This window comes from Amycolatopsis sp. WAC 04182, assembly GCF_003947465.1.
In the GTDB taxonomy this organism is placed as follows: Bacteria; Actinomycetota; Actinomycetes; order Mycobacteriales; family Pseudonocardiaceae; genus Amycolatopsis.
Window position 1 is genome coordinate 565,487 of the sequence record NZ_QHJJ01000001.1, and the last position, 108,836, is coordinate 674,322.

The 108,836-nt window shown below is 68.2% G+C and carries 127 protein-coding genes, 3 tRNA genes and 4 pseudogenes (2 of these 134 running past the window's edge); 55 read left to right on the forward strand and 79 right to left on the reverse strand.

Translation table 11 applies throughout. From position 1 onward, the window contains the following. Nucleotides 1-630: the 5' portion of a nitroreductase/quinone reductase family protein gene (locus tag DMH01_RS02720; protein ID WP_125673533.1), read on the reverse strand. It extends 222 nt beyond the left edge of the window; the window shows 630 of its 852 coding nt (coding positions 1-630); its start codon is at nt 628-630; the stop codon falls past the left edge of the window. A 412-nt stretch (nt 631-1,042) separates the two neighbouring features. Between DMH01_RS02720 and DMH01_RS02725 the strand changes: the two genes are divergently transcribed. Continuing rightward, nucleotides 1,043-2,299, forward strand: coding sequence for an HNH endonuclease signature motif containing protein (locus tag DMH01_RS02725; RefSeq protein WP_125673534.1), 1,257 nt, complete (start codon nt 1,043-1,045; stop codon nt 2,297-2,299). A 266-nt stretch (nt 2,300-2,565) separates the two neighbouring features. Here DMH01_RS02725 and DMH01_RS02730 read toward each other — a convergent pair whose 3' ends face one another. Beyond that, complete coding sequence (locus DMH01_RS02730; protein WP_125673535.1) at nt 2,566-3,036, reverse strand: GNAT family N-acetyltransferase; 471 nt, start codon at nt 3,034-3,036, stop codon at nt 2,566-2,568. Between the two features lie 21 nt (nt 3,037-3,057). Further along, entirely contained in the window at nt 3,058-3,936 is an 879-nt protein-coding gene (locus tag DMH01_RS02735) for an aminoglycoside phosphotransferase family protein (protein ID WP_125673536.1), read from the reverse strand. Between the two features lie 28 nt (nt 3,937-3,964). On the opposite strand from DMH01_RS02735, the gene DMH01_RS02740 reads away from it, so the two are divergent. Further along, on the forward strand, nt 3,965-4,510 hold the full coding sequence (locus tag DMH01_RS02740) for an N-acetyltransferase (RefSeq protein WP_125673537.1): 546 nt from the start codon (nt 3,965-3,967) through the stop codon (nt 4,508-4,510). Here the strand turns inward: DMH01_RS02740 and DMH01_RS02745 are convergent. Both DMH01_RS02745 and DMH01_RS02750 read right to left on the reverse strand, forming a co-directional pair. Beyond that, nucleotides 4,481-4,906 carry a thioesterase family protein gene (locus tag DMH01_RS02745; protein ID WP_125673538.1) on the reverse strand — a complete coding sequence of 142 codons (426 nt, stop codon included), beginning with the start codon at nt 4,904-4,906 and terminating at the stop codon, nt 4,481-4,483. The genes DMH01_RS02740 and DMH01_RS02745 overlap by 30 nt on opposite strands. A 10-nt stretch (nt 4,907-4,916) precedes the next feature. Continuing rightward, nucleotides 4,917-5,711, reverse strand: a complete 795-nt coding sequence (locus DMH01_RS02750; RefSeq protein WP_125673539.1) for a helix-turn-helix domain-containing protein — start codon at nt 5,709-5,711, stop codon at nt 4,917-4,919. A gap of 67 nt (nt 5,712-5,778) precedes the next feature. Here DMH01_RS02750 and DMH01_RS02755 point away from each other — a divergent pair, with 67 nt between their 5' ends. After that, a complete protein-coding gene (locus DMH01_RS02755) occupies nt 5,779-6,498 on the forward strand; it encodes a hypothetical protein (RefSeq protein WP_125673540.1) in 720 nt (239 codons plus the stop codon). 3 nt (nt 6,499-6,501) lie between these two features. Here the strand turns inward: DMH01_RS02755 and DMH01_RS02760 are convergent, their stop codons facing one another. The 6 genes from DMH01_RS02760 to DMH01_RS02785 are packed head-to-tail and all read right to left on the reverse strand — an operon-like array spanning nt 6,502 to nt 11,475. Beyond that, nucleotides 6,502-6,876 (reverse strand): DUF427 domain-containing protein, encoded by a 375-nt coding sequence (locus tag DMH01_RS02760; RefSeq protein WP_125673541.1) that lies wholly within the window; start codon nt 6,874-6,876, stop codon nt 6,502-6,504. 37 nt (nt 6,877-6,913) lie between these two features. After that, nucleotides 6,914-7,678: an HAD family acid phosphatase gene (locus DMH01_RS02765; RefSeq protein ID WP_125673542.1), complete on the reverse strand. Its 765-nt coding sequence runs from the start codon at nt 7,676-7,678 to the stop codon at nt 6,914-6,916. Between the two features lie 10 nt (nt 7,679-7,688). Next, on the reverse strand, nt 7,689-8,858 hold the full coding sequence (locus DMH01_RS02770; RefSeq protein ID WP_125673543.1) for a class I SAM-dependent methyltransferase: 1,170 nt from the start codon (nt 8,856-8,858) through the stop codon (nt 7,689-7,691). Between the two features lies 1 nt (nt 8,859). Continuing rightward, nucleotides 8,860-9,822 carry a class I SAM-dependent methyltransferase gene (locus tag DMH01_RS02775; RefSeq protein ID WP_125673544.1) on the reverse strand — a complete coding sequence of 321 codons (963 nt, stop codon included), beginning with the start codon at nt 9,820-9,822 and terminating at the stop codon, nt 8,860-8,862. Nucleotides 9,823-9,827: 5 nt separating this feature from the next. Then, nucleotides 9,828-10,607 carry an enoyl-CoA hydratase/isomerase family protein gene (locus DMH01_RS02780; RefSeq protein WP_005167845.1) on the reverse strand — a complete coding sequence of 260 codons (780 nt, stop codon included), beginning with the start codon at nt 10,605-10,607 and terminating at the stop codon, nt 9,828-9,830. Nucleotides 10,608-10,662: 55 nt separating this feature from the next. After that, nucleotides 10,663-11,475: an ABC transporter ATP-binding protein gene (locus DMH01_RS02785; protein ID WP_125673545.1), complete on the reverse strand. Its 813-nt coding sequence runs from the start codon at nt 11,473-11,475 to the stop codon at nt 10,663-10,665. 319 nt (nt 11,476-11,794) lie between these two features. On the opposite strand from DMH01_RS02785, the gene DMH01_RS02790 reads away from it, so the two are divergent. Both DMH01_RS02790 and DMH01_RS02795 read left to right on the forward strand, forming a co-directional pair. Further along, nucleotides 11,795-12,343: a cysteine dioxygenase family protein gene (locus DMH01_RS02790; RefSeq protein ID WP_125673546.1), complete on the forward strand. Its 549-nt coding sequence runs from the start codon at nt 11,795-11,797 to the stop codon at nt 12,341-12,343. Continuing rightward, the gene (locus tag DMH01_RS02795; RefSeq protein ID WP_125673547.1) at nt 12,340-12,735 is read left to right on the forward strand and encodes a rhodanese-like domain-containing protein; all 396 of its coding nucleotides are present in this window, start codon (nt 12,340-12,342) and stop codon (nt 12,733-12,735) included. Before DMH01_RS02790 ends, DMH01_RS02795 begins: the two co-directional genes overlap by 4 nt. Nucleotides 12,736-12,739: 4 nt before the next feature. Here DMH01_RS02795 and DMH01_RS02800 read toward each other — a convergent pair whose 3' ends face one another. The 4 genes from DMH01_RS02800 to DMH01_RS02815 form a co-directional block, all read right to left on the reverse strand. After that, nucleotides 12,740-13,564 carry a hypothetical protein gene (locus DMH01_RS02800; protein WP_125673548.1) on the reverse strand — a complete coding sequence of 275 codons (825 nt, stop codon included), beginning with the start codon at nt 13,562-13,564 and terminating at the stop codon, nt 12,740-12,742. A gap of 74 nt (nt 13,565-13,638) precedes the next feature. After that, a complete protein-coding gene (locus tag DMH01_RS02805) occupies nt 13,639-14,280 on the reverse strand; it encodes a hypothetical protein (protein ID WP_125673549.1) in 642 nt (213 codons plus the stop codon). A 16-nt stretch (nt 14,281-14,296) separates the two neighbouring features. Beyond that, the gene (locus DMH01_RS02810; RefSeq protein ID WP_125673550.1) at nt 14,297-14,662 is read right to left on the reverse strand and encodes a hypothetical protein; all 366 of its coding nucleotides are present in this window, start codon (nt 14,660-14,662) and stop codon (nt 14,297-14,299) included. A gap of 21 nt (nt 14,663-14,683) precedes the next feature. After that, the gene (locus DMH01_RS02815) at nt 14,684-15,493 is read right to left on the reverse strand and encodes a hypothetical protein (protein WP_233621381.1); all 810 of its coding nucleotides are present in this window, start codon (nt 15,491-15,493) and stop codon (nt 14,684-14,686) included. A 360-nt stretch (nt 15,494-15,853) separates the two neighbouring features. Between DMH01_RS02815 and DMH01_RS02820 the strand changes: the two genes are divergently transcribed. Beyond that, nucleotides 15,854-16,048, forward strand: coding sequence for a hypothetical protein (locus DMH01_RS02820; RefSeq protein WP_125673551.1), 195 nt, complete (start codon nt 15,854-15,856; stop codon nt 16,046-16,048). A gap of 1 nt (nt 16,049) precedes the next feature. On the opposite strand, the gene glgP is transcribed toward DMH01_RS02820, so the two are convergent. Further along, nucleotides 16,050-18,590, reverse strand: a complete 2,541-nt coding sequence (glgP, locus tag DMH01_RS02825; RefSeq protein WP_125673552.1) for an alpha-glucan family phosphorylase — start codon at nt 18,588-18,590, stop codon at nt 16,050-16,052. Nucleotides 18,591-18,734: 144 nt separating this feature from the next. Here glgP and DMH01_RS02830 point away from each other — a divergent pair, with 144 nt between their 5' ends. After that, nucleotides 18,735-20,198: a neutral zinc metallopeptidase gene (locus DMH01_RS02830; protein WP_199745342.1), complete on the forward strand. Its 1,464-nt coding sequence runs from the start codon at nt 18,735-18,737 to the stop codon at nt 20,196-20,198. A gap of 362 nt (nt 20,199-20,560) precedes the next feature. Here the strand turns inward: DMH01_RS02830 and DMH01_RS02835 are convergent, their stop codons facing one another. Then, the gene (locus DMH01_RS02835; RefSeq protein ID WP_125673554.1) at nt 20,561-21,523 is read right to left on the reverse strand and encodes a tetratricopeptide repeat protein; all 963 of its coding nucleotides are present in this window, start codon (nt 21,521-21,523) and stop codon (nt 20,561-20,563) included. A gap of 97 nt (nt 21,524-21,620) precedes the next feature. Between DMH01_RS02835 and DMH01_RS02840 the strand changes: the two genes are divergently transcribed. After that, the gene (locus DMH01_RS02840; RefSeq protein ID WP_125673555.1) at nt 21,621-22,037 is read left to right on the forward strand and encodes a hypothetical protein; all 417 of its coding nucleotides are present in this window, start codon (nt 21,621-21,623) and stop codon (nt 22,035-22,037) included. Between the two features lies 1 nt (nt 22,038). Here the strand turns inward: DMH01_RS02840 and DMH01_RS02845 are convergent. Beyond that, a pseudogene (locus DMH01_RS02845) lies at nt 22,039-22,209 on the reverse strand (MTH1187 family thiamine-binding protein); the annotation flags it as partial. A 77-nt stretch (nt 22,210-22,286) separates the two neighbouring features. Between DMH01_RS02845 and DMH01_RS43495 the strand changes: the two are divergent. From DMH01_RS43495 to DMH01_RS02880, 9 genes are all read left to right on the forward strand, one after another. After that, a complete protein-coding gene (locus tag DMH01_RS43495) occupies nt 22,287-22,421 on the forward strand; it encodes a hypothetical protein (protein ID WP_255431988.1) in 135 nt (44 codons plus the stop codon). 9 nt (nt 22,422-22,430) lie between these two features. Continuing rightward, nucleotides 22,431-23,006: a recombinase family protein gene (locus DMH01_RS02850; protein WP_125673556.1), complete on the forward strand. Its 576-nt coding sequence runs from the start codon at nt 22,431-22,433 to the stop codon at nt 23,004-23,006. A gap of 159 nt (nt 23,007-23,165) precedes the next feature. Beyond that, the gene (locus DMH01_RS43635) at nt 23,166-23,468 is read left to right on the forward strand and encodes a zinc ribbon domain-containing protein (protein ID WP_370323349.1); all 303 of its coding nucleotides are present in this window, start codon (nt 23,166-23,168) and stop codon (nt 23,466-23,468) included. Next, nucleotides 23,469-23,858 carry a hypothetical protein gene (locus DMH01_RS02860; RefSeq protein ID WP_125673558.1) on the forward strand — a complete coding sequence of 130 codons (390 nt, stop codon included), beginning with the start codon at nt 23,469-23,471 and terminating at the stop codon, nt 23,856-23,858. Nucleotides 23,859-23,891: 33 nt separating this feature from the next. Next, nucleotides 23,892-24,083, forward strand: a complete 192-nt coding sequence (locus DMH01_RS02865) for a hypothetical protein (RefSeq protein WP_125673559.1) — start codon at nt 23,892-23,894, stop codon at nt 24,081-24,083. Between the two features lie 73 nt (nt 24,084-24,156). Then, nucleotides 24,157-24,453, forward strand: a complete 297-nt coding sequence (locus DMH01_RS02870; RefSeq protein ID WP_125673560.1) for a hypothetical protein — start codon at nt 24,157-24,159, stop codon at nt 24,451-24,453. Nucleotides 24,454-25,935: 1,482 nt separating this feature from the next. Beyond that, nucleotides 25,936-26,008 (forward strand) — tRNA-Asn (locus DMH01_RS02875). Between the two features lie 132 nt (nt 26,009-26,140). After that, nucleotides 26,141-26,213 (forward strand) — tRNA-Trp (locus DMH01_RS42635). After that, nucleotides 26,211-26,648: a hypothetical protein gene (locus DMH01_RS02880; RefSeq protein WP_125673561.1), complete on the forward strand. Its 438-nt coding sequence runs from the start codon at nt 26,211-26,213 to the stop codon at nt 26,646-26,648. Before DMH01_RS42635 ends, DMH01_RS02880 begins: the two co-directional genes overlap by 3 nt. Here DMH01_RS02880 and DMH01_RS02885 read toward each other — a convergent pair. Then, the gene (locus DMH01_RS02885) at nt 26,645-27,220 is read right to left on the reverse strand and encodes a hypothetical protein (protein ID WP_125673562.1); all 576 of its coding nucleotides are present in this window, start codon (nt 27,218-27,220) and stop codon (nt 26,645-26,647) included. The genes DMH01_RS02880 and DMH01_RS02885 overlap by 4 nt on opposite strands. A gap of 263 nt (nt 27,221-27,483) precedes the next feature. Between DMH01_RS02885 and DMH01_RS42910 the strand changes: the two genes are divergently transcribed. The 4 genes from DMH01_RS42910 to DMH01_RS02900 all read left to right on the forward strand — a co-directional run bounded on the left by DMH01_RS42910 (nt 27,484) and on the right by DMH01_RS02900 (nt 31,148). Next, entirely contained in the window at nt 27,484-28,242 is a 759-nt protein-coding gene (locus DMH01_RS42910) for a hypothetical protein (RefSeq protein WP_199745343.1), read from the forward strand. Nucleotides 28,243-28,796: 554 nt separating this feature from the next. Continuing rightward, nucleotides 28,797-29,408 (forward strand): hypothetical protein, encoded by a 612-nt coding sequence (locus tag DMH01_RS42915; RefSeq protein ID WP_199745344.1) that lies wholly within the window; start codon nt 28,797-28,799, stop codon nt 29,406-29,408. 93 nt (nt 29,409-29,501) lie between these two features. Further along, nucleotides 29,502-30,425, forward strand: coding sequence for a phage portal protein (locus DMH01_RS02895; RefSeq protein WP_158633182.1), 924 nt, complete (start codon nt 29,502-29,504; stop codon nt 30,423-30,425). Between the two features lie 492 nt (nt 30,426-30,917). Next, the gene (locus DMH01_RS02900) at nt 30,918-31,148 is read left to right on the forward strand and encodes a hypothetical protein (RefSeq protein ID WP_125673564.1); all 231 of its coding nucleotides are present in this window, start codon (nt 30,918-30,920) and stop codon (nt 31,146-31,148) included. A gap of 50 nt (nt 31,149-31,198) precedes the next feature. Here the strand turns inward: DMH01_RS02900 and DMH01_RS02905 are convergent, their stop codons facing one another. After that, entirely contained in the window at nt 31,199-31,480 is a 282-nt protein-coding gene (locus DMH01_RS02905; RefSeq protein ID WP_233621382.1) for a hypothetical protein, read from the reverse strand. 157 nt (nt 31,481-31,637) lie between these two features. Between DMH01_RS02905 and DMH01_RS02910 the strand changes: the two genes are divergently transcribed. From DMH01_RS02910 to DMH01_RS02925, 4 genes and pseudogenes are all read left to right on the forward strand, one after another. Next, complete coding sequence (locus DMH01_RS02910; RefSeq protein WP_125673565.1) at nt 31,638-31,844, forward strand: hypothetical protein; 207 nt, start codon at nt 31,638-31,640, stop codon at nt 31,842-31,844. Nucleotides 31,845-32,010: 166 nt separating this feature from the next. Further along, nucleotides 32,011-32,859, forward strand: a complete 849-nt coding sequence (locus DMH01_RS02915) for a hypothetical protein (protein WP_125673566.1) — start codon at nt 32,011-32,013, stop codon at nt 32,857-32,859. A 196-nt stretch (nt 32,860-33,055) separates the two neighbouring features. Continuing rightward, the gene (locus DMH01_RS42920; RefSeq protein WP_199745345.1) at nt 33,056-33,418 is read left to right on the forward strand and encodes a DNA cytosine methyltransferase; all 363 of its coding nucleotides are present in this window, start codon (nt 33,056-33,058) and stop codon (nt 33,416-33,418) included. A gap of 287 nt (nt 33,419-33,705) precedes the next feature. Continuing rightward, nucleotides 33,706-34,881: pseudogene (locus DMH01_RS02925) on the forward strand (IS30 family transposase). A gap of 69 nt (nt 34,882-34,950) precedes the next feature. On the opposite strand, the gene DMH01_RS02930 reads toward DMH01_RS02925, so the two are convergent. Both DMH01_RS02930 and DMH01_RS02935 read right to left on the reverse strand, forming a co-directional pair. Next, the gene (locus DMH01_RS02930; RefSeq protein ID WP_125673567.1) at nt 34,951-35,154 is read right to left on the reverse strand and encodes a hypothetical protein; all 204 of its coding nucleotides are present in this window, start codon (nt 35,152-35,154) and stop codon (nt 34,951-34,953) included. Nucleotides 35,155-35,250: 96 nt separating this feature from the next. After that, entirely contained in the window at nt 35,251-35,472 is a 222-nt protein-coding gene (locus DMH01_RS02935) for a hypothetical protein (RefSeq protein WP_233621383.1), read from the reverse strand. Nucleotides 35,473-35,932: 460 nt separating this feature from the next. On the opposite strand from DMH01_RS02935, the gene DMH01_RS02940 reads away from it, so the two are divergent. Beyond that, entirely contained in the window at nt 35,933-36,217 is a 285-nt protein-coding gene (locus tag DMH01_RS02940) for a hypothetical protein (RefSeq protein ID WP_199745346.1), read from the forward strand. Between the two features lie 89 nt (nt 36,218-36,306). Here DMH01_RS02940 and DMH01_RS02945 read toward each other — a convergent pair. Then, nucleotides 36,307-36,447, reverse strand: a pseudogene (locus tag DMH01_RS02945) (MTH1187 family thiamine-binding protein); the annotation flags it as partial. Nucleotides 36,448-36,534: 87 nt separating this feature from the next. Between DMH01_RS02945 and DMH01_RS02950 the strand changes: the two are divergent. Continuing rightward, nucleotides 36,535-37,035, forward strand: a complete 501-nt coding sequence (locus DMH01_RS02950) for a MarR family winged helix-turn-helix transcriptional regulator (protein WP_037341773.1) — start codon at nt 36,535-36,537, stop codon at nt 37,033-37,035. A gap of 65 nt (nt 37,036-37,100) precedes the next feature. Here the strand turns inward: DMH01_RS02950 and DMH01_RS02955 are convergent, their stop codons facing one another. The 11 genes from DMH01_RS02955 to DMH01_RS03005 all read right to left on the reverse strand — a co-directional run bounded on the left by DMH01_RS02955 (nt 37,101) and on the right by DMH01_RS03005 (nt 47,000). Further along, nucleotides 37,101-37,466, reverse strand: coding sequence for a DUF3817 domain-containing protein (locus DMH01_RS02955; RefSeq protein ID WP_125673568.1), 366 nt, complete (start codon nt 37,464-37,466; stop codon nt 37,101-37,103). 188 nt (nt 37,467-37,654) lie between these two features. Next, nucleotides 37,655-40,054: a GH92 family glycosyl hydrolase gene (locus DMH01_RS02960; protein WP_199745347.1), complete on the reverse strand. Its 2,400-nt coding sequence runs from the start codon at nt 40,052-40,054 to the stop codon at nt 37,655-37,657. A 107-nt stretch (nt 40,055-40,161) separates the two neighbouring features. Continuing rightward, complete coding sequence (locus tag DMH01_RS02965) at nt 40,162-40,626, reverse strand: hypothetical protein (RefSeq protein WP_125673569.1); 465 nt, start codon at nt 40,624-40,626, stop codon at nt 40,162-40,164. Nucleotides 40,627-40,654: 28 nt separating this feature from the next. Further along, on the reverse strand, nt 40,655-41,755 hold the full coding sequence (locus tag DMH01_RS02970; protein ID WP_125673570.1) for a hypothetical protein: 1,101 nt from the start codon (nt 41,753-41,755) through the stop codon (nt 40,655-40,657). A 10-nt stretch (nt 41,756-41,765) separates the two neighbouring features. Then, nucleotides 41,766-42,719 carry a hypothetical protein gene (locus DMH01_RS02975; RefSeq protein WP_125673571.1) on the reverse strand — a complete coding sequence of 318 codons (954 nt, stop codon included), beginning with the start codon at nt 42,717-42,719 and terminating at the stop codon, nt 41,766-41,768. A gap of 14 nt (nt 42,720-42,733) precedes the next feature. After that, a complete protein-coding gene (locus DMH01_RS02980) occupies nt 42,734-43,603 on the reverse strand; it encodes a phage tail domain-containing protein (protein ID WP_125673572.1) in 870 nt (289 codons plus the stop codon). Continuing rightward, nucleotides 43,585-45,228, reverse strand: a complete 1,644-nt coding sequence (locus tag DMH01_RS02985) for a hypothetical protein (RefSeq protein ID WP_125673573.1) — start codon at nt 45,226-45,228, stop codon at nt 43,585-43,587. Before DMH01_RS02985 ends, DMH01_RS02980 begins: the two co-directional genes overlap by 19 nt. Further along, entirely contained in the window at nt 45,225-45,560 is a 336-nt protein-coding gene (locus DMH01_RS02990) for a hypothetical protein (RefSeq protein WP_199745348.1), read from the reverse strand. Before DMH01_RS02990 ends, DMH01_RS02985 begins: the two co-directional genes overlap by 4 nt. A 47-nt stretch (nt 45,561-45,607) precedes the next feature. Beyond that, a complete protein-coding gene (locus DMH01_RS02995; protein WP_125673574.1) occupies nt 45,608-45,916 on the reverse strand; it encodes a hypothetical protein in 309 nt (102 codons plus the stop codon). Nucleotides 45,917-45,940: 24 nt separating this feature from the next. Further along, the gene (locus DMH01_RS03000; protein WP_199745349.1) at nt 45,941-46,543 is read right to left on the reverse strand and encodes a phage tail protein; all 603 of its coding nucleotides are present in this window, start codon (nt 46,541-46,543) and stop codon (nt 45,941-45,943) included. A gap of 31 nt (nt 46,544-46,574) precedes the next feature. Beyond that, nucleotides 46,575-47,000, reverse strand: coding sequence for a hypothetical protein (locus DMH01_RS03005; protein ID WP_125673575.1), 426 nt, complete (start codon nt 46,998-47,000; stop codon nt 46,575-46,577). Nucleotides 47,001-47,294: 294 nt separating this feature from the next. On the opposite strand from DMH01_RS03005, the gene DMH01_RS03010 reads away from it, so the two are divergent. From DMH01_RS03010 to DMH01_RS03030, 5 genes are read left to right on the forward strand one after another with little or no spacing between them, the layout of a single operon-like run. Continuing rightward, nucleotides 47,295-48,281 (forward strand): LacI family DNA-binding transcriptional regulator, encoded by a 987-nt coding sequence (locus tag DMH01_RS03010; RefSeq protein ID WP_125673576.1) that lies wholly within the window; start codon nt 47,295-47,297, stop codon nt 48,279-48,281. Further along, nucleotides 48,278-49,333 (forward strand): class I mannose-6-phosphate isomerase, encoded by a 1,056-nt coding sequence (locus DMH01_RS03015; RefSeq protein ID WP_125673577.1) that lies wholly within the window; start codon nt 48,278-48,280, stop codon nt 49,331-49,333. Before DMH01_RS03010 ends, DMH01_RS03015 begins: the two co-directional genes overlap by 4 nt. Further along, nucleotides 49,330-50,094, forward strand: coding sequence for an ATP-binding cassette domain-containing protein (locus DMH01_RS03020; RefSeq protein WP_125673578.1), 765 nt, complete (start codon nt 49,330-49,332; stop codon nt 50,092-50,094). The genes DMH01_RS03015 and DMH01_RS03020 overlap by 4 nt, the downstream gene beginning before the upstream one ends. Further along, nucleotides 50,091-51,152, forward strand: coding sequence for an ABC transporter permease (locus DMH01_RS03025; protein WP_125673579.1), 1,062 nt, complete (start codon nt 50,091-50,093; stop codon nt 51,150-51,152). The genes DMH01_RS03020 and DMH01_RS03025 overlap by 4 nt, the downstream gene beginning before the upstream one ends. A 31-nt stretch (nt 51,153-51,183) precedes the next feature. Continuing rightward, nucleotides 51,184-52,173, forward strand: a complete 990-nt coding sequence (locus tag DMH01_RS03030) for an ABC transporter substrate-binding protein (protein WP_199745350.1) — start codon at nt 51,184-51,186, stop codon at nt 52,171-52,173. 26 nt (nt 52,174-52,199) lie between these two features. Here the strand turns inward: DMH01_RS03030 and DMH01_RS03035 are convergent, their stop codons facing one another. Continuing rightward, the gene (locus DMH01_RS03035; RefSeq protein WP_233621384.1) at nt 52,200-52,682 is read right to left on the reverse strand and encodes a hypothetical protein; all 483 of its coding nucleotides are present in this window, start codon (nt 52,680-52,682) and stop codon (nt 52,200-52,202) included. A gap of 71 nt (nt 52,683-52,753) precedes the next feature. On the opposite strand from DMH01_RS03035, the gene DMH01_RS03040 reads away from it, so the two are divergent. The 6 genes from DMH01_RS03040 (at nt 52,754) to DMH01_RS03065 (ending at nt 58,678) form a co-directional block, all read left to right on the forward strand. Further along, a complete protein-coding gene (locus DMH01_RS03040) occupies nt 52,754-53,800 on the forward strand; it encodes a sensor histidine kinase (protein ID WP_199745351.1) in 1,047 nt (348 codons plus the stop codon). Further along, on the forward strand, nt 53,797-54,567 hold the full coding sequence (locus DMH01_RS03045) for a LytTR family DNA-binding domain-containing protein (RefSeq protein ID WP_125673582.1): 771 nt from the start codon (nt 53,797-53,799) through the stop codon (nt 54,565-54,567). Before DMH01_RS03040 ends, DMH01_RS03045 begins: the two co-directional genes overlap by 4 nt. Beyond that, nucleotides 54,564-54,911 carry a hypothetical protein gene (locus tag DMH01_RS03050; protein ID WP_125673583.1) on the forward strand — a complete coding sequence of 116 codons (348 nt, stop codon included), beginning with the start codon at nt 54,564-54,566 and terminating at the stop codon, nt 54,909-54,911. Before DMH01_RS03045 ends, DMH01_RS03050 begins: the two co-directional genes overlap by 4 nt. Next, on the forward strand, nt 54,911-56,644 hold the full coding sequence (locus DMH01_RS03055) for a cation acetate symporter (RefSeq protein WP_125673584.1): 1,734 nt from the start codon (nt 54,911-54,913) through the stop codon (nt 56,642-56,644). The genes DMH01_RS03050 and DMH01_RS03055 overlap by 1 nt, the downstream gene beginning before the upstream one ends. Before the next feature lie 67 nt (nt 56,645-56,711). Further along, the gene (locus DMH01_RS03060; RefSeq protein WP_125673585.1) at nt 56,712-57,053 is read left to right on the forward strand and encodes a DUF485 domain-containing protein; all 342 of its coding nucleotides are present in this window, start codon (nt 56,712-56,714) and stop codon (nt 57,051-57,053) included. Continuing rightward, nucleotides 57,050-58,678, forward strand: coding sequence for a cation acetate symporter (locus DMH01_RS03065; RefSeq protein WP_125673586.1), 1,629 nt, complete (start codon nt 57,050-57,052; stop codon nt 58,676-58,678). The genes DMH01_RS03060 and DMH01_RS03065 overlap by 4 nt, the downstream gene beginning before the upstream one ends. Before the next feature lie 58 nt (nt 58,679-58,736). Here the strand turns inward: DMH01_RS03065 and DMH01_RS03070 are convergent, their stop codons facing one another. Continuing rightward, nucleotides 58,737-59,480 carry an isocitrate lyase/phosphoenolpyruvate mutase family protein gene (locus DMH01_RS03070; protein WP_125673587.1) on the reverse strand — a complete coding sequence of 248 codons (744 nt, stop codon included), beginning with the start codon at nt 59,478-59,480 and terminating at the stop codon, nt 58,737-58,739. Then, nucleotides 59,477-59,941 carry a carboxymuconolactone decarboxylase family protein gene (locus DMH01_RS03075; protein ID WP_125673588.1) on the reverse strand — a complete coding sequence of 155 codons (465 nt, stop codon included), beginning with the start codon at nt 59,939-59,941 and terminating at the stop codon, nt 59,477-59,479. The genes DMH01_RS03070 and DMH01_RS03075 overlap by 4 nt, the downstream gene beginning before the upstream one ends. Nucleotides 59,942-59,987: 46 nt before the next feature. Here DMH01_RS03075 and DMH01_RS03080 point away from each other — a divergent pair, with 46 nt between their 5' ends. After that, nucleotides 59,988-61,367: a PLP-dependent aminotransferase family protein gene (locus DMH01_RS03080; RefSeq protein WP_125673589.1), complete on the forward strand. Its 1,380-nt coding sequence runs from the start codon at nt 59,988-59,990 to the stop codon at nt 61,365-61,367. Here the strand turns inward: DMH01_RS03080 and DMH01_RS03085 are convergent. After that, nucleotides 61,364-62,044 carry a peptidylprolyl isomerase gene (locus tag DMH01_RS03085; protein ID WP_125674298.1) on the reverse strand — a complete coding sequence of 227 codons (681 nt, stop codon included), beginning with the start codon at nt 62,042-62,044 and terminating at the stop codon, nt 61,364-61,366. The genes DMH01_RS03080 and DMH01_RS03085 overlap by 4 nt on opposite strands. A gap of 146 nt (nt 62,045-62,190) precedes the next feature. On the opposite strand from DMH01_RS03085, the gene DMH01_RS03090 reads away from it, so the two are divergent. Continuing rightward, nucleotides 62,191-62,778 (forward strand): hypothetical protein, encoded by a 588-nt coding sequence (locus DMH01_RS03090; protein WP_034315451.1) that lies wholly within the window; start codon nt 62,191-62,193, stop codon nt 62,776-62,778. A gap of 297 nt (nt 62,779-63,075) precedes the next feature. On the opposite strand, the gene meaB is transcribed toward DMH01_RS03090, so the two are convergent. Together meaB and DMH01_RS03100 are read right to left on the reverse strand one after the other, a co-directional pair. Continuing rightward, nucleotides 63,076-64,044 (reverse strand): methylmalonyl Co-A mutase-associated GTPase MeaB, encoded by a 969-nt coding sequence (meaB, locus tag DMH01_RS03095; RefSeq protein ID WP_125673590.1) that lies wholly within the window; start codon nt 64,042-64,044, stop codon nt 63,076-63,078. 4 nt (nt 64,045-64,048) lie between these two features. Further along, nucleotides 64,049-65,230, reverse strand: a complete 1,182-nt coding sequence (locus tag DMH01_RS03100) for an acetyl-CoA C-acetyltransferase (RefSeq protein ID WP_125673591.1) — start codon at nt 65,228-65,230, stop codon at nt 64,049-64,051. Nucleotides 65,231-65,361: 131 nt separating this feature from the next. Between DMH01_RS03100 and mce the strand changes: the two genes are divergently transcribed. Then, complete coding sequence (mce, locus tag DMH01_RS03105) at nt 65,362-65,811, forward strand: methylmalonyl-CoA epimerase (RefSeq protein ID WP_093937501.1); 450 nt, start codon at nt 65,362-65,364, stop codon at nt 65,809-65,811. Here mce and DMH01_RS03110 read toward each other — a convergent pair. Beyond that, the gene (locus tag DMH01_RS03110) at nt 65,805-66,368 is read right to left on the reverse strand and encodes a TetR/AcrR family transcriptional regulator (RefSeq protein WP_125673592.1); all 564 of its coding nucleotides are present in this window, start codon (nt 66,366-66,368) and stop codon (nt 65,805-65,807) included. The two genes, mce and DMH01_RS03110, sit on opposite strands and share 7 nt — an antisense overlap. Nucleotides 66,369-66,384: 16 nt before the next feature. Next, on the reverse strand, nt 66,385-66,753 hold the full coding sequence (locus tag DMH01_RS03115; protein WP_125673593.1) for an SPW repeat protein: 369 nt from the start codon (nt 66,751-66,753) through the stop codon (nt 66,385-66,387). A gap of 204 nt (nt 66,754-66,957) precedes the next feature. Between DMH01_RS03115 and ccrA the strand changes: the two genes are divergently transcribed. The 4 genes from ccrA to DMH01_RS03135 all read left to right on the forward strand — a co-directional run bounded on the left by ccrA (nt 66,958) and on the right by DMH01_RS03135 (nt 71,212). Continuing rightward, nucleotides 66,958-68,298 carry a crotonyl-CoA carboxylase/reductase gene (ccrA, locus tag DMH01_RS03120; RefSeq protein ID WP_125673594.1) on the forward strand — a complete coding sequence of 447 codons (1,341 nt, stop codon included), beginning with the start codon at nt 66,958-66,960 and terminating at the stop codon, nt 68,296-68,298. 77 nt (nt 68,299-68,375) lie between these two features. Next, entirely contained in the window at nt 68,376-69,512 is a 1,137-nt protein-coding gene (locus tag DMH01_RS03125) for a chromosome segregation protein (protein ID WP_370323334.1), read from the forward strand. 105 nt (nt 69,513-69,617) lie between these two features. After that, the gene (locus tag DMH01_RS03130) at nt 69,618-70,067 is read left to right on the forward strand and encodes a universal stress protein (RefSeq protein WP_007031721.1); all 450 of its coding nucleotides are present in this window, start codon (nt 69,618-69,620) and stop codon (nt 70,065-70,067) included. Further along, nucleotides 70,067-71,212 carry an adenylate/guanylate cyclase domain-containing protein gene (locus tag DMH01_RS03135; RefSeq protein WP_125673595.1) on the forward strand — a complete coding sequence of 382 codons (1,146 nt, stop codon included), beginning with the start codon at nt 70,067-70,069 and terminating at the stop codon, nt 71,210-71,212. Before DMH01_RS03130 ends, DMH01_RS03135 begins: the two co-directional genes overlap by 1 nt. 602 nt (nt 71,213-71,814) lie before the next feature. On the opposite strand, the gene DMH01_RS03140 is transcribed toward DMH01_RS03135, so the two are convergent. From DMH01_RS03140 to DMH01_RS43640, 3 genes and pseudogenes are all read right to left on the reverse strand, one after another. Then, complete coding sequence (locus DMH01_RS03140; protein ID WP_125673596.1) at nt 71,815-72,213, reverse strand: hypothetical protein; 399 nt, start codon at nt 72,211-72,213, stop codon at nt 71,815-71,817. A gap of 212 nt (nt 72,214-72,425) precedes the next feature. Next, nucleotides 72,426-72,629, reverse strand: a pseudogene (locus DMH01_RS03145) (DnaB-like helicase C-terminal domain-containing protein); the annotation flags it as partial. Then, nucleotides 72,557-73,048, reverse strand: coding sequence for a DnaB-like helicase C-terminal domain-containing protein (locus DMH01_RS43640; RefSeq protein ID WP_125673598.1), 492 nt, complete (start codon nt 73,046-73,048; stop codon nt 72,557-72,559). The pseudogene DMH01_RS03145 and the gene DMH01_RS43640, both read right to left, overlap by 73 nt. Before the next feature lie 134 nt (nt 73,049-73,182). On the opposite strand from DMH01_RS43640, the gene DMH01_RS43645 reads away from it, so the two are divergent. Further along, on the forward strand, nt 73,183-73,662 hold the full coding sequence (locus DMH01_RS43645) for a tyrosine-type recombinase/integrase (RefSeq protein ID WP_158633183.1): 480 nt from the start codon (nt 73,183-73,185) through the stop codon (nt 73,660-73,662). A 63-nt stretch (nt 73,663-73,725) separates the two neighbouring features. On the opposite strand, the gene DMH01_RS03160 is transcribed toward DMH01_RS43645, so the two are convergent. The 3 genes from DMH01_RS03160 to DMH01_RS03170 are packed head-to-tail and all read right to left on the reverse strand — an operon-like array spanning nt 73,726 to nt 76,707. Further along, nucleotides 73,726-74,964, reverse strand: coding sequence for an aldehyde dehydrogenase family protein (locus tag DMH01_RS03160; protein WP_125673599.1), 1,239 nt, complete (start codon nt 74,962-74,964; stop codon nt 73,726-73,728). A gap of 52 nt (nt 74,965-75,016) precedes the next feature. Beyond that, nucleotides 75,017-75,730 (reverse strand): M50 family metallopeptidase, encoded by a 714-nt coding sequence (locus DMH01_RS03165; RefSeq protein ID WP_125673600.1) that lies wholly within the window; start codon nt 75,728-75,730, stop codon nt 75,017-75,019. A 35-nt stretch (nt 75,731-75,765) separates the two neighbouring features. Further along, nucleotides 75,766-76,707: a DNA-3-methyladenine glycosylase gene (locus tag DMH01_RS03170; protein ID WP_125673601.1), complete on the reverse strand. Its 942-nt coding sequence runs from the start codon at nt 76,705-76,707 to the stop codon at nt 75,766-75,768. Between the two features lie 141 nt (nt 76,708-76,848). On the opposite strand from DMH01_RS03170, the gene DMH01_RS03175 reads away from it, so the two are divergent. From DMH01_RS03175 to DMH01_RS03185, 3 genes are all read left to right on the forward strand, one after another. Then, nucleotides 76,849-77,619 carry a class I SAM-dependent methyltransferase gene (locus DMH01_RS03175; RefSeq protein ID WP_125673602.1) on the forward strand — a complete coding sequence of 257 codons (771 nt, stop codon included), beginning with the start codon at nt 76,849-76,851 and terminating at the stop codon, nt 77,617-77,619. Continuing rightward, complete coding sequence (locus tag DMH01_RS03180) at nt 77,616-78,944, forward strand: M20 family metallopeptidase (protein WP_125673603.1); 1,329 nt, start codon at nt 77,616-77,618, stop codon at nt 78,942-78,944. Before DMH01_RS03175 ends, DMH01_RS03180 begins: the two co-directional genes overlap by 4 nt. 65 nt (nt 78,945-79,009) lie before the next feature. After that, the gene (locus DMH01_RS03185) at nt 79,010-79,960 is read left to right on the forward strand and encodes a S1C family serine protease (protein ID WP_125673604.1); all 951 of its coding nucleotides are present in this window, start codon (nt 79,010-79,012) and stop codon (nt 79,958-79,960) included. An 85-nt stretch (nt 79,961-80,045) separates the two neighbouring features. Here DMH01_RS03185 and DMH01_RS03190 read toward each other — a convergent pair whose 3' ends face one another. Continuing rightward, nucleotides 80,046-80,423, reverse strand: coding sequence for a DUF3224 domain-containing protein (locus DMH01_RS03190; RefSeq protein WP_125673605.1), 378 nt, complete (start codon nt 80,421-80,423; stop codon nt 80,046-80,048). 47 nt (nt 80,424-80,470) lie between these two features. Beyond that, nucleotides 80,471-81,997, reverse strand: coding sequence for a helicase HerA-like domain-containing protein (locus tag DMH01_RS03195; protein WP_125673606.1), 1,527 nt, complete (start codon nt 81,995-81,997; stop codon nt 80,471-80,473). A 112-nt stretch (nt 81,998-82,109) separates the two neighbouring features. Between DMH01_RS03195 and orn the strand changes: the two genes are divergently transcribed. The 3 genes from orn (at nt 82,110) to DMH01_RS03210 (ending at nt 84,217) form a co-directional block, all read left to right on the forward strand. Then, nucleotides 82,110-82,718 carry an oligoribonuclease gene (orn, locus tag DMH01_RS03200; RefSeq protein ID WP_125673607.1) on the forward strand — a complete coding sequence of 203 codons (609 nt, stop codon included), beginning with the start codon at nt 82,110-82,112 and terminating at the stop codon, nt 82,716-82,718. A 77-nt stretch (nt 82,719-82,795) separates the two neighbouring features. Then, nucleotides 82,796-82,871, forward strand: a tRNA-His gene (locus tag DMH01_RS03205). A 140-nt stretch (nt 82,872-83,011) separates the two neighbouring features. Next, complete coding sequence (locus DMH01_RS03210) at nt 83,012-84,217, forward strand: site-specific integrase (RefSeq protein ID WP_158633184.1); 1,206 nt, start codon at nt 83,012-83,014, stop codon at nt 84,215-84,217. Nucleotides 84,218-84,303: 86 nt separating this feature from the next. Here the strand turns inward: DMH01_RS03210 and DMH01_RS03215 are convergent, their stop codons facing one another. Further along, entirely contained in the window at nt 84,304-84,501 is a 198-nt protein-coding gene (locus DMH01_RS03215; protein ID WP_125673609.1) for a DUF397 domain-containing protein, read from the reverse strand. Further along, a complete protein-coding gene (locus DMH01_RS03220) occupies nt 84,498-85,361 on the reverse strand; it encodes a helix-turn-helix transcriptional regulator (RefSeq protein WP_125673610.1) in 864 nt (287 codons plus the stop codon). The genes DMH01_RS03215 and DMH01_RS03220 overlap by 4 nt, the downstream gene beginning before the upstream one ends. A 143-nt stretch (nt 85,362-85,504) precedes the next feature. Between DMH01_RS03220 and DMH01_RS03225 the strand changes: the two genes are divergently transcribed. The 3 genes from DMH01_RS03225 to DMH01_RS03240 all read left to right on the forward strand — a co-directional run bounded on the left by DMH01_RS03225 (nt 85,505) and on the right by DMH01_RS03240 (nt 87,216). Further along, nucleotides 85,505-85,690, forward strand: coding sequence for a hypothetical protein (locus tag DMH01_RS03225; RefSeq protein WP_125673611.1), 186 nt, complete (start codon nt 85,505-85,507; stop codon nt 85,688-85,690). An 802-nt stretch (nt 85,691-86,492) separates the two neighbouring features. After that, a complete protein-coding gene (locus tag DMH01_RS03235) occupies nt 86,493-86,765 on the forward strand; it encodes a hypothetical protein (protein WP_125673612.1) in 273 nt (90 codons plus the stop codon). A 97-nt stretch (nt 86,766-86,862) separates the two neighbouring features. Beyond that, complete coding sequence (locus tag DMH01_RS03240) at nt 86,863-87,216, forward strand: hypothetical protein (protein WP_125673613.1); 354 nt, start codon at nt 86,863-86,865, stop codon at nt 87,214-87,216. 63 nt (nt 87,217-87,279) lie between these two features. Here DMH01_RS03240 and DMH01_RS03245 read toward each other — a convergent pair whose 3' ends face one another. The 27 genes from DMH01_RS03245 to DMH01_RS03375 all read right to left on the reverse strand — a co-directional run. Further along, the gene (locus DMH01_RS03245) at nt 87,280-87,606 is read right to left on the reverse strand and encodes a hypothetical protein (protein ID WP_125673614.1); all 327 of its coding nucleotides are present in this window, start codon (nt 87,604-87,606) and stop codon (nt 87,280-87,282) included. A 5-nt stretch (nt 87,607-87,611) separates the two neighbouring features. Then, a complete protein-coding gene (locus DMH01_RS03250; RefSeq protein WP_125673615.1) occupies nt 87,612-88,784 on the reverse strand; it encodes a hypothetical protein in 1,173 nt (390 codons plus the stop codon). Between the two features lie 3 nt (nt 88,785-88,787). Continuing rightward, a complete protein-coding gene (locus DMH01_RS03255) occupies nt 88,788-88,985 on the reverse strand; it encodes a hypothetical protein (protein WP_125673616.1) in 198 nt (65 codons plus the stop codon). An 11-nt stretch (nt 88,986-88,996) separates the two neighbouring features. Further along, nucleotides 88,997-89,410, reverse strand: a complete 414-nt coding sequence (locus tag DMH01_RS03260; protein ID WP_125673617.1) for a hypothetical protein — start codon at nt 89,408-89,410, stop codon at nt 88,997-88,999. A 3-nt stretch (nt 89,411-89,413) separates the two neighbouring features. Then, nucleotides 89,414-89,629 (reverse strand): hypothetical protein, encoded by a 216-nt coding sequence (locus DMH01_RS03265; RefSeq protein WP_125673618.1) that lies wholly within the window; start codon nt 89,627-89,629, stop codon nt 89,414-89,416. Beyond that, a complete protein-coding gene (locus DMH01_RS03270; protein WP_125673619.1) occupies nt 89,626-90,363 on the reverse strand; it encodes a hypothetical protein in 738 nt (245 codons plus the stop codon). Before DMH01_RS03270 ends, DMH01_RS03265 begins: the two co-directional genes overlap by 4 nt. Before the next feature lie 9 nt (nt 90,364-90,372). Continuing rightward, nucleotides 90,373-91,080 carry a hypothetical protein gene (locus DMH01_RS03275; protein ID WP_125673620.1) on the reverse strand — a complete coding sequence of 236 codons (708 nt, stop codon included), beginning with the start codon at nt 91,078-91,080 and terminating at the stop codon, nt 90,373-90,375. After that, nucleotides 91,077-91,316, reverse strand: a complete 240-nt coding sequence (locus DMH01_RS03280) for a hypothetical protein (protein ID WP_125673621.1) — start codon at nt 91,314-91,316, stop codon at nt 91,077-91,079. The genes DMH01_RS03275 and DMH01_RS03280 overlap by 4 nt, the downstream gene beginning before the upstream one ends. Nucleotides 91,317-91,347: 31 nt before the next feature. Then, entirely contained in the window at nt 91,348-91,812 is a 465-nt protein-coding gene (locus tag DMH01_RS03285) for a hypothetical protein (RefSeq protein WP_125673622.1), read from the reverse strand. 10 nt (nt 91,813-91,822) lie between these two features. Next, nucleotides 91,823-94,975 carry a carbohydrate binding domain-containing protein gene (locus DMH01_RS03290; protein WP_125673623.1) on the reverse strand — a complete coding sequence of 1,051 codons (3,153 nt, stop codon included), beginning with the start codon at nt 94,973-94,975 and terminating at the stop codon, nt 91,823-91,825. Then, a complete protein-coding gene (locus DMH01_RS03295) occupies nt 94,975-98,196 on the reverse strand; it encodes a hypothetical protein (protein ID WP_125673624.1) in 3,222 nt (1,073 codons plus the stop codon). Before DMH01_RS03295 ends, DMH01_RS03290 begins: the two co-directional genes overlap by 1 nt. Before the next feature lie 273 nt (nt 98,197-98,469). Then, complete coding sequence (locus tag DMH01_RS03300) at nt 98,470-99,093, reverse strand: hypothetical protein (RefSeq protein ID WP_125673625.1); 624 nt, start codon at nt 99,091-99,093, stop codon at nt 98,470-98,472. Nucleotides 99,094-99,184: 91 nt separating this feature from the next. Beyond that, nucleotides 99,185-99,664, reverse strand: coding sequence for a hypothetical protein (locus DMH01_RS03305; RefSeq protein ID WP_125673626.1), 480 nt, complete (start codon nt 99,662-99,664; stop codon nt 99,185-99,187). Nucleotides 99,665-99,667: 3 nt separating this feature from the next. Continuing rightward, nucleotides 99,668-99,892 carry an altered inheritance of mitochondria protein 21 gene (locus DMH01_RS03310; RefSeq protein WP_125673627.1) on the reverse strand — a complete coding sequence of 75 codons (225 nt, stop codon included), beginning with the start codon at nt 99,890-99,892 and terminating at the stop codon, nt 99,668-99,670. 3 nt (nt 99,893-99,895) lie between these two features. Continuing rightward, nucleotides 99,896-100,228: a hypothetical protein gene (locus tag DMH01_RS03315; protein WP_125673628.1), complete on the reverse strand. Its 333-nt coding sequence runs from the start codon at nt 100,226-100,228 to the stop codon at nt 99,896-99,898. Between the two features lie 3 nt (nt 100,229-100,231). Beyond that, nucleotides 100,232-100,639: a DUF3168 domain-containing protein gene (locus tag DMH01_RS03320; protein ID WP_125673629.1), complete on the reverse strand. Its 408-nt coding sequence runs from the start codon at nt 100,637-100,639 to the stop codon at nt 100,232-100,234. Further along, nucleotides 100,636-101,007, reverse strand: a complete 372-nt coding sequence (locus DMH01_RS03325; RefSeq protein ID WP_125673630.1) for a hypothetical protein — start codon at nt 101,005-101,007, stop codon at nt 100,636-100,638. The genes DMH01_RS03320 and DMH01_RS03325 overlap by 4 nt, the downstream gene beginning before the upstream one ends. After that, nucleotides 101,007-101,402 carry a DUF6093 family protein gene (locus DMH01_RS03330; protein WP_125673631.1) on the reverse strand — a complete coding sequence of 132 codons (396 nt, stop codon included), beginning with the start codon at nt 101,400-101,402 and terminating at the stop codon, nt 101,007-101,009. The genes DMH01_RS03325 and DMH01_RS03330 overlap by 1 nt, the downstream gene beginning before the upstream one ends. Continuing rightward, a complete protein-coding gene (locus tag DMH01_RS03335; RefSeq protein ID WP_125673632.1) occupies nt 101,399-101,986 on the reverse strand; it encodes a hypothetical protein in 588 nt (195 codons plus the stop codon). The genes DMH01_RS03330 and DMH01_RS03335 overlap by 4 nt, the downstream gene beginning before the upstream one ends. Before the next feature lie 12 nt (nt 101,987-101,998). Beyond that, entirely contained in the window at nt 101,999-102,319 is a 321-nt protein-coding gene (locus tag DMH01_RS03340; protein WP_125673633.1) for a hypothetical protein, read from the reverse strand. Then, entirely contained in the window at nt 102,319-102,705 is a 387-nt protein-coding gene (locus DMH01_RS03345; protein WP_125673634.1) for a hypothetical protein, read from the reverse strand. Before DMH01_RS03345 ends, DMH01_RS03340 begins: the two co-directional genes overlap by 1 nt. A gap of 13 nt (nt 102,706-102,718) precedes the next feature. Continuing rightward, nucleotides 102,719-103,570 carry a P22 phage major capsid protein family protein gene (locus tag DMH01_RS03350; protein ID WP_125673635.1) on the reverse strand — a complete coding sequence of 284 codons (852 nt, stop codon included), beginning with the start codon at nt 103,568-103,570 and terminating at the stop codon, nt 102,719-102,721. Between the two features lie 18 nt (nt 103,571-103,588). Then, nucleotides 103,589-104,338, reverse strand: coding sequence for a hypothetical protein (locus DMH01_RS42640; protein WP_158633185.1), 750 nt, complete (start codon nt 104,336-104,338; stop codon nt 103,589-103,591). Nucleotides 104,339-104,388: 50 nt separating this feature from the next. Next, entirely contained in the window at nt 104,389-105,294 is a 906-nt protein-coding gene (locus DMH01_RS03360) for a hypothetical protein (protein ID WP_125673636.1), read from the reverse strand. After that, on the reverse strand, nt 105,281-106,744 hold the full coding sequence (locus tag DMH01_RS03365) for a phage portal protein (RefSeq protein WP_125673637.1): 1,464 nt from the start codon (nt 106,742-106,744) through the stop codon (nt 105,281-105,283). Before DMH01_RS03365 ends, DMH01_RS03360 begins: the two co-directional genes overlap by 14 nt. A gap of 12 nt (nt 106,745-106,756) precedes the next feature. After that, nucleotides 106,757-108,391 carry a hypothetical protein gene (locus DMH01_RS03370; RefSeq protein WP_125673638.1) on the reverse strand — a complete coding sequence of 545 codons (1,635 nt, stop codon included), beginning with the start codon at nt 108,389-108,391 and terminating at the stop codon, nt 106,757-106,759. Beyond that, on the reverse strand, nt 108,375-108,836 hold the 3' portion of the coding sequence (locus tag DMH01_RS03375; RefSeq protein WP_125673639.1) for a hypothetical protein. The gene runs 99 nt beyond the window's last position; 462 of the gene's 561 nt are visible here — the last part of the coding sequence; its start codon lies off the right edge, out of view; the stop codon is at nt 108,375-108,377. Before DMH01_RS03375 ends, DMH01_RS03370 begins: the two co-directional genes overlap by 17 nt.

Genomic DNA, 108,836 nt, shown 5'->3' on the forward strand with positions numbered 1-108,836 from the left:
GAACCGTTGCGCCAGCATGGGAAACGCTCCCATGTCCTCGCCGGTATGATGTTTGGTCAACGCCTCGCAGAACGAAACACAGTGCGCGCGCAGGGACTTCTCCATGATGAGCGTGTCCGCGCGCCCGGCCACGAGGTCGTCCACCCCGGCGCGCAGCGTCTTGAGCTCCTCCCTCAGCCAATCGTGGACCTCCACCAGGAAGTCCCCCAATCCCCGCACCCGGTCGTCGATCCGGTACAGGATCACGACCGGCAGCTCGCGTGTGGTTTTCGCCTGGTACTCGGCGAAACCCGGCTCCGCGGCGACGATCTTCGCGAACAGCGCGTCACGTTCCGCCGCGGGCGGAACGGCCGCGATGGCCTCGTAGGTCTCGGTCCCCGTCTCGACAGTGACCCGATGGTCACGCCGGATGTTGTGGTACCAGCCCGGATGCGCCGGCGCCCCCATGTTCGAAGCGACCACGACGGTCTTGCCGTCGATTTCGAGATACCCCAACGGATTCGTCCGCCGCTCACTACTCCTGGCACCGATGGTGGTGAGCAGGATCAGCCGCCACCCCTCGAACATGCCGCCGAGCTTTCCCTTGCTCCGCCTGAATTCCTCGATCACCTGGTCGTTGAAGCCGGTCAATGCGATCCTTTCCCGTCGATGTGTCGACAGGAGGGCGCGGAACCGCCACCGGAAGAGCGCACACAAGCCTGGACGCACCCGATTTTCGGGCGCATCGCATGGAGGCGTCATCCCACGACGTGGGGATGACCGAATACGAGAGACGGTGTGTGCCGATCTCTGGTGGCTGAGTAGCCGCTACCTCCATGCGTAGGCCCATACGGGGCTCGAAGACGACGTTAGCACGGGACCGGGCCGATGCGCACCTACCTTGCCTCTTTCGCTTAACCGAAAGGCACTTCGCAGCCTTATCCCCCTTCGCGCCTTAAGGCGCTTCGCTGCTTTAAGACTCCTTCGTTTCTCATTTGAGCAATTTCCCCCATTGGGCCGTTTGGACTAGCGCAGGTGTTCGATTAGAGGTAGCTTTGAGGTTGTGGCCAGCGACGATGCACCTCCAGAGACGTCCACCCAGTGGTGGCGCGTCGACACCGCGACGCTGCACGCCCGTAAACAAGAACTGGAAGTTGTGAAGCGCCAGGCGGATGCGGAACAGAACGTGATCCTGGCGGAAATCAATTCCCGCGGGATTCGTGGCTGCAGCGGTCATTCGACGTTGACCGGGCTGATTCTCGAGGACTTCCTGGTGACGGACAAGGAAGCCAGTGATCGTGCCGACCGGGTGCTGGCACTGCACCCCGGCCCGGCTATCGGTGGAGACCCCGAGCCGCCTCTTGCACCTCTCACGGCCGAGGCTGCGGCGGAGGGCGCGATCGGGGGTTCGCAGATCGACGCCATCATCAAGACTCTCGCGCGCATCCCCTCCACCGTTCCCGAGGAAGACGTGCGGGCCGGGGAGAAGATCCTGGTCGAACTGGCTCGTCGCGCGGGGCCGCGGCAGATCGCCCGCGCCGGACGCCGCCTGCTGGACGAACTCGACCCCGATGGCAGAGAACCCCGCAACGAAGACCCCAAAGACACCCGCCCGGAACTGCGGTTCGTCAAGCACCGCGACGGCTCGCTCGGCCTCAAAGCCAGACTCGACCTGGAAACCTACGCCCGCCTGAAGTCCGACCTCGACCCGATGGCCAAACCGCACAAGGCCATCGACGGCGTCCGAGACTCCCGTACCCAGGACGAACGCTACGGGGATGCCTTCACCGACTACGTGCGGTTGAAGACCACTAGCCGGAATCTTCCCGGTCAGGCGGGCGAGGCGACGCACATCCTGGTCACCATGTCCTACGACGACCTGATCAGCGATCTCGGCGAGGCGCACTTGGATTTGGTGGGGCCGATCAGCGCCACCGACGCCCGCATCCTGGCCTGCGACGCCCGCGTCCGACCCGGAGTCCTCGGCACCGCAGGCGAACCCCTCGACATCGGGCGGTCGAAGCGGACCGTATCGCTGGCCCAGAAGTACGCACTCACCCTGCGAGATGGCGGCTGCGCGTTCCCGGGCTGCGACATGCCGGTCCCGCGCTGCACCGCCCATCACATTGTTTTCTGGCGACACCACGGCGAAACGAAGATCGACAACCTCGTGCTGTTATGTACCCGGCATCACCGGCTGATCCACCACAGCGAATGGAAAGTCCGGATCGCCCAAGACGGACTCCCGGAGTTCACCCCGCCTGCCTACCTCGACTCCACCGGGACACCAAGGCGGAACACCATGCACCTCAGGACATAGGCCGGCTCAACTGTCCACAAGAGACACAATGCCGAGCCAAAGTAACCGATTGGGCACTTCGCATGCCCTCCTTCTCTTCAGGCATAAGCGTGCGCAGAGCATCAATCCGGCCCTAGACCAAGAGATGCGGTTGGCCCCGTTTGTCCGCCGCCCAAGCCGAACGCCCCCACCACCAAAAGCCGGTGTGAAGGGGACTTTCCCCGCATCCGATGCGACGAAAGTCCCCTTCACCTCACCTACCCGAACGAGCCACGGAGGAGGAACCCCTAGTCCAACGCCAACTCCCCGACCACCTGGTCCCCGCTCATCTCCCCGGTCAACCGGAACCCGAGCTTCAGGTAGAAGCGCTCGGGGCCATCGTCGCCGGGGTGCCAGGAAGCGGTGAGGCGGTCACCGCCCCGGCGGCGGATCTCGGCGGCCACGGCGTCGACCGCGAAACGGCCGTAGCCCCGGCCCTGCTCGCCTGCGGCGATGTTGAGCCGCCAGAGGCCCGAGCGGATGTCCGTACCCGTGCCGTCGCCGGCGAAGTCGATGTCCAGGAAGGCCATGAGGAACCCGACCAGCCGGTCACCGTCGAAGATGAGGCGGGGCCAAGCGATACCAGGGTGCACGTAGGCCTCGGCGAGGGATTTCACCACCGGCGCGACCAAATGGCTTTGCTCCGGTTGGACCTTCAGTTCGATAGCGGCGTCGAAGTTGGCGGAGGTGACCTCGGCCAGCCGGAGCGTGCTCGTCATACTCGCACCGTAAACCGGTGATCAACTCATTTCGTCCAGCACCGCCTGGATCACGTGCCGTGCGTTTCCCGCCATCGACTCGTTGGTCTTCCGGTAGTACGGCAGCGCGATCAGTGCCTGCGAGAGTGTCCGCGCGCGGCCGCGGTTCCAGGTCGCGTCATCGACGCTCAGTGCCTCTCGGAAGACTTCCCTCCCGGAAGAGGGTAGGAGGTTCCACGCCGGGAACAGGTCGCAGGCCGGATCGCCCGCGCCCATGCAGCCGAAATCGATCACCGCGGAGAGCCGGTCACCGTCCAGCAGGAGGTTGCCCGGCATCAGGTCCGCGTGCAGCCACACCGGTGCCGCCGACGGCTCGGGCATCCCCAGCGCGTTCTCCCAGACAGCGAGGACGGCGTCGCAGTCGACGTTCTCCTCAGGGATCGCGCGCAGTTGTTCGATCGCCGACCGCGTCTCCGCGTCCAGCGTCTTGAGCGGCCCGCCGCGGTGTGCTTTCGGTGCCTGTTTCGTGGGAATACGCCGCATCGCGAGCACGAACCCGGCCAGGTCTTCGGCCAGCGGTACGGGGCGGCCGAGTGCGTCCGGCCGCGGGTTGTCGCCCGGCAGCCAGCGATAGACCGACCATGGCCACGGATAACCGTCGGCGGGTAGCCCGGCGCCGAGCACCTCGGGGATCGGCGTGGGCAGCCGTGACACGATCCGCGGCAACCACTCCTGCTCCAGCGTCACGTCCTTCGCGCCGCCCTTGGTCAGCGGCAGTCGTACGACCAGGTCGTCGCCCAACCGGAACATGGCGTTGACCGTGCCGCCGGACGGCCACCGTTCGACCGTCCGCCCGGCCCACCGAGGGAACTGTGCCGCGAGCAGCTTCCGTACCAGGTTCTCGTCGACCACGCCGGACATCCAACCACCGCGCGGGCATCATCGAGCCATGCCGATCCTCACCGGCCCCGAGCCGCTCACCCCGGAGCTCACCGTTCGTCCGGCCCGGCCGGGCGAGGAAGACACCGTCCTCGACCTCCTCGCCGAGGCCGCCGCCTGGCTCGCCGGGCGCGGAATCCACCAGTGGCCGCAACGCTTTCCCCGCGAGTCGGTACACCACCAGATCCGGGCGGGCGAGGCGTTGCTGGTCGTCGGGCACGGCAAGGCCATCGCGACCTGCGTGGTGACCGAGGCGGATCCCGAACTCTGGGGCGAAACCACGGAACCGGCCTACTATCTGGGCCGCCTCGCGGTGGCGCGGGAAGCGGCCGGAGCCGGGCTCGGGACCAGGATCATCGACTGGGTCGGCGCGAAGGCCGCTGTTCACGACAAGGCCTTCGTCCGGGTGGCGACCACGAGGGACAACCCGGCCTTGCGCGGGTACTACGAGCACAGGGGTTTCGAGCACGTGGCTGACCCGCCCGAGGTGAAATGGCCCACCAGCCTCTACGAAAAGTCGACCAGGTCACGGCAAGCCGAGGATTTCCGGCCGTGAGGCGTGTTTCCGCCAGTACCGTCCCGGATCCGGGACGAGGCGGCGGCTTTCGAGATCCAGCAGCCCGGAAAGGCTCTCCACCTCGGCCACGACGGCGCCGTCCGGTGCCACGAATTCCTGGACGACCCGGGACACTTTGCCCGGCTCCCAGGTGAACCTGGTCAGGACGTCGATCCGCGCGCGGGCACGCAGTTCCCGGCGGAACCGGATCGTCGTTTCGAGGTTGATCGGGCCGAGGTTCCCGGCCTTGAGGTCCAACGGGTCCACCCCGGCCGCCCACACGCACTCCCAGCGCGCGTGATCGGCGTACGCCAGGTAGGCGGGGCCGCGTACGTGACCGTTGATGTCGAGATCGTCGGTGCGGATGTCGATGGTGACACGGAAGGGTTCGGGCACCTCCCGATCTTCACCTGGGCGGACCGCCTCGGTCTGGAACGTTTCGGCCAGTCCAGGACCGCACGAGCGCGCCGGGCGAAGTGCCCGACAGCCGGCGGCACTCCCGTCCGAGATGCGACTGATCGGCGTAGCCCACGTCGGCGGCGATGTCGGCGAGCGACGCCTGATCCCGTGCCACGGCCTCGACGCGCTCGAGGAACCGGTGGAACCGCAGCACCCGCTGCAACTCCTTGGGGCCGACGCCGACGTCGTGCCGCATATGCCGCCGAAGGCCGCGCTCACTGACCCCCAGTTCCGCGGCCACCCGGTCGGTACGAGCACCGGGCGCACGCAGGGCGCGAGCGGCCGCGAGAGACAGCCCGTCCACCTCGACGTCCCGGAGCCTTTCGGCGACCAGCGTTTCCAGCACTTTTCGCGCCTCGCCGGGCGCTCCGCATTCAGCCAGCCTGGCTTCCGCACGGCGAGCCCCCGCGGCCCACAGGTCGCGCAAGGGTGTGGCACCCGCTCGCAGCTCCGTCATCGGCAGACCCAGCACCGCGCCGCCGGCACCGCACCGCAGGCGCAACCCGACGGTCCACTCCGCCGACGGCAACTCGTGCCGCAGCACCCCGCGCACCGTGGTGACCGCGGCGAGCACCGCCCCGTCCCAGACGAGGTCCACACAGCCGTCCGGGAACACCCGCAGCGGACGGCGGCAGCCCACCACGCCCGTCCAGGCGCTCTCGACCACGCCGGCCACGGCCGCGACCGGCGTGCTTTCGCGGTACACCGAACGGCCCGAACGACGACGCAGCGGAACACCCACGTCCGGCAGTATGCCCCCGCCCACCGACAAGATGCGCTTCACCTGATCTTGCTGAAGACTTGCCGCCGTGCTGCGACCGGTGCTCGACCCATCCCCCGCCGAGTGGATCTCCCCCAGGCTCGGCGGGGCGTTCGGCGCGGCAGGCCGCACGGTTCCGCGTGGCTACGCCGCCTATGCGCGCCTCTGCCACCCTGCGGAGCGCGACCGCGGCGGCTGGGCGAGTTGGGGCGAAGCCGCCGCCGAAACGGGACGGCGTGCCCATGGCGCCATGCAATGGCACGCGCTGGTCGGCTCCCCGGATCCGGTGAATCTCACCGGCTCGCTCTGGCGCGGCTCCCCGCCGGGACGCGGCACGCTGCCGTCGCACAGTCTCACGGCGCTGCTGGCCGTTCTCGGCGATCACACGTCCGCTTCGGACGCCTGGTTCGGCCTTTGGGACGGCTACGGCTGGGCCGACGAGGCGACGTTGTCCCGCGAACACCTCGACGCGCCGCGCCTGCGCCACCCCGGCCGGGATTACCTGCTCTTCCGCGGACCGCTGACGTCCGCGACGGAACTCGGCTGGCGGCCCCGGCCGAACTGGTTCGAGGCGCAGTCGCCCAACCTGTTCTGGCCGGACGACCGCGCGTGGTGCGTCGCCACCGAAGTCGACTTCGATTCGACCCTCGTCGCGGGCGAGGAGGCCCTTGTCGACGCCCTGGTCAAGGCGCCGGGGCTGGAGGTGTGGCGGATCGAATCCGACACGTCCCTCGCGGCCGACGGGGACCGGATCAACCAGCTGCCGTGAAGGTCAGCGCTCTTCGATCGCGTCGACCTTCGTGGGGTAGAACGCCACGTGGTCCTTGATCTCGGCGACCGCGTCGTGCGGTGCCTCGTAGGTCCAGACGGCGTTCTCGGCGACGCCGTCACCGATGCGGATGCTGTAGTACGACGCGTCGCCCTTGAACGGGCAGTACGTCGAGTGGTCCGTCCGCTCCAGAAGGCCGAAGTCGACGTCGGCACGCGGGATGTAGTGCGCGGGCGGGTAGTTCGCCTCCCGCAGGGTGAGCGTGTTCGCGCTGTCCGCCACGACCTTCCCGCCGACCGTGACGACCACGCGCGCCTTGTTCGGCTCCACCGTGATCGGGTGGGCCGCGCTGGGCTTCAACACCTTCTTGTCAGACATACCGGGCACAGCGACGCCGCCCGCGCGGATATTCCCCTCAGGGCAGGTAGTACATCGGGTTCGGCAGTTTGACCGGGAACTCGGCGTAACCGCCTTCGAGGTCGCTGAACTGGTCGCCGAAGTTGGCGAGGATGGTCGCGCCGGTCGAGGCGATATGCTTCCGGGTGCCCGATTTGTACTGAACGGTGGTGCAGGTCAGCCCGCACGGCAGGTAGTCCGGCGCGGTGGTCTTCGGTTTGAAGAACGCCCCCGCCGGCGCCGGGTAGCCCTCGTTCGCGAGGTTCTTGAGCGACTGCGGGCCCTGGAATTCGTTGCGCCCGGTGAGGAAGTAGATCTTCACGCCGCGCTGCGCCGCCCAGTTCGCCAGTTCCAGCACCGGCTTGTTCGCGACGAACGTGCCCTTGTCGATCGCTTCCTGCTGTTTCACCGGGTCGAAGCCGAAGTCGTTGTCCGCTTCCCAGCCGTAGGTGACCTCGGCGGTGTCGTCGACGTCGAACACGACGGCGGGGTTCTCGACGCCGCGGTCCAGCCGCCGCGTGAGGTAGCGCCTGGCGTCCTCGACCTGGCGCCGGGTGTCGGCGACGAACCGGCTGCCGTCGGAGTACCGGTGCTTGCCGTCGCCGTCGACGACATCGCCGTAGTAGGCCTTCACGTCGAGCTTGATCTGGCCGATGTTCGCGGGCTCGTGGCCGTGCCGCCCGGTGGTGTCGCCGGTGTTCGCGACGGCGGTGGCACCGCCCGCGAGAACGGCCCCGGCGGCCGCGGCGGCGGCCAGTTTCAGCAGACCGGTGAACCGGCTCATCGAATTCTCCTCACGTCAGCTGTGCGCGGCAAAGGAACGCTACTCCAGAACGACCGATTCTGGTCAGTACCAAAGTAGCTTCTTCGCCACCGCGCGGTTTCAGCTTGCGCCGCAAGGCATCCGGGTCTATGTCGAGACCTCGGACGAGGATCTCCAATCGACCGATATCGTGTTTTTTCAGCAGTACACGAAGATTCTTCTCGCTGTACGGTCCGTGTTCGAACACCCGGAACGCCCGGATTCCCGGCGGCGGGGTGTCCCCGGTCAGGTACGCGATGCGCTCGTCGAGCTGCCACAAACCGTGCCGCGCCGCGTAATGCCGCACGAGCCCGGCCCGGACGACGGCGCCGTCGGGGTCGACGATCCATTCTCCCGGCTCACGCGCGGGGATCTCGTCGGGATCGGCGTCGGTGACCGTCCACTGTGTACCGTCCGAACGCAGCACCGTCGCGCGGCGTGACACCGTCGAGCCCACGCCGCGCCACAGGCAGGCCTCGCGGACCTGACCGTCCAAAGAGACCAGTTCGACCTCGTCCGCCCAGGGCGCGATGGAGAAGTCGAGACCCGGCGCGCATTTGACCGAAAGCTCGCGTCCCGGATGGGCATCGACCAGTCCGTCCAGCGGCGGCAGGAAATCGGCGGGTTTCCACGCCCGGCGTCCGGCGGAGTCACGGCGAGCGGGGTCGGCGACGACGACCGAAGCACGGCTGACCGGCCGCAAGGCGTCGGCCCTGAGCAACGCCGGCGAAACCCCGGCCTCGGCGGCGTTGTGGCGCGCCATCGCCAGCCGGACCTCATCCAGATCCGAGCCCAGCGCCTTCGAGGCGACGCGGGCGATCTCGACCAGATCCGCGCCGACGGAACACGTCACGTCGTGGACGTCGCGACCGGCGAGCCGCGAAGCCCGATGCCGGGCGACCAGCGTGGCGCTGGCCTGCTGAAGGGCGTCGCCGGTGAACAGCCACGAGCCCGCGGAGTCCAGTTTGGCCGACGACTTCCGCCGCAGCACCACCGTTTCCAGTACCGCGGCGGCGTGGTCCGGGGCGATCCGGCGCACGGCGGCGACGTCGGCGATGCGCGTCTTGTCGGTCAGCGGCAGGGACGAGCATTCGGCGAGCGCCGCGCTTCCCGCGCCGGAGCGCAGGAAGGCGACGTCGTCGAGGGTGAACTGGTACGGCAACCTACGATCGCTTGGTACCGGTGATCATCACGTTGTAGAACAGTTCGCGCGGCAGCACCTTGGCGAGCAGCTTCTTGTCCAAAGCGGACAGCCGCAGCCACAGCCGGTACGCGAACAGACGCCACCGCAGGGTCAGCTTCTCCTGCGGCACGGCGGCTTCGAAGGTCCGGATCGGCCAGCCCGCCAGAGCGGCGGCGAACTCCTCGGTGACCGCGCGGACGTCCTGCGCGCCCGCGCCGCGGGCCATCGACTCGAGCTCGGACGGGTCGAAGGTGTGGATGTCGACCACGGCCTCCAGCGCGGCCGCGCGGGAGGACTCGTCGAGTTCCTCCTGCGGACGGCGCCAGCCGTTCAGCACCGGGAGCTTGGTCAGGTTGGTGGTGAGGTACCACGTGATCTGGCCGAGCTTGCGCGCGTAGAAGTCGCCGACCTTGGTGGGCTCGCCCGCGAAGACGAACCGCCCGCCCGGCTTCAGCACACGCAGCACCTCGGCGAACGCCGCGCGGACGTCCGGGATGTGGTGCAGCACGGCGTGCCCGACGACGAGGTCGAAACTGTTGTCCTCGTACGGGATCCGCTCCGCGTCGGCGACCCGGCCGTCGACGTCGAGGCCGAGGTTCTCGGCGTTGCGCAGCGCGACCTGCACCATGCCGGGCGAAAGGTCGGTGACCGAACCCTTCTTGATCACGCCGCCCTGCATGAGGTTCAGCAGGAAGAAACCGGTGCCGCTGCCCAGTTCCATCGCGGTCGGGTACGGCTGGCCGTCTTCACCGGCGACGGCGTTGAACACGTCCGTCGCGTAGGAGATGCAGCGCTCGTCGTAGGAAATGGACCACTTCTCGTCGTAGGTCCCGGCTTCCCAGTCGTGGTAGAGCACGTTGGCGAGCTTGGGGTCGTCGAAGGCGGCCTTGACCTCTTCGGCGGTGGCGTGCGGATTCGGCGCCGGATCGTTCACCTGCGTCATCGCGCTTACTTCCCCTCGAAGGTGGCCTTGCCAGGGCCGTTTTCGATGAACGACTTCATGCCGTTGCGCTGGTCCTCGGTCGCCCAGAGCGCGGCGAAGAGGTGGGATTCGAGCTTGAGGCCGCTCGCGAGGTCGGTGTCGAGACCGCCGTCGATCGCGGCCTTCGCGGCGCGCAGCGCCACGGCCGGGCCGTTCGCGAACTGCGAGGCCCACTTGTGCGCGGCGGCGTAGACGTCGTCCGGCGCCACGACCTCGTCGAGGATGCCCAGCGCGAGGGCCTCTTCGGCCTTCACGAAGCGGCCGGTGAACACGAGGTCCTTGGTCTTGCTCGGACCGATGAGCCGCGCCAGGCGCTGCGTGCCGCCGGCGCCGGGGATGACGCCGAGCTGGATCTCCGGCTGGCCGACCTTGACGTTGTCGCCGGCGATGCGGCGGTCGGCGGTCAGCGCGAGTTCGAGTCCGCCGCCCAGCGCGTAGCCGGTGATGGCCGCGACGACCGGCTTCGGGATGTTCGCGATGGTGGCCAGCGACGCCGTCAGCGCCGCGCCGAACTTCGCGATCTCCGGGTAGGTGCGCTCGGCCATCTCCTTGATGTCCGCGCCACCCGCGAAGGTCTTCTCGCCGCCGTAGAGGATCACGGCGCGCACGTCGTCGCGCTCGGAGGCCTCACGGGCCGCTTCGGCCAGCTCGGCCTGCACCTGGTTGTTCAGCGCGTTGACCGGCGGGCGGTCCAGCCGGATCGTGCCGACCCCGCCTTCGACCTCGAGACTTACGAACTCTCCCACGCCGTCCTCCTTAACCGTCCAAGACAGAGTGCAGGCTACCGGTCAGTACGACCCGTCAGCGGCGACGGGCGAAGAAGCGATCACCGGACCGTTCGAGCAGAAGGTCCTGATCGAACGTCTTGGACAGGTTGTCGCTGGTCACGACGTCGTCCACGAGTCCGGAGGCGACCGCGCGGCCGTCGCGCAGCAGCAGCGCGTGGGTGAATCCCGGCGGGATTTCTTCCACGTGGTGGGTGACGAGCACCATGGCCGGGGCCTCGGGGTCGAGGGCCAGCTCCGAAAGGCGGGCGACGAGGTCCTCGCGGCCGCCGAGGTCGAGACCGGCGGCGGGCTCGTCGAGCAGCAGCATCTCCGGATCGGTCATCAGCGAACGCGCGATCAGGGTCCGCTTGCGCTCGCCCTCCGACAGCGTGCCGAAGGTGCGGTCGGCCAGGTGCGCGATGCCGAGAGCGCCCAGGAGCTCCAGGGCGCGGTCGGTGTCGAGGCTGTCGTATTCCTCACGCCAGCGGCCGACGACGGCGTAACCGGCGCTCACCACGACGTCGACGACGCGCTCCTCGCCCGGCACACGCTGGGCGATCGCGGCCGAGGTGAACCCGATCCGCGGGCGCAGCTCGAAGATGTTGACCTTGCCGATCCGGTCGCCGAGCAGGTCGACCGTTCCGGTGGTCGGGTGGAGCTCGGCCGCGGCCAGCCGGAGCAGCGTGGTCTTGCCCGCGCCGTTCGGGCCGAGCACCACCCAGCGCTCGTCCAGTTCCACGGTCCAATCGAGGTCGGCGAGGAGGTCGTTGCCTGTTCGGCGGACCCCGACACCGGTCATCCTCACCACGAGGTCGTCAAGTTCGCTGGGCTGGATCGGCTCGCTCACGCGCCCATTGTGTCCGCACTCGCGCGCGTGTGTGCACCGGGCCGCCGGTCGAGGGAAAGCGGCTGGTCCAGGAAGTGGGACGAAGCGACCCTGGAGTGGCACCTGTGGCACCATCGGCGGCGTGATCAGGTCCGTGTCCGCCGCCTTCCCCGTCATCGGGGGCTCTTTCTGGCGCCGCCGGGCCATCGATCTGCTCCTCGTCGCCTCGTGCGGGTGTACCACCGCGCGACACGGCTGAGTTCCCTCTTCCGACGGCATCCCGTGTCGCGCCGCGCCCGGCCCTGCTTCCGCGCCCGCGAACCTCACGAGGAGCCTCTCCGTGACCACGTCCATCACGCCCCGTCTGGACTTCGAGATCCACCCGCAGCTGACCGACCCGCTGCTCCCCGAACTGCTGCACCCCGACCGTCTGCTCTGGACGCCTCGCGAACTGGCCGAGCTGACCTCCACGGTCACCACCGAGCTGACCTCGGGCCTGCGCGGCCTGCTGCGTTTCGACGCCGATCACCGATGGTGGGCGCGGCTCGCGCTGACCGACGGCGTCGAACTGTGGCTGTTGTCGTGGCTGCCCGGCCAGCAGACCAAACCGCACGACCACGGCGGCGCGTCCGGTTCGTTCACCGTGCTGCAGGGCGAGATCGGCGAGGAGTACCGCTATCCCGGCGGCCCGGTCCGGCGCCGCACCCACGTCGCGGGCGAGGGCATCGGCTTCGGCGCGGGGCGCGCGCACCAGGTGACCGGCATCGGCACCGAGCCCGCCGCCAGCGTCCACGCCTATTCGCCGCCGCTGGTCGCGACCCGCGAATACGCCACCCTCGCCGACGTTCCCGCCGAGATCCCCTCGCTGGCCCCGATACTGGGCCGATGAGCGCTATCGACGCACTGCTGGCCACCGCCCGGTCCGGACTGGACCGGGCGGAGCCCGAGCAGGCACTGCGGCTGCAACGGGACGGCGCCCTGATCGTGGACATCCGCCCGCACGTCAACCGGGCCGAAGAGGGTGAGATCCCCGGCTCGGTGGTCGTCGAGCGGATCCACCTCGAGTGGCGGCTCGCGCCGGACAGCGAATGGCGGCTGCCGCAGGTGAAACCGGACTCGACGGTGATCGTCGTGTGCAACGAGGGCTACTCGTCGAGCCTCGCCGCCGCAGACCTGCAACGGCTCGGCCTGCCGGGTGCCACCGACCTCGAAGGCGGGTTCCGGGCCTGGCGTTCGGCCGGCCTCCCGATCCGGGACGGCGGCACCCCGGCCGTTCCCTGAGCCGCTACCGGCGGACCGCCAGCCGGGCGACCGACTCCGGGGAGAGCGGCAGCGCGGCGTGGATCCCGGCGCCTCGCGTCGGCCTGGGGTTGACCAGCACACCCGTCGCCGCGGTCCGGCCGGCGGCCGCGAGCACGACCTCGCGGCCGGTCCGGTGCCGGATCCGGCCCCAGCCCGCGCCGGTGACCGCGCGGTACTCGGCCAGCAGCCGCTCGTCCGTGAAGACGCAGAGCCAGTCGCCGTGCGCGCCGAGCCGGGCCGGGACCGGGGCGCCCGCCTCGTCCGCCGGGCCGCACACCGTGCCGTCGAGGAACATCCGCATGACCGAGGGGACCGGGTCGCGCGGACTCTGTTCCCGCTCAGGGCGGACGTTCTCGGCGATCCACCGCGAGGCGAGCCTGAAGTCTTCGCCGGTGAGGTCCTCCTGGAAACCGTCGAGACTGTTCTTGACGCTCCCCAGGAAGTCGTAGAACCGGCGGGTGCAGGTCCGTTCGGAGACCGGCACCCGGCCGCGGCCGACCATGGTCCTGATCCGGCCGACCATGCCCGCCCCGCCGTGCACCGGATCCACGCCGAGGTTGTAGGCGGTCCAGACGATCTCGGGCATGAGCGGGTCGGCGAACCGTTCGAGAACACGGTTCAGCCGCAGAAGAACGATTTCGCGCACCCTGCCGGGTTCGGCGTCCTCAGCGATCCCCCAGATGCCCCGCAGTTCCGGCCCCAGCGCGTGGTGCAGCCCCTCCTGCCGGATCCCGGCCCGGGCGTGGACATGGTGCAGCCGGTCCTTGGCTCTACGCGATGTTTTCGTTTCCTTAGCCGAAGCCACCATTCCTCCGCCATTCGGATCGGCGGGCAAAGTCTATTTCACCTGGCCGTCCCGCATTGTTCGGCGGAAATCGAAGATCAGGGGTTTCCTTTGTTCGCCACCGGCTTGACAAGCGGGGATTCCGCCCAGAACCGCCACACGTCGTCACTGAGTCCCTGCAGCCGCCGGTCGAATTCGACCGGATCGGTCAGCAGGAGAGCGGGCGCCAGTTCAGTCTGCCCGCGGGTGGTGTCAGGATGCCGTGAAATCGGCTTCCCGGCAGGCGCGGGCCGGGATTCCCGGACCACTCGCCGGTCGACCTCACCGAGCATCGTCTTCAACGCGGCCAGGTCCCTGCCCACTTCGGTGAGCGTGGCGGCGGCCCGTGCCGCGGCCTCGGTCCGCTGGGCGGCCAGCCTTCGGATGAGCGACGGATCCGAAGTGTCCCGCGCGGTCCTGGTCAGCTGTTCCAGGACCGCCACGAAATCGTCCAGCGCCCGCGCGGCGCGGCCGTGCTCCTCCGCGACCATCCGGCACCGGGCGACCAGCTCCGTCCGGCGGCCCAGATACGCGTCGTGTCCAGGACCGGACCAGCCACGAGGATCGATCTGGCGCACCTCGACGGCTTGGTCCTCCAACGACCGGGAAACCGCGCGCAAGCGTTCCGCCTCGCTTCGGAGCACGCTGACCGTCCCCGCCGTCCAGGGCGCACCCGGCCCGTCCGGGTCTTCCGGCTTCATCGTCCGTCCACTTCGCTCAGCCGAGAACGGCCCGGATGGTGCCGGCGGTTCCGGGGTCGAAGGCAAGGGCCCGCCGAGTAAGGCTTTCGGCGGCATCGATCAGCTTGACCTTCTCGATCGCCTCTTCTTCGCCGTTCCGGTAGTCCCGCGCGGCCGTGCCCAGCCGGTCACCGAGGCGCCGCACGTCCTCGGCGAGCACGGTGACACTGTGCGCGGAAGCCTCCTGGAAGCTCTCCAGCGCCGCCACGAGCACGGGATCCCCCGCTTCGCTCGCCGTGGCCTTGAACTTCAGCGCCGGTTGCCTGGTGATCATCTCGGTGATGTCGTGGAGCCGGTCGCCCGACCGGCCCAGCTCGTCGGGAACGGCCTCGAAATCGATCATGTCCGGTGTCCTCGTCTCGGGTCAGCACTCACGGGCGAGCCGGGCGATCTCCCCGGGCGGGAGGGGAAGCGTGGCGCCGGCCCCCGCTCCCAGCACCGGACTCGGATCGATCAGGATCCCGGTCGGGAAGATCCGGCCCGCCGCCGTCCGCACGACGTCACGGCCCGTCCACCGGCCGATCCGGGGCCAGCCCGCACCGGTGGACTCGCGATAGGCGGCCAGCAATCCCTCTCCGGTGAAGACGCACAGCCACTCGCCTCGGTTATCGAGCTTCGCCGCGAGCGGTACCCCGGCACCGTCCGCGGGCCCGTGGACAGGGCCGTCGAGGAACATCTTCAGCACCGGTTCCATCGGCGCCCGCAGCCTCCGGATGGCGGTGGACAGTCCACCCGCGGCCGGTCGCGGCGCATCGGGCCGGATGTTCGCGGCCAGCCAGCGCGAAGCCCGGCCGAGGTCCTCGTCGGTGATCGGGCTCTGTTCCGCGCTCAAGCTCTTCACGACGGCAGGCAGGAAAACGTCGTTGAACCGGCGGGTGCAGGTGCGGACACTGCATTCGACGCCGCCCTCGCCGACCAATCTTTCGAGCCGCCGGACGACGCCGCTTTCCTCTCCGGGCGAAGCCGCACCGAGGTTGTACGCGGTCCAGACGATCACGGGCATTTCGGCTTTCGGGAACGGGTCCAGCACCCGGTTCAACCGCAGGAGCACGATCTCCCGCACGCGTGACGTCTCGGCGTCTTCCGCGATACCCCAGCGTTCGAGCAACTCCGGGCCCATCACCTTGGCGAGCCCGTCCTGCCAGATGCCGTTGCGCTTGTGGATGCCGCGCACGCTGTCCTCGGGTTTTTTTCTTTTCCTCGTCGAAGTCACTATTCCTCCCCTGCGCGACCTCAAGGACGAAGAGCCTAGGCGATCACAATATGCCGCACGAATCACCCCCGGCCGCCCGATAAAACGGCTTTCACCTGCACTTTTGCCACTTTTCGGCCACCATCGGGCGCGCTTTCGCCTTTTGTTCGCCACCGAATTGACAAGGCGCGCGGGTGGCGAATCCGTGGCAAACGAAAACCGTACGTACGTCTCCTGACCACTTCCTGGCCAAGATCCGGCGGAGGATGCGCGAAGACGATCACTCCGCTTAGCGTCGAAACGACAGCCGCTGATCGAGCGGCCGGGAATCAGGAGCACGGAATGGAACTCGTCGTGATCGTCGGACTGGCGGCGCTGCTCGGCGCCGGGGCGGGCTGGCTGGTTTCGGCACGGTGGCATCAGCGTCGCCAGGCGGAACTCGTCCACTTCGCCCAGGCATGGGAATACGCGCGGTACGCCGGATACGTCTCGGCGCACCGGTACCCGCAGGGCACCGGTGCGCCGTTCCTGAGGTGATTCAGGCGTGGACGACCCTGGCCAGTTCCGCCGGGGTGGCCAGCAGCCGGTGTTTCGGCAGCACGCGGACGGTGTAACCGATGGAGCCGGGATGCGGCAGTTTCAGCCGCGCCGCGAACGCGCCGATCCCGTCGCCCGACATCGGAACGGTGACGGGGTCGCTCAGTTCGTCCCCGTCACCCACCTTCCCGACGACGGCCTGGACGTCCACTTCGGACGGTTCGAGCCCGGCGAGGTCGATCCGCGCCCGGATGGTCACCTCGGTCCCGGTGACCATCGGCGCGGAGTCCTCGACGAGCAGTTCGGTGTCGAAGATCCGCACCCGCGGCCAGGCGACGTCCAATTTGGTCCGGTAGTCCGCCAGCGACAGCGCGCCGCGGTAACCGTCGCCCGTGGCTTCGGCGACCATGCGCGAGGCGGGCAGATAACCCGATTCGACGTACTCCCGCACCATCCGCGCGGCCTGCACGCGCGGCCCGAGGGTCTCCAGCGTGTGCCACACCATCGACATCCAGCCGCCGGGCACGCCGTCGGCGCCGCGGTCGTAGAACAGCGGCGCGATCTGGTGGCCCAGCAGGTCGTAGAGCGCCGCGGCCTCCAGTTCGTCGCGGCGCAGCGGGTCGGTGACGCCGTCCGCGGTCGGGATCGCCCAGCCGTTGCTGCCGTCGTAGCACTCGTCCCACCAGCCGTCGCGGATGGACAGGTTGAGACCGCCGTTGAGCGCGGACTTCATCCCCGAGGTGCCGCACGCCTCCAGCTGCCGCACCGGCGTGTTCAGCCAGACGTCGCAGCCGCGGTAGAGGTAGCGCGCCATGGACATGTCGTAGTCCGGCAGGAAGACGATGCGGCGCCGCACCTCGGGATCGTCGACGAACCGGACGATCTGCTGGATCAGCTGCTTGCCGCCCTCGTCGGCCGGATGCGATTTGCCCGCGACGACGAGCTGGATCGGGCGCCGCTCGTCCAGCAGCAGCGCGCGCAGGCGCTCCGGGTCGCGCAGCATCAGCGTGAGCCGCTTGTACGTCGGCACGCGGCGCGCGAAGCCGACGGTCAGCACGTCCGGATCGAAGACCGTGTCAGTCCACCCGAGTTCGAGCGCGGACGCGCCGCGCTGCATCCACGCGGCCCGCACCCGGCGCCGCACCTCGGCGACCAGCTTCTCCCGCAGTTCCCGCCGCAGCGCCCACAACTGTTCGTCGCTGACGCCGTCCCGCAGCGGCTTGCCCTGTGCGCCGTCGAGCCCCAGCTCCTCGTGGTTGCGCCCGAGCAGCGCGCTCAGCTCGCGGGCCACCCAGGTCGGCCCGTGGACGCCGTTGGTGACCGACGAGACGGGCACCTCGTCGAAGTCGAACCCGGGCCACAGCCGCGAGAACATCCGCCGCGACACCCGGCCGTGCAGCGCGGAGACGCCGTTCGCGCGCTGGGCGAGCCGCAGTCCCATATGCGCCATGTTGAACAGGCCCGGGTTGTCCTCCGCGCCGAGCGCGAGCACGCGGCGCGGGTCGACGTCCGGGACCAGCCTGCCGTCGGTGAAGTACCGCTGGACGAGATCGACGGGGAACCGGTCGATCCCGGCGCTGACCGGGGTGTGCGTGGTGAACACGGTGCCGGCGCGGACGGCGGGCAGCGCCTCGTCGAACGCCAGCCCGTCGGCCTGGATGATCTCGCGGGCACGTTCCAGCCCGAGGAATCCGGCGTGGCCTTCGTTGGTGTGGAACACCTTCGGCTGCGGATGCCCGGTCAGCTCGCAGTAGCGCCGCACCGCGCGGAAGCCGCCGATCCCGGCCAGGATCTCCTGGCGGATGCGATGGTCCGCGTCGCCGCCGTACAGCCGGTCGGTGACCGCGCGCAGGTCTTCGTCGTTGGCCTCGGTGTCGGTGTCCAGGAGCAGCAGCGGGATCCGGCCGACGCGGGCCTTCCAGATCTGCGCGTGCAGCGTGCGCCCGGCGGGCATCGCGACGTCGACCAGCACCGGCTTGCCGCCGTCGGTCACCAGTTCCAGAGGGAAGGCGTTCGGGTCGATCACCGGGTAGTGCTCGACCTGCCAGCCGTCGAGCGACAGCGCCTGCCGGAAGTACCCGGCGCGGTAGAGCAACCCGACACCGACCATCGGCACGCCGAGGTCCGACGCCGCCTTGAGGTGGTCCCCGGCGAGCACGCCGAGGCCGCCGGAGTAGTTCGGCAGCGCCTCGGTGACCCCGAACTCCATCGAGAAGTACGCGACGGCGGGCGGGAGGTCGGCGTCGTCCTGCTTCTGGTACCAGCGCGGCTCGGCGAGATAGCGCTCCAGATCGGCGACCGCCTCACGCGCGTGGGCGAGGAACGCGTCGTCGACGGCGAGCTCGTCGAGCCGGGCCGGCGGCAGGGCGGTGAGCATCCGCAGCGGGTCGCGGACGCGGTTGAACAGCTCCGCGTCCATCGACGCGAACAGGTCGCGCGTGGGCGGATGCCAGGTCCAGCGCAGATTCGTGGCGAGGTCACCGAGGCCGGAGAGCGCCTCCGGCAGGCTCGCGCGGACGGTGAACCGGCGGACTGCTCTCATGAGGAGCGACCATATCGGCAGCGCCCCCGCCCCGCTCAAGACCCACTTCGGGGATTACCTGCACGCGGCCCATAAGCGCTGGGTAGGGTCCCTGCTTGCCGGAGTACGCGGCCCGGTCGGGGCCCTGACGACAAGCGAGTGAACATGATCCAAGGGGGAGCGCGGGGCTATCGACGCCCGGCTCTGATCGCGGTCGCGACGGTGCTGGCCCTCGGGCTGAGCGCTTGCAGCGACAAGGGAGGCTCGACCGGCCAGCAGGGCAGCCAGCCGGGCGCCGGTGACATCGCCGGTCTGCCGGTCACGCATTTCGAGAGCGGGCTGAAGCCGAACGCGCCCAAGCCGGACCTGCAGGTCCGCAACGAGGACGGCTCCGAAGACGACCAGCTCGCCATCGCCGCGATCGCCGACTCGCAGGCCTACTGGACCGAGGTCATGCCGCGCGACTTCGGGCAGCCGTACGAGCCGCTGAAGGCGCTGCTGTCCTACAGCGCGAAGACCGACAACGAAGAGACCGAATGCGGGAGCGTCAAGAAGCTCGTCAACGCGTTCTACTGCCCGCCGGGTGACCTGGTGGCGTGGGACCGCGGCGTGCTGCTGCCCATGCTGCGCGAACGGTTCGGGAAGATGGCGGGCGCCGTCGTGCTCTCGCACGAACTCGGGCACGCCGTGCAGTACCGGCTCGGCGAGAAGGCCAGCATCAAGAAGAACACCCCGTCGATCGTCAAGGAGCAGCAGGCCGACTGCTTCGCCGGCGGCTACTTCCGCTGGGTCGCCGAGGACAAGAGCAAGTTCTACCGCGTCTCCACGTCCGAAGGCCTCAACCAGGTCATGGCGTCGCTGTTCCTGATCCGCGACCAGGCGGGCACCAGCGCGACCAAACAGGGCGCGCACGGCACGGCGTTCGACCGCACGTACGCGTTCCAGGTCGGGTTCGAGAAGGGCCCGAAGGAATGCGCGGCGATGAACGAGGAGAACATCAAGGCGCGGATCACCGAGCGCCCGTTCGACAAGGGTGACAAGGGCAAGGGCGACTCGAAGTTCAATGCCGAGGTCATCGGGATCCTGAAGAAGAGCCTGGACAAGGCCTTCGAGGGCGCCGGCGTCCCCGGCCCGGAGATCACCGAGGACGGCAACGGCAGCTGCCCCGGCGGCCCCAGCACCCCGCCCGCGTCGTACTGCCCGTCGAACAACACCGTCAGCATCGACATGGCCAAGCTGCGCGAGCTCGCCCAGCCGGTCGACCAGCAGGCGGAATGGGAAAGCGGGCACAGCGAGGGCAAGGGCGACTTCGCCGCGTTCTCGGAAATCGCGTCCCGGTACGCGATGGGCATCCAGAAGGGTGTCGGCGCGTCGATCGACAACGCGAACGCGGGACTGCGCACCGCCTGCCTGGTCGGCGCTTGGGCGAAGGCCAGCACCGTGCCCGGCGCGACGCTGCGGCTCTCGGCCGGCGACCTCGACGAGGCCATCTCGGACCTGCTGAGCCCGGAGAGCCTCGTCTCGGCCGACGTCAACGGCAAGCGCGTGGACAACGGTTTCGAGCGGGTCGAGGCGCTGCGGAAGGGCTACCTGGAGAGCTCGTCGGTCTGCTCGACCCAGTACGGCTGATCGGTCCGGTCACGGCTCCCTGAAGTGACATGAAAGGCCCCTTCATTGCGAATTTCGCAATGAAGGGGCCTTTCATAGCATCAGGGGTTGCGAGACCTGCCCCGCGAGCACACAGGCTCGTGCTCCGGGCTCCCGCGACGCAAGTGGCCGTTGCGCGTGACGGATGGGACGACTCGCGTGATCAGGTGGACGACACGCGTGTCTGGAGGGACGACACCCGCGCGGCCGGCTCCGCGCGCGTGTCGTCCGTCTGATCACGCGAGTCGTCCGTCCAGACACGCGTGACCGCCGCCTGAGTACATGAAGGCCCCCTTCCTTGCGCCTGGTGCAAGGAAGGGGGCCTTCATGTACCGAACGAAACCTCAGTAGAGCGCGCTCGCCAGATCCCGTCGCGCCTTCATGACGCGCTCGTCCGCCGAGTCGAACAGGTCGAACAGCGCCACCAGGTGCTCCCGCACCTTGTTGCGCTCGTCGCCCGCGGTACGCCGCACGACGGCGATCAGCCGCGCGAAGCCCGCCTCGGGCTGCTGCCCAGCGACTTCGAGGTCGGCGGCGGCGAGCTGGGCGTCGAGGTCGGCCGGGTTCGCGTCGGCCTTCGCGATCGCGTCCGGGCCGGCGGCCTCGGCGCGCGCGGTGAACTTGACCTGCGCGAGCGCGGTCTTGGCCTCTTCGTTCGCCGGCTCGACGTCGAGGATGCGCTCGTAGGCCGCCTGCGCCGCGGCGAAGTCACCGCGTTCGAAGGCTTCTTCGGCCTCGGTGAACCGCGGGTCCTCCGGCACCTCGACACCGCCGCCGTTCTGCTCGGCGGCCTTGATGCCGGGCAGCCGGTCGCGCAGCGCGTCGAGCAGCGAGCCGAGCCACTTGCGGATCTCGGGTTCGGGCAGCGCGCCCGAGAACGCGTCGACCGGCTGGCCGCCGCCGATGGCGATGACCGTCGGGATGGACTGCGCGCCGAAGAGCTGCGCGATGCGCGGGTTGGCGTCGACGTCCACCTTCGCGAGCACCCAGGCACCGCCGGACTCGGCGGCGAGGCGCTCCAGCACCGGGCTGAGCTGTTTGCACGGGCCGCACCATTCGGCCCACAGGTCGACGACCACCAGCTGCTGCAGGGAGCGCTCGACGACCTCGGCCTGGAAGGTCGCCTCGGTGACGTCGATCACGGCGCCCGCCGTGGCGGGGGCTGCACCGTCTGCCGGACGAGGTGGGGCAGGAGGCTGTTTCTGGGGCGCCTCGGCACGCGCCTTGAGCGCGGAAAGGTCGACCGCGCCGGAAAGCGCGGCGGAGAGGGCCGCCGTCTTCGATGCTGATCCGCGTGGGTGTGTCACGGTTCCATCCTGGCACGCATCCCCGAGCGTTTCACCGCATGCCCCCGGCTGCCCGCTTGGCAGGACGATCGCGTTCCGGCAGGCTCGCCACGAGGGGGTGATCGACATTCCGACACGCAGGACGGCCACGGTGGCCGTCGCGATCGCCATCGCCGTCACCTGGGTGAGCGTCATCACGGTCCTGATCGCCCATCAGCCCGATCCCGGTGTCGCCAGTCCCGGGCAACTCCGGGAGGGCCTCACCGCCGCGCTCAACGAACACGACGTCGAGGCCCTCTCCGAACTCATCGACTACCCGCCCGCCTCGGCGGACGACTTCGCGAAGTCCTATATCGACGCGCTGGCAGGCCGTGGCGCCCACGACGTCACGGTGAAGTTCGCCCCGGACGATCTCGCGCCGACTTCGGCGACCGTCAGCGGGAAACTGGGCGACGGCAGGTCCTTCGGTTATCCGGTGGCCATCGCGGTCAAGGACGAGCTGTGGCTGGTCTCGTTCACCCCGCCACTCCCCTGACTCATGCGCTCAGGTGCTTCTCGACGCGCTCCACCTTCGCGGTCAGCTGCCCTTCGTAGCCCGGCCGGATGTCGGCCTTGAGCACCAGCCCGACGCGGGACGAGCCCTCGCCCGCTGCCTCGACGGCGCGTTTCACGACGTCCATCACTTGATCCCAGCTGCCCTCGAAATTTGCCGTATGGGTAATTGAGCCCAGACCCCGCAGATCTCGCCTTGGAGCGACTCCCGTCGCACCGAGGAGGTCTTCCGTTGGCAAGCCGCTACTCCCTGCCCGCCGCTCCGCCCAGGACAGCATCCCTGTACATCCGTCTGTCCGTCGCGGCCGATGGCTCGAACCTGTCCAAGAACGGCATGGTCCAGGACTGCATCGCGCTCTGTGAGTAGCTGGGCCTCATGGTCGTCGCAATCCACATCGACGATGGCATCTCCGGCGCGGTGCGCGACCGGCCGGAGTTCATGAAATGGCTGGAAGACGTCCGCACGTGCCAGGTCGACACCCTGGTGGCCTGGCACGTGGACCGGCTCACCCGAGAGGGTGTAAACGTCGCCGCTCTCATCCTCGATGCGATCGAGGGCAAGGACTCGGTCACCGGCAAGGTCATTCGTACGCCCGCCCGGCTTGTCGACACAAAGGGTCTCGACTCCGACGGCGACGAGACCTCCTTCCGCCTCCAGTTCGTGCTCCAGGCCGAGATCGCCCGCGCCGAGCGCGAGCGGATGCGCGACCGGAGCGCCGCACGTCATCGACGAGCCCGCGCGGCCGGGCGCTGGTCTGGCGGGGTCATCCCCTACGGCTTCCGACCAGTCAAGGCCGAAGACGACAAGGGCTACGTCCTGGAGCATCACCCGGAAGAGGCCCGAGTTGTCCGCGAGGCCGCGGACCGCATCCTTTGCGGTGCGAGCTGGGGCGCTGTCACGCGCTGGCTCAACTCACCGGAGGGTCACCCGCCGCACAAGGCGAAGGCGTAGTCGACGACCACCATCCGCAAGATCCTTACCGGAGCGCCCCAGGCTGGTTACGTCGTCCGGACCGTGAACGGACTGAAGCGGCGGGTCGTCGACTCAGACGGAGACTTTGTGCGGATTCCGGCCATCCTCACGGAGGACGAGTCATGCACGATCCGCGCGATGGTCGACGAGGCCGCCGAGCTTCGGCTCCAGCGACCAGGCCGGTCACTCAGTAGACAGACGACTGGCGGCCGTCGCTCGAACCGATGGCTTTCGGGAGTCGCGACGTGTGCGTCTTGTGGGCGACTGCTCGCCTTCTCCCAGACGCACAACGGCGGACGAGGGATGTACTTCTGCCGCAGCAACAGCACCAGCGGATGCCCTTACCCTCCCTACGTCGCTTCCTCGCGCCTGGACGCGCACGTCGAGGCGGAGTTTCTCCGCATGTTCGGCGACCGGCCGGAGTACGTGAAGCGTCGGTAGATGAGTGGCGCGGCCGAGATCGCCGCCGCTGACGAGGCCGTCGCCGCCTTGTCGGTGAATGCGACGGCGGAGGCATTCGAGGCGCTCCAGAACGCCCAGGCCCGGCGGGAAGCCGCCCTGAACGCTCCGCGCGTGCTGAACGAGCGGATCACGGAGACCGGCCGCACGATGCGTGAAGTCTGGGAATCGACGGCAGAAAACCCGGAGGCCCGCCGGGACCTCCTCCGCGCGAACTACGCCGCCATCATCGTCCACCGATCGGCACCGGATAACCACGGCTCGAAGGTGTGGGACCCGCGCCGAGTAGTCATGATCGTGAACCCGCCGACCGTGTTGGGAGAGACCGACGAGACCTACCGCCACGGCCTCGCCGTCGTGAAGGCCGCATGAGCACGGCGGCGCCGCTTCGCAGATCTCCAGGACATGAAGCCCCTCGTCCATAACTCTGCCAAGCGGCTCGCCGCCTTCTGCCACGCAATCGCTGACCGCCTCCTGGACATCGGACTCGCGAACTTCGAGCGCTACGGCTCGATGACCGAGTGGGACCTCATCGTCGTCCGGGTGGCGTTCGGCTTCCTCATCCTCGGCAACCGCGTCGAGCGGGTGGGCCGATGATCCAGCGCAAGCACGTCCCGCTCACCCTGGTCCTCGCGTACGCGTCGGAATTGGCCGCCGAGCCGCTCCGCGCGTGCCTGGGGTGCTCGCGCGGCTGATCCACGACGGCTTCCCGCCGAAGGTGGCGCTCGCGAAGCTCTACCGCATGGCGGACCAGGACTACATCGAGTACGGCAGTTCGCCCGCCTTCGCCTGGCCGACGGAGAAGGGCCGCGCATTCCTGGCCGCCGAGGCTGCCAACGCTCCCCGGATCATCCGGGAGGCGAAGCGGTGCCCGTCATGCCGCGTGGAGAAGCCGGTCGCCGAGTTCGGCCGGAACGCCGCGCGCCCGGACGGTCTCCAGTCCGTTTGCCGAGCCTGCCGACGCTAATGCCTGGGTCGACCACATACCCGAGCCAGGCGGAGTGTGACAACAGTCACAGTTAGAGATCAGAGGGAGGCAGCCTTCAGATTCCTGCAGGCCAAGACTGGACGACCTTCGGCGGGCATGCTTCCGCCTTACATGTGTCGCATCGGGTCTATACAGCGTTTCATCGTCGCCGTGACGGCCATCACAAAATTCCCGATCATGCGGGTGGCGCGTACCACTCAGGCGGTTAACCATCGTCGCCATGACCCCGCCGCACAACCCGTCCCCTTCATCGGAGCCCGGTCCCCCTGAGCCAGTCCGCATTGTCGAGAAGCTACTGGCGCGACTCCCGGATAAGGTCGGCCTCGGCTGGGTTCTCGCCGCGCTAATAGCCATTCTCGCAACTGTCATTGCCCTGGCGTACATCGCCGGGCCATGGCTCGCAGGCGCTGGAGGCTTCGTTGGCCTAACAGCCCTGATCAATACATTTCGAAAGGACCCGGATGCACGTAAATCAACGCACCCACCGGAGGACTAAGCGCCTCCAACGCCGATCTAGCGTGTCCATGAGTCACCGCGTTCGCCGATCTCCTAGGTAGAGAGCCCGGACCTTCTGGGTCCGCCGACGCGAGCCCTTGGGGGCGCCGCGGACCGGTCCGGAGGCTCTGCGATCGGCAGTGCGCAATCCCCGTAGCCGACCGCCGCCCCGCCGAGTGCGCTCCTCCGCCTGCTACCCGGAGTTGAGCGCCCGGCGGGGCCTTCCTCTTCGCTTAGTTAGTCAGGCTTCCACCTCAGCCATCTATTTCGCCGCATGGTTCTCGGCGGCGTGACCGGAGGATCGCCTCCCGTAACCCCCGTCTCGGCGGTACTCGCTGACTGTTCTAAGTCCTTAAGTGCCGACCGCGCGAATTCGATGAGTTCGGGGGTTGCCTTCGAGCTGGTTGCCAACTTCCGCAGCTTTTTCTTCCACCTCGTCGTGGAGTATTGCTCGTAAGCTTCAGCGACGGTCGGCAGCTTCGAGAGCAGGACATTTAGCCCTGCGACGACGGCGCCCGCTACAGGGCACGCCACCGCGAGGGGGCCTAGTGCTGCTACAAGTTGTGGATCCATCCCGGCTCCCCGTGCAGTCAAACGGGAACCGACGTACAGGCTGGTCCTGAACGCTCAGTTCACTAAAGACGGCATAAGTCGTCAAAAGTGAAAGCGGGCACGAGAGAGTGCTCCGCCGTCGCTACAGGGATTCCGGCAGCACGCTTCGGGTGCCGCAGTTGAGGCCAGCCTGGCAACGCTAGACGGATGGGCCTCTGCCGCTGCACGAAGAAGGCGGCAGAGTTAGCAAGGACCCTCTCAAGGGGCGTTTGCAGGGGGAATATCCCCAGCGACGCCATTGCCCGCGACGCCAAGGTAGCCGTGAAGGCTACCTGGGAGCGAATACTCGCGCGGTCGGGTCGCATAGCGGCATTGTGCCCTATCCCCTGCTGCGGGGGCCGCGACACACGCCGATCCCGGATAGCTCAGTTGACAGAGCAACGGCCTGTTAGTCCGCATGTCCCAGGTTCGATCCCTGGTCCGGGAGCAAGGAGACAGGACCGGCCTATCCCGCCACGCGCGGTGACGCCACCTCGCGCACCGGTCGGACGGTCGCGCGCCTCTCTGGTCCCGGAGAGCGGTCACAGCGGAGACGTCGGCCTGACGACGTAGGGCGCGAACGGGCGAGGCCGATTGGTCGCGGCACTGGTCTCCAAAACCAGCGAACGGGGTTCGATTCCCCCGCGCCCGTGCTCTTCTATCCCGACCCTCTGGAGTTCGCCGGAAGTGGCGCGCTGGAGCTGTCCGCGCCCGCCGTCACCGTCGTAACCGCCCTCGGCCTGACCGGTGGGGCGACGCTGACCCTTCGCCCCGACCGCATTGTGGTCCCGGCGACCGGCGCGGTCGACGCCGCTCTCTCGGGCTCGCCCGCTCTCGCACTCGACGGACACCCACACTTCTGGGACGGCGTCACTCTGGCCAGCGCCGGACAACTCGTGTGGACACCGATCGAGGTCCGCGGCTCCGGCTCGCTCGACCTCTCCAGCGTCGGAACACTCAAGTTCGACGACCCCAACGCAATGCCGATCTACGTGTGGAGCGGCGAAACCTGGCGCCCGGCGACAGTTTCCGCCTGGAACGGCCGGGCCTGGCTCCCGCTCCGCGCCGACGACATCCGCATTTACTAGCGGACTGCTGGCTGTTTCGTTTCCCTTGAAATGCCCACGTCCAGATCCTTTTTCATATGGGCAAGCAACTGCACGCGAGAATTGTATAGCTTCCTGTGATCTTCTTCAAGATCTGACAAATCGGGATCTTCGATCAAATTAATCATGGATGAAAGTGTGCGAACATAGAAATCAGTGAATTTCATGTAACATGCCAAGACTGTCATCGAACCCAGCAAATGAAGCTCGTTGATATAGGAATTGAATTCAGCTGTCGAATCACGGAAAGCTTGCGTGGCACGTTTTTTCTCCTCTGTACTCTTATCTGAATCCTCGTCGCCTAGCACCTTGGCGCCCTCAACGTTTTTCATCAAGCCCGACGCCCACTTCGCAATAGCAGTATAGAGTTCCAATCGGTGCTCAAACAACAGTTTCCGATTCTCTTGATCTTGCTGGTGGTCAATCTCTAAGCGAAGTCGACGAGTGCTATGTCTAGCATTAAGCCATGTGGTCATTACCGCAGCAGTCACTGCGGTAATACTTGTAATGGCGGCCAGGAAAACGGTCAACCAAAGGGGTGCACTGCTATTCATGTGACCAGTTTAGATAGATAACCACGACTTGCAAACGTTGAGAGGTGGTTCACGTGTCCTCAGGTGGCGCCCGTGGCCGTTCCGGCCCCGCACCCGATGTAAACGCGCTGCGTCGCGACCGCGAGGGCGACTGGGCCATCCTCGCCGAGCGGACCGGCCCCGTCCCTCCGTGGCCGCTGCCCGTTCCCGCGTCTCCGGCGAAACTCCTTCACTGGGACCGAGTTTGGGTCGCTCCCCAGGCGACCCAGTGGGAGAAGAACGGCATGGAGGTCGAGGTCGCGCTCTACGTGCGCTCTCTCGCCGAAGCCGAACTCCCCGGCGCCGCCGCGAATCTGCGAACCCTCGTCAAGCAACTCCAGGAGAACCTCGGCCTTTCCCTGCCCGGCCTGGCCCGGTTCCGCTGGAAGATCGTCGATTTCTCTTCTGCCGCAACGGCATCCCCCATCCCGAAGTCTCCAGCCGCACGGCCCGTGCAGAGCCGTCCTTCGTCGCGCGACCGCTTCAAGATCGTGCCGCCGCCCCAGGACGCCTACCCCAGAAGGGAGGCCGTTTACACGGTGGCCTCCCCCGAATTCCCGCCGATCGACTTCCCGACGCTGGGCTTCCTGATCATCGATTGGATCGAAGCCCACTGCGTCATTCCCGACAGCTTCTCCAAGGGCCAGCCGTTCATCCTGTCCGGCTGGCAGGCGTGGAACATCCTCAACCACTACCGCGTCAAGCGGACCGCCCTGGGCGTTCGTGCCAACCAGTACGCCTCCGCGTTCGCCTACCGCCGCTCGCAGACCGTCCGGCCGCAGAAGAGCGGCAAGGGACCCTTCACCTTCCTCCGTCGTCTGCGCCGAGGGGGTCGGGCCGGTACTTCTCGACGGCTGGGCGACCGGCGACGAGGTCTACGACTGCCGCGACTGGGGATGCGGGTGCGGGTTCATCTACCTGTACAACGCCGGCGAGCCGATGGGCACGCATTGGCCGACCCCGCTCATTCAGATCACCGCGACGAGCGAGGAGCAGACGGCTAACGTCTACGCCGCGCTACGGCCCATGATCGAGGGCGGCCCGCTCGCCGAGATCATCCGCAAGACCGGCGAAGAGTTCATCCGCCTCCCCAATGACGGCCGCATCGACACCGTCACGAGTAACGCACGCTCGCGCCTCGGTGCTCGCGTCACGTTCGTTCCGCAGGACGAAACGGGTATCTGGGTTCCGGCGACCGGCATGTTCAAGGTCGCCGAGACCCCGCGCCGCGGCCTCGCCGGCATGGGCGGCCGGGCCTGGGAGACGACGAACGGCTGGGACCCGACCGAGAACTCCTTGGCACAGCGGACTTACGGGCCCGGAATGGAAGACATCTTCATCGACTTCCCCCAGGCGCCGCCGGGATTGTCCTTCCGTAACAAGGCCGAGCGCCGCCGGATTCTCCGCTACGTCTACGCCGGAAGCCCCTGGGTCAACCTCGACGACATCGAGGGCGAGGCCGCCGAGCTTCTCCGCGTCGACCCGCAACAGACGGAGCGCTTCTTTGGCAACCGCCTCGTCTACGCGGCAGGGACTTGGCTTCCCGACGGTCGTTGGGATGAGAACAGAGGACTCGCAGAGATCCCCTGTAGACAGGGCGTACATCTGCCTCGGCTTCGACGGTTCCGAGAACAACGACTGGACCGCGCTCCGCGCCGAGACCACCGACGGCTGGCAGTTCACGCCGACCTACGGCCCGGACCGGCGCCCGACGGTCTGGAACCCGGCCGAGTGGGGCGGTTCCATCCCGCGCGACGAGGTCCACGCCGCTATCGACGAATTGTTTACACGCTTCAACGTCGGCCGCCTCTACGCGGACCCGCACGACTGGTACTCCGAGATCGGCGAGTGGTCGCTTCGCTACGGCGACAAGCGCGTCATGGAGTGGGCGACCAACCGACAGGCCGCCATGTACGACTCGCTCAGACGCTTCGAGGTCGACCTCGCGAGTGGACGGCTCACGCACGATGCGTGCCCCATCGCGAAGATCCACATCGCGAACGCTCGTAAGCGGGCCGTCCCCGGCCAGAAGTACGTCCTCACCAAGCCCGCCGATCACCAAAAGATCGACGTGGCAATGGCTTCCGCGCTCGCACACGAGGCCGCCTCTGACGCCCTGGCGAGTGGGTGGGGGAAGCCGAAGTCCAGGCGGGTCCTCGTTCTCGCCTGACCGTCAATCCCCCCTTGACGCCGAGCGCGTCGTCATCGCCGCGCCACCGTGACTTCCCGGTGGCGCCCTCACGCGAAGGTAGGGCGTCACTCAGTGGCCCTGTCCAAATTCGAGCTTGAAACCCTCAACCGGCTCGCCGGCCAGCTCCGCCGCGACGCCGCAAAGCTCATCCGCTTCGGCGAGTACTACGAGGGCACCCACCACCTCGAACAGCTCGGCCTCGCCATCCCGCCGGACCTCCGCCAGTTCGTCGTCTGCGTGAACTGGCCGCGCATCACCGCGGACAGCCTTGAGGAGCGCATCGACCTCGAAGGCTTCCGGATGCCTGGCAAGCATGAGCGCGACGCCGACCTCTGGCGCATCTGGCAGGCCAACAATCTCGACGAGGAGAGCCAGCTCGCTCACCTCGACGCCATCGTCTACGGCCGTTCCTACATCTGCATTGGCTCCCGCGAGGACGACCCGGAGACCCCACTCATCACGGTCGAGTCGCCATTGGAGATGACCGCCGAGATCTCGCCGAAGACCCGCGAGGTCACCGCGGCCCTCCGGCTGTATCGCGACAAGGACGAGGACGGCCGCGTCGTCGACAAGGCGACGCTGTACTTCCCCAACGTCACCATCTGGGCCGAGAAGCGCTGGAGCGGTGAGTCCCGAGGCTGGACCGAGGTCTCCCGTGATAACCACGACCTCGGCCGCGTCCCGGTCGTCCCGCTGGTCAACCGCGCTCGCGTCGGCGACCACTACGGCGTCTCGGAACCCCAGGACGTCATCGACCTGACCGACGCCGCCGCGCGAGCGCTCACCCTCGCCCAGCTCGCCACCGAGGCCCTCTCCGTTCCCCAGCGCGCCGTCCTCGGCGCCCAGGAGAAGGACTTCGTCGGCCCCGACGGCAAGGTGTTGCCGAAGTGGCAGGCGTATTTCGGCGCCATCTGGGCACTGGAGAACCGGAAGCGAAGCTCTTCCAGTTCTCCGCCGCGCCAGGCCGCCCAGCAGCGCTTCGGCAAGAAGTCCTGAGCCAGTCCGCGAGCCCCGATCTCAAGAGGTCGGGGCTTTTTGCTGCCATGATGAAGACGAGAGCCTCCGGCCGCCCTCCCCGGATACTTCTCGCCCCTTCGGCGCCGCTCGGTTCGGGCAGGTAGTAGACTTCCGCCACACGGTTTGGCCCAGCGTAAGAGTCAGTACCCCGGTAGCGCCGGGGCAGGACCAGATACGAGCGGCCAGCCGACCTACCCGACGAGGTAGGCAGCAATACGAACGAATGCAACACCTGAACGAATGAAGACCACCCGGCCGTTGGTATGTCCTCCGCGCCGAGCGGTTACCCCGCCGTCAGACGACGACGGCGCAGCGCACCCGTCTGGCCTGCACCAATGAGGCCACCCGAGGTCGGGGCGCAGTAGCACCCAGGGCCACGCCCTGGCCCGACGTTAGATTTGCGGGCATGCGTACCACCCCTTAACCGGCTGGTGGGCAGACCTCGGGACTCGCTGGCGGTGAGGGCTGTACGTGTCCATCGGTTCGTTCTTCAGCGGGTTCCCAGAGATCTCCGTACGCGTATTCATCTGCGCTTTGATCGTGCTGATCGTCATCTACGCCACTGGCGCCGTGATCTACAGCCTTTTTCTGTGGAAGCGAAAGGACGGCGAGCCCTTCGAGTTGCGAATGCCGTTCCTCAAGCTGAAGACGGGACACCGCGACGAAGGCAGGAAGGAAGAGCCGCCGGCAGCGCCGGAGTAGCAGCCGCCGACTGGACTAGAGGCGCCGAAGGCTTCGAACACCGATCGGCTCTAGCTGACGAGTCGCTCAATCTCCTCGACGCGGCGGATAAGTCGAGCGGAGTTCACGGCGGCCGTCGTCGACCGCGCCCGCTCGATGACTCCGCGCGCCGCGTCCAGCTCACCCGCGCGGGCGTACGACTCGGCGAGCCAGGTCTGGTAGAGCGCGACCTCGCGCGCGTGCTCCGCGTCGTACCCATCGATAGCGGAGGTGAGCAAGGGCGCGGCACTCGCCGGGTCGCCCAGCTCGATGAGGACCCGCCCGGCCATGACGTCGATTTCGTCCCGCGACATCCAGTAGACCCAAGGGGGCTCGGCGATATCCGGAGACCGCGACTCATAGGCGTCATCGACCGCATCGAGCGCCCGCTCGGCCGCGTCCCGGTCGCGAGAGCGAGCGCTCGCCCAGGCGACGCGCTCAAGAAGAAGGTCCGGACGAGGAGGCCGCCCGGTGAGCCGCTTCCATGACCAACTCATCGCCGCTCGCCGCCGCGGCGAAGCTCCCGGCCAGAACCCGATCATCTCCCCGGAACAGATTCCGGTGACGTACGACTACGTCCGGGACATTCCGGTCGGGGTGTGCACCCGATGCTTCGGCGCCGTCCCTGTGGACCGGGTAGCCGAACACGTCGATTGGCACGACCGCAACGGTGCCTGAGAAATGGTGCCGCTCGGAGCTACGACTTCGCACCGGTCTAGCTGGCTTTCTACGGGGCATGGAATGTAACGTGACACGTCGGGCGGTCGACCCCTTAAAGAAGCGTCCGCGCTAGTCGCCGATCAGGGGAGCCATGCCACGTCCTGTCCTTATTAGCCTCGCCGGCTTGGGCGTGATCGCCGTCGTCTGCGTCATCGCGTGGCTCTATCTGCGCAGAAGGCGCAAGTGGGAGGTCGGCGTCGCACTGGCCGCCGTTGCGGTGGTGGTGGCATTCGGTCTACCGGTTCTGGCCAAGCCGATTGAGGATGCCTGGAGCCCGGTAACAGACGGTAAACAGCCCGAAATTGCCGAACTCGCTCCACCGGTTCCACCCCCTGGTCAGCCGAAACCTGCGATCGGCCCCGGATGGGGCCCACCTCGGCAGTTATTTACCCTTTCTCATCCTGCCACTTATTCAACATTTAACTCGATAACAGACAATTCATTCTATGGAGACGAACGGTCATTCTATCGCGTACGCCACAGCGCACAGGACTGCAAGGAAAGCTCGTCGCCCTGGAGAAACCACGAGAAAATAGCCGAGGGCGATTACCTGGCATTTCAGGTATTCGTGGAGAACTCGGCCGCTGACAGCCTTGACAAAGATGGTTCACACACCGTTCGCAACCTGAGACTGAAAATTAACTTCCCTGCCCTAGTGGGTGATCCGAAGACGGGCTCAGCTGGTCAAGCCGAAACGAGTGCCGTGCTTACCGCAGAAAACGCGAATCCCGATGCATACTGGTTCGTCGTACTCTTGTCATCCGACAGCGCTGTTCGACTAGATCTTGTACCTGGCAGAAATAGACTGCTCACCAATCATTTCAGCCCAGACGGACTAGAGGTACCCGATTCATTTTTACATGCTCCTGGCCTACAGCTCGGTTTCGATAAACTTGACGGAAGACTGCGCCCAGGATACTACTACGCGCTATATCTGTCCTTCTGCATGAAAGTCACGAAAGCGGCAGCGTAGGAGCACGTTCACAAAGAGTGCCCAGCACTGGAGATGTGCCTCAAGGTTCATTCGGACGCGGTGATGGTACTTAGCGAACCAAGAGGGTCAGAACCCCACTGAGAGTGGTGTTCTGACCCTCTTGTCCTATTAACCCTCATACGTTGACCATCTCTATGACGTTAATGGCAGCTCCGGCGCGCGGAAACAGATCCACATGGAGAAGGAGGCCGGGCGCTGGATCGACAACGGCACCGGCAGTACCCGGATCTCCCTGGAGGAGGCCGCCGTCCTCCAGTCGTTCCCGGCGGACTTCCCGTGGCGCGGTAACCAGACCCGCGCCTTCCACCAGATCGGCAACGCGGTACCTCCGTTGCTCGCCGCCGCCGTACTCGCGTCCGTCACCGGTCTCGAACCTCCGGCCCCGGCAGTCCCGCGCTTCTCCCTGCCGCCCCAGGACTGGGGCCTCCGGAACGGGAACCAGGCGAACGCGGCCTTCCGGCGCCTCGACGAGCCCGCCGGGACCCTGTTCTTCGGTCAGCGACTCAACTGGGTCGGGTGGGTGAAGACCCCTGAATGATCGACACGCAAAAAGGCCCCGCCTCCTCATGGCGGGTTCTAGCGATCCCCGCAACACCCTGGGTTCAGGGAGTTGCGGGGATCGTGGATTTTGAGAGGTTGAAGAAGGAGTTCTTCGAGGCTCTGGATCGGGAGAAGGGCAACATTTCGGGTGCTGCCCGGGTGGTTGGGGTTCCTCGGGGAACGGCTCACACCTGGGCGCGGCGGGCAGGAGTGCGGGGCACGGGGAAGTCAGGCACGTCCGGGCATCCGGGCCGGGCGGAGTACGACCGGCTTCGCGTGGCCGGTGTGCGACAGCGGGAAGCCGCGGCGCGGGTCGGGGTCAACGAACGCACTGCTCGTGACTGGGATCGCGGGATCCGGAAGATGAATAGCTCGCGCCTCCACCCGGATGGGCGCCGGATCGACTACAAGACAGGCGTGACCCATCGTCCCGGTGTCCTCGCAGCCGTCTGTCGCGGCGGTCGAGGCCACTGTGCACCCCCGGTACTTGACGGTGACCGAACGCGAGCTGATCGCCGACATGCGCCGTCAGGATGAGTCGTTCCGGGCGATCGGGCGGGCGCTGGGCCGCCCGGCCTCCACCGTCAAACGGGAGATCGACACGCGGTCGGTCAACGGTGTCTACCGGCCACACCACGCTCAGCGGGCCTGGGCGGCAAGCCGGCCGCGCCCAAAGAAGTCGAAACTCGCTCAGGACGGCCCGTTGCGCGACTATGTCGCCGACAAGCTGCGGGAACAGTGGTCACCGGAACAGATCTGTCAAGCTCTGATCATCGAGTTTCCCGACGATGAGGACATGCGGGTGAGCCCGGAAACGATCTACCAGGCGATCTATCTCCAGGCCCGGGGCGGGCTGCGACGCGAGGTCGCGGCCGCGCTGCGGACCGGCCGGACCCGCCGCAAACCACGCCGCACACCGGACCAGCGCACACCCCGGTTCGTCGACGACATGGTGATGATCTCCGAACGTCCGGCCGAGGTCGAAGACCGCGCGATCCCCGGCCACTGGGAAGGCGACCTGATCGTCGGCACCCGCAACGAGAGCGCGATCGTGACCCTGGTCGAACGATCCACCCGCTACGTCATGCTCGGACACCTGCCCGGCGGGCACACCGCCGAAGAAGTCCGTGACGTGCTCGTTCCGCTGATCCAGACCCTGCCCGCACATCTACGCGGCTCGCTGACCTGGGACCAGGGCTGCGAAATGGCCGCACACAAGCAATTCTCGATCGCGACCGGCGTTCCGGTCCACTTCTGCGACCCGCACGCACCCTGGCAACGCGGATCAAACGAGAACACCAACGGACTGCTCCGCCAGTACTTCCCCAAAGGCACCGACCTGTCCGTTCACAGCGCCGAAGACCTCGAACACGTCGCCCAGAAACTCAACCGCCGACCACGCAAACGCTCGACTGGTCAACACCAGCCGAGCGCCTGCGTAATCTACTGACGACCACATAGGCCATCAGGTGTTGCGAGGACCCCGAGAATCCGCCCATGGGAGACGGGGCCTTTTTGCGTTTACACGCGTTAGCGAAGCAGGCTCGCGACGAACTCGGCCGCCGCCTGGAGCATGGCTGGATCGCCGTACCCCATCGCGAGGACACCAAGCAGCATGACGCCGACGAGGAGGAGGACAGCGCGAGTGCCCTCCTTCCTCACGATTGCAACCACCACGCACGCGCAGAACAGGCCGAGAAGGACATACGACACGACGAGTTGAGCGACCACCACGGTCTTCTCCTTGCACCCGATGGGCGCGTGGAAGCACAAGCTCCACGCCTACATCGGCAGGCAGCGGCGAAGGAACGCCAGCGGGAACTCTCGCGTTTACACGTCCGGCTCTTCGCGCGGCTTGGGCGCGTAGCCAGGGACCCACTGGCCCGCCTTCGCGCCGCCGCGTCCCTCGTTGATCATGAACTGGACCCAGCCGAACCAGTAGCCGGTCGTGGAGACCTGCCACATCGACAGTTCGCCGCGGACCGTCTCCTGGAGATCCAGTCCCTCCGGGATATCCGCTCTGGGCGGGCCGACCGGGAAGAGCTGGCTCAAGTCCACCCAGACCTTCCGAGGAGGCCGGTAGCCCCGGATGGTCTTCTCTCCGGCGGGCCGTCTGACGTGGAGCGATCGAACATGAGTTCGATTCTGCGTGTGGCAGATCCGTCCTTCAAGCCACAACGCTCGCCCCGCCATGACGCAACGCGCATCCGAGGTATGATAGGTGTCACGTAGTAGGTGCCCCTTGTGCGCTTGACGGCATCGGCTACGAGTCGATCAACGACCGAAGAACCGAATAACGAGAACGAAGTATCGACACATGCGGCCTTGTTGCGAGCCGTATGACCAGTCCGCGAGAGCGGACACCTACGTTCCGTCCGGTGCACGCAGCACCGCCGGGGCCGGTTCGTAGTTGCAAGACCCGTCGGCCCTCGCGCTGACACGAGTTTCACGCGAACGCCATCCTTTACCGGCTGGTGGGACGCCCCGAGTCCACTAGCGGTGAGGGCTGCGTGTGTACGAGTTCGTCTCCCGTGTCGCGACTATGTCCGCGTCGAGCCTCTGGGCTCTCCCCTGCATCCTCGTGGTCGTGATCCTCGGCACCTGGTTCGTCACCCGCTTGATCCTCCACAAGGCGAGGCCCGGCGAACATGTCCGGATCAAGGCGCCGTTCTTCTCTATCGAGACCGGCCCGCCGGCGTCGCCGCCCGCGCCCGAGGAGGCCGACGGGAAGATCCCAGAGCAGCGTCCGCCCGCCGTCGAGGCGCCCAAGCTGGCCGACTCCGACCCGTCGAGCTGACCGACGGCCGTGACCTGCCCCGACACGGTTTATGCCCCTGACCTGGGGACTTCTGGCTATCAGGTCATGTACCCTATAGCCAACGTCGCTCCTTCCACATTGGTGAACATGGCGTTGGTGGAGTTCGGCAGGCCGGACTCCCGCACCACTTTCACCGCGCGGGCGACGGCCTCGCTGACCCCGCCGTCCTCCTCGGCCGCGGACGGGCTGACACTGAAGGCCACGATCATGTTCTGCTCCTCGTTCAGACAGTTTTTCCACGCATAACACCCGGTGGTGCGGCGTGGCACGGGTACCCGCTGGTAACTTCGAGCGCCATGAGCCGTCCGTTGCCGTTCGACCCGATCGCCCGCGCGGCGCAGCTGTGGGAAGCCCGTATCGGGCCGTCCGAAACCATGGCCGCGGTGACCGGGATCATGCGCGTGCAACAGATCATCCAGTCCGCGGTGGACGGTGCGCTCAAACCACACGGGCTGACCTTCGCCCGGTACGAGGCACTGGTCCTGCTGACCTTCGCCCGCGCGTCCCATCTGCCGATGCGCGTCATGGGCGAGCGGCTGCAACTGCATCCGACGAGCGTCACCAACATCGTCGACCGGCTCGAGAAGGACGGCCTGGTCAAACGCGTGCCGCATCCGACCGACCGCCGGACCACGCTGGTCGAGATCACCGACGAAGGCCGCGCACGCCGCGAAGAGGCCACGAAGGCGGTCACCGAAATCGACTTCGGGCTGACCGGGCTCACCGGCAAGCAGACCGAGCAGCTGACCGATCTGCTCACCAAGGTCCGCAAGGCCACCGGCGACTTCACCGAATAGCGCGTGAAGGCCCCCTTCCCTCGACTGAGCCGAGGGAAGGGGGCCTTCACGCGCTTAAAAGAAGATCAGGCGGCGGCGGTTTCCGGGGTCTTGGCGAACAGACCGACTCCGCCGTGCGACAGCCGCTGCGGGCCGTCGAGCTTGCCGTTGCGCAGCGCCCAGGACTCGAACAGCCAGGTGAACAGCGGCGGGATGCTGGAGAGCAGCGCGAGGATCAGGGTCTTCGGGCGCCAGCCGAGCGGCTTCGCCACGGACAGGGAGACCAGCATGTAGAGGACGAAGACGACGCCGTGCACCATGCCGAGGACGGGAACGCCGCCCTCGCCGAGCTTGACGGCGTACTTGAGGAACATCCCGACCAGCAGCCCGGCCCATGAGAGGGCTTCGGCTACCGCGGCCACGCGGAATACTAGAGCGGCCTTGCTGGACACTTTCTCCTCCTGTGGGGTCTCACCACTATGCGTACACACATGACTACGTCCGACGAGCACTGTCCAAGGCGGACTCGCCAAGAACGTCAACAGCGCTGTCGGACGTGGTAATACCAGTGTGAGGCGTGACGGCCCTCACCGGAACACCGGGGGCCGTGATGCTCCTCACGACCCTGGTATGGACCTGTTTAAAGGCCCGCGCAGGGCGATTTCGGCGCCCCTTCCGGACCGATCGCCCAAGTCGCCTCAGCGGCGTTGTCGGTGAGCTTGAAGTCCAAAGTGGTCCCTCGCGTCAACTGTTCCAATCCGACATACGCCCGCTGCGAACCGGTTCCCAGTCCTTGGACGTACTGGAGTTTCGCCCCGTCGGCACCGGCGGCCTTGAGGGTGATGTCACGGCCGTTCTCCAAGTGCACCACGGACTTCTCGAACCGCGGCGCGTTGAGCACGAACTGCCCGGTGCCCGGCACCGCCGGATACAGGCCCAGCGCGCTGAAGACGTACCACGCGGACATGGTCCCGAGGTCGTCGTTGCCGGTGACCCCGTTCGGCGCGTTGGTGAACAACGTGTGCGCCGCGCGCACCACGGCCGAGGTCTTCCACGGCTGCCCGGTCAGCGTGTACATCCACGGCGAGTGCAGATCCGGCTCGTTGTTCGGGTTGTAGCGGAACTGGTTGTAGTAGTTGTACGGGCCGACGACCCATTCCTCACGCACGGTCTTCGCCGGGTCCTTGACCAGATCCCCGTAGGCGAAGAAGTCGTCGAGCCGCTTGCCGACGTTCTCCTTGCCGCCCATCCGTTCGACAAGACCGGGTACGTCCTGCTGGGTCAGCCACTGGTACTGCCACGACGTGCCCTCGTGGAACCCGTCCTGGCTCTGCGGGTCGAAGGGCTTGCCCGCCGGGCTGAACCATTCGCCGCCTTCGAGTTTGGGCCGGTAGAACCCGGTGAAGCCGCGGTCGGTCACCGAGGAGTCCCACAGCGCGCGGTAGCTGCGACCCTTCTCCGCCAGGGCTTTCGCGTCGTCCTTCTTGCCGAGCCCGGCGGCCATGATGGACAGCGAGCAGTCCGCGAGCGCGTATTCCAGCGTGGCCGAAGCGCCGTGGTTCGGGTCGGTGTCCTGCCCCTTCTTCGGGAAGTCCTTGTCGTACTGGACGAACCCGTCCTTCTGATAGCTCACGTTCCCCGAGCGGCCCTGGAACGGCGAAGACGCGGGCGGGATCTCCCGCGAGTTCCGCAGAAGTGCCTCGTACGCCTTGAACTCCTGCCCAGACAGCGCACCGAACCGCCACAGGTCGACCAGGAACGGCGTGACCGGATCGCCGGTCATCGTGTTCGTCTCCTGGTTCGCGTACGCCCAGCGCGGCAGCCAGCCACCCTGGTCGTTGATGGCGAGCACGGACTTCGCGACGTCCTTCGCCCGCGACGGCCTCAGCAGGGCGAGCAACTGGTTCTGCGTGCGATAGGTGTCCCACAACGAGAAGAACTCGTAGTAGGTCCAGCCCAGCGCGCGGTGGATCTTGTCGTCGAACCCGCGGTACCGGCCGTCGGCGTCATTGCCGGTCAGCGGCTGCAGCAGCGCGTGGTACAGCGAGGTGTAGAAGACCGTGCGGTCGTCCTTCGTCCCGCCTTTGATGTCCACTGAGGACAGTTCCTTGCGCCAGGCGCGCTGCGCGCCGTCGCGGACCGCGTCGAACGAGCGGCCCTTCTCGGCCGCCAGGTTCAGCCGGGCGCCGAACGCGTCCACATGGGAGATCGCCGTCGTCGCGGTGACCTGTCCTTCGCCGAAGGTCAGCCAGGCACCGCGCAGTCCTTCACCGCCGGCGGACTCCTTCGAGCCCGGGGCGCCTCCCGTCGGCGACCAGGTGCCGAAGGACTTGAACGGCTTGTCGAACGTCGTGGTGAACCACGTCTTGTACGGTTTGCCGCCGCAGAACGCCTGCGACTCCACCATCCCTTCGACCGTCCGGTCCCCGACGATCCGGACCTGGCTCGCCGTGACGGGTTCCTTGTCGTTGGCCTGCCCGACGTTGACGAAAACGTTTGCGTCACCCGGCTTCGCGAAGGTGTACCGCTCGACGCCGGTCCGCGTGGTCGCGGTGGTCTCCGCGTCGACGCCGCCGTAACCGGTGAGCCGCACCTTGTAATAGCCGGGCTTCCCGACCTCGCCCTCGTGCGTGTACGGCGAGGCGTACTTCTTGTGGTCGAACGTCTCGGGTTTCGTGGTGTCGAACGCCGCGCCGGGCCCGACCGCGCCGGTGGTGGGCAGGGACGACACGAGGCCGCCCTGCTCCCAGCAGCCCGCGCCGGACAGGAAGAAATGCCCGAAGCCGCGGATCGCCGTGTCGTCGTAGCGGTAGCCGGCGTAATGCGAGGAAATCGGGCTGACCTGCGTCATCCCGAAAGGCGCCGAGGCGCCGGGGAAGGTGTTGCCGTCGTCCTTGGTGCCGATGAAGGTGTTGACCGCGTCCACGGGGTCGCCACCGGGCGCCGCCGCCGCGACGGGCGTGACCAGCCCGGCGGGGACAGTGAACACACTGAACGCGGTGAGCAATCCGGCGACGCGGATCGAAGTACGTGCGGGCATGGGAAAGGCCGCCTCCTGACAACGTTGTCGCTGCCTGCCCACCTTCGACAAGAACGGACCACCCGGTCAAGAGGTCCGTCGAACCCTGTCCGATTCAGGACAGCGACTCAGGACAGCGGGAGCACGAACGCCGCGACCCGGACCGAGCCGGTCCCCGACTGCCGCAGCCCCTCCAGCACGATCTCGGTCAGCTCGCCCTCGATGTCCAGCTCGACGACCTCGCGGGACACCTCCTCGCCGGCACCCAGCTCGGTGGCCAGCGAATCGCCGTCGACCAGCAGCCGCACCCGGCCGGTCGTCCCCGCGCCGGCGACGGTCTCGATGATCAGGCGCACCTCACCGGGCGTGACGAAGGCCCGCAGCAGGGGCTCCCACTCCGCCGACTCGGTCCCGGGCCAGTCGGCGGGCCGGGCGGGCGCGAACGGCTCACCGAGCGCGATCCCCGCCGAAACCGGCGCCGGGGCCGGCATCGCCGTCGCGACCCGGGGCGCGCCGGCCTCCAGCAGCCGCAGCCGTCGCTGGATCTCGCGCAGCTCCGACACCAGCGTGTCGGGTTGGTAGACCTTGCTCATGCCGCCTCCGCGCGGGAATGGAACGCGCTCATCCGGTCCCCAGTATCGGTGCCACGGTCAGCACGACCTCCTCCTGCCCGGCGTCGTCGCCGGGAGTGACCGAGAAACCGAGGATCCGCACGGTGACGTCGAGCAGGTCTCCGGCGAAGAACGGGTCGTCGATGAGCATCCGCGCGTCGTCGCCGACCGAGTACGAACCGACGACCGGGTCCAGATCGGCACGCACGGTCAGCTCCGGCAGCACCACCGGCCGCCTCCGGACGGCGAGTTCCCCGGCGACGTGCGCCGCGAGCAGGTTCGCGTCGGCGGTGTCCAGTTGCGGCGCCGCCGCCTCCAGCAAGGGCCAGCCGGCCCCGTGTGCGCTCGGGTCGGCGCGGATCACCGGCGCGCCCGTCCCGCCGCTGGACGTCCCGAGCATGCGCGTCGCCATACTCGCCGCGTCGCTCGGCCAGCCGAAGTCGATCAGGTTCGCACCGTACTCCCAGACGTGCGGCCCGCCGGGCTGCCCGAGCCGCGGATAGCCGAACCGGAGGAACCGTTCGATCGCGCCGCTCCCGTCGTACCGCACGTCGAAGGCGAAGTCGAAACCGTCGTCGGCGCCGGCCAGATCGCGCAGCACCTCCGCCACTGCCTTGGCCTCCGCGGGCGTGTAGCTCACCGTGCGCGCCACACCCGAAGCCGTGGCACCGAGGAACGTCACCCCGAGATCACCATCCACATGGGACTGCGCGAGCCGGACCGCACCTTGCGCCACGGCGATCTGGTCACCGGTGAACGGCACGGTCCTGGTCAGGTCGGCCGGGTCGAGGACGAGCCGATGGTCGAAGTAGGACAGGAAGTCCGAGGCGCCGAGCTCCAGCGTGCCCTTGGCCGCGGAGTACCGGCTCGTCCAGATGATCCCGCCCCACAACAGATCTCCGTCGCGATCGACGTAGATCGCCGTCCGGCCGGGTTCGGTCAGCGACCGCGGTTCCCGCACCCTGAGCTCGGGATCGTCGACGCGCACCTGGCCGCGCAAGGTCCCGCTGTCGTTCAGCTTCTTGTCGAACGACACCCCGGACAGCGGGAGCTCGTCCAGGATCGTGCCCTCGCGGAGATCCGCGATGAGGTAGGTGTACGTCGTGCCCATGGCCTGCCCGCTAGTAGGTGGAGAAGGTCAGGGCGTCCAGGCTGAGCCAGCCGGCGCTGCCCGTGGTGGCCATCACCGATCCGTTGGCATGGATGTCGACCCGGCCGACCGTGTCGGGGTTCGTGCTGACCGGGAGCAGCCACTGCGCGACCGGACGGAAGCCGACCGGCAGCGTGAAGATCGGCTTGTCGAAGGCGCCGGATTTGACCAGGCCGCGCAACCGCACCCACCCGTCGTCCATCACCGTGTAGGCGGCGCCGTTGAACCCGGCACCGTAGTTCTGCCAACCGTTCTGAAGGGTGGCCGCATGCCAGGTGTCGCCGCGCTGCGGCCGGTAGGCCACCCAGGCGTTGCCCTTCTTCACCTGGAGCTGGCCGGTGTCGAGCCGGTAGACGAACTGGCTGCCGTGTGCGAGCCCGGCCGGAGGAAGGTCGGCTTCGCCCCGCACCGGGAGGATCGCGCCCGCCGCCGCGGTGAACTGGCGTTTGTCCACAAGGGACGGTCCGGGGTTGCTGCCCGCCGGCGGGACGGTGATCTCGGCGAGCACGAGATATGGCGAACCCGACGGCACCGGGCGCACCGGTGTCGCGGCGCTTTCCCCGGCGTACAAGGTGATCGCGAACCGGCCGTCGGAGGTGATCTCGGCGACCACGAGGTCGATCCGCCGCAATGAGGCGTGCTGAGCACCGAACGGGAGTTCCCTCGCCGAGTCGAGGGTCACGATGTAGGCGCCGTCTCCGGGTTTGGCCGGATCGGCGAGTACGCCCTGGAACGGGTTGACCGTGACCTTGTTGCTCGCCAGCACACAGTTGCCGGGAAAGCCAGCGCCGTCCCGGATCCCCGGCCGCACCCGCAGCGGATCGAGGGCGTCGCCGGTCGCCTGCGCCTGCACGAGCGCGCCGGTGACCAGCCGCGCGTCGGCCGCCTCGACCCCGTTGCCCCAGCCTGGACGCCGTTCTGCCATCGTCGTTCCCTCCCCTAGATCCAGGCGTCGCGCCAGCTCGCGGTGAGCCTCCCCGACGCCGAGTCGTCGAACGAATCGAAACCGATCGTGGTGCTGCCCGGCGGGAAACCGAACCACTTCGACCTCGGCAGCAGGGCCGCGCGCCGGGACACCCCGCCGAGCAGGACGGTCCGGGCCGCGACGTCCACCACGAGTACGTCCCCCGCCGCCAGGCTCAAGGAGAACGCGAGCCATTCACCCGTCGAATCGTTGTGGATCACCGGCTGCGTACACGGTCCGGTGATCGTCCACAGTGGCCACGCGGTGGTGGTGCCCGCGTTCGTCACCGCGATCACGCCGTCGACGGATTCCCCGAACGTCAGCGGGAAGGTGAGCGGGAACGTGAGCCCGGTACCCGGCTTCGGCAGGCCGCAGGATTCCTCGTGGACGCCGGCGCCGTACCGCAGCGGATCCGGCGCGACCAGCTGTACGGAGAAGTCGAAACTGACCGGTGTCGTGTCCACCACCTTCGTGCCCGCGGTGAGCCGGACCAGCGCGCGCCGGGTCACGGTCCGCTCGGAAACGGCGAATTCGGCGAGTGCCGAACCGTCCGCGAGCACCGCCGCCAGCCGGTCTTTCGCCCGCTCGCGGGTGTCCTCGTCCGGTGCGACGGCCGTGCCCTCCAAGGTGATCACCCTGGCCGACCGGAACGACGGCGCGTCGAAACTCCCGTCCCGCTGCGGACGATCGGACAGATCGAGGCGCACGCCCGGCGCGCTGGACCAGCCGTCCTCCTTGGTCACCCACCATTCGACGCCGTCGCCGTCGACGGTGTTGCCCGCCCAGCCATCCACCGTGTACGTGGGCAGCGCGAGCACGCCGGTGATCACCGCTTCGCCGCCCATGCCACCTCCCTGGCCGCAACCCGGCCGATCTCGTATTCCGATTGACCCGCCCGAGGATGGACGTTCACCGTCACCGGCGACGCCGTCGTCGTCACCGCCGCGGCCCGGCCGAGCGGACCCGTGACGGTCGCGGCGATGGTGGTGCTGAGACTCGCCATGGCGGGTTTGATGGTCGCCGAATTCGGGACCGGGACGAGCTTCTTCATCGCGGTCGAAACCTGGTCACCGGTCCCGTCAATGCCGACGACCAGACCCTCGCCGATGTTCTTGCCGATCCCGGCCATCACCTGCGAAGGCGAGAAGATCTTGAGGATGCTCTTGATCGGGCCGGGGATCTTGTCGACGATGAAGTTCTTGATCGCGGACAGGATGTTGCCCGCCATGTCCCGGATCCCGCTGATGAACCCGGTGATCAGCGACTTCCCGGCGTCGTAGAGCGTGCGGCCGATATTGCCCAGCGCGCCGACGATCTTCCCCGGCAGCCCGCGGACGAACCCGATGACGCCGGAGATCGCCGAACCCACCGCGTCCTTGGCCTGGTTGAAGGCGTTCCGGACGATACCGACCACCTGGCCGACGCCGCGGATCGTCGCCACCACCGCCCGGATCGCCCCGGTGATCACCGCCTTGACCGCGGTGAACACCGCCGAAACCACGGTTCTGACGGCGTTGAAGTAGGTGGTGACGTAGTTCCGGATCGCCGTCACCGCGACCTGGATGACCTTCGAGATGAACGGCCACACCACCGAGATGACGTTCCGCACCGCGTTCACCGCGCCGACGACCACGTTCTTCACCGCGGTGAAGACGGCGTTGACGATGTTCCGGAAGGTCGTACTTCGGTTGTACGCCAAGACGACGGCGCCGACGAGCAGGGTGATGGCGGTGATGACGAGGCCGATCGGGTTGAGCCGCATGACCACGTTCAGCAGGGTCTGCGCGATCGCCCACAACCTGGTCGCCACCGCGACGACCCGTTGCGCGACGGCCACCGCGACCGTCCGGGCGGCGGCGATGGTCGCCTGCACCGCGGTTCTGGCATACCCCGCCGCCAGCAGTACGAGGTTCTTCACCGCCCCGGCGGCGGCCACGGCCGCGCTCCGCGCGCTCGCGGCGAACCGGCCCACGGCGGCGCCCGCGTTGGCGGCCGCCTGCCTCGCGGTATTCAGTCCCTGCGACAGATTCGCCTTCAGGGAAGTGCCGAGGTCCCGGATGGCGCCGGGCGCCCCCTTCACCATGTTCTTGAGATCCCGCCCGAACGCGGCGATCTCCTTCCCGCTCTCCTTGAGCCCGGTCCGGATGTCCTTGAGCGCGGTCGGCAGTTCCTTCATGGCCGCGGCCGCGTCCTGCACCTGGGTGACAGTGTTCTGCACGGCGGTCGCCGCCGTGGTGATCGCGTCGGCGTAGCCCACGACGTCGGTGACGGCGGCGGTGACCGCCGGATGGCTCTCCTTGAACTTCGCCGTCATCTCGGTGAGCTCTTTGGTGACATGCTCGGCGAAATCCTGCGTGATCTTGTTCGCGGCCTCCGAAACCGCGTTGGTGACCGACTCGCGGATCCCGGTGACCAGGGCGTCGACCTGGGCCTTGGCCGCTTCGGTGATGGCGGACGTCGGCGCGGTCACCGGCCGCCTCCCGGTGACGGCGCGCCGAAGAAGGCGGCGAGCTGCTCAGGCGTGGTCGCCACGACCTCTTCCTCCTCTTCGACTCCGGGTCTCGGCACCGGTCGCGGCCGTTCGGGCCGTTCGGCGTTCTCGTCGGAATTCGCCGTCACGAACAGCCAGTTGCCCACGGCGAGCTCGTCGACGGCGCCGGCGAGCAGGTGTTCGGCGATGCCCCAGCCCGCGACGTCGCCGTGCAGCGCGCGCACCAGCGCGGACTCCCTCGGCAGATGCCGGATCAGCACCCGCAGCCGCCGCGGGGAGAGCCTTCCGCGGTAGTAGTCGAGTAAATCCACCCGGTAGAACCGGAGAAGATCGGCTTCGACGGCCTCGCCGTGCTCTCTCAGGAGCTCGTCGAGGCCGAAGATTCCCCCAGCGACATGCCGGTGTCACGGCCGTACGCCTCCAGCAGGGCCTGGACGTCCTGCACCGAAACGGCGTGTTCGTCGAGCCGCTTGAACTGTTCGTCGCCGAGCAGGACCTGCAGCAGACCGTCCAAATCGGACGGATCCAGTGCGGCGAGCCTGCCGACGGAGTCGCGCGGCAGTTCGGTCGGCAGCGAGAAGGTCTCGCCGTCGAGTTCGAATTCCCACCGCTCGCCCAGCGCTTCCAGCCGTTGAGCGCGTGCGGCGTTGACGTTGTACTTCGCCATTTCCGGTGTTCCCCCTGGCTTTCTCTACGCGGGCTGTTCTTCGGTTTCGGGCTCCGTCTCGGCGACTGCGGCCGGTGCGGCGGTGTTCATCGACCACTGGGCCAGCGGTTCGAACTTGTTGTCCTTGATCGGGGTCAGCGCGGTGAAGGTGATCCCGAGCTTGATCGCCGCAGTCCTGGTCACCGAGGTCTCGTCGGTTTCGGTGACCACTCCGCGGGGGATGTAGAAGCGGTGCTTCACGGTCGGGCCGTCGCTGAATTCGATCCCGAGCGCGCGTTCGTCCACCCGCGGTGCCGCGTCGATGTTGTAGACGTTCGGGGTGGCGGGCGCCGGGGAGCTGAAGAAGAAGGTCATCGTGTCGCTGTTGATCTGCAGCAGCGAGAACTTCACCGAGAAGTCGCGATCGCTGAACACGTACCGGATCGCCGCCACCGACTGCCAGGTGTCGACCGGATCGAGTTTGTCCTTCTTGACGAATTTGACCCCGTCGGAGCTGGTGTAACCGAGGTTCACCCACGGTGCCGCCCAGTCCTTGGTGAAATCCGCCGGAGCCGCGGTGTGCGCGGGTGCCACGAAAAGGGATCCGGTACCCGCCACCCGGATCTCGCTGGCGTTCAGTCCTGGCATAACAGCCCTCCCACTGCTTTCGCCCGGCCGCTCAGGCCGGTCTTGGTCTGATCACGAGCAGGAACCGGTACTTCATGAGGTACCGGTCGGCGTCGGTGAACCTGCGGTCGAGCGAAAAGCACGGCCCCTGCATCTCGGTCGTGTCGGGCAGGACGACGCCGTCCGCCAGCGCGACACTCGTGATCAGCGGCATCACCCCGCGCACGGCGCAGGCGAGCGCGTGCGCGGCGGTTTTGTCCGGTCCGTAGGAATCGATCCGTACTTCGGCGTGGTCGAGCAGGTCGTCGTCGGCGAAGTGACCGCCGAGCCGGGTGAGCACGACGGCGCGCTGAGTCCCGTCGAATCCGGGCGGTGGCAGCGAACCGACGGGCACGCCCGCCAGCTCCGGACGTCCTTTGAGGTAGCCGGACACGACGTCTTCGACGTTCGGGAACATCAACGGCCGCGTATCGGCCACGGCCGAAACCGTCCTCCCCATCCCCCAGCCACCTCCCCCGTGGACCCGCAGGAATGTGACCAACGTAACTCAGTGATCTTGGCGCGTAAGGGGCTGTTCGGGGGAAGGTGCCCACCCCGTCCGGCCCACGGACGGTCACGAAGACGTCGTAACGGTTCGAACTCGGAAAACGGGCCGAGGACGAATCGGGCATTGACATCGCCGGTCCGCTGGCGTTCAATTCCCGCCACTATGACAACGTTGTCTTCCAGCGGACCGGACAACGGCCACCGCACTACCGGCCGACGGGCCACGATGAGTGACGTGGCCCGGCTCGCGGGCGTGAGCATCAAAACCGTCTCGCGAGTGGTGAACGACGAGCCCGCCGTCCATCCGGACACCGCGGAGCGCGTCATGGCGGCGATCGAGCAGCTCGGGTTCCGGCGCAACCTCGGCGCGCGGAACCTGCGGCGCGGCTCGACGACCGGGACGATCGGCCTGATCGTCGAGGACGTCGGAAACCCCTTCTACTCCGAGCTCAACCGGGCCGTCGAACGGATCGCGACCTCGTTCGGCCGCCAGGTGCTGACCGGTTCGTCGGAGGAGAACTCCGACCGCGAACGCGAACTGGTCCTGGAGTTCTGCTCCCGGCGCGTCGACGGCATCCTCGTCGTCCCGGCCGGGATGCAGCACGGCTACCTGGTCCCCGAGATGCGCGCGGGCACGCCCGTGGTGTTCCTCGACCGGCCCGCCGGCGACATCGTGGCCGACACGGTGCTGGTCGACAACATCGGCGGCACCGTCGAAGCGGTCGCCCACCTCGCGAAACACGGCCACCGCCGGATCGCGTTCCTCGCCGACAGCCCGGACATCTTCACCGCGGGAGAACGCCTGCGCGGCTTCCGCGAAGGCTGTGTCCGCAACGGGATCCCCTTCGACGAGCACCTCGTCGTGATGCGGACGCCGACCGCCGAAAGCGTCGGCGACGCCGTGCGACGGCTGCTCACCGGACCGAATCCGGCCACCGCGGTGATCGCGGGCAACAACCGGGTCGCCGTCCATCTGCTGCGCGCGCTGGCGCACGCGGAGCGGCGTCCCGCGATGATCAGCTTCGACGACTTCGAACTGGCGGATCTGCTGGATCCGCCGGTCTCCGTGATCGCGCACGACGTGAGCGCGCTGGGCCGGGCGGCCGCGGAACTGCTGTTCGCCAGGGTCCAGGGAGATCAATCCGCACCGAGAAAGGTAGTCCTGCCCGTGCATCTCGTAGCCCGCGGTTCCGGGGAGGTCGCCCCTTCATGAGCGGCCACCTCGAACCGATCCGCCTGCCGGCGAACCAGCCGCCGCAGTTCTACCGCGGCGGCGACGCCATCGCCGCGTTGCGGGGCGCCCCGTCGGAGTCCAAATTCGGACCCGAAGACTGGGTCGGCTCGGCCACCACGATGTTCGGCCAGGAGACCAACGGCCTGACCAAGCTGCCCAGCGGGGTCTGGCTGCGCGACGCCGTCCGCGAGAATCCGTCCGCGTGGCTCGGCGCCAAACACGTCGAGGCACTCGGCGATTCGACCGGCCTGCTGGTGAAGCTGCTCGACGCGGGCCAGCGCCTGCCGGTGCACTTCCACCCGTCGGACTCGTTCGCGAAGCGGCACTTCGACTCGCACTTCGGCAAGACCGAAGCGTGGATCGTGGTCGGCACCTACGGCGACGACCCCCGCGTCTACCCCGGCTTCAAGGAGACCGTCGACAAAGCGACGGTCAACGAATGGGCCCGCAGCCAGGACGCGCCCGCCATGCTCGAGGCGCTGAACAGTGTCGCGGTCACCCCCGGCGACACGGTCTACATCCCGGCCGGCCTGCCGCACGCGATCGGCGAAGGCGTCTTCGTCGTCGAACTCCAGCAGCCGACCGACTTCTCGCTGACCCTGGAATGGCGGGACTTCCTGGCGAACCCGGAGAAGGCGCACCTCGGGATCGGCTTCGAGACCGCCATCGAAACCCTGGACACCTCCGGCTGGGACGAAGAACGGCTCGGCTCGATCGTCAAGCGCACCGCGGCCGACGAAGCGTCCACTGTGGACCTACTCGCCGACGGCAGCGACGCGTTCTTCCGCGCCGACCAGCTCCGTCCCGCCGTTTCCGGTAGGTCGACAACGTTGTCACTCGATCCGTCGTTCGCGGTGCTGGTCGTCATGGACGGTTCGGGCACGCTCCGCACCGAACACGGCGGCGAGTACACGCTGCGCAAGGGCGAGACGTACGTGGTCCCGCACGACGCCGGACAGTCCACTGTGGAGGGCGACATCACCGTCATCCGCTGCCGGCCGCCCGCACCCGAGAAGAGGGAGCGATCGTGAGCGAACTCCTGCTCGACGCACAGAACCTGGTCAAACGCTATGGCTCGGTGGAGGCGCTGCGCGGCGCGTCGTTCCAGGCGCGGGCCGGTGAGGTCACCGCGCTGATCGGCGACAACGGCGCCGGGAAGTCCACTTTGGTCAAATGCCTGTCCGGCGCGGAGCAGCCGACGTCGGGCAGCATCCTGCTCGACGGTTCCGAAGTGGTGCTGGACTCCCCCACCACGGCGCGGCGGATGGGGATCGAGACGGTGTACCAGGACCTCGCGGTCGCACCGGAACTCGACCCGGCCGCGAACCTGTTCCTGGGACGGGAGATCCACCGCAAGGGCATCCTCGGCAAACTCGGGATGCTGGACAAGGCCGAGATGAAGCGGCAGGCCGTGGAGGAGTTCCAGCGGCTCGGCGTGACCCTGCAGAGCACCGACGTCCCGATCGGCTCGCTTTCGGGCGGGCAGCGGCAAAGCGTCGCCGTCGCGCGGTCGGTCGTGTGGGCGTCGAAGGTCGTGTTCATGGACGAGCCGACGGCCGCGCTCGGCGTCGTGCAGCGCGAACGCGTGCTCGACGTGATCAAGAAGGTGCGGGACAAGGGCATCGCCGTCGTGCTGATCAGCCACAACATGCCCGAGGTGCTGTCGGTGGCCGACCGCATCGAGGTGCTGCGGCTCGGCAAACGCGTCGCCCGGTTCACCGGCGCCGACACGAAACTGGAAGACCTGGTCGCCGCGATGACGGGCGCCCTCGTACAAGAGGAGGCGGCTTGACCGTGTCCACTCCGACGAAGAACGGCCCCGAGATCCAGACCTCCGTGGACGGTGGCTTCGGCAAGCGGTCGATCGGCCAGCGGCTGATCGGGGCGAACACCTTCTGGATCGCACTGGTGCTGCTGGCGCTGATCATCGTGTTCACCGCGATCGCGCCCGCCGAGTTCGCGACGCTGTTCACCTTCCAGACCCTGCTCATCGAGACCTCGGTGCTGCTGGTGCTCTCGGTCGGCATGACGTTCGTGATCATCACCTCCGGTATCGACCTGTCGGTCGGTTCGGTGCTGATCTTCGCGGGCATGGTGGCCGGCAAGACGATGGAGGCGCTGAGCCCGGACGGGGACGCGACCAAGGCCGGCTGGAGCATTATTCTGGCCGGTTTGCTGTCTGCCGTCGTCGCGGGCACGATCTGGGGCCTCATCAACGGTTTCCTGATCGCGGTGGCGAACATCCCGCCGCTGATCGTCACGCTCGGCACGATGGGTGCCGCGCTCGGCGCCGCGTACCTGCTGAACAACGGATCCGACGTGCGCAGCGTGCCGACCGAGCTCAACAAGACGCTCGGCTACGGGACGTCGTTCGGCGGCGTGCCGAACCTGGTGCTGGTGGCCGTGGTCATCACGCTGATCGGCGCCTGGCTGTTGCACACCACCAAATTCGGCCGCTACACCTACGCCGTCGGCTCCAACGCCGAGGGCGCGCGCCGGGCGGGCATCGGGGTGACCGCGCATCTGCTGAAGGTGTACACGCTCACCGGTTTCCTCGCCGGTGTCGCCGGTTTCCTCTCGCTGGCGTACTACGCGTCGACGACCATTTCGGCGCACACCACCGACAACCTCAACGCCATCGCCGCCACGGTGATGGGCGGCACGAGCCTCTTCGGCGGCGTCGGTTCGGTGCTGGGCACGGTGATCGGTGTGTTCATCCCGGCCGTGCTGAAGAAGGGCTTCAACATCACGCAGGTCCAGGACTTCTGGCAGATGATCGCGGTCGGCGCGGTGCTGATCGCCGCGGTCTGGTTCGACCAGCGGCGCCGTCGTCGCCGCAATTCCCGCTGAGATTCCCTACGCACAAAGAGGTGCTATCCCCATGAAGAAGACCCTGCTCGCCGCCGGTGCCGCCGTTTCCGCGGCCCTCCTGCTGACCGCGTGCGGCGGTGGCACCGTCGGCGAGGCGCCGTCGGGCGACTCCGGTGCCAAGACCAACAACAAGAAGCTGTCGCTGATCCCGGGCGTGCAGGCCGAGCCGTTCTACATCTCGATGCAGTGCGGCGCCCAGGAAGAGGCCAAGAAGGCGGGTTACGAGCTCACCACGCAGGCCCCGCAGAAGTTCGACGCTGCCATGCAGACCCAGCTGGTCAACGCGCTGGGCTCCAACCCGCCCGCCGCACTGCTCATCGCGCCGACCGACGCGCAGGCGATGCTCGCGCCGATCCAGCAGGTCAAGTCGCGCGGCGCCAAGATCATCGAGGTCGACACCGCGCTGAAGGACACCAGCGTGGCCGAGTCGTCCATCTCGTCGAACAACGCCGAGGGCGGCAAGCTCGCCGCGAAGACGCTGGCGGAGCTGGCCGCGGGCAAGAGCGGCTCGGTGCTGGTGCTCGACACCATCGCGGGCACCTCGACCACGAACACCCGCGCGAAGGGTTTCGAGGACGAGCTGAAGAACTACCCGAACCTGAAGTCGGCGGGGGTGCAGTTCACCCAGAACGAGCCCGACCAGGCCGCCTCCAAGGTGACCGCCGCGCTGGCGTCCACGCCGGACCTGATCGGCATCTTCGCGACCAACCTCAACACCGGTGAGGGCGCCGCGACCGGCCTGCGGAACGCGGGCAAGATCGGCGCGGTCAACCTGGTCGGCTTCGACGCTTCGCCGTCGGAGATCGAGGGCCTGAAGAAGGGCGAGTACCAGGGCCTCATCGCGCAGGACCCGGCCGCCATCGGGCAGCAGGGCGTGCAGCAGGCCATCGCGGCGCTGGAGGGCAAGCCGGTGACGCGCAACGTGACCGCTTCGCTGCACTCGATCACCAAGGCGAACATGGACGCGAACGCGCAGTACTTCTACAAGCAGAGCTGCTGACCGTCTCGTGAGTGGTAAGGACGGTTCTAACCGTCCTTACCACTCACGAGCCCAGCCGGCGCGAAGCGTTCGAGAGCTCCGTACAGCCTGGCGCCGCCGCCCAGGTGACCCAGCGCGTAGACGTACTCGCCGTCCTCAAGCAGCACTTCGGGCCCCGAGCCGGTCCAGTCGAGCCGGTAGTGCCACCAGTGCATCCACCGCCCCACCCGCCGCTTCTCCCGATACACGCGCAGCCGCGTCACCTCGGTCCACCGGACCTCGAACACACCCGGCACCGAGAAGCCCGCGGCGGAGATCACCAGCGAGCCCGCCGACTTCCGGAGAGCGAGCAGGATCAGCCCCGCGAAGGCCACGCTGAGCAGGCTGAACACCACCCCGGTGACCGAACCGGAGGACAACGCCAGCACGACGGCCACCAGGCCGCCCCCACCGAACACCACGAAGCCCGCCCACGCGAGCCGGCGCATCACGACGTCCAGCCGGAGCACCACGGCATCCCCAGTGACCATGCCCGGAGCGTAACCGCCGAATCCACGCAGCGACGTTAGGATCTAGGCCCCGACGTCGCGGAGGAGGCCGGATGACCACCCGTCTGCCCTGGCGTCCCGCCGCGAGCGCGGATCCGGTGCCGGTGCTCGCCGCCGCCCAGCGTGTCTCCGACGATCTCATGGACGGCCTGGCCGGCCCTCGCGCCCGCCAGGCGGCGCACGGCCTCCGGCGGCTGTTCGGGGTGCCCGGTCTCGGGTTGACCGACCTCTCCGGCTCGCTGATCTGGTCCGGCCGCCCGGCGGCGGACGACGTCGTCGCCGCCGCGCTCGACGAGGTGCTCCACTCCGAGGCGCCGGTGTCCGAACCCGGGCTGCTGGCGCTGCCGCTGCACGTCCACGACGAACTGGCCGGGGTGCTCCTGGTCGCCGACGGCAAGAACGCCGTCGCCCGCCAGGCCGCCGAACTCGCCGTCCACGCGCTCGAACGCGGCAGGCTGGAAGCCTCCGCCGAGCAGGCCGCGGAGGCCGAACTGCGCGCGCTGCGGGCCGAGATCTCGCCGCATTTCGTCTACAACGCGCTCACCGTGATCTCCTCGCTGGTCCGCTCCGACCCGGACCGCGCCCGCGACCTGATGCTCGACTTCGCCGAGTACACCCGCTACAGCCTCGCCCGGCACGGCGAGTACACGATGGTCGCCGAGGAGTTCCGCGCCATCGAGACTTATCTGGCCCTGCAGCGCGCGGTGCTAGGCGAGCGGCTGCGGGTGCAGGTGCGCGTCGCGCCGGAGGTGCTGGCCGTCGCGGTGCCGTACCTCGTGCTGGAACCGTTGGTGGAGAACGCGATCCGGCACGGGATCGAGCCACGCGCCGAGGCTGGGTTCATCCAGGTTCAGGGAATGGCGGAAGGGAACGACTGCGTGATCAGCGTCGAGGACGACGGCGTCGGCATGGACCCCGCCCGCGCGGCGGCGATCCTGGCCGGCCGCGGCGACGACGGCGGCGTCGGACTGGCCAATGTGGACAGAAGGCTGCGCAGCGTCTACGGGCCGTGGTACGGCCTGACGGTCGAGACCGAGACCGGCGCGGGCACCAGGGTCGTGGTGCGCGTGCCCCGATTCCAGCCGGGGGTGCTGCCGTGACGAACGGGCTGCGGGTGCTGGCGGTCGACGACGTCCCGCCCGCCCTCGACGAGCTGTGCAGCCTGCTGCGCGAGGCACCGGAAGTCGCCGAGGTGGTCGCCGCCGGCGACGCCGTCAACGCGCTCAAACTGTTGCAGGGCAGTCATTTCGACGCGGTCTTCCTCGACATCTCCATGCCCGGCCTCGACGGGCTCGAGCTCGCCTCGCTGCTGGCGCGGCTCAGCGAACCGCCGGTGATCGTGTTCGTCACCGCGCACGACGGGCACGCCGTGGCCGCGTACGGGATCGGCGCGGTCGACTACCTGCTCAAACCGGTCCGTGCGGAACGGCTGTCCGCCGCACTGTCCAAGGTGGTCCGGATGGCGGGCAACCAGCCCGACGAGCCGAAACCCACGCCGGACGCGATGTCCGCGCTGCCGGTGGAATCCGGCGGGCGCACCCGGTACGTCCGCCGCGACGACGTCCAGTTCGTCGAGGCGCACGGCGACTACGTCCGGCTGCACACGAAATCCGGCGTCCACGTCACGCGGATGCCCATCTCCCGGCTCGAAGAGTATTGGGAGGGAACGGGATTCACCCGCGTGCACCGGGGTTTCCTGCTCGCCGTCGACGCCGTGCTGGAACTGCGCAGCGACACCACCGGCGGGCTGCTGGCGCATACGGAGGCGGGTGACGTGCCAGTGAGCCGCCGACACGCGCGCGACCTGCGCGACCGGCTGCTCGCCGCCGCGCAACGCGGCGAACTGGGCCGGGGAAGCCGTCCGTGAGCCGCGTCAAACGGGTGGCCGTCACCAGTCCGCAGACCCGGCTCGCGCATTCGCGGCGCCGTTCACGCGGACGGTGGCGGGTCCCCCGGCTGGCCGCGAACGACGCCGAACGCGCGGACGCGCTCTACCGGGCGCAGCGCAGCCGCGGGCTCCCCGCGCTGGCCGGGATGTTCGGGCTGGTGTTCGGGCTCCCGCTGGTGTTCGCGGTGTTCCCCGGGCTGGATTCGGTGCGGCTGCTGGGTATCCCGCTGTCCTGGCTGATGATCGCGATCCTCCCGTACCCGGCGATGGCGTTGCTGTCGTGGTGGCAGTTGCGCCGGGCGGAAAAGATCGAGGACGAGTGATGGTGGCCGCGTTCGCGGTGGCCCCCGTCGTGCTGGTCACCCTGCTGATCGGGTTGCGCGGCGTCGCGGCCATGCGCACGACGTCGGACTTCCTCGTCGCCTCACGCCGGATCTCGCCGCTGGTCAACTCCGCCGCGGTCTCCGGCGAATACCTGTCCGCGGCGTCGTTCCTCGGCGTCGCGGGGCTGGTGGTGAAGGACGGCATCGGCGCGCTCTGGTACCCGGTCGGGTTCACCGCCGGGTACATCGCGATGCTGGTGCTCGTGGCGGCGCCGATGCGGCGCTCCGGCGCGCTCACCGTCCCGGACTTCGCGGAGGCTCGGCTCGCTTCCCCCGCCCTGCGCCGCCTCGCCGCCGTCGTCGTCCTCGTGATCGGAACCCTTTACCTGGTCCCGCAATTCCGCACCGCGGGGCTCGTGCTGACCGCCGTCGGCGGCACGCCGTACTGGGTCGGCGTCGTCATCGCGGGCGCCGCCGTCAGCGCGACACTGGCGCTCGGCGGGATGCGCGCGGCGACCTACGTCCAGGCGTTCCAGTTCGTGCTGAAACTGCTGCTGTTCATCGTCCCCGCCATCTGGCTGGTCTCCCAGGTCTCCCCGGAGGAACGGTCGGCTTCCGTGCATCCGGTGGAATTCACCCACTTCGCCCGCGACACCAAGCTGTCCTTCGAGATCGACGTGACGCTGACCCTGCGCGAGCCGACCACCCTGCTCACCCCGGAGAAGCACGTGGTGCCACCGGGAGAACTGGTGGCCAGGAGCGGGGAAACGCTGGAATTCGCCGAGGGCACGCCGGTTCCCGCCGTCCGGGGCGGTGCCCCGCTCGGCGGGCCGGACTGGCAACGCCCGCTGCTCGACCTCAACGATCAGGGCTATCCGCTGCTCGGCACGTGGGCGATCCTGATCGCCACCATGCTCGGCACGATGGGCCTGCCACATGTCCTGATGCGCTTCCACACCAGCCCGGACGGCCGCGCCGCCCGCCGCACCGCGGCGATCACCGTCGCCCTGCTCGGCGTCTTCTACCTGTTCCCAGGGGTTTACGGCGTCTTCGGCCGTGTGCTGGTGCCCGAACTGTACGTCTCCGGCGCGACGGACACGGTCGTCGTCGCGCTGCCGGCGCAGATCGACGACGGCTGGGCGGGCTCGCTGTTCACCGGATTGCTGACGGCGGGCGCGTTCGCCGCGTTCCTGGCGACGTCGCTCGGGTTGCTGCTGGTGATCTCCGGCGCGGTCGCGCACGACCTGGCGCCCGGCGGCCTGCGGAGACTGCGCTGGTCGGTGCTCGGGGCGGCGGTGGTGATGGTCCTGCTCGCGCTGCCGTCGGCCAGATTGGACGCGGGCGTCCTGGTCACCTGGGGCTTCACCGTGGCCGCGTCGACGTTCTGCCCGTTGCTGGTGCTCGGCATCTGGTGGAACCGGCTGACCGCCGCGGGTGCGATCAGTGGTGTCCTCGCCGGACTCGTCGCGTCTTCGGGCTCGATCCTCGTGGCCTTGTTCGTCCCGAGCCTGAGCGGTCTGCCCGCGATCCTCGTGTCGCAGCCCGCACCTTGGTCGGTTCCGCTGGCATTCGGAGTAATGATCGTGGTTTCCTGGCGGGGCAGGCCTCCCGCCTGGTCGACGGCAGCCATGTTGCGGCTGCACTTGGACGATCGCACAGCCGAAACCCCTTCGTCTTGGTCGGACTACCGTTCGTCGACCGTTCGTCGTCTCGGCAGACGTTTGAACCGCTGAAGGTTCCGGTCTCCTTGACCTCTCCTTAACGTGTCGCGGAACACATTCGCGGTGCGAGGAGAGCACGATGAGTACCGAAACGAACGCTCCCAGTCCACCGGAAACGGACTGGGACAAAGCCCATGACAGCGCGGAGTTCAAGGAACTGCGGGCCCGGTTGCGCCGGTTCGTCTTCCCCGTCTCGGCGCTGTTCCTCGTCTGGTACCTGCTCTACGTGCTGCTCGCCGACTACGCACACGGCTTCATGAGCACGAAGCTGGTCGGGAACATCAACGTCGGCCTCGTCTTCGGTCTGCTGCAGTTCGTTTCGACCTTCGTGATCACCGGGCTCTACGTCCGCTACGCGAACAAGAAACTCGACCCTCTCGCGGAGAAGATCCGCACGGACATCGAGAGTGAGGCCAAATGAACCTCGCCGCCGGAGTCGAGGGCAGCAGCCCCGTACTCAACATCACCATCTTCGGCCTGTTCGTGGTGGTCACGCTGTTCGTCGTGTTCCGGGCGAGCCGCAACACGAAGACCGCGTCGGACTACTACGCCGCCGGCCGCGCGTTCACCGGCCCGCAGAACGGCGTCGCCATCGCGGGCGACTACCTGTCCGCCGCGTCGTTCCTCGGGATCGCGGGCGCGATCGCCGTCTACGGCTACGACGGTTTCCTTTACTCCATCGGCTTCCTGGTCGCGTGGCTGGTCGCGTTGCTGCTGGTCGCGGAACTGCTGCGCAACACCGGCAAGTTCACCATGGGCGACGTGCTGGCGTTCCGGATGAAGCAGCGCCCGGTCCGCGCCGCGGCGGCGACGTCCACGCTGGCCGTCTCGTTCTTCTACCTGCTCGCTCAGATGGCGGGAGCCGGTGGCCTCGTCGCGCTGCTGCTCGGGATCGAGAGCAAGGCCGGGCAGGCCGCGATCATCGTGATCGTCGGCATCATCATGATCGCCTACGTGCTCATCGGCGGGATGAAGGGCACCACGTGGGTCCAGATCATCAAGGCGGCGCTGCTCATCGCCGGCGCGCTGGCGATGACGCTGTGGGTGCTGGGCATGTACGGCTTCAACCTTTCCGCGCTGCTGCAGGGCGCGGTGGACCGGGCGGGCAGTGCCGGTGAAGCGCTGCTCGGGCCGGGTAACCAGTACGGCAAGACCGGAACGACGAAGCTCGACTTCCTGTCGCTGGGCATCGCACTGGTCCTGGGTACCGCGGGTCTGCCGCACGTCCTGATGCGCTTCTACACCGTGCCGACCGCGAAGGAAGCCCGTCGCTCCGTGGTCTGGGCGATCGCGCTGATCGGCGTCTTCTACCTGTTCACCCTGGTGCTCGGCTACGGCGCCGGCGCGCTGGTCGGGGCGGACAAGATCAAGGCCGCGCCGGGTGGCGTGAACTCGGCGGCACCGCTGCTGGCACTGGAACTCGGCGGGCCGGTCCTGCTGGGGCTGATCGCGGCGATCGCCTTCGCGACGATCCTCGCGGTGGTCGCGGGCCTGACGATCACGGCGTCGGCGTCGTTCGCGCACGACGTCTACGCCAGCGTGATCAAGAAGGGCAAGGCGTCCCCGGATTCGGAGGTGAAGGTCGCCCGGATCACCGCGCTGGTGATCGGCGCGGTCGCGATCCTCGGCGGCATCCTCGCCAACGGGCAGAACATCGCGTTCCTGGTGGCGCTCGCGTTCGCGGTGGCGGCGTCGGCGAACCTCCCGACGATCCTCTACTCGCTGTTCTGGAAGCGGTTCAACACCCAGGGCGCGCTGTGGAGCATCTACGGCGGTCTCGCCGTCTGCATCGTGCTGATCGTGTTCTCGCCGGCGGTCTCGGGCAAGCCCGTCGATCCGAAGACCGGGAAGAGTGCCTCGATGATCCAGGGCGTCGACTTCCACTGGTTCCCGCTGGACAACCCCGGCATCGTCTCGATCCCCGTGGCGTTCTTCCTCGGCTGGCTCGGCACCGTGCTCTCCAAGGAGCACAACCAGAAGAAGTACGCCGAGATGGAGGTCCGGTCCCTTACCGGCGCGGGCGCCGAAAAGGCCGTCGCCCACTAGTCGCCGGGGCGGTGCGGCCGGCATCCAACGCCCCCGGCCGCACCGCCCCGGTTCCCCTTCAGTAAGGCAGCTTCCCCGCAGTCAATTCCGCCAGCTTCGCGCGGAGATCGGCGCGGACCGATTTCCACAGCCCGGTGCCCAGCGAGATCCGCGCCACCCCCAGTGCGGTGAGCGCGGAGAGATCGGGGCCTCCTGGCATCGGAGCGGCGTTGACCGCTCCCGGCGCGACCGCCTTCACGAACTCTGCGAGCACCTCCGGCGACTTCACCAGGATCGGGTAGACGCAGTCCGCCCCGGCCTCGAAGTACGCCTTGGCCCGCAAGATCGCGTCATCCAGCACCGCTCGTTCGTCCGGCGCGCCGAGGAAGACGTCGACGCGGGCGTTGATCACCAGCGCGTCCCCGGCGGCCTCGCGCAACTTCGCGACCTGTTCCGCCTGCGCCTCCAGCGGACGTATCCCGCCTGAGGCGTGATCGGTGTCCTCGTAGTTGCAGCCGACGGCACCCGCCTCGGCCAGCCTCGCCGCGAGTTCTCCCGCTTCGAGTCCGTACCCGCCTTCCGCGTCGACGGTCACCGGAACCGACACCGCGCGCGCGATCCGCGCCGCCGCCGCGAACATCTCGGCGGCGGGCGCGTCCTCCCCGTCGTCGTACCCGAGAACCTTGGCCACGGCGAACGAACTCGTCGCCACGACGGGGAACCCGGCGGCTTCCACGAGACGCGCGCTGTCGGCGTCCCACGCGTTCGGCAGGAGCAGCGGGGAACCCGCGACATGGAGTTCCCGCAGCCGGGCCGCCGTCATTCGGCGCGCTCGGGCAGCGGCGCGTGGCTGGTCACGCACATCCGGTTCCAGCTGTTGATCGCGATGGCCTCCCAGACGATGGCCCGGTATTGCTCCTCGGTGAAGACGCGCGTGGCCTCTTCGTAGACGTCGTCCGGGACGTCGTGCAGGGTCGCCACGTTCGTGATCGCCTCGGTGAGCGCGAGCGCGGCGCGCTCCTGCTCGCTGAACAGTTCGGTCTCGCGCCAGCCCTGCAGCACGAACAGCCGCCGCGGCGACTCGCCCATCTGCAGCGCGTCGTGGGAGTGCATGTCGAGGCAGAACGCGCAGTGGTTGATCTGCGACGACCGCATCTTCACCAGTTCGAGGATCTTCTGGTCGACCCCGGCGTTGGCGGCGGCCTTCTCGACTTCGGCCTGCAGTTTCGCCATGGCCTGGTAGATCTCGGGCACTCGCTTGCCCACATGGATTCGCTCGGTCATGCCGTCGAATCTAGCGGCGACTGGCCCACGAGTATGGTCCAGTCTCATGGCAGATTCGTGGTCCAGTTCGGGAATGGACGTCCATCTGGACTGGCGTCCCGAAAGCGGCCGGAGCGGGCTCGCCGCGGCGATCCGCGCGGCCATCCGGGAGGGACGCTGGCAGGCGGGCGCCGCGGTGCCCTCGACCAGGGCACTGGCGCAGGACCTCGGCGTGGCCAGGGGAACGGTCACCCGGGTCTACGCCGACCTCGCCGCCGAGGGATACCTGCGGACCACACAGGGCGCGCCGACCCGCGTCGCGACGGCGGGCGCACTGCCCGCGTCACCGCCGAGGCCGGTCCCCCGCGACCCCGCGCCGCGCTGGGACCTGCGTCCCGGCAGGCCGAACCTGTCCGAGTTCCCCCGCTCCGCCTGGCTCGCCGCGACCCGGCGGGCACTGCACCAGGCACCGATGTCGGCGTTCGACTACACGGCCGAGGCCGGTGCGCCGGAACTGCGGGAGACGCTCGCCGCGTATCTGGCCCGCAGCCGCGGCGTGGTCGCCGACCCCGCGCGCATCCTGGTGTGTTCCGGGTTTTCGCACGCAATCGCGGTACTGGCGCGGGTCCTGCACGCGCGCGGCGCGGACGAGATCGCGTTCGAAAACCCGTCGCTGCACATCTACCGGAACATCGCCGCCGCCAACGGTCCCCGCGTGGTCGGCGTCCCCGTCGACGACCACGGCATCACGGTGTCCGCTTTGGACAGTCCGGCGGTCGTGGTCACCCCGGCGCACCAATACCCACTCGGCGTCACGCTCGCCCCGCGGCGACGGGCGGAACTCACCCGCTGGGCGGAGGAAACCGGCGCCGTCGTCATCGAGGACGACTACGACGGCGAGTTCCGGTTCGACCATCAGCAGGTCGGCGCGTTGCAGGCGCTGGCACCCGAACGGGTCGTGTACGTGGGCACGACGAGCAAGACGCTCGCGCCGTCGCTGCGCCTGGGCTGGATGGTGCTGCCGCGGTTCCTGGTCGAACCGGTGCGTACGGCGCTGGCCGAGAGCGGGGCGCGGCCCGCGCTGCTGGACCAGCTGGCGATGGCCGAACTGATCGAGTCGGGCGCCTACGACCAGCACATCCGCCGCTGCCGCGGCGAATACCGGTCCCGGCGCGACAAACTGCTCGCGGCCCTGCCGGATTCCGTGCTGCCGCAGGGGATCTCCGCCGGGCTGCACTTGGTGCTCCAGTTCCCCGGCGAACTTCCCGGGGAGATGGAGGTGCTGGCCGCCTGCCGCCGTCGCGCCATCGGACTCGAAGGGCTCAGCGAATACTGGCTCGGCGAGCCACAACGCGAAGGACTCATCATCGGGTACGGCGCCGCCGCGAAACACGCTTTCGGCGGCGCCACCCAGGCCTTGCGCGAGGCCATCTTCGAAGTCACCTAGCAGAACCAGGGGCGCGCCCGGAGGATGTCGGTCTTCAGGACCGGGGCGCCGTCGACCGGGGCGGGGTTCTCCGGGGTCGGCTTGATGCCCCCGGCGGCGACGTCGTCGAGGGTTTCGAGACCTTCGTGGCCCACGGTGCCGAAGATCGTGTAGTTCGGGCGCAGCGCGGAGTCGCCGTACACGACGAAGAACTGGCTACCGTTCGTCGCCGGCCCCGCGTTGGCCATCGCGAGGACGCCACGCGCGTACACCTTGCGCTCGCCGGTCGGGTCGGTCGGCGCGGGCGGCAGGCCCACGGGCAGCTCGTCCTTGTACTTATAGCCGGGGCCGCCCTCGCCGGTACCGCTCGGGTCGCCGCACTGCAGCACCTTCAAGGTCGGGTACGCGGTCAGCCGGTGACACGTCGTGCGGTCGTAGAAACGGTGCTTCGCCAGGTGCAGGAAGCTCTGCACCGTGCACGGCGCCTTCGCCCGATCGAGGGTCAGGTCGATCTTGCCCTGGTTGGTCTTCAGCTGCACCGGGACCTTGCCCCGGTCCGGCGTGTGCCGGGGGTCCGGCGGCAGCGGGACCGGCCGCGCGGCCGGCTCGTCCGGCGTCTGCGTGTACTGGCACGGCCCCTTGGTGACCTTCGGCGGCGCGCCCTCCGCCGACGCCGTCCCGGTGCCTGCCGCGAGCATCAGCCCTGCCCCCAGCACTGCCACAAAGACCTTCGCGATCCTCTGCACGGTTCCTGCCTCCCAGCCGTGGACGAAGAGCAGAGCATAGGGTAAATCCCCGGCGCTCACACAGGTCCGGAAGTAGGTCCGCGGTTAGGGTCGAAGCCGTGGAGATCGCCGAACGACACCAATGGCAGCTGAACGCCTTGACCTTCCTCTACGCGTACACGCAGTACGTCCTCGTGCACGAGAGGGTCATGGCCGGGCTGCCGCCGGAGAAACCGGCCGAACTCGACAAGCCGCGCATGCTCAGGCTCGCCAAGGTCGTCGACGACATGATCCTCGACTTCCGCAAGGAGGACGGGCTGACCGACCTCGAACGGCGCCGGGTCATCCGCCTCGCCAGGGAGATCAAGTCCCACGTCCGGGAGAAGTGGCCGCCTCGCGACGCGTCGCTCACCGAGTGGATCGCCTCGGCCGCGGCGCACTTCTACTGCGAGGAGCACATCAACAATGGCTACGTCCGGATGGGCCGTGTCTTCGATCCCGACATGGCCGACCGGTTCCTGGAGCGGGTGGAGTTCTGCCGGGGCCAGACCGTCACGATCACGAACTACGCCCACAAGGTGGCCGACGGCGAACAGCTCACCTACGGCGAAACGAATCAGCTCGAGGTCTGGAAAGAGGACGCGATCGCCCATCTGGACAATCTCGACAGCGATTTCGGCGACATCAAGATGTACGTCGAATTCTGACCGCTGCCGCACTCAGTTTCGGCGGCTGGTGAAATCCTCTGACCGAAACCTCGTGAGTGGTAAGGACGGTGCAGGTCCGTGAAGGCCTCCTTACCTACCCTGAAGGTGGGGAAGGAGGCCTTCACGGACTACGCGATCGCCACCGCAGCACCAGTAGCACCACCAGCCCCACAAGTCACAGCGGCGGTATGTGAAGGACCCCAAGTACATGAAGGACCCCTTCCCTTCGCCTAGGTACAGGAAGGGGGCCTTCATGTACTGCAGCGGCGGAGGCGTGGTGGCTGACCGCTGCCGCACTCACGAGTCGCGAAGGTCCGCGATGAGTTCTTCGGCCGCCGCGAACGGGTCGAGTTTCCGCGCGACCACGCGTTCGGCCAATTCGGTGAGCCGGTCCCCGGAGCGCAGGTCGACGATTTCCGCGCGCAGCCGCTGCACGGCGATCGCCTCGACCTCGTCCCGGGCCCGCGCCGCACGGCGGCGGGGCAGTTCGTCGCGCTGGACCAGCCAGTCGTGGTGTTCGTCCAACGCGCGGACGACGTCCTCGACGCCTTCGCCGCGCGAGGCCACCGTTCGCACGATCGGCTGACGCCAGCTCGGGCCGCGGATCTCCCGGCGCACCAAGGAGATCATCTGCTTGAGGTCGTGCACGGTCGCGTCCGCGCCCTCGCGATCGGCCTTGTTGACCACGAACACGTCCGCGATCTCCAGCACACCCGCCTTGGCCGCCTGGATCCCGTCGCCCATCCCCGGCGCGAGCAGGACCACCGTGGTGTCGGCCAGTTTCACGACGTCCACTTCGGACTGGCCGACGCCGACGGTCTCGATCAGCACGACGTCGAACCCGGCCGCGTCGAGCACCCGGACCGCCTGCGGCGTCGCCCACGACAGCCCGCCGAGATGACCGCGCGTGGCCATCGACCGGATGAAGACACCCGGATCGGTGGCGTGTTCGGTCATCCGGATCCGGTCGCCGAGCAGCGCGCCGCCGGAGAACGGCGACGACGGGTCGATCGCCAGCACCCCGACCCGCAGGCCTCGTGTCCGCAGGGCCGTGAGCAGCGCGGACGTCGATGTCGACTTACCGACACCGGGCGGGCCGGTCAGGCCGACGACCCGCGCGTGGCCGGTATGCGGCGTCAGCTTCGCCGCGACCTCGGGCAACCGCGGATGAGCGTCCTCGACCAGCGACAGCAACCGGGCGATCGCGCGGGGGACGCCGTCCCGCGCGCGACCGACCAGTTCGTCGATGTCCAGCTGTACCGGCAAGGGCTTACGGAACGCGAAGCAGCAGCGCGTCGCCCTGGCCGCCACCACCGCAGAGGGCGGCCGCGCCGAGCCCGCCGCCGCGACGGCGGAGTTCGTGGACCAGGTGCACGGCGAGCCGCGCGCCGGACGCGCCGATCGGGTGACCGAGCGCGATCGCGCCGCCGTCGACGTTCACCTTCTCCGGGTCGAGCCCGAGCTTGTCGGCGGAGACAAGGCCGACGGCGGCGAACGCCTCGTTGATCTCGACGAGGTCGAGCGCGTCCGCGGTCAGCTTCTCCTTGGCCAGCGCGGCCAGGATCGCGTTCGACGGCTGCTCGTGCAGGCTGGCGTCCGGGCCGGCGACCACGCCGTGCGCGCCGATCTCGGCGAGCGCGGTCAGGCCCAGTTCCTCGGCCTTCGCCTTGCTCGCGACGATGACCGCGGCCGCGCCGTCGGAGATCTGCGACGCCGAACCGGCGGTGATGGTGCCGTCGGAGGCGAAGGCGGGACGCAGCTTCGCGAGGCTTTCGGCGGTGGTGTCGGCGCGGACGCCCTCGTCCTGAGAGAAGACGACCGGGTCACCCTTGCGCTGCGGGATCGACACCGGCGCGATCTCGGCGTCGAACCGGCCCTCGGCGATGGCGGCGGCGGCGCGCTGGTGCGACCGCGCGGAAAACTCGTCCTGCTGCTCACGGGTGATCCCGTAGCGGCTGTTGTACTTCTCCGTCGACGAGCCCATGGCGACCTGGTCGAAGGCGCAGAACAGACCGTCGTACGCCATGTGGTCGACGAGCGTGGTGTCGCCGTACTTGAAGCCCGCGCGGGACTTCGGCAGCAGATGCGGCGACTGGGTCATCGACTCCTGGCCGCCCGCCACGATCAGGTCGAACTCCCCCGCGCGGATGAGCTGGTCGGCCAGCGCGATGGCGTCGAGGCCGGAGAGGCAGACCTTGTTGATGGTCAGCGCCGGGACGCTCATCGGGATACCGGCGGCGACCGCGGCCTGACGGGCCGGGATCTGGCCCGCGCCCGCGGTGAGCACCTGGCCCATGATCGTGTACTGGACCGCGTCCGGCGAGACACCGGCCTGCTCCAGCGCCGCCTTGATGGCGAATCCGCCGAGTTGCGCGCCCGAGAAATCCTTCAGGGAACCGAGCAATCGCCCGATCGGTGTACGGGCGGCACCCAGGATCACGGAACCGGACACGGCGTCCTCCAAGCATCGGCGCAAGGGCAAAGGGGGTCTTCGCGACCATACCCGGGTCGCGGGTCTCTTGATGGAGCCAGTGTGAGGCGGCGCACGCCGGTCCGCCCGCCCGCGCACCTATCCTGCTCTGCATGAACCAGGCGCTGAAACCGTTCGTGACGGCCATCGACCACGTCGGCATCGCGGTACCCGACCTCGACGCCGCGATCGCCTTCCACGCCGAGCATTTCGGCCTGGAGGTCGCGCACGAGGAGGTCAACGAGGAGCAGGGCGTCCGCGAGGCGATGCTGCGCGCGCCGGGCACCGCGGGGACCGAGACCGCGATCCAGCTCCTCGCGCCGCTGCGCGACGATTCCGCGATCGGCAAGTTCCTCGCGAAGAGCGGCCCCGGGCTGCAGCAGCTGGCGTATCGAGTGTCCGATGTGGACGCGGCCGCCGCGGCGCTGCGCGCGCAGGGGCTGCGGCTGCTGTACGACGAGGCGAAGCGCGGGACGTCCAACAGCCGGGTGAACTTCGTGCACCCCAAGGACGCCGGCGGTGTGCTCGTCGAGTTGGTGGAGCCCGCGAAGGACGGTCACTGACCCCGCGTCAACGCCGAAGCGATGAAGAGGACCTCGCGGTCGATCTCGGCGGGGTCCCCGTCCTCGGTGTGCCGTGCCGTCGCGTGACGGTGGCTGACCGCCCGCGCGAGTAGTCCCGACGCCGAATCGACGTCGGCGATGGCGACCTTGCCGCCCGTCGCGGCGACGATCACGGCCTTCACCTGCCGGACGAGTTGCTGGAAGCGTTCGGCCAGCGCGTCGCGGACCGCGCGGTGCGTGTCGGCCTCGCGCCACAGCAGGTGCGACAGCGCCAAGGACCGGTTGAACCGCCTGTCGAGTTCGACGACGAGGCCGCGAAGACTGCCCGCGAGGTCGCCGGGGACGACCACGACGGCCGGTTCGATCCGGGCGTCGGGCAGTTCGGCGACCAGCGCGGCCAGCAGATCCGACTTACGCCGGAAGTAGTAGTGCACCAGGCCTTTCGGCACGCCCGCCCGCTCCGCGATCCGCGAAGTGGGCGTGGCGTCGAAACCGGATTCGGCGAAGAGCGCCTCCGCGGCCCGCAGGATGCGCTGTTTCGCCGAATCCTCTTTCACGCCGTTCCCTCCTGGGTCAGTGCTGCCCCGCCGTCCGGTGCGTGGCCTGTGCGATCGGCATCGCCGCCGCCCCGGCCACCACGGTCAGGACGCCGCCGATCCAGGCGGTCCAGGACGCGCCCATGAAGTCGGCGTATCCCATCACCCAGGGCGAAATGAACAACAGCGCGCCCAGGACGATCTGAATGCCTTCGCCGTAGACCATGCCAGGCATCGCAAGCGACGCGAGACCGTCGAGGGCGACCAGCGCGCCGAGGATGACGAGCGTCCACATGGCGGTGTTGTCCGTGGTCATCCAGAGGGGTGAAAGCGCGACCACGACACCGATGACCACCTCCGCCCAGTCATGGGGACGGGTCCAAGGGCGCGTCGTGGGTTCGTTCATGCGTGCTCACCTCCGAAAATCGGCTGAACCTGCAGGTCGGAGAGATCTCCACCGCCCATCGTCCGCTTGGTTGGCCGGCCGGTCAAGACCGGTCGATAACGCTTCGGAATGTGTACGTGCTCCACGTCTCGTACAGTTGTGAAGCCTGTTACCCATGAGTAATTTAGGGCGCCACACGCCGTCCCCCCATTCGCGGAGGTTCCGATGTCGCAGCTCGGCGAGATCCAGCAGGCCATTCTGAACGATGACCTCGGCGCCGTGGCGTCGCTCGACGTGCCGGAGTCCTATCGCGGGGTGACCGTGCACAAGGACGAGGCCGGCATGTTCGAAGGCCTCGAAAGCCGGGACAAGGACCCGCGCAAGTCGCTGCACGTCGACGAGGTCCCGACGCCGGAACTCGGCCCCGGTGAGGCGCTGGTCGCGGTCATGGCGAGCGCGATCAACTACAACACCGTCTGGACCTCGATCTTCGAGCCGGTCTCGACGTTCAAGTTCCTGGAGCGCTACGGACGGCTTTCGCCGCTGTCGAAGCGCCACGACCTGCCCTACCACGTCGTCGGCTCGGACCTGTCCGGCGTCGTGCTGCGCACCGGGCCCGGCGTGCACAACTGGAAGCCGGGCGACGAGGTCGTCGCGCACTGCCTCAACGTCGAACTCGAGGGCCCGGACGGGCACAACGACACGATGCTCGACACCGAGCAGCGGATCTGGGGTTTCGAGACGAACTTCGGCGGGCTCGCGGAGATCGCGCTCGTGAAGGCGAACCAGCTGATGCCGAAGCCGGGTCACCTCACCTGGGAGGAGGCCGCCTCCCCCGGCCTGGTGAACTCGACGGCCTACCGCCAGCTCGTCTCGCGCAACGGCGCCGACATGAAGCAGGGCGACGTCGTGCTGATCTGGGGCGCTTCGGGCGGCCTCGGCTCCTACGCGACGCAGTACGCGCTCAACGGCGGCGCGATCCCGGTGTGCGTGGTCTCCAGCCCCGAAAAGGCGGAGATCTGCCGGAAGCTCGGCGCGGAGCTGATCATCGACCGCAACGCCGAGGGCTACAAGTTCTGGAAGGACGAAAACAACCAGGACCCGAAGGAGTGGCAGCGGTTCGGCAAGAAGATCCGCGAGCTGACCGGCGGCGAGGACCCGGACATCGTCTTCGAGCACCCGGGCCGTGAGACCTTCGGCGCGTCCGTCTACGCCGCGCGCAAGGGCGGCACGATCGTCACGTGCGCTTCGACTTCCGGCTACATGCACCAGTTCGACAACCGCTACCTCTGGATGAACCTGAAGCGGATCATCGGCAGCCACTTCGCGAACTACCGCGAATCGTGGGAAGCGAACCGGCTGATCGCGAAAGGTCTGATCCACCCGACGCTGTCGAAGACCTACGCGCTCGAAGAGACCGGGCAGGCCGCGCTGGACGTCCACCGCAACGCGCATCAGGGCAAGGTCGGCGTGCTCGCCCTTGCGCCGGAAGAAGGTCTGGGTGTCCGCGACCACGAGCTGCGCGAAAAGCACATCGACGGGATCAACGCCTTCCGGAACGTTTAGCGCGCCGGAACGTGCTTTCGCCGCGCGTTGCGTGGGTGCTCACCCTTCCGTGACTCCAGCTCGACTACGGTAGAAGGATGAGCCTTGGCGAGGAACGGGAGCTAGTGCCGCTGGGAGCCGGCTTCGACGTGGCGAAGCGCGGTTACAGCCGTGCGCAGGTCGACGAACATCTCGAACGGCTGGACGCCGATCTGAAGATGCTCACCGCCGATCGCGATGCCGCCATCGGACAGGCGGGCGACCTGGCACGGCAGCTGGAGATCGCGCGCGGCGAGATCGCGGACCTGCGCGGGCAGGTCGACCGGCTCGCCCAGCCGCCGACGAGCGTCGAAGGCCTTTCCGAGCGCTTGCAGCGCATGTTGCGGCTCGCGCAGGACGAGGCCGCCGACACCAAGGCGCGCGCGGAAGCCGAAGCCGGGCACATCCGCGCGAAGGCGGAGACCGACGCGAGCGCCATGCGGGCGCGCTACGAGCAGCTGCTCAACGAGCTCGACCTCCGTCGCAAGGAGATGGAGGCCGAGCACCGCGGCGTGCTCGAGAAGGCGCGCGCCGAGGCGAAGGACATCACCGACAAGGCGAAGGCCGAGCGGGACAAGCTCGACGCCGAGTCGCAGCAGCGCCGCACGCAGGTCGAAGAGGACTTCGAGATCGCGATGGCGTCGCGGCGCACCGAGGCCATGCACGCGCTGGCCGAGCAGGAGGCCGCGAGCAAGGCCGAGGCCGCCCGCCGCGTCCGCGAGGCCACCGAGGACGCCGCCGCCATCCGCGCGAAGGTGCTCGAAGAGGAGACGGCGGCCAAGGCCGACATCGAGCGCCGTCAGCGCGAGTCGGTCGCCGACGCCAACAAGCGGAAGCAGGACTCGATCACCGAGGCCAACGCCCGGCTCGCCGAGGCGGCCGACGAGGCACGCCGCCGCGTCCGGCAGGCCACCGAAGAGTCCAACCGGCGGATCACGCAGGCCACCGAACGGGTCGAAGCGCTCCGCAAGGTGCGCTCCAGCCTGGCCGAGCAGGTCCGCACCGCGCGGAACGCGCTCGCCGAGGCGACCCACGTGCTCGGCGACGAACCGCATATCCCGGCGGACCTGAAGTCGAAGCCGTCACCCGACGCGGAAGCCACCGTGCAGCTCCGGACGGCCGATGTGCCGAAGGCCACATCCGGCGCGAAGCCTTCACCGCGACCTGCGGCAGCGCAGAAACCGACTGGCGAGTAACCTTTTCACCCGACCGTGCTCACGGCGGCCTGCGGGGCCGCCGACGAGCGGTTATCGTCGCTGCTCGCGCGCAGGTGCGGGCTGTCAGATCGGTGGAGGTTGCGGATGGCTGCATATCGGACCGTGGTCGTGGGCACGGACGGATCGGATTCCTCGTTCGCCGCGGTCGACCGGGCGGCGGGTGTCGCCGGGGACTCCGGAGCGACCCTGGTCATCGTGTGCGCCTACTACCCCGCCAACAAGGGCGACGTGGAGAAGGCGCAGGACGTCCTCGGTGACGAGGCGTACCAGGTCGTCGGCTCGGCACCGGCCGAAGACACCCTCCTGTCCGCCCGTGACCGGGCGGCGAAGGCCGGCGCGAAGACGATCGAGACCGCCGCGGTCGTCGGCGACCCGGTCGACTCGCTGCGCAAGGTCGTCGCCGAGCGCTCCGCGGACCTGCTGGTGGTCGGCAACCGCGGGCTGAACACGCTCGCGGGCCGCATCCTGGGCTCCGTGCCGTCCGAGGTCGCGCGGAAGTCCGGGGTGGACGTGCTCATCGTCCACACCACCTGATGCCCGAACCCGGCGAGATCTCGCCCGACGCGCTGCAACAGCGCCTCGAACGGATCCTGCTCGGTGGTAGGCGCAAGTACACCCGGCTCGAAGTCGCCGAGAAGGCAGGCGTTCCCGAGGAACGCTCTCGGCGGCTTTGGCGTGCGCTCGGCTTCGCGACGGTCGACGACGACGAGGTCGTCTTCACCGACGCCGACATCGAAGCGATCCGCACGGCCGACCAGCTGATGAACTCGGGGCTGATCGATCCGAGCATCGAGCTGGCCGTGACGCGCGCACTGGGCCAGCACCTTTCGCGCCTCGCGGAATGGCAGGTCCACATGCTGTGGACGATGATCACCGAGAACAAGGAGATCGGCAGCAGCGAACGCCAGATCGGGCGGCTCGTCGAGCGGCTGCTGCCCGAGCTGGAGAAGGTGCAGGAATTCGTCTGGCGCCGCCACCTGGCCGCCTACGCGGGCCGGGCGCTGGCCATGCCGGAGGAAGACCTCGAAGCGAGGACCGAAGTGGTCGGATTCGTCGACATGGTCGGCTACACCCGGCTGACGAGGCAGGTCGACGAAGAAGAGCTGACCGACATCCTCGACCGGTTCGAATCCGTCGCCACCGAGGTGGTCGCGGATCACCACGGGCGGATCGTGAAGATGATCGGCGACGAGGTCCTGTTCGTCGCCGATTCCGCCGTCGACGGGGCCGAGATCGCCCTCGCCCTGTCCGAACGCGCCGACGCCGACGAGACCCTGCCCTCCGTACGCGCCGGGCTGGCTTCGGGCCGGATCCTCAGCCGGTTCGGCGACGTCTACGGCTCGGTCGTGAACCTCGCCGCCCGCCTCACCTCGACCGCGCGGCCGGGCACCATCCTGGTCGACAAGGAACTCGCAGGCGAGCTTTCGGGATTCCCGCAGTACGAGGTCCGCTCGCGGCGGCCAGTGTCGGTGCGGGGCTACAACCGGCTGCGGCCTTCGTCCCTGCGCCGGGCGCGGGACCGGCCTTCGGGCATGTTCGCCTCGTCGCAGCAGCTCGCCGCGGAGATGCTGGGGCTGGCCGACGCCACTCCTTCTCCCGCGCCCGCTCCGGAGGAAGTCGAGGACGCCACCGCGGACTCGTTGCCACCTCGGCCTCGGTCGAAGCGGCGGCGTCGCTGATCCCCTGCCGGGCGTCGTGGGAGCAAGGGACCTTTGCTACCGCGCTGCCGAAGTGGGCGTGAGTGGCGAATCGGGGGTTCTTGAGCCGAGTGTCAAGGTGGGCTGGGCTGAAGGCGTCCTTCGCTGCGTCTGATGCGGCGATGCCGGTCTCCTCGCGGAGCCCGCGCAGATGCCGGCCGATCCCAGGTCGAAGACCCTGACATAAGTAAGGTCAGGCAGTCCCGGCCTTGCCGCGACTGCCTGACCTCTTCACAGTTTCACACCAGCGCTCGCGAGCGCTCGGAACTTCGCCTACGGCGCTGCGCCTTCTTCCTCTACCGCCGGGGAACCGACAGCACCGAGCCTGCGCAGGGCGGCCGGTGTCGTCTCAGGCACGATCGCGGAGTTCGTGAAAGTGTGCTGTTCCGGGCAGACGAGTGTCGCGTCCGCCAAGACGGTCAGCGGAGCCGTCGAGCCGCATTGAGGGCAGGCAATCGGCCGCATCGCCCCACCATCCACGGCGATGTCGATCCCGTTCAGCTCACATGAGCTTCCCGGTTCCTCTTCAGGGCCACCTGACCGCGGGGTTTCCATAGCTTCACCGTACTTGAGAACCACACCACCTAGACACAGGCGGGCTTGGCAGTGCGATGAAAGTAGTCACGACCGGGAACCTTGACCGCACCGTAGTAACAGTCATTCGCAAACCCGGACCATTCGGCACCATTGATTGCCCCCGGCCGGGAGGTAAAGACCGCCGAGAAGCGAACCAGGCCCGTATTCAGCCCGCTGACTTTGAGTTGAGTCGGACCGTAGTTCGAACCACTACGATTGTCGAACCACACCGTTGTCGGGATCCCGGGGCCGGTGCTAACACAGATCAGTGAGTTGTTCAGACTCGGAATCGGACTGCATTCGCGCGCGATTGGCAAGTCACCAGTACTCGCCGGAGCCTCGCTGACATCGACCGGCGCGTTGACCTCGCTCGGCGCGGCAAGCGCTGCCGGAGCGAGCGAGAACATGGCGCCAATGGCAAACACTCCACCCAGTACGCGCCTACGAAATCGGAAACGCGAATTCTGCAGCATTCCCCCTAAGACCCGATACATTAACAAGCAACGACATGGTCAAGTAAGTCAGAGCTACCCACCGAAGGGCTACCGCCGGACGGTGGAAACCTGACGAGAAGCAGACCGCAAGCGTCAGTTACGCGCTTGACCTGAATACATATAGGTTAATTACGAATCCCGCACTCTTCACAATTTCGGGCAGCCGATTCGTGTTCGCCCATGCGCCCGAAGCGGTTCTTCGCGATGTTGAGGTTGAGCATCCCGTTGGGGTCGCCGTTTTCGTCGTATCCACGTGCTAAGAGCAGCACGGCGTCGGCGTCCTGCTCGATGCCGCCGGACTCGCGCAGATCCGACAGCATGGCCTTTCCGCGGCCCTTGGCACCGTTTGAGCGCGCGGCACTGCGCGGCGATGTAGCCCAGCGTCAAGTCGGGGCGTTCGTCGATGGTCAGCGGGAAGTCCTGCGCGCGGGCCCGGTAGTCGTGAACTGGTTCCACGAGTCTCGGACAGGTCGCGTCGGGTGATCTCGCCCCTCTCGACGGTGGCGCCGTTGGACACGATGCGGCCGGCGACTTCCAGCCGTCCCATCTCCACGGAGAAGATCACCGACGGGTGCCCGTCGGCGGCGGCGTGCTCGGCGAGTTGGTGCGCGGCGACGGACTTTCCTTCGCCGGGCCGGGCGCCGATGATGACCATCCGCCCGCGGCGCAGGCCGCCGGAGAAGCTTTCGTTCACCTCGTGCCACGGTGTCGGGATGACCCGGCGGCCGAAGCGGGCGAAGAAGTACATCGAGGTCGGGGAACCGGAGAAGCTCGGCGCGGGCAAGCACGGCAGGCACAAGCTGATCGAGCAGCACGTCAACGCGGCCGCCTTCGCGCTGGAATGCGGCGTCCGCCCTGGCGAGACCGCCGGACGAGCGACGCGTGCCGCCGACCACGAAAGTGATCGAGATCGCGAAGCGGCGGCTGGCCCGACGAGTGCTTACGGGCGGTTGCGGAATCGCTCACTTCGACGGTGCGGAGTGCGACAGTGCGCTGGTCTTCCTGAACGGTCGCGGCGGCGTTCTCGCCCCGGACACCCTCGGCCGTCGGCTTCGCGAAGCTGCCCGTGGTCAGGGAGTGACGCCGAAGACTGGCTACGCGGCACGCCGCGGCTACGCGACACGGACGATCGAAGGCGGAGCCGACGTGTTCCAGGTCCAGCGGACCATGGACCACGCCGACCTCGAAGAGCTGGCTGGCTACGTGCAGGAACGCCAGAGGCGCGCGCCCGGATGCTCGCAGCTCTCGGCGAGCACCCACCCCTCTCAGCCGTCGAGGATGAACGTGGGACACGTAGGACCAACCCGCGCAACCCGCACGCTCCCAGACGCTCCGGGGCGAGAGGAAACAAACGTGGGCTGACCTGCGGTAACTGTCCTGGAAAGCCCTCAGGCCCCACGTGGCTCCGATCTGCGTTACCGCAGGTCAGCGAACATCCGGCAGCACGGCGTACTGCCGCACGTAGAGATCGGTGTAGGTGACCGGACCGCGCGGGCCGGGGACCTTGTCCAGGTTGATGCCGGTCTCGGGGACGGCGAGGAGCTTGAAGCCGTCGAGCAGCCGGGTCGGGGCGTTCCAGAAGACGCCGGTGCCGGTGTACGCGTCGAAGAAGGCGTCGGCCGCTTCGCTGCTTTCGGTCGCGATGCCGGCGGCCAGACCGGAGGTCCGCTCATTGGCGATCTCCGCCGCTTCGGGCAGGCCGGAGACCTTCGCGACGGTGACGGTCGCTTCGCGGTCCGAGTCGAGCGCCCATTCGTAGCCGATGGCGTGCTCGTGCGGGGCGAGCGAGGGCGTGACCCCGCGTTCGGCCAGCGCGCCGGAGATGCCGGGCCAGACGCGGTCGTGGGCGGCCTCGTGGATCAGCAGCAGGTTCAACCGGTTGCAGACGCCGAGCCGGTCGAGGCTGTTGAAGACCAGGTCGCGCACCTTGTCGGTGTCGGCCGCTTCGTCGACGTACAACACGCCGCCGCCGTCCGCGTGGGCCAGCGTCCGGACACCGTGGACGGCCGCCTCGGTGGCCAGCGCCCGGGTGCTGTCACCGCTGCCGCGCAGGATGACCAGCGGCACGAGCGTGGGAAAACGAACCAGCGCGGAAGCCGCTTCACGCTCGGCGCGTGGCACCAGCTGGATGACGTCCGGGTCGATTCCCGCCTCGGCGAGCGCGGGGGCGATCACGGTCTCGCGCAGGCGCTGGGCCGAGCCGAGCGCGGCGGAACCCGTGCGGAGCACGCCACCGTTGCGCGACTTCACCAGCTGCGAGGCGACGTCCACCGTGACGTTCGGGCGCGCCTCGTAGTTCGCGCCGATCACGCCGACCGGACGACGACGCTCCACCAGCCGCAGCCCTCCGTCCAAAGTGGACACGTCGACGGACCGCTCCTGATGCGGCGCGCCCGCCAGGAGACGGAGCTGCTCGGCCATGCCGGTCAGCCGCTCGGGAGTGATGGTGAGCCTGTCGAGCAGGCCCGCGCTCATGCCGTCCTCGCGTGCCTTGGCGATGTCGGCCTGGTTCGCCTCGAGCACGACGTCGGCGTGCTCGACGAGCTTGTCCGCCATGGCGTTCAGCGCGGCGTCGATCGCCTCCGCGGTGGCGGCGGCCAGCGACGGCGCGGCCCGTTTCGCCGATCGAGCGCATTCCTCGACGGCCTTGGCGACCTCATCCATCTGCTGACTCCTTCCGCGCGGAACGAGCCATCAGTCTGCCGTACCGCCCCGGTCAGGCGACGGTCGGCTCCAGCAGCCACAACCCGCCCGCGAAGAGACAGCTCACCGTCAGCACGGCCATCACCAGCACCCACAGCACCGCGGGCATCGCGGTGAGCCTGCCGAGCTGATCGGCGTCGGAATCCCGGGCCGCACCCCGGCGCCGCTTGATCTGGAGCTCGACCACCGGCCGGACACCGCCGAACAGCAGGAACCAGGTCAGCAGGTAGACGAAGATCGCCTGGAACCACGAGGGCGCCACCAGCGCGACCAGCCCGAGCACCACCGAGCTGGCGACCACGGTGAACACGCCGTAGGTGTTGCGCACCATCACCAGCACGCCCAGCAGCATCAACGCCGTCATGATCAGCACGACGGTGATCAGGTCCGACGAGAGCAGCCCCGCGAACACCAGCCCGAGCACCGCGGCAGCCGGGTACCCGGCCAGCGCGGTGAACGCCATCCCCGGGCCCTCCGGTTTGCCACGGGAGACCGTGACGCCGGAGGTGTCCGAGTGCAGCTTGATGCCCTGCAGGCGACGGCCGACCAGCACCGCCGCCAGCGCGTGACCCGCCTCGTGGACGAGCGTGATCAGGTTGCGGGCGATCCGCCAAGGCCTGCCTGAGAGCACCACGAGCAGCGCGAGACCACCGGTGACCAGGGTGATCGTGCCGGGCGGGGTGGACTGGGCGATGTCGGAAACCGTTTCGGCGGGAGACGAGCTCACCTCACCAGCTCACCACAAGCCGGATATGTCCCGTGTCAGGCGGTCATCGAACCCCCGATCCCGCGCGTGCGAAACTCCCCGTCGTTGCGCAGGGCGAAAGCCACCCAGCTGCGGAACGGCCGCCACACCGCGGACAGCTCCTCCAGCTCCTCGGGTGGCGCCATCGGCAGTTCGTACGCGGCCCGCATGGCCTCCTGCAACCGGGGCTCGCCACTGGGGAAGACGTCCGGATGCCCGGCGCCCCGGATCAGGATCAGCTGTGCCGAGAACGGGCCGATCCCCGGCAGACGCTGCAACCAGCGCAACGCGTCCGGCACCGGCATGGCGCGCAGGTACGCGGCGTCGAGCAGACCGTCCTTGGCGGCGTTGGCCACCGCGCGCAACCGCTCGGCCTTCACCTCCGGCAGCCCGCGCACGGCCTCCGGCCCGGCCAGGACGTCCGGCGCCGGAAACGACCTGAGGACCTTGCCTCCGACGTCCACCGGCCTGCCGAACTCCTCGGCGAGCCGTCGTTTCACCGTGGCCGCCTGGGACATCCGCGCCCGGTGGCTCAGGATCGCCCAGCAGGCCGCTTCGTAGGGCGAATGGAACAGCACCGGCCGCAGGCCGTGGTGCGCCTGCTGGAGGCGGCGCACCACGGGATCCGCCGTGCCGATCTTGGCGAAGCCGACGCCGTCGACGTCCACCGACAGGATCCGCCGGACCTGGGCGCCGACTTCGACGGCGAGCCGCTCTTCGGCGAAGACCTCCACTTCGATCGAGCCGGGTGATCTCTGTCTGACGGCAGCGCCGACGTGCTCCCAGCCCGCTTCGGCGGGAAAGGCGAAGCGCAGGGTGCCGGGTTCGGCGGCGGCGTCCGCGCGGCACGCGGGCGGGAAATCGGTCAGGAAGCGGATGGACTTGTCGAGGTCGAACGGGCCGCGCACCGGGATGCGGAGCGTGGTCGGTGCGGTGTGCTGCAGGATCGAGCCGGTCATTTCGGGCTCCTTCGGCTGGGGAACGGCGACTCCCTCCGACGTTAGAGACGGCCACCGACAGTTTCGGGTCGCGGCGGCGGGAATGTCGCGAACGGGCCGGTCATGGCAGATTCTCCGGTGAGGACCGTGAAGGGAGCAGCCATGCCGGACCATCGCGAACGTCTCGAAAGCCTGCTGCGGCCGGGCACCACGCCCGCCGCCACCGGGAAGGATTTCCTTGACCTGCTGGGAGAAATCCCGCAAGCGGGGCCGCCGACCGGACTCGCGCAGCGGCTGATGCGCACCTCCGCCGTGCCGATGATCTACGAGCGGTACTGGCGCCCGGCGCTGGGCAGGGTCGCAAAAGGACTGAACGGCCCGACGATGGCGGACGAGGTCCGCATCGCGATCGAAGCGCTCGGCCTGCGCCCCGGCCAGGTCGCGCTGGACGTCGCCTGCGGCACCGGCAGGTTCACCCGCGCCTTCGGCGAAGCGGTCGGCCCGGACGGGCTGTCCATCGGGCTCGACGGTTCGGTCACCATGCTGGAGAAGGCGCTCGCCGCGGCCAATCCCCCTTCGGTGACCTATCTGCGCGCCGACGCCGTCGACCTGCCGCTCGACGATTCCACTGTGGACGCCGTCTGCTGTTTCGCCGCGCTGCACATGTTCGCCGATCCGGACGCGGCGCTGGATTCGTTCGCCCGGGTGCTGAAACCCGGCGGCTCGCTGGTGATGCTGACCAGCGCCCGGCACAGCGATCAGCCGATGCGGCTGGCGGACACCGTCCTCGGGAGGCTGAGCGGACAGCGGATGTTCGACCGCGGCGAGATCGCGGTGAAGCTGTTCCGGCGCGGCTTCGACCACGTCGACGAGCGGTACGCCGGTGTCACGCAGATCGTCACGGGCGAGCTAGGAGTTAACATCCGGAAATGATCCGCTCTGAGCACGCTTCGCCGATCCCTCCCGACGACGGCTATCTCCGCTCGCTGGTCGACGCGACCGCGGAAGCCGTCGCCGCGGCCGAACCCCTCGGTTCGCCCCATGACGGCGCGGACGCCGCCACGCGAGACGCCGTCAGCGCCGAGATCCGCGCGCTGGAGGCGGAATTGGTGGGGCTGAGCCAAGACCTGCACGCTCATCCCGAAGAGGGATTCGCCGAACACCGCTCGGTCCGCGCGCTCGGCGACCTACTCGAGCGGCACGGCCACGAGGTGACGATCGGCGCGGGCGGGCTGGACACCGCCTTGGTCGCGACCACCCCCGGCAGCGGGCCGCATATCGCCGTCCTCTCCGAATACGACGCGCTTCCCGGGCTCGGCCACGGTTGCGGCCACAACGTCATCTGCACCGCGGGCGCGGGCGGCTTCCTCGGCGCGGCGGCGGTCGCCGGACGGCTGGGCGGCCGGGTCTCGCTGATCGGCACGCCTGCGGAGGAAGGTGGCGGCGGCAAGGAGACGATGGCCCGCGCGGGCGTTTTCGACGACGTCGACGCCGTGGTCATGCTGCATCCGTTCAGCCACGACATCGCCATGCACCCGTTTCTCGGCAGGCGGCAGCTGGAAATGGTGTTCCACGGGGTCGGCGCGCACGCCTCGGCTCAGCCGTTCATGGGCCGCAACGCCCTCGACGCCGCCGTCGCCGCGTACCAGGGAGTCGCGGCGCTTCGGCAGCACTTGCCCTCCAGCGACCGCGTCCACGGCGTCTTCACCGACGGCGGCGCGCGGCCGAACGTCGTCCCCGAACGCGCGGCACTCCTGTTCTATCTCCGCTCCGCGCAGCCGGACACGCTGCGCGACCTCGCCGAGCGGGTTTCGGCGATCGCGCGCGGCGCGGCGGAAATGACCGGCTGCGTAGTCGAACTCCTGTGGGACGCCCAGCCCGCGTATCTGCCGATCCGGTTCAACACCACCCTCGCCGGACGCTGGTCGGTGCACCAGGTCGACGCCGGCCGTAAACCGCTGCCGCCAGGGATCGTGCCCGAATTCCTCACCGGCTCGACGGATCTCGGCAACCTCTCCTACCGGATGCCCGCGATCCACCCGATGATCGCCATCGCCGGACCGACGACCGCCTTGCACACCAAGGAGTTCGCGGCCGCGGCCGGTTCGCCGGACGGCGATCGCGCGGTCGTCGACGGCGCGCTGGGGCTGGCGCTGACCGCCGTCGACTACCTGGCTGACGCGAAACTCCGCGCCGCTGTGCACGAGGAGTTCGAGGCGTCGGGCGGAGCGCTGGACGTCCCGGCGTTCTTCGACTGAGATTCTCAGGAAAGCCCTGGGGTTTTCCACAGGCGGTTCACAAGTACGGGCGCGAATCTTGTTCCATGACCGAGAACGAGAGTCGGCCCGGCCCCGCCTCCACCGGTGGGCACCAGCCGCCGCATCAGCAGCAGTACCCCGGTTACACCCCTTGGCAGGCCGCGCCGAATCCGCTCTTCACCCCGCAGCCTCCCGCGCCCCGCAGGAAGGGCGGCAGGATCGCCGTCCTCGTCAGCGCGACGGCGCTCGCCGCCGCACTCATCGGCGGGGTCGGCGGAGCGGCGATCGCGGGGCTCGGCTCCGCGTCGTCGGCGTCGGGCACGGGTTCGTCCGCGGTCGCCAACGGGCAACCGGTCGGGAACACCACTTCGGGTGACGTCAGCGGGGTCGCCGCGAAGGTGACACCGAGTGTCGTCCAGGTGAACGTGACCACCGCGCAGGGTGAGGCGGTCGGCTCCGGCGTCATCCTGACGGCGGACGGGCGCATCCTCACCAACGCCCACGTGGTCGCCGACGCCGAGGGCGACGTGACCGTCACCCTGTCGGACGGCAAGCAGTACAAGGCGAGCGTGATCGGCGCCGACACGAAGGCCGACATCGCCGTGCTGCAGGCGAAGGACGCGAACGGCCTGACGCCGGCATCGCTCGGCGACTCGAGCAAGCTCGCCGTCGGCCAGCAGGTCGTCGCGATCGGCTCGCCCGGCGGACTGCAGAACACCGTGACCACCGGGATCGTGAGCGCGCTGAACCGCAAGCTCGACGAGCTGAGCAGCGGCCAGGAGCGCCGTTCGCCCTACAGCAGGACCACGAACGAAGCCGGGCCGAGCTACACCGCGATCCAGACCGACGCGCCGATCAACCAGGGCAACTCGGGCGGGGCGCTGGTGGACGCGCAGGGGAACGTCATCGGCATCAACTCGGCGCTGTACAACCCGGCCTCGACCGGCAGCATCGGCATCGGTTTCGCGATCCCCGTCAACGACGCGAAGAAGATCGTCGAGCAGATCGTCGGCTGACCCGGCCGCCTGGACCGCGTCAGGGGGCGGCCCAGCCGGTGAGCGGGTGAAGGACTCCTCGGGGGTAGGAGTCCTTCACCCGCGTTCAGAGTTCGTAGGTGAGGGTGAAGGTGTGGTTGCCCTCGTCGTCCTTGACGATCTCCGCCGTTCCGGTGATTCCTGCCAGTTCACCGTGACCGGAGCCCGGCAAGACGATCAGGTGATGCCCGTTCTCCCCCGCCGAGTGATGCAGCACGAAGCCGCCCTTGCGCCCATCGACGGAGACGGTCAGCCGCTCGAAGGCGACGTACGCCGACGACGTCTCGTTCACCGCCGTCAGCATCTCGACGGCGCTGCTCCCCTCGACGTCACCGGTGAACGTCTTGGTCAGCAGCACCCGCGAGAACTCGGTGCCTTCGGTCTTCTCGGTGGTCTGCGGATCCCAGCCGTCCACGGTGAACGACGCTGTCGCGGTGTTGGTCATGCCGCCGACCCTGCCGGACATACCTGACAGATCGCGTCAGGTATTCCTCACCGCCTCCGGTTCCCGAAGAGACCACGGGTGATCTCCCGTCCCAGCGCGCTCGCCGCCGAGCGGAGGAACGACTTCACGGCCGGGTTCTTCATCGCCTGCTCGACCATCCCCGGCTCTTGCTTCTCCGGCTTCGGAGCTGGGGCTTCGGGCGGCGGCGCCTCACCGGCGGGCGGCGCGGCCACCTTCGCGGCGAGCTTCTCGTAGGCCGACTCACGGTCGATCGTCTCGGCGTACTTCCCGTGCAGGTCCGAAGACGTCGTCGCCGCGGAGATGGCTTCGGCGCCGATGGAGCCCATCTTCGAACGCGGGGCACGCAGGCGGGTCCACGCGACCGGCGTCGGCGCGCCCCGCTCGGAAAGGACGGTGACGATCGCTTCACCGATACCGAGCGACGTCAGCGCCGAGTCCAGCTCGTAGTGCTTCGTCTTCGGATACGTCTTCACCGTCTTCGTCAGCGCCGCCTGGTCCTCGGGCGTGAACGCGCGCAACGCGTGCTGCACGCGCGCGCCCAGCTGGGACAGGACGTTGTTCGGGATGTCCGTCGGGAGCTGCGTGCAGAAGAACACGCCGACACCCTTCGACCGGATCAGCTTCACGGTCTGCTCGATGCGTTCCAGGAACGCCTTCGACGCGTCGTTGAACAGCAGGTGCGCCTCGTCGAAGAAGAACACCAGCTTCGGCTTGTCGAGGTCACCCTCCTCGGGCAGTTCCTCGAACAACTCGGCCAAGAGCCACATGAGGAAGGTCGAGAACAGCGCGGGCTTCGACTGGAGGTTGTCCAGCTCCAGCAAGGTCACCATCGCCTTGCCGTCGACCTCGCGCATCAGATCGTGGACGTCCAGCTCCGGCTCGCCGAAGAAGTCCTCGCCGCCCTGAGCCTCCAGATTGGACAGCGCACGAAGGATCACCCCGGCCGTCGCGGCCGAGACGCCGCCGATGCCCTTGAGGTCCTCCTTGCCCTCGTCACTGGTCAGGTGCGTGATGACCGAGCGGAGGTCCTTCGTGTCCAGCAGCGCCAAACCGCGCTGATCGGCCCAGTGGAAGATCAGGCCGAGCGTCGACTCCTGGGTTTCGTTGAGCCCCAGCACCTTCGACAGCAGGATCGGGCCGAAACTCGTGATCGTCGCCCGGATCGGCGACCCCTTGCCACCCGTGCCCAGCGACAGGAACTGCACGGGGAACGCGGCGGGCGCCCAGGAGTCACCCAGCTCTTCCGCGCGTTGGGCGATCTTGTCGTTGCTCTCGCCCTGCGCGGCGAGCCCCGACAGGTCGCCCTTCACGTCCGCCAGCACCACCGGCACTCCCGCGGCCGACAGCTGTTCGGCGATCAGCTGCAGGGTCTTCGTCTTGCCGGTACCGGTCGCGCCCGCGACCAGCCCGTGCCGGTTCAGCGTCGCCAGCGGCAGGCGGACCGCCGCCGCGGCGTCGGCCTTGCCGTCGATCACGACCGCGCCGAGCTCGACCGCCGCACCCTCGCTCACGTACCCCTGCGCGATCTCCTGGGCTGGACCTTGTTCGACCACTGTCGCTCCCTGGTCTGTGACATGACTCACCTGAGGATGCACACGCTGCCAGCAACGCGCCGAACCCGCACGTCGCGCGTCACGAATCCCCGGGTCGGGTTAGGGTTCCGGGGTGAACGACCGCCTAGTCTGGATCGACTGCGAGATGACGGGGCTCGACCTCGGCAAGGACGCGTTGATCGAAATAGCCGCGCTGGTGACCGACGCCGAGCTCAACGTCCTCGGCGAAGGTGTCGACATCGTCATCCACGCCGACGACGAGGCCCTCGACGGCATGCCGGAGGTCGTCCGCGAAATGCACGCCCACTCCGGCCTCACCGAAGAGGTCCGGCGCTCCACCGTGACCATGGAAGAAGCCGAGCAGCGCGTGCTCGAGTACATCCGCGCGCACGTGCCCGAGGCCAACGTCGCCCCGCTCGCCGGCAACTCCATCGCCACCGACCGCGGCTTCATCACCCGCGACATGCCGCTTCTCGACGCGCACCTGCACTACCGCATGGTCGACGTCTCGTCGGTGAAGGAACTCGTCCGGCGCTGGTACCCGCGGATCTACTACGCCAAGCCCGAGAAGGGCCTCGCGCACCGCGCGCTCGCCGACATCAAGGAATCCATCGGGGAGCTCGACTACTACCGTCGCGTCGCCTTCGTCCCGCAGCCCGGCCCGACCACCGAACAGGCCAAGGCCGCGGCCGCTGAAGTGCAGGAACGCCACGAACGGTAACCCGTTGCGAGCCCCCGAAACGGGCACGCTAATATAGTGCGGCCGAGGTGATGGGGAGTTCCCCGAGCCCGGCGATGGTGGGCGTAGCTCAGCTGGTAGAGCACCTGGTTGTGGTCCAGGAGGTCGCGGGTTCGAAACCCGTCGCTCACCCCACATAGATGCAGGTCAGAGACTCATTTCTGATCAGTGTCCCCGTAGACCCCGAATTGTGTCCCCATGGACCCAGGTTCGGGGTTCATCATGTCCCCTATGGACATCCCCAGAGTAAGCCTTGCCAGCGACGAGGTCGCCTGATGGCTAGCATCGAGGCCCGGCCGCGCAAGAACGGCACCATCGGCTACCGCGTGGTCTGGAGAGACCCCGACACCAAGAAGAAGGACTCGCTGGCGTTCGACGACCCCGCCGATGCCGAGCGCGCGAAGAAGCTCCTCGACGCCAACGGCCAGCGGTTGAACAACGCCACCAGCGCCATGGCCGCCATCCGCAAGAAGGTCCCCACCATCGCGGCCATCATCGAGGACTACGTCGAGCACCTCACCGGCATCGAGACCCGCACCAAAAAGGACTACCGCGGGTACGCCCGCAACCACATCAACCCGTACCTCGGTGCGTTCCCCATTGACCACGACGGCCTCGACAAGCTCGCCGCGAAGTGGGTCAACGATCGCTGGGACGAGGGCGAGGGCATGGGCGGCAAGACCCTCCGGAACGTCCACTCGTTCCTGTCCGCCGCGATCGGCTCAGCCGTCCCTAAGTACCGGCCCGACAACCCGTTCCACGGGCAGCGGCTCCCCGAGTACGTGACCGAGGAGATGGTGTTCCTCACCCATGGCGAGTTCTCTCTCCTGCTCTCCAAGGTCCGGGACTACTACAAGCCCGCGGTACGGTTCCTCGTCTCCACCGGCCTCCGGTGGGGAGAGTTCGCCGCCCTCAACGTCGGTGACCTCGACCTCGCCAGATCCACCCCCAGCGTCCGCGTCGTGAAGGCCGTCAAACGCGCCGACAACGGTCACTACGTCGGCACCACCAAGACCCGCCGAGGGAAACGCACCGTCTCCATCCCACCCTCGCTGGTTCCCGAGCTCGCTGCGCTCACGTTCAACCGCACCCAGGACGAGCCTCTGTTCGCCGGCCCGAAGGGCGCCAGGCTCCGGGAGAACAACTTCCGCGACCGCGTGTGGAAGAAAGCCGTCGTGGCGGCGAACGCCGACCGCGACGAGGACGGCCGATTCGTCCCACTAGCCCTCCGACTGAACAAGACACCCCGTATCCACGACCTACGCCACACCCACGCGTCGTGGCAGATCGCGGATGACGTCGACCTCCCCACCCTGCAACGTCGCCTCGGCCACGAGTCGTATCAGACCACCGTGGACATCTACGGACACCTCGACCCACGACAGCTGAAACGCTCCGCGGACGCGGCGGAAGCGTCCCTTCGGGCATTCACCTCGGCCGAGAGTTTGCGTGCGGCTGATCTGCAGCTTGACGGAAGCTAACCTGCGGGACCTATCGTGGGTATGAAATTGCCCCGGCACCAGACGGGTATGCCGGGGCAATTTCTATTTCAGCGGGGGGGGGGGGGCTATTCCTTGCCGTCTTTTTCTTTGATCACTGAAGCGAGCAAGCCAGCGAAGGCGGCCGGACTCAACGTAAGTTGCCCACCCTCCGGGTCTTTGGAGTCACGAATTGCGACCGGAACGCCAGCGAGAAACCCAACCTCGACGCACTCTTCGTTCGCGCCGCCGCTGTAGCTGGATTTCCGCCAGCGAAGTTCTGTCATGTTGTATTCTCCATCTCGTTGGCAATTTCCTCGATGAGCACCGATGTGGCGTCGGTGCTCATCGCTTCCCCACGGATTCCCTTCTCCTCGTTCCCACGAAGGGCTTCCGCAGCTTCTTGGTAGCCGCGCACGTACTTGGCATCGGTCATCGTGGTGGAACCCGAGACCTGCTCCAGATGCACGACGGCACCCGTTCGCTCCGATTCGATCAGAACGAACGGTCCGCGCCGCATCGCCATCGAACGCGACGACATCGCGACAGCCCTGATGGTGATATGCGGGACATCCATGAGCTTCCGAAGGTGATATAGCTGCTCCACTGCGGCTTCCCGACCGCATACCGGGTACCTCAAGGCGTACTCGCCGATGATGGCAGTGAAGTCGACCCCTGACTCCATGATCGTGGCGCCGCGCGCCATTCGGAAGTCGGCGCCCTCGATCGCCTCTGCTCGCGTATTCCCGGTGGCGATCATGACCTCGATCGCGTTCGCGCGGGTTTGCAGCGGCCCAGGGATCAACTGCGGCTGCACGTTGGTGATCGCGTCGGCGGCGTCCTCGTACGCGCGAACCACGGTGAGCTGCCGCGAACGGCCAGGTGCCAGCCAGTTCGGGTCCGCAGCTTCCCGGAAGAGAGTGAGCACCTGGGCACGCTCTTCCGAGCTGACATGGACAGCATCGAGGATCGCGATGAGGAAGTCCTCGTCGAGCCCACGCTGAGCACGCTCGATGCGTGAGATCTCCGAGTGGTGGCGTCCGATTTGTGCTGCGAGTTCCTGCTGTCCGAGACCTGCACGGGTCCGGAAACGCCTCAGGAGCAGGCCAAGTTCGACCGCGCGAGGTGTCTCGTTTGTGCTCGCCATGCATCGAAGACTAACGCTATGCACACGATCGGGCCCTCAGCCGTACGGGCTATTGCGGTCAATGTGCTAGCACATCATGCTTGTGACAGCACATCGCCCACGCAGCACAGGGCGGCAGCCTAGACGGTCCAGGGGAGGGCTCGATGAGCAACGAGCGATCCGACCCATCAACCCGCGCGAGACAAGTCGGCTTCGACTTCGACCACCGCGGCCACCGCGTCGGCGGCGAGATCGACCTCGACAACCGATCGTTTCGTCCGGTGAGCGAGACGACGCCGGAGGAATGGGCAGAGTTCGAACGTCGGCTTCGCGGGCAGGACAGCCGATGAGCGCCCTGATTTACGTCGACCTCGACGCCCTACACCCTGTCATCGGCGACACCTGGCACCGCGCCTGGCTACGGGCCGTGCCAGAGCCAGGGGAACGGATTCGCATGCTGTGCGGGGTCTTCGGAGACGCCGAGTTCGGTGACGTCTCCGAGCGTCGGGCACGCCCCGGACTTCGGCAGTGCGAGGCCTGCGAGGCCGCATATCGGGTTCAGCACAACATCGCGCCAATCCCGCGGCGCCCTTCACCTGCTCCACGTGCCAGATGACTCCCGGCGGACGCGGCAGCCCCTCGTCGCGTTCGCCGGGGACCAACCGCCCCTTGGGCGGAAGGGGGGCCGGCAGATCCTTCTACCCCGATCGATCTCGTCGGCCCCTCTTTAGACTCCGCGCCCTTTCCAGACGGGCGGGCGCGGGGAGGCGGCTCCCGCCCGGTCCATGCGGGCGACGGCGGGAGCCCAACCTCCACCTGATCTCCTGCTCCGCCGAGCCGCCCAGCGCCCCTCGATGAGCGGCCCACCCCGAGCGGCGGAGCGGGAGATCAGGCCCCGAATGGAGCAGCAAACCCGATCCTCAAGCGGAAGGTGAACAACCATGGGCAACGACAAGCAGGACGAGACCGTCGCGTGCCCCGACTGCGCGGGGCTCGGCGCCACGAACGGCCAGTCCGACTGCGGCCGGTGCAACGGCACAGGCCGCATACCCAAGTAGGAAAGGGCTACCATCATGCCGAAGACGTGCCCGAAATGCCTTGGCTCGGGGATCGACAGCAACCAGAAGGCCTGCACGAGGTGCGGAGGTATCGGTGAAGTCTACGAGTACCTGCGAGCTCTGCGACGGTACGGGCGTGCTGTCGTGGCAGCAGCCTTCCGCCGACGGTAGGGTCCTTCGCACCATCGAAATGGACTGCCCGAACGGCTGCAGCGGGCACTGGAAACACCCGGTGGCGGAACAGGATCGGGTCATCGAGACCGAATCCACCACCATGCCTTCTACCCGGGTCCGCGGCCACGCCGACGAGGCACAGGAGATCGGCGGCGAGTTCATCACCGCGTTCCTCCGCCAAGCTGGCCACTGATCGTCCTCGTATTCGTCTGTCACAGTCCGATTACGTGGGCAACGGAATCCGTGATCCACACGACCAGACAGAACGAACCCGTCTACGAGGAGAACCCATGGACCCGCGCAAGTTCGTCGGCATCGTCGCCGCACTGGTCGCCGTCGTCGGCGCGATCCTGCTCGTCACTGGCGTCAGCGCGGCAACACCCGGCGGCGGCACCGTCTCCTGTGGCAGCGCGATGAAGCCGGACACGAAGGACGCCGCGTACCAGGCCAACGTTGACGGCCTGCGGAACGCGATGAGCCTCGACGCCGGCTACGGATCGCTCGGCGCGAGCTCGACGACCGGGTTCGCACAGGCCTGCGACGGCGCGATCTCCACACGGCGTGGCTGGGCGTACGGTCTGCTCGGTGTCGGTGCGGTCGCGTTCGTCGGCAGCATCGCGATCAAGCGGCCCACCACGGCGTAGCTGGACACAACGAAAAGGCCCCCGCGCTCCGAAGAGCGCGGGGGCCTTTCGCGTGGAGCAGGGTTAACCCAGGTCGGCGCGGATCCTGACGACTCCATACCCGGACGCGGGGAACGTCTGCGGTCGGCCGCCGGGCCACATCGCCTCGACTTCGATCTGCATGTCGCCGACGTCCGCGGTCTCCCCTGTCTCCCACGCGCGGGCCAGCGTGGCCTTCGACTCGTTCCCCGGATCCACGGTGACGCTCGTCGGCGCGCCGTCGACCACCACCGCACCGTGCTGTTTCCCGATGACCCGCCACGACGTGACCTGGTTGAGGTTCGCGACGCCGCTGGCGTCTTCGACCGTGATCACCAGGTCCGGCTCGAGGTCGCCTCTCTTCATCTCCATCGACGTCATGTGTCCCCCATCGTCAAGAGCGCCTGGTTGGCGCGGATGCTGGCGGTGGCCAGGTTCGGGTGGATCGTGAGCCGCGGATCCTCGGCAGGGGCGGTGAGGCTTTCGGATCCGCTGGCGACCGACGCCGGGGCGACGCAGTGGCCGATGCCGCTGATGATGACGACGCCTGCGCCGAGCGCGACCGCGGCCGGCGCGACGAGCGCCCCGGTGCCTTCGATGGCGGGGACGGCGCCGCCGGTGCCGGACGCCACCGACGCTGGGGCGGTCAACGCTCCGTTGCCGGTGACGACCACCGTTCCCGCGCCGTTCGCGATGGCTGTTGGCGCGGTGGCCGCTCCCGTGCCGGTGGCTACGACCCCGCCAGCACCGGACGCGACGGAGGCCGGCGCTGTTGCCGCGCCCGCCGCGGCGACGATGACCGCGCCGGTGGCGGCGGAGGTCGACTTCGGGGCGGTCGTCGCGCCGGCGCCGGTGACGGGCACAGTCCCGGTGCCCGCGGCGACGCTGGCGGGCGCGGTGAGCGCGCCGGTACCGGTGCTGTCTCCTGCGCCGGCGGCGGGTTTGATGGCGATGAGCACTGCGTGCTGCAGGGATGAGGCGGCGAGCACCCCGCCGGAGGCGGTGTAGGTGCCGGTGGCGCCCGGGTAGCGGTGGTTCGTTCGGAGGACGTTGCCGTTCGCGGCGTTGGTGAACGACGTCGGCGGCGTGGTCTGGCTGGTGCCGTTCTCGCTCGAGCCGAGGTGGAGCAGCAGCGCGAGCGTCGCGATAGTGACGCTCGTCGACGGCACGGAGGTGCCGGTGCCGGTGGCCGTGTTGAGGACCTCGACCGGGTCACCGGCCGCCAGCGCGCCGGGGATCCGGATGAGGTGCCCAAGCCGCCACTGCGACCCGGTCCAGCTGGCGGTGAGGCTGCCGGTTTCGGTGCCGAGCGCGCGGCACCACGCGGCCCTGAGTTTCGTGGAGCCGGACACGAGGTCGACGATCTGCGTCCAGGTGCCTGTGCCGGTGGGCCAGGTGACCGGGGAGGTCGCGGACTCCCACATCTCGATCGCGAAGACCAAGATGTCGCCGGCGGCGATGGTGCCCAGCCCGGCCACGGCGATCGGGCACGTCGTACTCAGCGAGTCCGAGGCGCCCGATACCGCGACCGCGCCGAAGCTGACGGGCATGGGCTACGCCGGGGCCCAGACGGCCGTGATGTCCCAGCCGGACGGTTCGACGATGTCGGCCGGGTCGCCGGTGCCGCCGGTGTGCGCGTCGAGCAAGTGGGCGTAGATCTCCGTCCAGGACTTGCCGGTGGTGGCGCCGGGGTGGTCCTGGCAGTCCGCGTGGATATCGCGGGGCGGGCGCGGCGGTTCGGGCTCGGTCATCAGGAGTCCTCTCAGGTGCCGGGGTGGGTGAAGGTGAGGGTGCCGACGTTCACGGTCTGCCCGACGGCGATGGACGTGTTGTCGAGGGTGAGGTCTCCGCCGCCGCCGGTCGCGGTGACCGAGCCGCCGAAGACTTTCGCCCCGCCACCACTTTCGACGACGAAGCACCCGGCGGTGCCTGCGGCCACGCCGGTGCCGGACCGCGGGGTGGAGGCGAGCGAGGCGGTGCCCGCGCTCGTGGCCGCTCCGAACGCGGTCGCCGCCAGCGCGATGGTGACGAGCAGCGTCCCGGCCGGGGTGGTGTCGGCGTCGGCGGGCTGGCTGCCGGTGTAGATCTTCAGGGTTCCGGCGCCGCCGACGTCGATGCGGTCGACGACCGCGTCACAGGCGGCCTGCTGCGAGGCGTCCGCGAGTCGAGTGGCCATGGCCTACTCCTCGTTCTTGGGGGCAGCCGCCGTGGCGGCCACGCCGAGGATCACGGTGACCGCGAGGTTGATCCACGCGTTGACGTGGACCCCGTTGCTGTCGAGGACGGCGAAGACGGCCTGCGGCGTCAGGGTTCCGAGGAAGGCCGCGAAAGCCTTTGCGTACCGCGCGAGCATCGACGGGGCTTCGCCGATCGGGTCGCCGTGCTGGCCGGTCACTGTCCGGCCGCCGGGCCGATGCGGACTTCGCCGACGATCTCGATGGACTGCTTCACGGCGTCGGTGACGATCTGCTTCACCGCGTCGAGCGTGATGCCCGGGTCGTTCGTCGCGGCGGCGACAGCGGCGGCGAGCCCGTCGACGCTGGCGGCCAGCGCCTTGACGCCCGCCGCGGCCTTGGCGGCGTCGACCTGCGTGTAGCGGACGTGCGTCGAGAACGGCATCACGCCCCGCTCCGGTTCTCCGACGCCGACACCGCGGCTCATCAGCGTGTTCACGGTCGCGTTCGCGATCGCCTGGATCTCTTCGGCAGTGGCCACGAGTTCCTCCTGGGATGGGGTTGCGGTTCCGAGGTTCCACGCGCGGCCGTCGTCGCCGAGCGCTCCGGCCTTCACCGACAGGTGAAGGTGCTGGGTGTGAGGGTTCGAGCCGCTGTAGGCCTTCCAGCCGACACCGGGCGTCCAGATCCGGCGGTCCCAGATCACGTACTTGATCCGGCTGTCCCCGGACGCGACCAGCACCCGGGCGAGCCAGTGGCAATCCAGACCGCCGCCGGGATCGTGGGTGAAGTCGCGCGCGCAGACCTGCCCGCTCGAGGTCGGGTTGTGGTCCGAGGTGCGGGAGCTGTGCGCGGCGTCGCCGATGCTGCCGTCGGACACCGTCGACCGGCGCGGCGCCATCGTGTTCAGCTGCCCGCGCAAAACCTCGAGGGATTTCGCGACGTACCAGGCCATGCGGCCTCCTCAGTTCGGTGGGGTCAGGGGCGGCGGGTCGGCGTCGGAGACGCACACCCACCAGGTTTCGGTGGCCTGCCGCCGGGACTGCGCGGTGTACCCGTCCGGACAGGACGGCCCCGGCGGGCCATCGGCGCCTGGCTTCCCGTCCACACCGTCCTTGCCGTCCTTCCCATCGGCGCCGTCCTTGCCGTCCGCGCCGCGGCACGGCTCCGTCGGCTGGCCGCAGTACGCGGCGACCGCGGCAGCGGCTTGCGCTGTGGTGGCGTCATCGCCGTCGGTCCCGTTCCGGCCGGGTTGCGGCGCCGGGATGCGGGACACGACCGCGTCCACGATCAGGTCGAACGAAGGCGATGTGCCGTCGGCACCGCGGCACGGCCGGGACGGCGCGGCGCAGTAGTCGGCGACCGCCGAGCGCGCGGCCTGTCGGATCGTGGCGGGGTCGGCTTCTGCCGGAACGCGCGGTGGCTCGACGACCGGGGTAGCGCCGAGCGCCCGCACCTGCTCGGCGAGTTTCGTCGCGACGTCGGCGTTTTGAGCGGATTGCCGGGACAGCTCGTTCACCTTGGCGTCGCTCTGTTCCCGGCCGACGTACACGACTACGGCCAGCGTGACCGCGCCGAGCAGGAGCATCAACGAGAACGCCCAGATCAGCCGGTGTCCGCGGTGGTCCTTGGATTCTTCGGCGGCACGGTGGATCGCGTCATCGAGCGTCACGGCTGCTCACCTTCTTCCCTGAGGAGCCGCATCGCCTCGGCGAACTCGTCCGCTGTGATGTCTCCGTCCTCGGCGGCTTTCTCGAGCTGCTCGTAGACCCGGGTCGCGCCGCGTGCCGCCGCGGCAGGACGTTCACGGCGGGATGTCCGGAGCGTGGTGACGAGCCCGCCGACGGCGCCGAGGACCATCGCGACCAAGCCGCCGATCGCAGTGAGCAGCTGTGCCAGTTCACTCACCGACACCCCTTTCGTGCATTGTGGACGGTCCTCACTCGCTGAGCCTGGTGATCGACACGTGTGAGGTGTCCTCCGCGCCGGACTCCACGGCTTTGGTGGAGCCGGAGCTGTGGATGGCGGTGATGGTGATGACGTCCCCCGCGACGAGCCGGAGGTTTCGGGCGGTGGAGGTGACGGTGTTGCCGACGTTCGCGCCGACCCGCACACCGTTCACCTTGATCGACAGTTCCAGGGTGGTGGTGCCCGCGACGAGACGCAGCGCGGTCTCGATCGCGAAAAACCCGGGCTTGACGACGGTGAAGGTGGTGTTGTTCGTCCCGGTGATCGTGATGATCGACGACTCCGACGAGTCGATCACCGGCCACTGCACGGTGGTGGTGGAGCCCGTCGCGAACGACTGCGGCGAGGTGAGACCGTCCGCGATCAGCGAGATCCCTTTCGCGTTCTGGTCGTTCAGCTGGGCGGCGGTGGCACGCTGTCCCGCAAGGAATGCCATCAGTTCTCCTTTAGAGGGCCAGGATCGCGGGCCGGGCAAGACTGATCGGGGTGCCTGCCGCGTGCGCCTTGACGACACCGTTCACGCTGCGGATCACGGTGAACCGCTGGGGTCCGGTGAGGGAAACGTCGTCGACGTACCAAACCTGGCTGGGGGCCGGTGTCCCGCCCAGTAGTGGCACCACTTGCGCGGTGGCCGCACCCGCCGGGGCGATGAACGTGTTCCTGACCTGCGTCCACGTCGCCGCGCTCACCGACACGAACTCATTCGACGTGGTGATATATCCGCCGGCGGCGTCGTTCCAGTTGATCGAGACCGAGAAGTTGGACGTGACAGCGTTGGTGAACCGCACCCATACCGACACCGTCACCGGCATCCCCGCCACCACCGGGATAAGTTCGGACAGCGCAGCGGCATAGAAGGTCACACCGTCCGGCACGAGCCGCGCAGAGAACGTCCCCGAGTGTTTCTGTGTGCTGGACTGGGTGAAGCCTGTTCCCGCCGCGGTCCCTGACGAGGTCCATGGCGACAGACCCGTTTCGAAGGTCGTGTTCGACAGCATCTCGTTGGTCACCGCGGTCACGGTGACCTTCTCGCCGCCGAGCTTCACCGGGATCGGCAGCTCCGCCGGGTCGCTCGTCCACGGGGTCGTGAGCGAACCCACGACCAGCGACGTCGCCGTGGACGTGACGTCCGCGGCGAGGAACGAGTCATCGGAGTCCAGGCGGGCCGCGTCGGTGCCGTCCAGTTCCCACACCTGGTACGGCGATTCGGGACTGCACCGGAAGTCGACGACGTGCTCAACCCCGTCGAAGAACTCGACGTAGCCGCGGGCGATCTGGGAGATGTCGTCCGCGCCCAGACCGACGGGAACCGAGGTGATCGCGATCCGGTCCCCGACGTCCACCGACAGGGCATCGAGCGCGAACTGGGTGCTGGCCGCGAACGGCTCCACCGACACCTTCACCACCGGGTAGCGGGGTTCGTCGACAGTCCCCAGGTTCAGCAGCCAGCCTGCGGCGTCCATCACCTGCTCGTCGGTGGCCAGCGGCAGGCTCACCGACGTGGCGTACCGGCCCACCCCGGCCGTGGACGTCGGGTCGGTCACCGACAGCGGCCCTGTTTCCTTCACTGCCCGGTAGCTGGAGCCGTCGTCACGTTCGACGGTGACGTCGTTACGGAGGTACCGGTCGTCCTCGGTGGGCTCGAACGGCTGCAGCACCTGCTGATACGTCAGCGACAACGCCGGTGTCTGGTTGTAGAAGGTGTTCCGCCACCGGTACACCAGCGCGAGAGCGGACCGGGAATCGGTCAGCATGCCCATGTCGACGTCCGCGACGTCCTGCAGCAGCTCGGTGAATCCCTTCGGCAGCTGCGGCCCCATCTCCGGTGTCACACCGTCGGTGTCGCCGATGAACACGTAGGGCAGCCCGTTCTCCCGGCACAACCGCCGTGCGCGGTCGTTGCCGAGGTCGTTCACCCACGCGTTCAGCTGGTCCTGCAGCGTGTAGATGGACGTCATGCTGTTACGGACCGCGACGTGCCCCATCGCCGCCGACGTGATCGTCCCCCGGTACGGGGGCGCGAAGCAGTTCAGCACCGACCCGAACGACAGGCCAGCCACCGTTCCCGGCGTCACCAGGCCGATGTCGTCCCCCAACCCGAGAACCGCGACCGCGTAGTCGATGTTCGCGCCGTTCTGCGCCAGCTCGACACTGACCTGCAGCGGGCGGCCGTCGACGTCCAATGGCATCAGCACGGAGGTGTGGACGGTCGTCCGGTTCTGGTTGAAGAACCACAGCTGCAGGTTCCCGCCCGCGCGGTAGCGCAGGTCGCAGAAACCCATCGTGCCTGTGCATTGCAGTTGCAGGAGCGTCCCGTTGTCGACTTCGCCGGAGTCCGGAATGGACAGCAGGAACACGGCCTGCAGCTCACCTGTGCCGGTGTTCTCGGGGATCCGCCCCCACAGCACCGATCCGTTGGACTGCGCGATCGGCTCGGAGCAGTCGAAGTCGGAATTGGACGCGAACCTTGGTGATCCGGCGGAGATCTGCATGGGGAAGCCGCCGATGCCGGACGCGATCGTGTCCGCACCCGACTTGTCTTCCAGCGGCCAGTACGCCAGGTGCGCGGGGGTGATGGACTCGTTCCCGCGCCGGTAGCTGGACAGCTGCGGTTGCTCGCCCTGCCCGAGCCGACGGGTCAGCGACGACGCCGTGATCCCAGCCCGGACATCCTCGCCGTCGAGGTCCCACGAGTTCGGCCACGACGACACCTCGCCGATGAACCGATTCGATCGGACCTCCCAGTCGTCGAAGGTGAACGTCACCGCGCCGTTGGTGTTGCCGGCGCCTTTGGCCGACCACACCCCGGCCCACCCTCGTGACGGAAAAGCCAACTCCTCGTCGAGGGCGTTCGTATTCAGATGCCACCGATACGGCTCGGGGTCGGCGGCGAGCCACACTTTTCCGCGGATGGTACGTCCATCGACTTGCGCGCGGATCCGCAGTGGGGCCCCGGTCCACGTCATGTCGATGAAGTCGTCCTTCTCCAGGATGGACCCGTCCGCGTGGCGGATCTCGATCGACACCACCTCGGACGTGCTGACCCTCACGATCACCAGGTAGTAGTCCGACGTGGACGCGCCGCCGAGCGCGATAGCCCACTCGACGGTGCCGCCGGTGACGTTCACCGGTGCGCCCGACACCGTGACCGCGCAATCGACATCCCGGTACAACTGGCCCGCCTGGTAGGTCATGCGGCTAGCCGACGCCGGGGTGATGCTGTGCGTCGCGGACCCACCGGACACCGCGTAAAGCGACGCCGTTCCCCCCTCGAACGACCACGCCCCACCGAGATCCGCTGCGCCCCATCCGTTGGACACCGTTCGCGCGAACGCGTCCCGCGCCACCCGGCGGGCGATCCGGAACGGTGTGTTCCGTCCCAGCTGCCCGTAGTAGGCGCCCATCGGATTCCGGGGCGCGTACTTTCCCGCCGCGGTGTTCTTCAGCGTGAGCCTGCACTCCGACGGCTGCGGCTTCGCATACTCGTCGTCCACCCCCCGGGTGATCGTGACCCCGGGAGCACCGTAGACGTCGTCGGTGATGTCGACCCACTCCGACGCGATCGCCAGCTCGGCGACGAACTGATCGGTGAATGCCACTATCGTCGCCTCCCCAACGCGTTCTGCACGTCCCCGCCCAGCTCGGACACCTTCGAACGGATCTCCCGCACCAGCTCGTCCCGCGTGCCGACATACCGGGGGAAGGCGATGTTGAGGTTCACGACCGCGCCGTTCCCCCCGCGCGCCGAACCCTGCACCAACGTTCCCGCGGTGATGGCCTCCTGCACCGGCGACTGCACCACCATGTTCTGCGCGGCCTCCGCCGCGGCCTGCTGGTTCACATACCCCTGCAGCCACGACACGATCCCGTCCCGGGTGCGGTCCGACGCGTCGAAATCGAACCCCTTGTTCGCCCCGTAGAACAGGCCCGCGAGCTCGTCGTTGTAGCTGGACACGTTGGCGCTGTTGCCGTACCACGAGAAGTCCTCGAAGAACTGACCGCCGCCCTGCAGATGCGACAGTGCTTCCCGCGCGGCGGAAAGTATTCCGCCGTTGGCCATCGGCAGGATCTTCTCGTGCCGTGCCGCTTCGATGATGAGCTCACGACTCCGCTGAGAACCATCCAACGGTGCGAACAGCTCGCGATGGGTCATGTTGTCGCCGATGAGCCTCGGCGTGTTCGGCGGGATCACCATCGCGAGACCGCCGGACATCCGCTTGGGCTGAAGCAGGTTTCCGCTGTCGTTCGCAACGGTTCCCCACGGTAGAGCCATACCGCCCTTGGCATACGCCACTGCGCGTCCTGTTTGGCTGATCGCGTTCCCGATGCCGCCGGTCGCCGCGTACCGCTGCTGCACGGTGATCGTGACCTGCTTGTCGCGGATCGAGTTCATGTGCCGCTGGACTTCGTTGATCGCGGCCATCGCCTGCGCGTTGTTACCCGTCAGCTTGATGATCCGGCCATCCGGGAGCCGATATACCGCCGCACCAGTGTTGTCGATCTCCACCCGCAGCCCGGCGGCCTTGGCCTCGGTCACGGACATCTTCGCGATCGTCTGCTGCAGCGACGCCGGCAGCGGCCCGGCGAACGTGCCAGCCAACTTGACCGTCTCGGCGTTCATCGCCGCGGTCGCGATCGACTCCTTCTGCTTGTCCGTCGCGCCCTGCGCGGACGCGGCAGCGGCCTTACCGGCGGCGGCGATCTGCTGCTGCATCGCCTGCTCCAGTTTCAGCTCCGCTTCCGCGCGTTCCAACGTCGTGGACTTGCTGTTCTCGGTGACCTTCTTGTAGTCCTCCATCGCGCGCTGCACGTTCAACACGGCGCCGCGGTGGCCGAGAGAAGCGTTCACCTGGTCGTAGATCGCCTGCGTGTGCTGGGTCGTGGCGTCCCGGGCCCGGATCTGCGCCGCCGACAGCCCTGTCAGGGCGTGCTCCGACGCGAGGTAGGCGGCCGCCGCGTCCCGTTGCGCACGCATCTGCTCACCGACCGCGCCGACACCGTTGAACAACGAGTCGAACGCGGCCTTCTGAGAGGCAGACATCCGATTCGTGGCCACACCAGAGGCATCCGTGACAGTCGTGTACTGCTGAACGGCGCCCTTCACATCCTCGTAGGCGCCACCGTTCGCCAGCAGATTCGACGTGATGCCCTGCAGCGCACCGACCGCGTGATCACTCAGGCCCATTTCCTTGCCGAGCTGCGCGATCCGACCGTTCGCCGAATCCTGCAATGCCTTGTAGGCGCCCGCATTCCCCTCGATCGCCAGCTTCGCCGTACCCATGGTCTGACCGAACTGCGCGAGGTTGTTGGCCGCGTTCTTCGACGCCAACGCTTCGGCGTTCCACGCCTGCGTCTGCTCGCCGATGACGCCCTTGTCCTTGCGCAAAGCGTCTGTCAAGCCACGCACGTTCTCAGCGTGCTTAGCTGTTTTCTCCGCGGCTTCCTGCTGCTTCTGCCCCAACGTGTCCAGCACCAGACCGAGCCCTGCTACCGCGAGGAACGCTGGATGCACCGCGCCCGAGGCCATGCCGCTAATAGCAGCCTTGAACTTGTCACTCGACGTCGTCGCCGCCCGAACCTTGTCGCCGAGCCCCTCGAAACCCTTTCCAGCGTTGATGCCGAACTGGCCCGCGATCATCGACGCCGCGCCCATCGATCCGGCGAACTGGGCCACCTGCGGCGGAAGCGCGGACACTGCACCCAGTACACCGCTGAGCACAGTGGCCGCACCCGAACCGGCGTTGGTGAACCCCTGCAGCGCGCCCATGGCGCCGGAGCCCTGAGCGGTGAGATCGTTGAGCCCGCCGGTGACCTGGTCAACGATGGTGTGCAGCGACAACAGAGGTCCTTGGCTGCCGTTCGCAAGGTTTGCGAACAAGGTCCCCATGCGGGACTCGAGCAGACGGACCGTCCCGCCGAGGGTCTCCATGCCCTCGCCAGCACCCTCGGCGCCTTCCGAGACATTGACGAAGAACTCTGACAGGCCTGCGCCTGCCTGCCCGGAGAAGGTACGGAGCCCTTCCAGCGCTGGCTCGGAGCGCTTCACCGCGGTGATCATGCCCGGCATGGCGTTCTCGGCGAAGTCCGTGACCGCACCCGTAAGAGTGCGAATCGCAGGCGCCGATGCTTGGATCGCCGTGCTCACCGACGGCGCCAGCCGATCCCACGCCGCGCCCACATCGTCGAGCGCGCCGACGACGTCACCCTTCAACGGCGCCGACATGCTTCGGACGTCGTCAACGACGGATGTCCGCAGCTTCGCGAACGCGCCCTGCACCTCGTCTGTGTGTGCCACACCGGCTACGCCGAGCGCCGCGAAGCCCGCCGCGATGAGCGCGAGGCTGCCCGTGGTTGCCACTGCGCCCACTGCGACCGCCGCGGGCAACCCGAGGGAGAGACCGGTGAATTTGAGGGCGTCGAACTGCGCGTTGGTGCGTTTCGCGAGCCGCCCCATCGCGTCGTCGACCTTTTTGGACGACCGGCCCGCTTCGGTGGCGGCGCTCTTCTGCGCCTGAGAGAACCGGTTCGCGGCGTCTGCCGAGTTGTCCTGTGCCACCGCGAGCGCCCTGCTCGCTCGCGCGGCATCCTCCTGCGCCGCGGCGAGCTCCGAAGCCTTCGCTTTCGCATTGGCCTGAACTTCGGCGAGCCGGGCGTTCGCTACCCGCGCGCGGCCGGCTGCGTTCTCCTCTTCGTCGAGTGCTCGGCGGAGGTCGCGCGCGGCCTTGTCGAGGTCCTTCGTCGCACCGGCCGCATTACGTGCCCCGGCCATGTAAGCCGCGACGTCCATGCGGAGCTTGACGTTTACGGATCGCTCGGCCACGCGCCACCTCCTTTCACGACGTTTTCGTCACGGGCCACAGCACAAGCGCATCCGAGTTCTTCTGGTCGGAGTACTCGCGCTGCTTGGACTTGATCGCGCTGCACCGGTGACACCGGTGAGGTAGTTCCGCCTTGTACCCCGCATCCGGCGATGTGGTCTCCGGCAGGAATCCACCGCAGCCGCCGCACACCAGGGACTGGTACTCCCGCAACGCCAGCACCAGCGACCGGTCGTGGTCGTCCCACTCCGGTTCGCGTGTGACGATCGACCGGGTTAGCTGCCCGCCTTCATAGTGGTGCTCGACGACTTCTTTCGGCTCCCAGCCGAAGAAGCGTCGATAGCTGATTCCGAGCTGGGTCGCTGCCTCGACGTCGCGCCGGAACTCGGTGCGATGCGTGAGGCGGTCGACGAGAAAGGGACGGAGACGTCCTCCTGGTTCAGATTCCAGGTGGCCGTGGTGAGTTTGTCGAACTGGCTCACAGTCAGCGAATCGAGCAGCCGCGCGACGCGTTCCGCGTCCAGCTTCGGGGATACCAGGCTCACGTACACCAGGGCGTCCCAGAAGGTGTCGTTGTTGATCCCCATCACGCGGTCGTGCGGGTCCTTGTCGCGGGGCGGGTGGTCGGCGCGCAGCTTCTTCCACGCGTGGCGTTCCAGGGCGCGCAGCCGCAACGTCAGCGTCGCGTCCTTCATCTCCTCCTGGAGGGCGACGACCTGCTTCGCGATTTCGCGCTGCTCCTTGCTGACCGCCAGGGTCGCCGTGTCGGTGCTCGGCTCCGCGAGTTGCGCGTCAAGCCGCTCCCACTCGGCCTGCAAATCACCGCGAAGGCACAGATCAACATCCTTCTCAGGACGCTTCGCCTTCTCCAACAAGGCGTCAAACTCTTCGTTGTCCACAGTGGTCTCCCTGACCTTTCCCCGACCTGGGTATGGAAACGCCGCCGCGGCCCGGTCAGGGGGTGGGCCGCGGCGGCGCGTTCGAGGGGGATCAGGCGACGGTGGCGTCCATGTCCGGCGTCGCCGACACGTAGAACTGGGACATGAACGTGGTGGCCCCGTTTGCCTCGGGCTTCTGCGGCCTGCGTTCGCCGAACTTCCCGGGCCACACCTGCACGTCCTGCAAGGCGGCGTAGGCGGTGTCGGCGTCGATGCCGTACCGGAACACGAGGTAACCGGAAGTGCCGCGCAGCAGCGTCGTCCACGCCACGTCTTCGGCCGGGACGTCCTTGCGGACCATCGTCAGGCCGAGACCGTAGGTCGCGCGACCGGGCGCCTCGGCGTTCATGGTCTCGCACAGCTTCGCGATGGAGACCTTCTCCTCGTCGACCGACGGCTCCAAGCCGTCCGCGGTGATGAGGCACTCCAGGTCCAGGCCGCCGTTGAGCTCGGCCGCAGTGGGCGCGGCCATGTTCGCGATCGCGGCCACGTAGGTGACCTTGATGTTGCCGTCGTTGAGCATGTCGGCCATCGGTTACTCCTTGCTCTCGCCGGCCGACGAGCCGTCGGCGGATTCTTCCTCCGGCTTTTCGCCGGTGGTCTTCTTCTGCAGCGCAGGCACCGCGGACTTCGGCCGCTTCGGCACCGGGCCCTCGACGGCCTCCCAGTCCGGCATCACGCCGAGCTCGAGCGCCCGCTCGGACACGGCCGCGACCGCACCGGTCACCGTGTTCCGTGCGCGTACGTGCTTGAGCGCCATCGCCTACACCCGCACCGCGTACAGGCTGACCGAGGCGCTCGGGTTCACATCGACGTCGACGAGCCCGTCCGCAGGGTCGGCCAAGTCGGCGGGGAACGGGCCGAACGCGTGGAGCGCGCCGGCGGCGATGTTCGCCGACGTGATGTCCGGCTGCGCCTGCCCGTACTTCGTGTTGCCCGGAACGGTGATGGTCGCCGCGACGGTTCCCGCGCTGCCGTTCTGGACGATCAGCAGCAGCCGGTCGTCCGGCCGGAGCGTGTCCGGCCCCGCCGTCGCCGCGGTCGGCGCCAGCACGACGCCGCCGATCTGCGCCTGGGTGTGCGGAATCAGTGCCATGACTCAGTCCTTCCGGGACTCGAAAACGTAGGTGTCCACACCGAACATCGGGTGGAGATTCAGAGGCGGGACCGTCACGTCCTTGTCCGCGCGAACCGGGATCGACGTCTCCCTGCGGATCGGGTTGGTTTTCCAGCCAGCCACGACCGGCCGGACACCGAGCACCGCGGTGCGGCCCTTATCGGCCACGATCCCGACGGCGATGTCGCTCATCCCGACCGAAGTGATCTGGAACCGGAACGTCGCCGCATCCGGGGTGGCGCACAGTTTCGTCTCGTCGTCGATCCCGGTGTCCATGTACAGCACCAGGTAGGGGAACGACGGCTCGTTCGGCACCTGACCGAAATAGACCGCTGTCGGCGCGACACCGCCCAACAGGGCCTTGACCGCGGCCACATGCTCCGTGATCACAGGATGTCCTCGGCGACGTCCGCAAGCGCGTCGACAAACCGCGGGTCTTCCCGGTTCAACGGCCCGTTGATGTCGAGCACGCCGCCCGTCCGCGAGGTGCCGAAGTACAAGAGGTTCCCGAGCGCGCCCTGGATCCGGCCCTTGTCCGGGCCGATCTCCGCACCGAGCCCGCCGTCGATGACGTCGAAGTCGATACTGCGCGGGAAGTGCCGGTACGACTGGCCACCTGCGGCGTCGGCGCGCATCCCGTTCTTGATATTCACCGCGCCCTTCACCACCACGGCCTTGAACTGCGGCAGCTTCTCCGCCGGGATCTGCTCCAGCTCCGCCTCAAGCGCCTGCAGTTCCGAGGTGTCCACGGTGGCCATCAGGCAGACACCTCCTCCACCTGGAACCGCACCGCGGTCATCAACGACTTCCGGTCCGACGACCGCAACCGGAACTGGCGGCCGACATTCAACGGATCAACCGCGGTCAGGATCTCCACGAACATCCCCGTCGCCACCGCCCCCGAAGTCGCGACCGGCAGATGCAGGAACGTCGGCGTGACGGTCCACTGGTGCTCGCCCGCGTCCGGGTTGGACGGGAACGACCGCCAGTTCTGGATCTTGCACTTCCCGGTGTAGACGACCGGCCCGTACGTCGGCGTCACCACACCGTCCGGATCGGTGGTGGTTCCGGTGACCGCCCGAATCCGGCAGGTGTCGAGCATCAACGCCTCAGCCCGCCGGCGGCCGCGCATGACCGCGGCGAGCGCGCTCACAGCGACCTCACCAAGGCAACGCTCCCGCCGAACCGCGCGCGAAGCCGGTCCCGCGTCAGCTCCGGCAGCTCGAGCGGACCCGCTGTCCGGTCGCCGGATCCGCTGGCGTACTGCTCGGAGTAGTCGTCGATCCGCATGCCGATCTGGTCACCCCTGGATGCGTATTCGCCGTCGCCGGCAAGGCTCATGCCGAGCCCTGCGAGCGAGCAGACGAGGTCGACGATGTCCTTCGGTGGCGTGATGAGCCCGCCGGTGATGGTGAGCGTGACGTTCGACGGCGCGTCGATGGCTTCCCAGCCGTCCCGGCGCCACAGCCGCCCGTCGACGAGCTTCCAGTCCGTCACCGCGACGGCGTCGAGCTCGACGTCGGCGACCACGACCACCGGCTGGCCGGGCAGGTCCAGCCACTGATCCGCCCTGCCGCCGATGGTGACAGTGAAGGTCTCCCGGGTGATCGGGACACCAGCCGCGTCCCGGACGGCGTCTTGCGCGGCGGCGAGGAACTCGCCCGCTTCGACACCGGCCGGGACGGTGATGTTCCGGGCGGTGAGGTCGGCCACCGTCGCGATGTCCTGCAGTGCCACGGTGGCCTCCCTCTACTTCGCCAGGTCGATCAGGTCCTGCTTGGTCGCTGCCTCGGCGTCGTCGGCGTTCATGCCGAGCGCGGTGACCGCGTAGCCGACCCATTCGGCCTTCGACGCGTTCACCGCCGGACGCGGCGTGACCCCGTTGGTGAGGTCGCTGCCTTCGCTCGCGACGTCCTGCTCGGACTCGTCGCGCCACGGCGTTCCGTCCTCGTTCACGCGCCGCAGCGTTCCGCGCGTGACCTTGTCCGCCATGACCTCGGAGAGCGGCAGGTCCATCTCGAACACGACGCCGCCCTCCCCACGAAAGAACCCGGTTTCCTTGTCGGCCATCAGGTGTTCCTCGGGACCTTGAACGCGGTGACCGTCATGACCACCGAGGACTCGACGAGCAGCGACCCGTCGGACTGCAGGAACCGGCCCGACTCGAACGGCCCGATCCACCGCGTCGCCGCGTTCGCCACGGTGACGGTCAGGTCGCCCTGGCCGGCCGCGATCGCGGGCGGGTAGGCGCCGGCCTTGATGGTGACGGTGCCGGAGCCGCCGGAGGCGTTGCTGACGCGCAGCACCGTGAGTTCCGGGAACGACCGCGTCGCTCCGGCGGTGATGCTGGGGATCTTGACGCCGTTGCCGGCGCCCGCGACGGTCGCGACACCGGCCGGGTCGGCCAGGTCGCTGTTCGGCACGAGGTTGCTGTACGCGAGGGCAGTGGGTGCCATCGGGCTTCTCCGATCAGGTCTGGGAGACGATCGCGGTGGCGATCGCCTCGGGGCGGACGAGCTTGGCGCCGTACAGCGCGAGGCCCTTGACGGCGTCGGCGAACTTCGCCTCCGGCCGGTAGGCCTCGGTCTTGTTGATCTGCTCGGCGAAGCTGATGGCCATGTCCACACCGGCCATGACGGCGTAGTCGTCGCCGGTGACGAGCGGGACGTTGTTGCTCTTGCGGATGGAGAAGCCGGCGGCGGTGCCGATGACACCGTTGCGCAGGGCTTCGGTGGTGCCGGACGCGTCGGCGCGGACGAACCGGTCGTCGCGCAGCGCGCGGCCGTGCAGCCACGGCGGGATGATGCAGTAGCGGCCCTCGGTGGGGACGTTGGCCTCGTCGAGCTTCACCGACAGCGGCACGAGGACGTTGTCGTAGAAGGCCGTCGGGGTGGCCGCCGCGACCGGGATGGTGCCGAGCGCGTTCGCCGCGTTGACGCCGGTGTAGAACGCGGCGACGTACTGGTCGACCTGGTCGGCGATCTTGTACGCGGCGCGGGACATGGCCTCGGGGATGACGTTGCCCTTGGCCTGTCGGGCGTCGACGTCGTCGACGTAGAACGCGAAGTACTTCGCCTGGTCGACGACCAGGGTCCGCTGCGCGTCGTTCAGCTCTTCCGGCGTGATGACGGTGGTGTTCGCGGCGTAGGTGCCGATGGTCGGGTCGGAGATCGAGGTGATGCGGACGGTGTCGCCCGCCTCTCGGATCTCGCCCTCGTAGTCGCGGTTCACGACACCGGGCGCGGCGTACACGAGCGCCTTGCGCAGTGCGACCAGGAGCTGGGCGGACCAGATCTCCGGCCTGAATCGGGTGATGGCCACTGTGGGGCCCCTTTCTGGTTAGCCGGCGCCGAGCAGGTTCGCGAGTCGGCCCTCGTTCTGGGCCTTCACGATCTGGTCGGACGTCATGGTTTTGAGCTCGGCTTCGGTGACCTGCTTCGGCTTCGTACCGGCCTTGCGCGCGGCTCCGCCGTCACCGGTGCCCTGGAACCTCTTCGCCGTTGCGGCTGCCAGGTAGGGCTTGTTCTTGATGAGGTCGTCGATCGCGTCGGCGATCTCATCGGCGTCGACCTCGCCGTTCTCGTCGACCTCGAACTGGTCGATGTCGATGAACGTGAGGGCGTCTTTCGGGTCGGCGAGCTTGCCGGTCGCGGCTGCTCGGATCTCCGATCGGACGATCCGCTTGTTCGCCTTCGCGGCCGCCGCTGTCTCCGCCTCCCGGCGGATCTGGTCGACGTCCGGCTCACCGTTCTTCGTGGACCCGCTCTTCAGCGTGTCCCGCTCGGCCTCGACTGCGCGGCGCTTCGCTTTCTCGTCGCGCAGCTTCGCCTTCATGGTGTCGAGCGCCTTCTTGCCCTTGTCGCCGAGATCCTCGGCGCCCTCCGGGTCGCCTTCCGGCTCCTCGTCGGGCTCGTCCTCGGGTTCCTCGGCGGGATCGCCTTCCGGCTCGGCCTCCGGGCCCTCTTCAGGATCGCTGGCGCCCGCGATGGGCCAGATCGGCTGTTCGCCGTCTTCGCCGGGGCGGGCCTTGCGCCAGCCGACGGCCTGCAGGCCGGTTCGCGGGTGGATGGGCAGAATCGTCTCGACCATTCGGGTACTCCCCATTGCGGGTGGTGGTGGAACCGCGCGTTGCGCGCGGCTCAGACGATGTAGCCGTGCTGACGCAGCAGCTTCACCGCTTCTTCCCGCGAGGTGGCCTCGCGGTAGATCTGTTCTGGCATCAGCCGGGCGCGGCCGGCGAGCCTCCGCCCGGCCGTGCCGCGGCGCGTGATACCCGTCCGGGTCAGTTTTCGTACCCCGGCGACGTACATGTCCTTGTGCGCGTTCACGACCTGAGCCATATCGGCACCGGCCTTGATGGCCTGCTCGTCCGCTTTGGACAGTCCCTTGACCCGTCCCTGTTCGAACGCGAGCCGCGGGTCGGTGGTGAAGTCGCCGCCGGTGTCCTCGGCCGTCGGGATGTGCACGCAGTCGCACTGCGGATGCCGCTCAAACCCCTGGCTGTACCGGTAAACCCGCCCGGCGAGGATGATGCACTTCGGGCACGAGTCCCCGACGACCATCCTCGTCCACGACACCTTCGGCCGTGTCACCACGGCGATCCCGTCCGCGACCCGGCCGGCGTCGGCCACCTGCGTGCGCGTGATCAGGTCGAGCCGGATCTGCCCGACGGCGAGCGCCTGGCCAGGTGTGGCGCCCTTCCCGATCGCCGCCTTCGCCGCAAACACCGGCCCCATCAACAACGATTCCAGCGGCCGCCCGTTTGACGCGATCCCCGACAGCGCATCGGCGACTACCTGGCCGGCCGCCGCGTCGTCGTAGCCCTGTCCTCGGAGCGTCTCGGCTGTGTACTGGTCGGCCTGCCGCGCCGCCGTCAACTGCGCCTCGGAGATGGCGACGAACATCCGCATCAGCAACGTCAGCCACGACTCCTCGAGGAACCGCGGTTCGACCTGCGCCCACAGCCGCCGCCCTTCGCCCCTGGCGCTTTTCGCCAGCCGGGCGCGCGCGGCATGGTGGCTGCGAGCCCGGTCAAGCGGCGTCATCTTCCTCGTCCGACGGGCCGTCCGGCTGGCCGCCGAAGCCCATGTCGCGGGCGACCGCGGCGACCGGGTCCATCTCGGCTTCCCGCTTCTTCATCTCGATCAGGTCGACGACCTCGGTCGGGGTGAGCCCCCACTTCGCGGCGAGGTATTCGAACGGGAACCCGATCTGGCGGAGCTTCAGCAGCGCATCGGCGAGCTGCGCCTGCGATCGGGACTGCGCGTCAGCCCAGATCACCGATCCAGCGGTGAGCGCCTTGGCCTTCTTCTCGTTGCCCTGCGCGAGCGCGATCAGGCCGAACATCTGCCGGATCGCCTGCCCGAACCACAGTTCCTTCTCCTGCACGCGCTTCACCAGACCGGTCTCGGCGGCGATCAGCGCGTCGCCGGACAGGTTCGCCATCTTCCCGATCAGGTAGTGCTGCGGCGTGCGGGTCTGGGCGGCGATGTGGCCGACGGCGATCTCGATGACGTCGGTGTAGGCCTTGAGGTTCGCGGCCTGCCATTCGGCGATCTTCGCGTCCTGGCCGGTGATGAACAGGACCCGGTCGACGGCGAACTTCGCCAGGTCGACCGGTTTCTGCCCGACGACCTCGCCCTTGTCGTTCAGGATCGGCATCATCGGCTTCTCGGCGCCGAGTACCACCCGCTGTGGGAACGACGCGTAGTCCGAGGCGGTGAACAGCTGCGCCCACAGCAGGTTCACCGCGTCCTGCATGGCGATCACACCGGTGATGTCGGAGATCGGGTCGTCGGCGAGCGTCGGCTTGTTCGGCAGCTCCACCATCGGGACGACGCCCATCGGGTTCGGCTGCGGATTCGGCTCCCTCTCGCCCATGTCGCGGGGAGCCCACTTCTTCAGCTCCTCGTCCACCGCGGCGAGCAGGATCAGCTTCGTCTGCTGCCGCATCACCGGCCGCTCGAACTTCCACACCTCGTCCGGCAGGTAGAGGGTTGCGTAGTCGCAGTTGCCGTCCTGCCACTTCTTCAGCGCCGCGCGCCGCTTCCGCCGGGACCCCGGCTGGTAGGCGATGACGCACTGCGATGCGTCCTCGAACGTCACCTCGGGGGTTTGCTCGTCGTCCGGGTCACCCCAGACGAGCACGAACGACCTCGAGGAGTTCACCGCGCCGAGGAAGCCGAGCTGCGAGTCAGAATCCAGCGCGTTGGTCTGCCATACCCGCCACGACTCGTCATCCGCCGCGTCCTCACCGAGCCCCTTCACGCCGAGCACGGTGAGCCGCTCCACCGGGGCGTCCGCGACCGGCGCGACCCAGTTGTCGGAGAAGTCGACGTACCGGTCGCCGTGGTACTTCTTGAACTGGTCCGACGCGTACTTCAGCGGCTGTTTCCCCGTGTAGTAGCGGGAATTCCGGTCCACGTCGGCACTGCGGTTCAGCAGCTCCTGCTCGAGCAACGCCACCAGCTGAAGGGCCTGGGCCTCGGTCGCCACGGTCACCCTCCTTCAGGCGGTGTAGACGAAGTTGTCGTGCTGCTTCCACAGCTGCGCCGCGGTCACATCGCCAGCGGCCTCGTTGCAGATCACCGAGACCACCGCCATATCGATCTTTCGGCCGTCGCCCGGCTTCGTGAGCACGTACCGCTCGGACGGGCGCGGTGACTTCTTCGCCGCACCCATGTGGATCTCGGTGACGTCGCAGCCGTCGTGCGCGAACCCGCTGTCCGCCTTGTTCACGTCGACCAGCAGCCGCTCGCACGCGGCGTGCATCTGCACTGGCCGGTACGTCTCGAACCGCAGCACCCGCCGTTCGCCGTACTTCTCCGCCCACGTGTCGATCTCGGTCTCCCAGTACGGCGGGTCCGCGTACATCCGCACGATGTCGAAGTGCGTGAACAGCCAGTCCACCGCGGCCGCGACCTCGAGCCGCGGCACCTTCCCGCCGAAGTCCGCCGGATTCCAGAACGTCGGCCCGGCCGGCGTGTACGGCGTGAACTGGTAACCGCCGCGGGTCTGCGCCCGGATCCCGGTCCAGTCGTCCACATCGGAGCCATCGAACCCGAGCACTAGCTGCGTACGGCGGACCAGCGGCGGCGCCTTCTTCGCCGCGCGGGCCTTCCACTTCTCGGCGTCCATCCAGGTGCCGAGGCCAGCGACGATGCGGTTGCCGAAGAACCTCTCCGCCTGGCCCGGGTCCTTCTCCATCAACTCGGCCGCCTCAGCCTCGATGCTGTCGAGGTTGACGTGCGGAGAACCCGAGTAGTTGAACGCGTGGATCTTCCGGCGGTCAGCCTTCACCGTGTATTTCAACCCGGCCGGCGGCGGCTCGTAGAATCTGAAGACGTCCTTCGCCCGAGACTCACGCGTGCGCTGCGCCGTCGAGTTTTGCGACGGGTCGTAGCAGTTCGTCGTCTCCCCGCCGCGGCCGCCCATGCCCGCCGCGCCGCGGCGCATCGTCTCTGCGACCTTCACCAGCTTGTTCTCGACGGTGTACGACTGCGGCTCGTCATGGAAGTACGCCGAGATCGGGTTGCCGAGCCGGGACTGCGCGCTCGAGGTGACCGCGTCGATCCGCCCCTCGTTCGGCAGCCGGATGAAGCCCTCACGCGGCAGCATCAGATCGGCGAGCGGCCCGTTCTTCGCCATCGCCTTCAGCGGCCGATAGATGTTGTCGACCTGGTCCTCGGACGTCGCAAGCAGCTGGATCAGCGGCGTCGCCCACGGCATCCCCATCGGCTCACCCGGCTCGTACGGGTACTCCCAGCCGCAACCGCAACCGTGGTCCGCGCAGACGTAGCCGTCATCGTCGCCCGCCCAACCGGCGAACAGCGCCGGCCCGACACCCTCGTTCGAGGCGAGCGTCGCCGTCCACGGGCCCTTGCCCACCTTCTGCGGCGCGATGACCTGGAACCGCCGATACCAGAACGCCGCCGACCGCGTCGGATAGCCGTTCTCGTCGTACGCCACCGCGTCCGGCCGGACGCGGTAGTGGTTCAGCGTGCACCAGAGCTGCCAGTCGTAGTGCTTGAACGGCGCGCCCTTCCGGAACCCGTCCGGGATGATGCAGTGCCGCTCGACCCAGGCCGGCGCGACCCAGAGGGTTGGGAAGTCGACGACGTACCGCTTAAGCTCCGGTGCCATCGGACGTGACCGCGGACATCCTGGCCTTCATCGCCCGCGCAGCGACGCGCGCATCAGCCTTCGGATCCGGCGCGCTGCCGCGTTTCTCGGCCAGCTCGTCGACCGCGATCCCCCAGCCGTTCTCACGGAGCCCCGCCGGCGTCATGCCGATCTGGTCAGCGAACCGGTGAAGCGAATTCTTGTCCGCCGCGGTCGCGTCGGCCGACTCGCACAGCGCCGACGTCCGCACCCACATCGCCACCGAGTGCCAGCGCCACCGCTCGTTCGCCCATGCGCACGCCTGCGGAGTCGACCAAGCCCACTCCCACAGCTCGAGCTCGCGCTCCCACCGAGCCTCCGTCGCACCCTCGTCGAGCTCGCGGACCTTCTTCTTGTCCTCGAAGTACTCGTAGTAGACGGACACCTTCGTCAACGGGAACTCCGGCACCTCGCCGCGGTACCCCTC

Bases quoted from the DNA above. Each gene is read 5' to 3' on its own strand.
- DMH01_RS02730 (WP_125673535.1), bottom strand. From the start codon at position 3,036: ATGACGAGCACGCTCCGGCTGGCCGAGGTCACCTCCGCCAACTTCGAC.
- DMH01_RS02735 (WP_125673536.1), bottom strand. From the start codon at position 3,936: ATGTCCGGCGTGGTCGACGAGAACCTGGTACGGAAGCTGCTCGCGGCA.
- DMH01_RS02740 (WP_125673537.1), top strand. From the start codon at position 3,965: ATGCCGATCCTCACCGGCCCCGAGCCGCTCACCCCGGAGCTCACCGTT.
- DMH01_RS02760 (WP_125673541.1), bottom strand. From the start codon at position 6,876: ATGTCTGACAAGAAGGTGTTGAAGCCCAGCGCGGCCCACCCGATCACG.
- DMH01_RS02765 (WP_125673542.1), bottom strand. From the start codon at position 7,678: ATGAGCCGGTTCACCGGTCTGCTGAAACTGGCCGCCGCCGCGGCCGCC.
- DMH01_RS02775 (WP_125673544.1), bottom strand. From the start codon at position 9,822: ATGACGCAGGTGAACGATCCGGCGCCGAATCCGCACGCCACCGCCGAA.
- DMH01_RS02795 (WP_125673547.1), top strand. From the start codon at position 12,340: ATGAGCGCTATCGACGCACTGCTGGCCACCGCCCGGTCCGGACTGGAC.
- DMH01_RS02800 (WP_125673548.1), bottom strand. From the start codon at position 13,564: ATGGTGGCTTCGGCTAAGGAAACGAAAACATCGCGTAGAGCCAAGGAC.
- DMH01_RS02805 (WP_125673549.1), bottom strand. From the start codon at position 14,280: ATGAAGCCGGAAGACCCGGACGGGCCGGGTGCGCCCTGGACGGCGGGG.
- DMH01_RS02810 (WP_125673550.1), bottom strand. From the start codon at position 14,662: ATGATCGATTTCGAGGCCGTTCCCGACGAGCTGGGCCGGTCGGGCGAC.
- DMH01_RS02820 (WP_125673551.1), top strand. From the start codon at position 15,854: ATGGAACTCGTCGTGATCGTCGGACTGGCGGCGCTGCTCGGCGCCGGG.
- glgP (WP_125673552.1), bottom strand. From the start codon at position 18,590: ATGAGAGCAGTCCGCCGGTTCACCGTCCGCGCGAGCCTGCCGGAGGCG.
- DMH01_RS02830 (WP_199745342.1), top strand. From the start codon at position 18,735: ATGATCCAAGGGGGAGCGCGGGGCTATCGACGCCCGGCTCTGATCGCG.
- DMH01_RS02850 (WP_125673556.1), top strand. From the start codon at position 22,431: ATGGTCGTCGCAATCCACATCGACGATGGCATCTCCGGCGCGGTGCGC.
- DMH01_RS43635 (WP_370323349.1), top strand. From the start codon at position 23,166: ATGGTCGACGAGGCCGCCGAGCTTCGGCTCCAGCGACCAGGCCGGTCA.
- DMH01_RS02860 (WP_125673558.1), top strand. From the start codon at position 23,469: ATGAGTGGCGCGGCCGAGATCGCCGCCGCTGACGAGGCCGTCGCCGCC.
- DMH01_RS02865 (WP_125673559.1), top strand. From the start codon at position 23,892: ATGAAGCCCCTCGTCCATAACTCTGCCAAGCGGCTCGCCGCCTTCTGC.
- DMH01_RS02885 (WP_125673562.1), bottom strand. From the start codon at position 27,220: ATGAATAGCAGTGCACCCCTTTGGTTGACCGTTTTCCTGGCCGCCATT.
- DMH01_RS42910 (WP_199745343.1), top strand. From the start codon at position 27,484: ATGGAGGTCGAGGTCGCGCTCTACGTGCGCTCTCTCGCCGAAGCCGAA.
- DMH01_RS42915 (WP_199745344.1), top strand. From the start codon at position 28,797: ATGAGAACAGAGGACTCGCAGAGATCCCCTGTAGACAGGGCGTACATC.
- DMH01_RS02905 (WP_233621382.1), bottom strand. From the start codon at position 31,480: ATGTCGCGGGACGAAATCGACGTCATGGCCGGGCGGGTCCTCATCGAG.
- DMH01_RS42920 (WP_199745345.1), top strand. From the start codon at position 33,056: ATGGAGAAGGAGGCCGGGCGCTGGATCGACAACGGCACCGGCAGTACC.
- DMH01_RS02950 (WP_037341773.1), top strand. From the start codon at position 36,535: ATGAGCCGTCCGTTGCCGTTCGACCCGATCGCCCGCGCGGCGCAGCTG.
- DMH01_RS02960 (WP_199745347.1), bottom strand. From the start codon at position 40,054: ATGCCCGCACGTACTTCGATCCGCGTCGCCGGATTGCTCACCGCGTTC.
- DMH01_RS02965 (WP_125673569.1), bottom strand. From the start codon at position 40,626: ATGAGCAAGGTCTACCAACCCGACACGCTGGTGTCGGAGCTGCGCGAG.
- DMH01_RS02970 (WP_125673570.1), bottom strand. From the start codon at position 41,755: ATGGGCACGACGTACACCTACCTCATCGCGGATCTCCGCGAGGGCACG.
- DMH01_RS02975 (WP_125673571.1), bottom strand. From the start codon at position 42,719: ATGGCAGAACGGCGTCCAGGCTGGGGCAACGGGGTCGAGGCGGCCGAC.
- DMH01_RS02980 (WP_125673572.1), bottom strand. From the start codon at position 43,603: ATGGGCGGCGAAGCGGTGATCACCGGCGTGCTCGCGCTGCCCACGTAC.
- DMH01_RS02995 (WP_125673574.1), bottom strand. From the start codon at position 45,916: ATGGCGAAGTACAACGTCAACGCCGCACGCGCTCAACGGCTGGAAGCG.
- DMH01_RS03000 (WP_199745349.1), bottom strand. From the start codon at position 46,543: ATGCCAGGACTGAACGCCAGCGAGATCCGGGTGGCGGGTACCGGATCC.
- DMH01_RS03010 (WP_125673576.1), top strand. From the start codon at position 47,295: ATGAGTGACGTGGCCCGGCTCGCGGGCGTGAGCATCAAAACCGTCTCG.
- DMH01_RS03015 (WP_125673577.1), top strand. From the start codon at position 48,278: ATGAGCGGCCACCTCGAACCGATCCGCCTGCCGGCGAACCAGCCGCCG.
- DMH01_RS03030 (WP_199745350.1), top strand. From the start codon at position 51,184: ATGAAGAAGACCCTGCTCGCCGCCGGTGCCGCCGTTTCCGCGGCCCTC.
- DMH01_RS03035 (WP_233621384.1), bottom strand. From the start codon at position 52,682: ATGGTCACTGGGGATGCCGTGGTGCTCCGGCTGGACGTCGTGATGCGC.
- DMH01_RS03040 (WP_199745351.1), top strand. From the start codon at position 52,754: ATGACCACCCGTCTGCCCTGGCGTCCCGCCGCGAGCGCGGATCCGGTG.
- DMH01_RS03055 (WP_125673584.1), top strand. From the start codon at position 54,911: ATGGTGGCCGCGTTCGCGGTGGCCCCCGTCGTGCTGGTCACCCTGCTG.
- DMH01_RS03060 (WP_125673585.1), top strand. From the start codon at position 56,712: ATGAGTACCGAAACGAACGCTCCCAGTCCACCGGAAACGGACTGGGAC.
- DMH01_RS03065 (WP_125673586.1), top strand. From the start codon at position 57,050: ATGAACCTCGCCGCCGGAGTCGAGGGCAGCAGCCCCGTACTCAACATC.
- DMH01_RS03070 (WP_125673587.1), bottom strand. From the start codon at position 59,480: ATGACGGCGGCCCGGCTGCGGGAACTCCATGTCGCGGGTTCCCCGCTG.
- DMH01_RS03075 (WP_125673588.1), bottom strand. From the start codon at position 59,941: ATGACCGAGCGAATCCATGTGGGCAAGCGAGTGCCCGAGATCTACCAG.
- DMH01_RS03080 (WP_125673589.1), top strand. From the start codon at position 59,988: ATGGCAGATTCGTGGTCCAGTTCGGGAATGGACGTCCATCTGGACTGG.
- DMH01_RS03085 (WP_125674298.1), bottom strand. From the start codon at position 62,044: ATGCTCGCGGCAGGCACCGGGACGGCGTCGGCGGAGGGCGCGCCGCCG.
- mce (WP_093937501.1), top strand. From the start codon at position 65,362: ATGAACCAGGCGCTGAAACCGTTCGTGACGGCCATCGACCACGTCGGC.
- DMH01_RS03115 (WP_125673593.1), bottom strand. From the start codon at position 66,753: ATGAACGAACCCACGACGCGCCCTTGGACCCGTCCCCATGACTGGGCG.
- ccrA (WP_125673594.1), top strand. From the start codon at position 66,958: ATGTCGCAGCTCGGCGAGATCCAGCAGGCCATTCTGAACGATGACCTC.
- DMH01_RS03125 (WP_370323334.1), top strand. From the start codon at position 68,376: ATGAGCCTTGGCGAGGAACGGGAGCTAGTGCCGCTGGGAGCCGGCTTC.
- DMH01_RS03130 (WP_007031721.1), top strand. From the start codon at position 69,618: ATGGCTGCATATCGGACCGTGGTCGTGGGCACGGACGGATCGGATTCC.
- DMH01_RS03135 (WP_125673595.1), top strand. From the start codon at position 70,067: ATGCCCGAACCCGGCGAGATCTCGCCCGACGCGCTGCAACAGCGCCTC.
- DMH01_RS03140 (WP_125673596.1), bottom strand. From the start codon at position 72,213: ATGTTCTCGCTCGCTCCGGCAGCGCTTGCCGCGCCGAGCGAGGTCAAC.
- DMH01_RS43640 (WP_125673598.1), bottom strand. From the start codon at position 73,048: ATGTACTTCTTCGCCCGCTTCGGCCGCCGGGTCATCCCGACACCGTGG.
- DMH01_RS03160 (WP_125673599.1), bottom strand. From the start codon at position 74,964: ATGGATGAGGTCGCCAAGGCCGTCGAGGAATGCGCTCGATCGGCGAAA.
- DMH01_RS03170 (WP_125673601.1), bottom strand. From the start codon at position 76,707: ATGACCGGCTCGATCCTGCAGCACACCGCACCGACCACGCTCCGCATC.
- DMH01_RS03175 (WP_125673602.1), top strand. From the start codon at position 76,849: ATGCCGGACCATCGCGAACGTCTCGAAAGCCTGCTGCGGCCGGGCACC.
- DMH01_RS03180 (WP_125673603.1), top strand. From the start codon at position 77,616: ATGATCCGCTCTGAGCACGCTTCGCCGATCCCTCCCGACGACGGCTAT.
- DMH01_RS03185 (WP_125673604.1), top strand. From the start codon at position 79,010: ATGACCGAGAACGAGAGTCGGCCCGGCCCCGCCTCCACCGGTGGGCAC.
- DMH01_RS03190 (WP_125673605.1), bottom strand. From the start codon at position 80,423: ATGACCAACACCGCGACAGCGTCGTTCACCGTGGACGGCTGGGATCCG.
- DMH01_RS03210 (WP_158633184.1), top strand. From the start codon at position 83,012: ATGGCTAGCATCGAGGCCCGGCCGCGCAAGAACGGCACCATCGGCTAC.
- DMH01_RS03215 (WP_125673609.1), bottom strand. From the start codon at position 84,501: ATGACAGAACTTCGCTGGCGGAAATCCAGCTACAGCGGCGGCGCGAAC.
- DMH01_RS03220 (WP_125673610.1), bottom strand. From the start codon at position 85,361: ATGGCGAGCACAAACGAGACACCTCGCGCGGTCGAACTTGGCCTGCTC.
- DMH01_RS03225 (WP_125673611.1), top strand. From the start codon at position 85,505: ATGAGCAACGAGCGATCCGACCCATCAACCCGCGCGAGACAAGTCGGC.
- DMH01_RS03240 (WP_125673613.1), top strand. From the start codon at position 86,863: ATGGACCCGCGCAAGTTCGTCGGCATCGTCGCCGCACTGGTCGCCGTC.
- DMH01_RS03245 (WP_125673614.1), bottom strand. From the start codon at position 87,606: ATGGAGATGAAGAGAGGCGACCTCGAGCCGGACCTGGTGATCACGGTC.
- DMH01_RS03250 (WP_125673615.1), bottom strand. From the start codon at position 88,784: ATGCCCGTCAGCTTCGGCGCGGTCGCGGTATCGGGCGCCTCGGACTCG.
- DMH01_RS03255 (WP_125673616.1), bottom strand. From the start codon at position 88,985: ATGACCGAGCCCGAACCGCCGCGCCCGCCCCGCGATATCCACGCGGAC.
- DMH01_RS03260 (WP_125673617.1), bottom strand. From the start codon at position 89,410: ATGGCCACTCGACTCGCGGACGCCTCGCAGCAGGCCGCCTGTGACGCG.
- DMH01_RS03270 (WP_125673619.1), bottom strand. From the start codon at position 90,363: ATGGCCTGGTACGTCGCGAAATCCCTCGAGGTTTTGCGCGGGCAGCTG.
- DMH01_RS03285 (WP_125673622.1), bottom strand. From the start codon at position 91,812: ATGGCATTCCTTGCGGGACAGCGTGCCACCGCCGCCCAGCTGAACGAC.
- DMH01_RS03305 (WP_125673626.1), bottom strand. From the start codon at position 99,664: ATGGCCGACATGCTCAACGACGGCAACATCAAGGTCACCTACGTGGCC.
- DMH01_RS03310 (WP_125673627.1), bottom strand. From the start codon at position 99,892: ATGGCGCTCAAGCACGTACGCGCACGGAACACGGTGACCGGTGCGGTC.
- DMH01_RS03315 (WP_125673628.1), bottom strand. From the start codon at position 100,228: ATGGCACTGATTCCGCACACCCAGGCGCAGATCGGCGGCGTCGTGCTG.
- DMH01_RS03325 (WP_125673630.1), bottom strand. From the start codon at position 101,007: ATGGCCACCGTGGACACCTCGGAACTGCAGGCGCTTGAGGCGGAGCTG.
- DMH01_RS03340 (WP_125673633.1), bottom strand. From the start codon at position 102,319: ATGGCCGACAAGGAAACCGGGTTCTTTCGTGGGGAGGGCGGCGTCGTG.
- DMH01_RS03345 (WP_125673634.1), bottom strand. From the start codon at position 102,705: ATGGCACCCACTGCCCTCGCGTACAGCAACCTCGTGCCGAACAGCGAC.
- DMH01_RS42640 (WP_158633185.1), bottom strand. From the start codon at position 104,338: ATGGTCGAGACGATTCTGCCCATCCACCCGCGAACCGGCCTGCAGGCC.
- DMH01_RS03360 (WP_125673636.1), bottom strand. From the start codon at position 105,294: ATGACGCCGCTTGACCGGGCTCGCAGCCACCATGCCGCGCGCGCCCGG.
- DMH01_RS03370 (WP_125673638.1), bottom strand. From the start codon at position 108,391: ATGGCACCGGAGCTTAAGCGGTACGTCGTCGACTTCCCAACCCTCTGG.